Genomic DNA, 91,499 nt, shown 5'->3' with positions numbered 1-91,499 from the left:
TACACGAGTTCGCAGTTAGGCTTTGCAAGGGACAGTATCTCTTGGTTTATGAGTCTGTCATAAAGTATGGCATCTGCAGATTTTATGAGTTTGTACGCCTTTAGGGTTAAAAGTTCCACATCTCCTGGTCCTGCACCTACTATGTACACTTTACCCATCATCTCAAACCCTTTTGTATAAGGTTTATGGCAACTGCAACAAGCAACAGTGATATAACTATTCTTAGAGGCTTGGGATTTAAGGTCCTTGCTAAATGAGTCCCAAGCAACACTCCAGCGAGACCACCTAAGGACATGGGAAGAAATATTCCCGTGTCTGTATGACCTTGTAAAAAGTGTGAGGTACCACCTACAAAGGAGCAAGCTAAACCAAAGGCTATATCCACACCAACCGCTCTTGCAGGACTCAGTTTTGTAAAGTATAAGAGCAATACCATACCTAAAGCTCCAGCACCAGCAGATGTAAAACCAACTTCAAGGCCTATTAAGAAGCAAGCTACAGGTAAAAGGTATTTATACCTGCTTAAGTCAAACCTCTTACCTTTCCAAATCATAAGTAGGTTTAAAAGGACAGAAAATATTATGGTGATACCTATGACTAAAAGAAGAAGCTTCTTTAATCCTAAGGGGTCATGAAACAGTTTGAGAAGAAGAGAACCCAAGAGTGTACCAGGAACTCCTCCCACAAGCATAAGAAGAAGGGTTTTATAATCCAAATTTTTGTAAACGGCATGAGTAAGCACCGCTGGAAACTTCACCACTGTAGAGAAGGCAAGGGCAGAACCGACTGCTTTTGCAGGATCTAAGCCAAGCAAGATGAGAAGAGGCGCAGTAAGAGTTCCAGCACCTACACCAGTTAATCCTATGGCAAAGGCTATGAAGAAGCCAAACACGGCGTATTCAAACATGATGTCCTCCTCCTGGCTTTATAGGTAAAGAAAAGCCCATCTTATGAGAAAGCTTTTCTACTTCCTTCATTAACTCTTTCATACCCCCCGAATGCACCTTGGAATTTTCTTCTTTTGGGAGAGATAGAAAGTACGGATACTCTTCTATTACTGCAACCCAAAGGTAGGTTTCAAATTCCTTAAACATAGCTTGCTTTCCATTGAATTTCCCCTCCTTCCAACCCCTTAATGTTAATTCTTTTATTAAGCTTTTCTCATTCACTTTTTCAAGAACTCTTATGGCCATCTTTCTCCTCCTTTATCAGCTTGTCCGCTATCTTTTCAAAACCACCTGTCTCTATACTGCAGTGCATACCACATTCTTTTGGAGCGTCCTTCTCCCACCACCACCTGCCAGCCCTTGGGTCTTCGTAAGGTGCCACTGGCCTTGTGCAAGGTTCACACCCTATACTTCTATATCCCATCTCGTAGAGCTTGTTATAAGGTAGGTTGTTTTTCTTTATGTACTCCCATACCTGCCTTTCGCTCCAGTCTGCAAGGGGATTTATCTTCACTATCTGCCCATGGTCGTGGTCTACTTCTATTTTCATAATATTCTGCCTGCTAGCCCATTGCTCTCTCCTAAGTCCTGTTATCCAAGCGTCCACCTGAGAAAGAGCTCTCAATAACGGTCTTACCTTTCTTATATGACAGCACAGATGTCTGAGTTCAACCGTCCTGTAAAAACAGTTGATACCGTGCTTTTTGACCAGCTCTTCCACATCACCTGCGGAAGGAAAGTAAAGTTCTATTCTTATGTTGTACCTCTCTTCTATCTCCTGAATAAGTCTGTATGTCTCTTCGTGTAATCTCCCTGTGTCCACTGTAAAAACCCTAACTTCTGGGTTTATCCTCCAAGCCATGTCCAAAAGTACCGTATCCTCTGCCTGACCGCTGAAGGCTATATAAAGCTTAGGATGAAAGTTTTCAATAGCCCAGGAGATAAGTTCCTGTGGAGGTTTATCCTCAAACTCTATAGCAAGCTCGTGCAGTTCAAGTTCATCAAAAGTGTGAGAACCTCCAGCAAGAGCGGGATAGAGCATGATATGATCACCCTCTTTCAGCTCGCTATCAAGCCCCTTCAGATAAGATATGTCCTCCTCGTTAAGGAAAACCTTCACAAAAGGCTTTAGATTCCCCTGTTCATCAAAAAGCTTCCCTCTAAAGCCTTCAAACTCCTTCTCAAGAAATTCAAGAGCGGAACGTACAGTTGGAGCACTCACTTCAATCTCAGTAAGCCCCCCAGAAAAACGACTTAACGGACCAAATATGCTTATCTTAACAAGCTTCTTATCTTCCAGAGCTTTGGCGGACATTATACTGATGAGCTCTTCATCACTTTTGGAATTTACAAAAGAGTAAAAATCTTCAAATTCCGAGTTTCTAAAGGCAAGGATAAGGTTCTTTAGGTAAACCTTTAACTTTTCAAGTGAGACTTTTTTAGCAATGACTTTTCCTACCTTTGCATACTTTCCATACCCTCCCCTAAGAACTAAATTGTAAGTGGTCTCTACAGAGCCATCTGGATGTCTAAGGTGTGTTGCTTGCAAGCCTATATCGTTTAGCCAATGGTGAGCGCAGGCATGAGGACACCCATCAACACCTATAGTTATATTCTCTATCCTTCCCAGTTCCCTCTCAAGATATTCAAGAAGTTCTAAAAGTGCTTCCTTAGAAGGACCTACCGAGTAGTTACAGAAGGGATCACTGGTACAGGCAACCGATACAGCTCTGGTTTCGCTCACATCAAGATGAAAGCCAAGCCCTTTTACTTCTTCCTTTACCGTCTCAAGCTTATCCTCTGGAATATTTACCAGCACCAAGTTCTGTCTTTGAGTGATCCTGAGGGAAAGGTTAAACTTTTCCATGAGCTCAGTTAGCTTTAAAAGCTGACTTCCCTTTACCCTTCCTGCTGGGACAGGTATTCCTAAGTAGTAAAAGCCTTTTTGTTTCTGTTCTCCCAAACCCGTGTGGAAGTATCTTTTTACAGGTATTGGCTCTTGTTCAAGGACTGCTGGCAGAAAGCTGAGTCTTTCTAAAAGCATCTCTCTTATCCTTTCAACACCCAGCCTGTCCACCATGTACTTGAATCTTGCCTTCACAAAGGATTTTCTGTTTTCCGGATCTTCCTTCCATATGTCCACTACAGCTTTTGCTACTTCAAGTACTTTATCCTTTTCCACAAAGATGCCAAGCTTTCGCGCTATTCTGGGTGTGGAGGATAGACCACCTCCTACCCACACTGCAAAACCTTCAGTGCCTTCTAAGATGGTTCCCACAAAAGCAAGGTCGTGCATTTCTGGCATATTGCAGTGGTAAGGACATGCGGAAAGGGTTATTTTGAACTTTCTGGGTAAGTTAAAGTACTCTCTATTTTCTGGGTTATGAAAAAATTCCTCAAGTTCGTAGATATTATCCACCACATCAAAAAGCTCGTGCTTTTCTACGCCACAGAGGGGGCATGTGGTAATATTCCTAACGGTATCACCACAAGCTCCTACAGGAAAGAGTTCCACGCTTTTGAGTCTCTCAAAAACTTCCGGAAGGTCTTCTAACCTTATGTAGTGAAGCTGTACATCCTGTCTTAAGGTTAGCTCCGCATAGTCGTTGAACCTATAAGCTATATCTCCTAACACCTTTACCTGCTTTGCAGATAAAATACCACCTGGCACCTTAACCCTAAGGAGAAAGTGTCCTACTCTTGGCTTGTCATGGTAAAGTCCATACCACTGTAGCCTTACAAGGTCTTCCTCTGGTGTCTCTTCGTATCCTTTCTTTATTATCTCAGGAAGCTCGGAAAGAATATCCAAAGGATGTTTTTCCGCCTTTAACCTCTCTCTTGGGTTTATTTCCAAAATTTCTCTCTCCATACTTCTCAACCTCCTACGGTGAACATTTTGCAAACTTTGTGCCAAAGGAAAGATTGTGGGGAAAAGGGTAAACGGCGTATAAAATGTGAGCGATATCATGTATGTTGTGTAATCAGATTGTATATTCTATAAACATGGAAAGGCTACTGCACACCACAGACCCAAGCTTGAGAGTTGAAGGTTTTCAAAAAGTTGAGGAACTTCCAGAAGAATTGGAGAACGCCTTTGTGCTTGTAGATATAGACACTGTAGGTCTTTCAAGTCTCCCAGACCTAAAAGATGGAGAAAACATACCAGTAGCACTTACCTCTAAAAGCATCCCGGGCTACACAATAAAGCTTGTAAGCCTTGGATTTTACGATGTTCTGCTCAAACCCATAGACGAGGAAAGGCTAAGAAGGCTACTTCAAAAGTTGGACAGTTCTCAGAAAGTTCAGAGGATTATATACCTTCACAAGCGAGAGGAAGAGGTCTCTGGGGAGCTGTGCAAAGAGCTCTGTTCCATAGTGGGAAACCCTGAAGGTAAGATGAAGGAGGTGCTTTTAAAGGTAGGTAAAGCTGCTTCTCTTGATGTTCCTGTGCTTTTCTTTGGTGAGACGGGTGTGGGGAAGGAGGTCTTTGCAAAGGCATTATGGAAGACATCCAGAAGGTGGAACGGACCTTTTGTTGCGATAAACTGTTCTGCAGTGCCTTCGGAACTACTTGAGGCAGAACTTTTTGGATACGAAAAGGGAGCTTTCACAGGAGCCATATCAAGCAAAGAAGGGCTCATAGAGTCTGCAAAGGGCGGTATTCTCTTTTTGGACGAGGTAGGGGACTTACCTTTACACTTACAGCCTAAACTTTTAAGGGTATTGCAAGAAAAAAAAGTTAGAAGGCTTGGAAGCACCAAAGAGATACACTGCGATTTTAGATTGATAAGTGCCACCAACAAGGATCTTAAAAGGCTCGTAAAAGAGGGTAAATTCAGAGAAGACCTTTACTACAGGATAAGCACAGCAGAGATCCACATACCACCCCTTAGAGAGAGAAAGGATGACATACCGTTGCTGGTAGATTGTATATTACAGAACATCTCGCGGGAAACAGGTAAAAGAATAATAGGCTATACGGAGGGATTTTTAAAGAAAGTTTTGTCTTACAACTGGCCAGGCAATGTGAGGGAGCTTGAAAACGCACTTACAAGAGCTATAAGCTCTTGCACCGGAGCGGTTCTAAAAGAAGAAGATCTTGATATCATAACCCAAGATTACGAAAATTACAGCCTTGAGGATACGCTAAGAAGAGAAGTTGGAAGGCTAATAAGAGAAGGAGAGAGCAACATATACTACACTCTTATGGATAAGCTTTCTAAAACCATTGTGCAGGAAGCTTTTTCTCTTTTGAAAGGAAACTATTCAAGGACAGCAAAGACGCTTGGTATAAATAGGTTAACCCTCAAAAGGATGTTGCAGGAAGACGCTCAGTGTGTTCCAAAAGCATAAGGTTCTTTTTAGCTCGTTCTCTGCTTTTGTGATCAAAGTTCCCTTTTATAAAGCTCTCTAACATTAGTCTTAACTTGTCCCTTTTTTCTTCCCTATGAATGAGCCTATTACCTACCCATACCTCTTCTCTTGCGAAATCAAGTATTACTTGACCACCGTTTATGATCCATCTTCGTGATGGTTCTGGATACTGCCATGCGGTCCTTATAGAAAAAGGCACATCATCCATCCTGCCGTGAAGTTCCCATACTTTGTTGACGGTAAGCTTTTCTATCTTGATGTCTTCAAAAAACAGTTGAAGCAAGTAAAGGTCATGCCAAGCAAGGTCCCACAAGGGGGATATGTAGCCTTTTCCTTTTCCTAACCTTTCTATCTGGATGTTCTCTACCTCTTTTGGAAAAAAATTCAAGCACGAAGAGAAGGTTTCTATTTCGGACACATAGAGATTAGGGTAGTGGTATATTTTTTCAAACTCCTCTGTGCTAAGAGCGGGTGGTTTTTCAAGAAGAACGGGAATTCCCTTTTCTAAAAAGTTTTCTGATACGCTAACATGCGCTATAGGATCTATGGCAACTATGACTGCCTTTAGCTCTTCTTTCACTTCACCCAGGTGGCAGTAAAAAGGGTGCTTATCTGTAGCCTTTTGAGGGTCTATGTCGCAAGCTACAAGCTTGTGTCCCAGCTCTTCCAACTTGGAAAGATACTTCCTACCCATGTTCCCAAGACCTACGATCAGTATATGCTCATTCATATGATGTTTGCCTCTCAACTACCGCTCCAAGGTTTCTTAGCTTTTCGTCCAGTCTTTCGTAGCCTCTATCAAGATGGTATATATCTCTCACAATAGTTTCTCCTTCTGCTACAAGGCCCGCAAGCACTAAACTGGCAGAAGCCCGAAGATCCGTAGAGAAAACCTCTGCACCTGTGAGCTTTTCTACACCTCTTACGAAAGCAGTTCTACCCTTTACATGTATGTCCGCACCCATTCTTTTTAGTTCTGCCACATGCTGAAACCTATTTTCAAAGATGTTCTCCGTTATATCTGACCAACCATCTGCCAAACAGCACATAGACATAAACTGAGCCTGCATATCTGTGGGAAAACCAGGATACTCCAAAGTAGAAATAGAAAGGGGTCTGATGCTATTCCCTTTTGAATAAACCCTTATCCTATCAGTTCCACACACTTCTATGCACGCTCCTGCTTCTTTAAGCTTCTCTATGACACTACCAAGATGGTCAACGCGGACATTTTCAAGCTCTATGTCCCCTTTAGTCATAAAACCCGCTACTAGAAAAGTACCAGCCTCTATCCTGTCGGGTATAACTCTATGAGTAAAGCCTCCAAGTTCAGAACTGCCCCTAATTATGGCGGTTCTACCTTCCACCTGTATGTTTGCTCCCATCTTTCTTAAAACTTCTATCAAGTCCATAACTTCTGGCTCTATGGCTATATTCCTAAGTATGCTCCTTTTTTCACACATGCTTAGGAACATAAGAGCGTTCTCTGTGCCTGTCACAGTGACCACTTCAAAGGTGTATTCAACAGGTTTTATGTCTTTTAGTTCTAAGTGAATGTATCCGTGCTGAACCTTTATGTGTGCCCCTGCCTTCTCAAAGACTTTCAGATGTTGGTCTATAGCTCTTATGCCTATGGAACAGCCACCTGGCATTGCAACCACCGCCTTTTTGAAGCGTGCCAAAAGGGGTCCCATGGCAAGCACAGACGCTCTCATCCTCCTTACTAAGTGATCAGGTGCGATAAAACTGTTTACCTTTGATGCATCAACAGCGAGAGAAGTAGAGCTTTGTATAACCTCTGCACCAAGCAAACGCAAAAGCTCCACACTGTTTTTAACATCCAGCAGGTCTGGCACATCTTCTATATGACAGGGCTTATTGGTAAGCAGCGTACTCATAATTATGGGTAAGGATGCGTTTTTAGAACCTGAGATTCTTACCTTCCCCTTTAGCTTACAACCTCCTTTTATGATAAGACTTTCAGAAGTATATGATGTGGTGTTTATCATCTTTTTTTATTATAATTTTTACTATATCTCCTTTTTTTGAATAGTAAAGCATAACCCCATCGTCCTCTTGGTTGTAAGCAGGTTCTTCAGAAGAGTATATGACTACTATTCTGTCTTCGTATTCCATTACTTGTGGATATCTCATATCTTAACCACTACGCAGGTGAGAGCTTCCCTTACACCTTCTAAGGAATGTATCTTGTTTATAACTAACCTACCCAGTTCATCTTGATTGCGAAGTTCCGCAAAGACTATTATGTCATACGGTCCTGTTACCACATCCGCCGTTTTTACCCCCTCAAAGGTGGAAAGAGCTAACATGATGGAAGGTATCTCTCTTGGGTCTGCCTTTATGAGTATGTAAGCCTTTATGGAATATTCAGATTCGAGTTCCATCAGCTCTGTTATGGACATAGGATAACCTTCTGAGCGTGTCTCCATTATCTACCTCCTGAACGAATATTTTAAACAATCTTTCCGCAAGAGAGGGCTGTTTTCTTATCTCTTCTATGGCAGAGTGGATAAGCTTTCTTACTTTGGGCTCTCTTAGCTCCACATCACTCCAAGTTTCCTTTATCTTTATGATATAGTTTTCTACCTTGAGAAGTTCAAGCCACTTTACAAACTTTTCTACTTCGTCCCAAACTATGATCTCTCCCTTTTCTTTCTCTTTTAACCTCTCTGACAGATTTTTATCTGCCACGCTTTTGAGGTCATCTATGTTGTAAAGGAAAACCTCATCCAAGTTGTTTATGGAAGGGTCTGCGTTTCTTGGTACGGATATGTCTATGATAAACATGGGTTTGTAGTTCCTCAGCTTTATAGCTTTTTTGACAGTCTCTTTTTTCAGTATAGGTTCTTTGGAGCTTGTGGAGAGTATGACTATCTCAAACTCGTGAAGGTAATCCTCAAGGCTCTCAAATCTAAGGGCATGTCCTTCAAGCTCCTGTGCAAGCTCCACTGCCTTTTCGTAAGTCCTGTTGGTTATAAAAAGACTCGCTTGAAGCTTTTTAAGATACCTGGCGCAAAGCTCCCCCATCTCGCCAGCACCCACAAGAAGTACTTTTGCTTTTTTTAGGTCTCCAAATATCTTTCTTGCAAGCTCAACAGCAACATAACTTACAGATACCGCATTTTTGCTTATGCCCGTTTCTGTTCTTACTCTTTTTGCAGTTCTTAGAGCCTTTTCGTAAAGCCTGTTAATGATCTTTCCAGTAGTGCCCGTTTCCTTTGCAATTCGGAAAGCCTCTTTGAACTGAGAAGTTATCTGCGTTTCACCTATAACCATGGAGTCAAGGCTTGAGGCTACCCTAAATATGTGAGATAAAGCCTCCTTTCCTTTCAAAAGAAAAGAATACCTTTTTACATCTGGGTTTACACCTTTAATTTCCGTTAAGTTATCCACCAGCTCGTTTACAGCATCATAATGTTCAGCAACAGTGTATAGTTCCACCCTGTTGCAAGTAGATAGAAGCATTATCTCTTTTACACCTGTTGTAGTCTTGAGAACTCTAAGCAGGTAAGCGCTCTCGTCCTTATTACAGGCAAGTCTCTCCCTATACTCTATGGGGGCGGTTTTAAAGTTAAGACCCCATACAAATATGCGCTCCATCACATAATAATATAAGCTTGATTAAGTTCTCTTTCCAAACAGTAAAGTACCTATTCGTACTATGGTAGCGCCTTCTTCTATAGCTACCTCAAAGTCGTGGGACATACCCATGGAAAGGTGGTTAAGCTTTACAGAAAATTCCCATTCTAACTTTTCTTTGAGCTTTCTGAGCTTTTCAAAGTAAGGTCTTACCTGATTTGGGTCTTCTCTGTATGGTGGAATACACATGAGTCCTACCACTCTTAGGTTTTTAAAGGCAAGCATGCGCTCATAAAAGTTAAGAAGTTCTTCTGATTCTAATCCACCTTTTGACTCTTCGTTTCCTACATTTACTTCTATAAGCACCTCCTGAATTTTGCCTAAAGCTTGTGCTCTTTTGTTTATCTCATGCGCCAAGCTTTCTCTGTCTAAGGAGTGTATGAGGTTTACCTTGTCTATTATGTACTTTACCTTATTACTCTGTAATCTACCTATGAAGTGCCAGTCTATGTGTAGATCTTTTAGCTCCTCATACTTCTTTAAAAACTCCTGCACCCTGTTCTCCCCAAACACAGAAAGTCCACACTGATAATATTCTTTTATTTTTGATAAGGAAACGCTTTTGGAAGCTCCAAGTAAGAGCACGTCCTCCCGCTTTCTTCCTGCCCTTTCACAGGCATCTCTTATTTTACTCTCTACTTCTTCCAACCTTCTGCAGGTATCCATTGTTTCTTAGCGTTAAACTAACGCTTACTCCTTGAACTTCAGCCAGGCTTAAAAACAGGAACTTGTGTCCCTTCAAATATGTCTTGATATGGGCTTTGTGCCACAGAAGAGAGTTTTCTGATAAGATCCTCAAGCTCCTTTCTAACAAAAGATGAACTAACAAACTCTACGATCTTTTCCTCATTTACCAAGTAAATGGTAGGCACAACCTCAACAGAGTAGCTTTCAGAAACCTTATAGTCAGGATAATCCAAAAGCTGAGGAAAGGTAAGGCTATACTTCTTTGCGAAATCCTCCGCATCTTTAGGACCATCCTGAACTATACCGTAGAAGGTTATCTTATCTCCATAGAGCTTGTACAATCTTTCTACAAAGGGAAGGGTAAGCTGACATGTAGGACAAGTCACTTTGTAAAAGACAAGTACCACATAGCCGGGGGTCTCATAAAGAGAGTACCTCTCTCCACTGTAAGAAAAAAGTGTAAAATCTAAAGCCTTATCACCCACATTTAACCGCATAGTAGTATAAATTATAAGGTGTATGCGCCTCTGTAGAGGAGTCAAAGTAATATACAGAGAAGGAAGGATTTTTATTGGCTCGACGGGTATTATAAGATTATAATTATATTTATAAGGAGGTGAAAAATGCTTCTTAGTCTTGAGGTAAGAGCTCAGCTGAAAGACCTGCTTTCTAAGGAGCTCAAAGAAAAGGTCAAAGTAAAATTATTCTCTCAAGCAATAGGCTGTGAGACTTGCTCTATTGCGGAAGACCTTTTGAAGGAAGTGTCTCAGGTAGAACCTGAAAAAATAGAGCTTGAAATATACTCTCCTCTCATAGACAAGCAGGTAGCACAGGCCTATGGTATAGAACGCGTTCCTACAATAGTGATAGAAGGGGAGAGGGATTACGGTATAAGGTATATAGGACTACCTGCTGGTCTTGAATTTAGCACTTTGGTGCAGGGTATTATTCAGGTGTCTAAAAGAGCCCCAAAGCTTTCTGAAAAGACTATAGAGATGTTAAAGAGCATAGACTTACCTATGGAGATCATGGTTTTTGTGACTACCTCCTGTGGATACTGTCCTTCTGCAGCAGTTATGGCTATGAACTTTGCCTTAGCTAACGAAAACATAAAAGCTTTGATAGTGGATGCCAGCGAGAATATGGATCTTGCAGAAAGATTTCAGGTAGTAGGTGTGCCCAAGATAGTTATAAACAGAGGTCTTGTAGAGTTTGTAGGTGCTCAGCCCGAAAATGCCTTCTTGGGATATGTTATATCTGCGTACGAAAAGCTCAAGAGGGAAAACCAATGAACAGGCTTGAATACTTTCTTGAACTACTCAAAAAGAATCCCAACAACCCTATGGTGCATTACTCCCTTGCCCTTGAGTACTTCAAGGAAAAAGACTACATGAAATCCGCAGAGCATATGGAAACGTATCTTCAGATGCAAGAGGATGAGGGAGCAGGCTACAAGGTACTTGCCAAATGCTACGAAGAACTCGGAGAATACGAAAAGGCTATACAAACCCTTCAAGAAGGTATACAAAAAGCCATAAAACACAACCACCCGTCAATGGCAGAGGAGATGAGATCTTGGTTAGAGGACTTAAAAAATCTCTACTCCTTCTGATCCTTTTACCACTCACTTCCTCTTTTGCAAATAAGCTAACTGCGTGCTATAAAGCATACTTTGTCTTTTTGCCTGTTGCAGAGACTTGTATAACTTACGAAGATAAGGGAAGCAAAGAACTTTATGTTTCAAGTGTGGTAAAAACGGTAAACGTAGGTAAGTTAGTAAAGAGGGTATACAACAGAGGACAGGCAGTTATAGAAAAGGGTACTCTTCAGCCCATAAGTTTCAAGTATTACCAAGAGGAAGGAGAGTTTAAAAGATATCAAGAGTACACTTTCAAAGATGGAAAGATATATGTGAAGGAAGTAAAGTACAAAAAGCTCAGTGATCAAATAGAAAAAAGTGAAGAAAAGGTTTATCAAGAAGCAGGGTATGTAGAACCTTACACTGCGAGTCTCTTACTTTACAGAGACTCCGCGCTTAAAAATTACGGTAATATTCTTATGTTTTACGACGATAAGCAGTATGTACTTCCGTATTCCGTATTAAAAAGAGAGAGTATAGATACTGACCTGGGAACTTTCAATACAAGGATGATTGAAGTGTATCCCAACATTGAGACAAAGGGGCTTTTAAAACCAAGAGGTAAGTGGTATCTCTGGGTTGATGAAGATAGTTATTTGCCTGTTAAAATGAGCCTAAGCTTTGTTATAGGTAGCGTTAATACAGTTATTACCAACATAAGCGGAGATAGGTACCTTCTTAGAAACATACTTAAAAACCCAATATAATGTTAAGTCTATGATCAAAAGAGTTCTGATAGCCAATAGAGGAGAGATAGCAGTAAGGGTTATAAGGACATGCAGAGAGCTTGGACTAAAAACGGTTGCGATTTACTCAGAAGCGGATAGAGAGTCTATGCATGTAAAATTAGCAGACCAAAGTATATGCATAGGACCTGCGGAAGCAGTTAAGAGTTATTTGGACATCCCACGCATCATGTCAGCCATAGAAGTGTCCGGTGCGGATGCCGTGCATCCGGGATACGGTTTCTTGGCGGAAAATCCCAAGTTTGCAGAGATAGTAAAGGCAAGTAAGAAAATATTCATAGGTCCGTCCGCACAAACCCTTGAGCTTATAGGCGACAAGATAAGAGCTAAAGAGCTGGCAAGAAAAATAGGCATACCATTACTGCCAGGGAGCGATAGGTGTGTTGATGTGAAGTCCGCAATAGAGATAGCAAACAAAATAGGTTATCCTGTGGTGATCAAAGCTTCTGCAGGGGGTGGTGGCAGAGGTATAAGAGTGGTCAGGGATGAGAAAGAGCTAAGAGAAAAGCTACCCTTAGCCATTGAAGAGGCAAAGGTATCCTTTGGTGATGGAAGGGTTTACATAGAAAAGTATCTGATAAATCCAAAACACATAGAGGTACAGATTCTGGCAGATAAATATGGAAATGTGGTGGCACTCGGAGAAAGGGAGTGTTCCATACAAAGGAGAAACCAAAAGCTCATAGAAGAAGCTCCGAGCAGTTCTATAAGCGACATGCAACGCAAAGAGATAGAAGAAGCCAGCATTGAATTCTGCAAAGCTATAGATTATGAAGGTGCAGGGACGGTAGAGTTTCTTATGGATCAGGATGGAAAGTTCTACTTTATGGAAATGAACGGAAGGATACAGGTAGAGCATCCTGTGACGGAGATGATAACGGGCGTAGACATAGTAAAGTGGCAGATAAAGATAGCCAAAGGCGAAAAGCTCAGCATAAAAAACTTAGAGAAAAAAGGCTATGCCATAGAGTTTAGGATAAACGCAGAAGACCCATATACTTTCATGCCATCACCCGGTAAGATAGAGGAGCTCTACCTACCAGGTGGATTTGGTGTGAGAGTAGATACACACATCTACTGCGGATACACTGTACCACCCTATTATGATTCTCTGATTGCCAAACTCATAGTATGGGGAGAAGACAGAAAGAGCGCTATAAAGAGAGCAAAAAGAGCATTAGAGGAGTTTTTAGTCTCGGGTAGAGGATTAAAAACTAACATAGAGTTCCACAAAAGGGTTGTATCCACCAGAGAGTTTGTAGAGGGTAGGCATCACATAAAGTTCATAGAGGAGATGATGGTGTGAGATTGGGCATCTTTGATTCGGGTGTAGGTGGTCTTACTGTCCTGAAAGCCATAAGGTCTGCCTTTCCAGAAGTTGATCTGATATATCTGGGGGATACCGCAAGAGTACCGTACGGTGGAAAGTCTAAGGAAACCATAGTGCGTTATAGTGTGGAGTGTGCACACTTTCTTGCGCGTTTTGAAATTGACCTTCTGGTAGTCGCATGCAACACTGCGAGCTCTTATGCCCTTGAAGTTCTCAAAGAGGAGCTTGGCATACCCGTATTTGGAGTCATAAAACCCGGCGTAAGGAAAGCTCTGGAAGTTTCACAAAATAAAGTCATAGGTGTTATAGGTACAAGAAGCACTATAGAAAGTGGTGTTTATCAGGAAAGTCTTAAAAGTGCAGGAAGTGTAGTTTACGCAAAGGCTTGTCCCCTTTTTGTCCCCTTGGTAGAAGAAGGGCTTATAGAAGGCGAGATAGTAGATAAGGTGATTGATTTTTACTTAAGAGAACTTAAATCCACGGAAATAGATACTCTCATATTGGGTTGTACTCACTATCCGCTACTATCACCAGCCATAAAAAAGTACATGGGAGAAGTACATGTAGTAGATTCTGCGAGCGCCCTTACTGAAGAGATAGCACCTATGGTTAAAAATGAAGGAAACGCAAGCCTAAGCCTTTTTTTCACGGATCACTCTCCCAGCTTAAAAAACCTGATAGAATTAATACTCGGTGAAGGACAAAAGCCTCAGCTCGTTCCCATGCTTTGTAGTCTTTAACTCTTTGAGAAATGCGTTCCTAACCTTTTCAAAAAAGGCCATTACCCTTTTATCCCTGTAATCTGCGTAAGTCCAGTAGAGAGCTCTAAAGCCTCCGTAAAGGAAAAGGTACTCTATCTCTGCATAAACGCCCTTTCCCAAGTAAAGCCTTCCTCCGCGCTTTTTGGAAGATGCTAAGATAAGGTGGCTCTCGTCTACATACCCAGGGTCTATGTTAAGGCGTCTTCTGCCATGCAAGGAAAACTCCTTTTCCTTTTTCATAGCCCACAACTTAAAACTTACAAGCTCTTCTTTTTTAATAAGACCCTCCAGGGATAAAAATATCTTCATAAGACCTTCTCCCATTTCTCTTGAGTAGTATCTTTGTATGGATGCAAAGTTAAAGGACTCAGAGAGGTGTTCCACACTTAGCTCCTGTAAAAGTTCTCTAAGAACTTCTTCCTCTTTATAGATCACTGATAAGATGGGTTTAGCAAGCTCCATGCTTTCAAACGCCCAACTTATCCTCCACTATACAAACTATCTCCTTAAAAACTTCTTCCTTATCCCTATTGGCATCAACTATGCGTATGTCCCTTTCCTTTTCTGAGTGCGCAATAAGAATGTATGCGTCCCTTACCTTTTTTAAAAGTTCAGGGGTTTCAAACTTGGTTTTTTTGTGTCTTATTCTACTTAAAGCGGTTTCAAGGTTTACATTCAGTATGATGGTAAGGTCTGGCTTTCTACCTCTGATGGCTATGTGGTTGAGTATGCTGACTGTTCCAAGGTTTATTTCTTTTGCGTAGCCTTGGTAAGCCATGCTTGAGTCTATGAACCTGTCCATTATTACCACTTTGTCCGCACACAGGTCTGGAAGTATTTTTTCCCATACAAGGCTTGAACGAGCGCTTTCAAAAAGAAGGAGTTCCGTAATGGGATCCATGGAAAACTCCATGATCACTTCCCTTATCTTTTCCGCTAAGGGTGTACCACCTGGATCTCTATAAAGGGATACATCAAAACCTTTCACCTTTAGATATTCGTAAAGAAGGTTAGCTTGTGTAGTTTTACCAGAGCCATCTATACCCTCAAAGGTGATAAGAAATCCCTTCATGCTTTGAAGGATTATAACTTATAAGGCAACAAGAAGTTTCCTGTTTACTCCCATCTCCTGAGATGCTTTGTCAAAACAAACAGACAGTTCCCACATACGAATATTTAAGTATTATATACAGTTATAAGGTGCACTGCGCACGCAAGACACGGATCAAAGGAATGAATGGTTCTTAGGACCTCAAGAGGTTCTTCAGGATTTACAAGCTCATGTCCTACCAAAGACGCTTCGTAAGGTGATGGCTGTCCTTTTGCATCCCTCGGTGAAGCGTTCCAAGTAGTGGGCACTACAGCCTGATAATTAGCTATCTTACCATCCTTTATGTGCACCCAGTGAGAAAGCGAACCCCTTGGCGCTTCCATAAGTCCAAAACCCTTTACATCTCTCTCCCATGTAGATGGCTCCCACTTTTCACCGTTAAAAGTCTTCGTGTCTCCTGATTTTATATTTTCTAAAAGCTCGTCGTACCACTTTTTCATGGCATGAGCGTATATGTATGTTTCCAGTCCTCTTGCAAGGGTTCTACCCATAGTTGAATACATGGCTTGGAAGGGAATCCCAAGTTTTGCAAGATGAGAATCCACAAGCTCTCGACTGCCAAGCATGTCCCTTGCGTAAAGAGCTAAAATTCTTGCAAGGGGTCCCACCTCTGCAGGAAGGCCTGCGTATCTTGGTGCTTTAAGCCAACTGTATTTACTCTCCACATTCAGGTATTCGTAAGGTGGTTGTGGACCCGTATAGTTTAGAACCGTCTCACCTTCAAAGGGATGGAGTCCCTTCTCATCTCCAAGTGAATACTTGTAATAGCTGTGTGTCACATACTCTTCTATCTTAGAGTAATCCACATCTTCGTAATTCTTTATTTCCCTGTTTTTTATAAAGGTAGGTGGTATGAAAAATCTGCCCTCATGGTGAGAATCCCCTTCTGGTTCTCCAAGAACTAAAAAGTTGCCTAAACCCTCACCTTTTTCAAACCAGTGTTTGTAAAAACTCGCAATGGCGATAAGGTCTGGAAGGTACACTTTTTCTACGAAGTCTATCATGGAATCTATGAGGCTTTTTACTTTTCCGAGTTTTTCCATGTTTATGGCTGTATCGCTCTGGAGGTCTATGGGACATGCCATACCACCAACCACGAAGTTGGGATGTGGGTTCTTACCACCGAATATGGTGTGTACTTGCACTATCTGTGCCTGCCAGTTGAGAGCATCTAAATAATGTGCTACTGCCATAAGGTTTGCTTCTGGTGGTAGTTTATAGTCTGGGTGTTTCCAGTAGCCCTTGTTGAATATACCGAGCTGTCTCCTTTCTACTTGCTGGCGTATCCTATCCTGCACTTCTTTGAAGTAAGAGGGTGAGGACTTTCCGTAATCCGATAGCTTCTGTGCCAATTCGGAAGTCTTTGCAGGGTCAGCTTTTAAAGCCTCCAGTGGGTTCACCCAATCCAACGCGTGAAGGTGGTAAAAGTGTACCACATGGTCGTGTACGAACAGTGTGCCTATCATAAGTTTTCTTATTAAAGAGGCGTTTTTGGGTACTTTTATCTTTAAGGCATCTTCTACCGCTCTTATGGAAGCAAAGGCGTGTACGGTGGTACAAACACCACATATCCTTTGAGCAAAAGCCCATGCCTCTCTTGGGTCTCTACCTTTGAGTATTATCTCTATCCCTCTGACCATGGTGCCAGAAGAATAAGCGGACTTTATTCTGTTCCCTTCAAGCACAGCCTCAATTCTCAAATGCCCTTCTATTCTTGTTATTGGGTCTACCACAAGCCTTTTCATGCCTCTTCCTCCTCTATAGCGGACGCTACAAGATCCACAATGCTTACAAACTCATAATCTCTCTTTAATTCCTGACTGCTTTTGTTAAGAGCAAGCATACAATTGGCACAGTAGCATACAATGGTTTTTGCACCAACTTTATCAAATAGGGTCATCTTGGAGATAAATCCTTTCTGTCTATAGTAATCTGCATCCTTTATAACAAGCACACCTCCACCACCACCACAACATATGTTGTGCTCAGGTATGAGAACTGAATCTTTAAAGTCTTCCGCAAGCATACTCAATATTCTTCTAGGCTCTCTAAGGACACCTCCCCTTCTTCCTATCTGACAGGAGTCATGTAACGTTGCCCTTTCTTTTAGGACCTTCTTTTTTACGCTCAGCCTACCTTCTTTTATCATCTTATCTATGAATTCCACTATATTCAGTACCTCAAACTTCCAATCCTTAGGAAACACATTAGGCGCTATAAATCTCATGGACTGGTAAGCATGCCCGCACTCAGGAGCTATTATGTACTTTACCCCTAATTCCTTAGCACCATCAAGAATCCTCCTTAGCATCTCTTTGGTGACTTCTTTGCTTTGTGCAAACAGACCAAAGTTTGTAGCCTCGTGAGCGATTGTGGAAAGAGTCCAACTTACACCTGCCTTGTTAAGAACTTTACCGGCAGAAGCTACAGAAGAAGGAAACTTCATAAGCTCAATAGATGAGGGAATATAGAGGTATTCCGAAGGCTTTTTATCAACAGGCATTTCCACTTCATACTCCTCCGATATGAACTCTATTCTATTGAGGAAGGTAGGCACATCCACACCTAAAGGGCTTCCCTTTTCTACGGAAAGGTTTGTAGCATCCGCAAGGTCCTTAGGTGTAAGTCCTGCATAAGTCAATGCACCTCTTACTATACTTACGAGCCTTGGAGTGTCTATACCCATGGGACATGCCTTTGTACATCTATCGCAGTTGGTACAAGTGTAAAAGGTAAGCTTTACCTGTTCTTTCAGGTTCTCAGGGGTGATCTTTACACCAAAACCCAACAGCTTTTTTATCCTTCCTATAAAGGTGTAGTTCTCCTTGTATATTTCTCTTAAAAGGTCTGCCTTGTATGCTGGCGTAAGCGAAGGGTCTATGTTTCCCGATACATTCTCACCCATGTAGAAAAGACAAGCCTCAGCACATATCCCGCACCTCACACAGGCTTCTAAGTAAGAGGCAACTTCAGCGTTTATATTCTTTTTACAAAACTCGTAGAACTTCTTTACCTCCTCCTGTCCTATTTGTTCCTTTGATTCTACAGGCATGTCAAACCTCCTTTAAAAGGATACACCTCTCTTGCCTGCGTTCCAGCCCATAAAACCTACAGAAAGGAAGTAGTAGACAAAGTGAGAAAGCCTGCTGAAAGGTATATACAGTATGAGAAGGTCTGCAAGAAGCATATGAGTTGAGAGTATCCATACATAAGAGCCTCCACCTGCCCACTTGGTAGCCAAGAGGCCTGTAAAGAGTATAGCCCCTATAAGGAAGTTAGCCAAATACTCATCTTTTCCAGTAAGCAATCTAAGTACAGGGTTCAACGCACGGTGGATAGTGAGAGCTATCAGAGAGCCAAGAGCGGAGTAAGCCAGAACATCACTCACTATGTTTGGCATTGCAGGTATAGGTAGACCGATTATTTCTTGCCACAAGAAAGCATGAGCTGGCACGAAAAAAGTAAGTCCTAAAAAACCCAAGTGAAAAAGAAAACCACCTATGAAGTTTACCGCTCTCCTTGAGAATATCTCGTTGAAAGTCCAACCCATGGTAGGTTTTATGACGATCTTCTTTAGAGCCATGTAGTAAGGGTTTCCTTTAGGTTTTGCGTAATCCTTTGGTAGTCCCAAGAACACTACCCTGAAGAACCTGTAGGTTATACCAATAAAAAACACAAATAGAGCAAACTTCAAAAGAGGTCCTCGCACAAAGTCATAAAAAGCCACATCGCTCATATTATTTACCCTCCATGAGCTTTTTATTAACCGTACCAACTACTGCACCTGCAACCGCACCTAAGGCTACACCCGTCAGCACCTTTTTCCAACCAAATCCACCCTCCACTACTGAGAGGGGAGAATATATAAACCCCCTATCCCAGAAGTCCGGCTCCGAACATCCAAAGCATGGATGCCCAGATTGTATAGGGAAACTTAATCCTCCGTTCCACCTTATAGTAGCACATGCGTTTCTTGTGATAGGTCCTTTGCATCCGAGTTTATAAAGACAGTACCCTTTCTTTGCATTTTCGTCATCAAAAGAACCGGCAAATCTACCAGCGTTGTAGAAGGGTCTTCTGTAGCACCTGTCGTGAATAGTCTGTCCGTAAAAGGTTTTAGGCCTTCCCATACTGTCCAGTTCTGGAGGCTTCCCAGTAATAACATAGCCGGCTATAACCGCAACAACCACATCGCCTATCGGAGGACAACCGGGTATATTCACTACCTTTTTGCCATCAAGGAGTTGGCTCACTGGCACCGCATTGGTAGGATTAGGTTCTGCATGAGGTATACCTCCCCAACTTGCACAGCTCCCTATAGCTATTACTAATCCGGCATTCTTAGCGGCTTCCTTGAGAAGCTCCACATTTGACTTACCACCTACCGTACAGTAAACTCCGTTGTCTTTGGGTGATACTGAGCCTTCAACCACAAGTATGTACTCACCTCTGTACTTTTCTATTGCCTCCATTTTTGCTTCTTCCGCATAGAAGCCCGAAGGAGACATAAGAGTCTCGTGGTACTCAAGAGAAATGTAGTCTAAAAGCACATCCGAAGGCAAAATGCTCGTGCTTCTTATAAAAGATTCCGTGCATCCCGCACAATCCTGAAACTCAAGCCATATTACAGCAGGCTTAGGTTTTAACTCAAGGGCTTTAGCAACTTGAACAAAAGCAGATGGTGGAAAGCCAAGAATTGCCGTCAACAAAAGAGCAGATTTTAAAAAGTCCCTCCTTGTGTATCCTCTCCGTCTATAAATGTGGTACAGGCTATCCATAATCGCCTCCTGAATGATAGTTCATTATATAAATATATTCAAAATATGATTTATGTCAAGATAAAGGCTCCCTTAAAACCTTTCTAAAACTTCTTATATAAAACTTGACAAAGAATAACTAAAGTTATATCTTAAAGGTAAAACCCTTTGGAGGTGAAAAGATGGCTGAGAAGATACTGGGTATTGACTTGGGAACTACTAACTCGGTAGTGGCGGTTATGATGGGTGATGAGCCTGTAGTAATAGCCAATCAGGAGGGTTCAAGGCTCACACCTTCTGTAGTTTCTTGGACTAAGGAAAAAGAAATACTTGTTGGAGAACCTGCCAAAAGACGTGCCATACTTGATCCAGAAAACACCATATATGAATCCAAAAGATTCATAGGTAGAAAGTTTGAGGAAGTAAAGGAAGAAGCCAAAAGGGTGTCCTACAAAGTGGTGCCTGACGAAAAAGGAGACGCAAGCTTTGATGTTCCCAATGCGGGTAGGCTTGTAAGACCAGAGGAGGTGGGAGCGCACATTCTTAAAAAGCTCAAAGAAGCTGCAGAGGCATACTTAGGGGAGAAGATCACAAAAGCGGTTATTACAGTGCCCGCTTACTTCAACGAAAGGCAAAGGCAGGCTACAAAGGATGCGGGAAAGATAGCAGGTCTTGAGGTAGTAAGAATCCTAAACGAACCAACCGCTGCAGCTCTCGCTTACGGACTGGATAAGAAGGAAAATGTCAGGATCCTCGTGTACGACTTTGGTGGTGGAACTTTTGACGTGTCCATATTAGAAGGTGGGGAAGGTGTGATAGAGGTAAAGGCTACCGCTGGAGACACACACTTGGGTGGTGCTAACATAGACGAGCGCATAATGGAGTGGCTCATAGAAGAGTTCAAAAAAGACACAGGCATAGATCTGCGCAAAGACAGAACCGCATTACAGAGACTAAAAGAAGCATCAGAACAAGCTAAAAAGGAACTGTCTTTTAAGTTAGAAACTGAGATAAACCTACCCTTTATAACCATAGACCCCTCTACCAACCAACCCTTGCATCTTCAAAAGACACTCACAAGGGCAAGACTTGAAGAGATGATAAAGGATCTGGTAAACAGAACTATGGACATAGTAAAAAGAGCTCTTGAAGATGCCAAGCTAAGACCACAGGACATAGATGAGGTGGTGCTTGTGGGTGGTTCTACCAGAATACCGTTAGTTCAGCAAAAGATAAAGGAATTTTTCGGAAAAGAACCTCATAAAGGCGTAAACCCAGACGAGGTGGTTGCAGTAGGTGCAGCCATACAGGCAGGAGTCCTTTCAGGAGAAGTAAAGGAGATACTGCTGGTAGATGTAACACCTCTCTCTCTTGGAGTAGAAACTTACGGTGGTGTTATGACGGTGCTTATTCCCAGAAATACACCCATACCCTACAGAAAGTGTGAGACCTTTACCACCGCCTCAGACTATCAGACGGAGGTAGAAATACACGTGCTTCAGGGTGAAAGACCTTTGGCAAAGGACAACAAGTCCTTGGGTAAGTTTTACCTTACGGGTATACCACCAGCTCCACGTGGAGTGCCCAAGATAGAAGTTTGCTTTGATATAGATGTGGACGGTATCCTCCATGTAACTGCCAAAGATTTAGGGACAGGAAAAGAGCAGTCCATAAGGGTGCAGGCTTCCTCAGGTTTGACCCAAGAAGAGATAGAGAGGATGATAAAAGAGGCACAGCTTCACGAAGAGGAAGACAGGAAGAAAAAGGAGCTTGTGGAAGCCAAAAACCAGCTTGATCAGTACGTGTACAATCTTGAGAAGGTGTTAAAGGAAAACAGGGATAAGCTTTCTGCAGACCTTGTGTCTGAAGTGGAAAAGACCATAGAGGAAGCCAAAAGGGTGATGACTTCAGCTCAAGATATTCAGGAAGTCAGAAGCGCCATAGAAAAGGTGCTGAACGCTTCCGCCCAAATAGGAAGCAAGATATACGAACAAGCAGGTCAAAAGAGCAGTGGAGAAGGTGGTGATGTGATAGAGGGTAAACCACTATAATATTTATCCATGTATGACCCACAGAAGATAGAGGAAAAGTGGCAAAAAGTTTGGGAAGATATGGGTCTTTTTAAGGTCAGCGAGGGAGGGGAGAAGGCTTATGTTCTTGAGATGTTCCCTTACCCTTCTGGAAGGATACACATGGGGCATGTGAGAAACTACACCATCGGAGACGTTTTGGCAAGGTTTCTGAGGTTCAAAGGCTACAATGTACTTCATCCTATGGGGTGGGATGCTTTCGGATTACCTGCGGAGAACGCAGCGATAAAGCAAGGAGTGCATCCCGCAGATTGGACCTATGAAAACATAAGCTATATGAAAAAACAACTAAAAAGATTAGGTTTTTCTTACGATTGGGACAGGGAGATAGCTACCTGTGATCCTGAGTACTACCGCTGGAACCAGTGGTTATTCCTGAAGTTTTACGAAAAAGGTCTGGCATACAGAAAGCTCGCAGAGGTAAACTGGTGTCCTAACGACCAGACGGTGCTTGCCAACGAGCAGGTAATAGACGGAAGGTGCTGGAGGTGTTCAACTCCTGTGATAAGAAAAGAGGTGCCCTCTTGGTATCTAAAGATCACCGCTTACGCTGACAGACTCCTTGAGGACCTAAAGCTACTGGAAGGCAAATGGCCCGAAAGGGTCATATCCCAGCAGAGAAACTGGATAGGCAGGTCCGAAGGTGCCCTTATAAAGTTTTATGTGGATGACATTCCTATAGAAATATTCACTACAAGGCCTGATACTGTGTTTGGTGCTACCTTCTTGGTACTTGCACCCGAGCATCCTCTCACTTTGGAGCTTGCCAAAAGGGGAGGGAAACTACAAGAAGTTATGAGCTTTGTCCAAAAAATAAAGTCTATTCCTGTCAAAGAGAGAGGAAAAGAGGAAGAAAAGGAAGGGGTGTTTTTGGGAGTGTATGCAACAAATCCCGCAAATGGAGAGAAATTGCCCGTATGGAGTGCCAATTATGTGCTTTATGAGTACGGGACAGGTGCCATCATGGCTGTGCCTGCTCACGACCAAAGGGATTACGAGTTTGCACTTAAATACCAACTGCCTGTAAAGTATGTGGTAAGACCTTCAGAGGGAGATTTTTCAAAAGGTAAAGCTTACGAAGGGGAAGGTATTTTAATAGACTCGGGACCATTTAGCGGTATGCCTTCCCAAGAAGCAAAAAAGTCCATAACCTCGTGGCTAAAAGAAAAAGGTCATGCGGACTTCAAGATAACCTATAGACTCAAAGACTGGAACATATCAAGACAAAGATACTGGGGCACACCTATACCCATAATTTACTGTGATAGGTGCGGTACTGTGCCAGTGCCAGAGGAAGACCTTCCCGTTTTACTACCAAAAAATGTAAGCATCACGGGATATGGGAATCCATTAGAAAGCGTTGAGGAATTTGTAAATACCACATGTCCCAAATGCAAAGGTCCAGCAAAACGAGAAACAGATACCATGGACACCTTTTTTGACTCCTCTTGGTACTTTCTCAGATACTGTGATCCGAAAAACGATAAAGAGGTTTTTCAAAGGGAAAAAGTGGAGTTTTGGATGCCTGTTGATTTCTACATAGGGGGCATAGAGCATGCGGTTTTGCACCTCCTTTATGCGCGCTTCTTCCAAAAGTTTCTCTATGACCTTGGGTTGGTAAAAGACAAAGAACCCTTTTTACGCCTCATCACACAAGGTATGGTACTAAAGAGGTGGGTAAGCATAGAGTCTTACCTTTCTCATTTGGGTCTTACACAAGAAGATGACTTAGAAGAGCTTTTAAGAAGACTGTGGTGAATAAAGTAGTTCAAGTGGAAAACCTTTCTTTGAGCTTAAACGGCAGGGAAATTCTCAAAGACATAAATTTTGAGGTGCTTCAAGGTGAAATATTCACCATAGTAGGTGGGAGCGGTAGCGGTAAAACATCTATAACCAAGTGCATAGTTGGTCTGTGGAAACCTACAGAAGGGAAAGTTGAAGTTTTTGGAAAGGATATAAACACCTTGAGCATCAAAGAACTTGACAGCCTAAGAAAGGATATAGGTTATGTATTTCAGGGCTCAGCACTGTTTGATAGTTTAAAGGTTTGGGAGAATGTGGGTTTTTACTACTTGGAACGCACCAACATGAGCCAGAAAGAGATAAGACAGTTAGCTCTTGAAAAGCTAAGGCTTGTAGGTTTAGATGAAGATGTCCTTGAGCTTTATCCTTCTGAGCTCTCAGGTGGAATGAAGAAGAGAGTGGGTATAGCAAGAGCCATAGCAACGGATCCTAAACTGATCATCTACGATGAGCCCACCTCAGGCCTTGACCCCATCACAAGCAGGATGATAGATGACCTTATCCTGTCTTTGAGGGATAAGATGGGCACTACCTCCATAGTGGTTTCCCATGACCTTATATCAGCTTTTAGTATATCTGACAGAATTATGGTGCTAAAAGATGGCAGAACGGTGCAGATAGGTTCTCCTCAGGATATACTCTCTTCGGAAATACCCTTTGTGAAGGAATTTCTCAGGAGCGGATTTACACATCGAATAAATCTATAAAAACATCTCCAAAGTGTTGAAAAAAATCAATAGATACAAACATAAGCTTTGGTCTATATTACCTTTCCATGGATAGAAGAGATTTCTTTAAACTCATTTTTGTGGCGCTCATCTTACCAAAGTTGGGCAATTCAAAAGAAGTCAAAAGGACAAAGCTATCATACACTGTAAAACTACCCTTTGAAGAGGGTATAAGGCTCTGGGTGCCAGTACCCGAAAACACAGAATACCAAAGGCTTTTAAGTGTTGAAGTTAGAACAACTGCATCATACTATGATATTAAAAGGGATAGAGTTTACGGTGCACCTATTCTTTACGCAGAGTTTAAAGAAGGTGGCGGGATTAAAGAGCTTGAGGTGATCTTTGATGTTGAATACCAAAGCAGAAGCACAAACTTTAGCCAACTTCCTAAAAGTAATCATACCTTACCAGAGGAGGTAATCCTGTTTTTGAAACCTACGGAACATGTGCCTACGGATGGTATAGTTAAAGAGTATGCCGATAGAATAACCTCTGGAAAGAAAGATGACCTTGAAAAGGTAAAGGCTATATACGACTGGGTAGTAGAGAACACTTTTAGAGATCCAAAAATTCTCGGGTGTGGTACAGGTGATGTAAAAAGTATGTTGGAAACGGGATATTTTGGTGGAAAGTGCACAGATATAAACTCTCTGTTTGTAGCTCTTTGCAGGGCAAGTGGTATACCAGCAAGAGAGGTTTTTGGAATAAGAGTAGCCCCTTCTTCCTTATCAAAAGGCATATCTTCTGTAAGTAGGGATGCCACAAAGGCACAGCACTGTAGAGCGGAGTTTTATTTAGGAAGGTGGATACCAGTAGACCCAGCAGATGTTAGAAAACTTATACTTGAGGAAAATCTTTCGCTAAGTGATCCAAAAGTCAAAAAGGTGAGAGGATTTCTATTTGGCAACTGGGATGCTCACTGGATAGCCTTCAACAGTGCAAGAGATTTTTCCTTAGAACCACCTCTTGCTAATGGTGAAAAAGTCAACGAGTTCATGTATCCTTTGGCAGAGGTAGACGGTAAGTTGATAGACAAGTACAAACTAACCTTTGAGCTATCTAAATACACTATCATTGATTAGCTTATTAAGGAGTGCCAAAATAAAAGTCCATCGTGAGAACCAAGGATGTCTTCACTTGCTCGCTCTGGATGTGGCATAAGGCCAAAGACATTACCTTCTTTGTTGCACACCCCTGCTATGTTTCCCACAGAGCCGTTTGGATTGGAAGAGGGCGTTATGTTTCCCTCTTGGTCGCAATATCTTAGAACGATCTGGTTTCTATCCTCCATATGTTTAAGAATGTCCTCAGGAACATAATACCTTCCTTCACCGTGAGCTATGGGTATGCTAAGTACCTCTCCCTTTTCTATCTTTCTTGTGAAGGGAATATGAGTGTTTTCCACCCTTAAGTAAACATCCTTACAGACAAACCTGAGGTTTTCGTTTTTGAGCAAAGCTCCTGGTAGTAAGTGAAGCTCTGTGAGGATCTGAAAGCCGTTGCATATGCCAAGCACGAGCCCACCTTTCTGAGCAAAGTCCTGCACAGCGTAAGCTAAGGGTGTCTTACTTGCAAGCGCACCAGCTCTTAGGTAATCTCCAAAGGAAAAGCCACCGGGAAGTACCACACAGTCGTACCCTTCTAAGTTTTTCTGCGTGTAATGCACAAACTCCACAGACTGACCAAGAATATCTTTTATCACATAATACACATCATAATCACAGTTAGAGCCCGGAAATACGCAAACGGCAAACTTCATTCTATGATGTACTCCTCAATGAGAGGGTTTACCAAAAACTTTTCCACGAGCTCTTTTATGTTAGTGCCTTCTTCCACCTCAAGGTCCACAACTTTTCCCACTTTTACATCTTTGACACTGTAGCCGTTTTCTAACAGCATCTCCTTTACCGCCCTACCTTCTGGGTCCAAAAGTCCTTTTTTGGGAAGTATCAAAACTCTCACTTTCATGCAGTTAAGATTATAGCTCAATGCCTTTTATGTGTTCAACCTCTTTGCCCCTTACTATCAGAGCATCTACTCTTACATTTTCGTAAGGATTTTCTGCCAAAAACTCCTCCATGCATCTTAGCAATCTTTCTATTTTCCTTTTGTCTATGCGCTCCGCAGGATCTCCAAAGGTCATTTTAGTAGAGCCTTTTACTTCAATAAACACTACGGTGTCTCCTTCTATCGCTATAATGTCTATTTCTCCACCTTTGCAGTAGAAGTTTCTGCGAAGTATCTTGTAGCCTTTGGATTCTAAATACGCACAGGCTATATCCTCAAACCTCTTTCCTTTCAAGAACTTCCTCTACATACTGGATAACTTCTTCAAAAGTTGGGCTTGCGGTTCCCAATTTGCTGACTACTATACCAGCACACACGTTGGCAAGCTCACAGGCAATATCCCAATCAAAACCCGAAAGAGCACAAGCGGTAAGCACTGCAACTACAGTATCTCCTGCACCAGTTACATCATAAACCTGCTTTGCTCTTGCGGGATATAAATTAAATTCTTTGTCAAAAAGAGCTATACCCTTTGGACCTAAGGTTATGGTGAGAGTTTTCAAACTTAGTTCTTTTTTAAGACCCCAGCCAAGCTCTTCAAGACTTTCCGCACTAAACATCTGCCTTGCTTCCCTTTCGTTTGGCGTCATAAGGTCAGCACCTTTGTAAAGGTGAGCGTTCTGTGGCCTTGGGTCTATAGAGTAAAACTTTCCTTTGGACTTTACTGCCTTTACAACCTCCTCACACACCACACCCTTTGCGTAGTCTGATAAGATGATCCCATCCACATCAAGATCCAAATTTTCTAAGATTTTTTTTAATACCTTTCCTTCTGGTGGCTTTCTCTCTTCCCTGTCTATTCTAATGAGCTGTTGAGACATGGATATTACCCTTACCTTTTGCGTTGTAGGTCTGCTTGGGTCTTGTACGGTGAGATCCTGCACTTTACTTTCTCTTAAAAGCTCTTTTATTAAGTTCATCCCAGAATCTTCTCCTGTTATGCCCACAAGGTAGGTTTTCACACCAAGTGCGCTGAGATTACTGGCAACATTACCCGCCCCTCCGAGTCTGAACTCCTCCCTTTGGACTTCAACTATAGGAACGGGTGCTTCTGGAGATATGCGTTCTACTTTCCCAAACACGTATCTGTCAAGGATAACATCACCCACTACTAAGATTCTTAAATTTCTAAATCTTTCAAAGGCAATAGATACTATCTCTTTGTCCAGCTTCATTAAATCACCACTGGGATGTAATTTTTGCCTTTTTGTTCAGATACTTATCTACCGCAAGCGCTGCCTTTACTCCATCTGCTGCAGCAATAACCGCCTGCTTTATGTTGGTGCAAAGAACATCACCCGCAGCAAAGACACCCGGAACAGAGGTCATCATCTCCTCATTAACCACTATACAGTGATCATCAGTCATTTCTACTTGGTTCATGAGAAAGTCCACAGAAGGTTTATTCCCACCAAGGAATATGAACACTCCGTCCACCTGAAGGAGTTTTGTTTCTTTGGTCTTCACATCCTGAACCTTTATACCTTCTACCAAAGAACTGCCTACTATTTCCAGCACCCTATGGTGAAGAAGTATCTCAATATTTTTGTGAGACTCTATCTCTTGGATCATCTCCGGTGGTGCCTTTATCCTGCTGGATGGCACCACAAGGTATATCTTGCTGGCAAAGCGTGCAATGAACTCTGTCTCCTCTAAAGCGTAATCATCTTCTCCTACAACTGCAACAGGTCTGTTTTTGAAGAAAGCCGCATCACAAACACCACAGTAAGATACTCCCTTACCCAAAAACTCCTCTTCCCCTTTATACTTGTTAGTCCTTTCCATAGCACCTGAGGCTATTATGACCGCCCTTCCTTTAAATTCCCTACCATCTATGGTGTATACCTTTTTGATCTCACCAAGAAGGTCTGTAGCTATCACTTTACCCCTTACAAACTCTGCACCAAAGGCTTTTGCGTGTTCCCTCATAAGTTTCAAAAGTTCGTAGCCTGATATGGGTCCCCTTATGCCCGGATAGTTCTCTATCTGCTGAGTTACACCAAGAGCACCGTCCGCCTCTGCCCTGTAGAGCACCAAGGTAGAAAGCCCAGCCCTTGCTGTGTATATGGCAGCAGAAGAACCGGCTGGTCCTGCTCCAATTATTACCACATCGTAAACTTTATCAGTGGTAAAGTCCAATGTGAGCTCCATCTTATACCTCCACAGAAAGTACTTTTAAATATATTCCTCACGACTCAAAGCTTCATGAACCTTTCCTACCAGCTTTTCAGAAGGTCTTAGTGTTTTTTTGCCTTTCCTCCACTTGGCAGGACATGCTTCGTCAGGATGGCTCATAAGGTATATATTGGCTTCCATCTTTCTTATTAGCTCTTCTGCATTCCTTCCCACGTTATAAAAGTTTATCTCAGAACCTACCAAAACACCTTCAGGGTTTATTATAAAAGTCCCTCTCAAAGAAAGGCCCGTGCTTTCATCATAAACACCAAAAAGTTTGGAAACTTTGCCTGTAGGGTCTGCACCCATAGGAAACTTTACTTTTTCTAAGAGCTTTTCACTTCTGTGCCAAGCAAGATGCACGTACTTAGTATCTGTTGATACGGATATAACCTCAACTCCCATCTTTTGAAGTTCCTCATACTTTTCTGCCAAATCCGCAAGTTCTGTGGGACACACAAAGGTAAAGTCTGCCGGATAGAAAAAGATCACTACCCATTTGCGCTCCTTCAATAGGTCTTCCAAAGAGATTCTGCCAAAACTTCCGCTCTTTGGGTCATAAACTTCCAGCTCAAAGTTGGGAACTCTCTGTCCCACCATCATGTTTTTTACCTCCTCAAGTTTTTAGTATTGAATATAATAATTAAATGAAAACAATTTGCGATATGATAAAGATCAGATCAACAGGTAGTTTAGGACTAAGTAAGGTTTATAATGATACCTTATGAAGATAGAAGACCTAAGAGGTGTTGTGTGGAGGTTCAACGAAAGGCTCAGATTCATAGTAAAAAGGGGAGAGGTGCTTGAGGAAGAGTACGAGCCTGTGGTAAAGGAGATAATAAAAAGGGTAAAGCAAGAAGGTGATAAAGCCATCATAGAGTATACGGAGAAGTTTGATGGGATAAAGCTTTCTGAGGATACTTTAGAAATACCTTATGAAGAGTTAGAAAACGCTTACAACGAAATAGAGGAAGATGTGCGTTCCGCTCTTGAGATAGCTCACGAGAGGATAAGGAGGTTTCACGAACTTCAAAAAGAGAAGTCTTTTTTTACGGAAGAGAAAGGCATCCTTCTTGGTATGAAAGTTATGCCTTTGGAAAGGGTAGGGGTTTATGTACCGGGTGGCAAGGCATCTTATCCTTCAACAGTCCTCATGAATGTAGTACCTGCGGTAGTTGCTGGAGTTGAAGAAGTTATAATGGTCTCGCCTAAGCCTAACAGATACACTCTTGCGTCTGCCTTTATATCCGGCGTAAGCAGAGTTTACCAAATAGGTGGTGCTCAAGCTATTGCAGGACTTGCTTATGGAACGCAAACTATACCAAAGGTTGATAAAATAGTGGGTCCGGGCAACATATATGTATCCGTTGCAAAAAAACTTCTTTTTGGTGTAGTGGATGTAGATATGTTTGCAGGTCCTTCTGAGATACTTATCATATCAGATGGCACTTGCGAACCATCTTGGGTGGCTGCTGATCTTCTCTCTCAGGCAGAACACGATGAACTTGCCGGAGCTTTTCTCATCACAACTGATGAAAAACATGCCATTAGAGTAAAAGAAGAACTTGAGAAACTCATAGAAGACTTCCCAAGGAAGGAAATCGCCAAAAGATCCATAGAGCGCTTTGGAACCATATTCCTTGTGGAAGACCTCTACAAAGCCTGTGAAGTGGCTAACCACATAGCACCAGAACATCTTGAACTGCTCACTGAAGACCCCTTCTCTATCCTTCCCTATATAAAGCATGCAGGAGCCATATTTTTAGGAAGATACAGCACAGAAGCTTTAGGGGATTACATTCTTGGTCCTAACCATACCTTACCTACAGGTGGGACAGCCAAGTTTTTCTCACCTTTGGGTGTTTATGACTTTGTCAAAAGAAGCTCCGTTCTTTATGTTTCTAAAGAAGGTTTTGATAGACTTGCAGAACCTACCGAAAGCATAGCAAAAGCGGAAGGGCTATTTGCTCACTATATGTCTGTGAGGATAAGGAGAGAAACATGAAGAAAGCACTCTTTTTATGTGTTTTGTGTTTAGCATATGCGTGCGCACCCCTTGTATGTCCCGGTGAAAAAGAAGTAAGGCAGGTATATTCGGAAGATTCTGCACCAAAGAGCTACAACGCTTTTGTATCCCTAAGATACGGTATTCTGAAAGTGCCCATCTATATTGAAAAAGCCCAAAACGGATACACCCTCAGAAGTCCCCAGACGGGAACTGTGCTTTTTAAAGATACCAACCTTTGTGTGGGAGCAACATGCATTGACCTTCCTTTAACTCCTGACGCTCTCATATTTGGCACAGTTTTGACAGGAGAGGAAAAAGCGTCTTGTTCTTTGGGTTCTTTGGCTTTTGAGAGAGATGATGGCTTATACAAAAGAAAGTACATTTTTAGCAACGGACAGCTAAAAAGAGTAGAGCTTATTGACAAAAAGAGAGATAGGCTCGTAGTCCTTGATTATCCTGAGAGAAACAAACAAGGCTATTACAGAAATGTCAAGATAAGCGTAGGAGATATTAGCTTTAACCTAAGTGTAGACCAAATAGATTTTAGGAGGTAAAGTATGGATAAAGTGTACAGCATAGAAGACAGTATAACAATGATCGTAGAGGATTTTTTTAAGGATATAGACAAGAAGGAACCCTTTAACACAGAGCTCTCTCAGTATGTGTTTATGCTCAAGTCCAAACTACTACAGATCTTAAGCCAGTTTAGTGGTGATTACGATATGGGTAGCAAAAGTCTAAACAGCGCCGTTGAAGCCTTAGGAAGAGCTCTTGAAAACGCAGTCAATGGTATAGACCTTCAGCAGGAAAAACAATTAGAAAGAGCGGTAAAAGCTTTAGAAAGCACCAACCAACTGCTAAAGGAGTTTCTTTACGACCCAAGGGTAAAGGACAAAGAAACTATCTCCCTCATAACTGGCAAAATAGGAGATATGGTGGAGAAACTTGGTTATGAGATAAGAAGGCGTTCTGGCTTTATAAAACGCATCAAAAGGCTTTTTGGCATATGAAAGGTAAAGATTTTTTAGCTTTAACAGCAGGCTTTAACATCCTCGGTGGCATATTGGCAGGGCTTGCGGTAGGATACGCTTTTGATAAATGGCTTATGGAGGGAGTTTTTAAAATCAAGAGCTTCCCTTTAGGTCTTCTTTTTTTCTTCTTTGTAGGTATCATCTCGGGTTTTTGGAACACTTACAAGGACCTAAAAAGGCTCTCTTAAACTCTAATATTAAGAAAGTCAATAAAGTTTAGCAGATCACACTAAAAAATTTTGTCTATACCCCTTGACAAAAGAAGATAGTGTTAATATAATATTTTAAGAAAAAACATTAAGGAGGTAAGGACATGGCTAAACTGAGACCACTGTACGATAAGATAGTTGTCAAAAGAATGGAAGAACAAGAGCAGAAGACACCTTCGGGCATTATCATACCAGATACCGCAAAAGAAAAGCCTCAGATAGGTGAGGTTATTGCTGTAGGTGATGGTAAGCTTTTAAGCAACGGACAGGTGGTCTCTCCCAAGGTGAAGAAGGGGGATAAGGTGATCTTCAACAAGTACGCTGGTACAGAAGTGGAACTTGATGGAGAAAAGTACCTAATAATGTCTGAAGATGAAATTCTTGCGATAATTGAGTAAAAAAACTTTTAAAAGGAGGTGGAAAGATGGCAGCAAAGAAGGTTATTTATGGAGAAGAAGCAAGAGCAAGGCTCAAATCTGGCGTTGATAAGCTTGCTAACGCGGTTAAGGTCACCCTGGGTCCAAGGGGTAGAGAGGTGATCATAGAGAAAAAGTGGGGTACTCCCGTTGTCACCAAAGACGGTGTTACAGTAGCTAAAGAGATAGAGCTAAAGGATCCCTATGAAAACATGGGTGCTCAGTTGGTAAAAGAAGTTGCTTCTAAGACTTCTGATGTGGCTGGTGATGGAACTACCACCGCAACTGTCCTTGCTCAAGCCATATTCAACGAAGGACTAAAAGCAATAGCATCAGGCGCAAATCCCATGGACCTCAAAAGGGGAATAGACAAAGCGGTTCAAGTGGTCGTAGACGAGATAAAGAAGCTCTCTATTCCCGTATCTGGCAGGAAAGAGATAGAGCAAGTAGCAACCATATCTGCCAATAACGATACAAACATAGGCAAGATCATAGCAGATGCCATGGAAGCTGTAGGAAAGGACGGAGTTATAACCGTTGAAGAATCCAAGTCTGCAGAAACGACCCTTGAAACAGTTCAAGGTATGCAGTTTGATAGGGGATACCTATCACCTTACTTTATAACAAATCCTGACAAAATGGAAGCTGTACTTGAAGAACCCTACATACTCATATACGAAAAGAAGATATCCAATGTAAAAGACCTACTCCCCATACTTGAACAAGTAGTAAGGGCAGGCAAACCTCTACTCGTCATAGCGGAAGACGTTGAAGCTGAAGCTCTGGCAACATTAGTGGTAAACCATATAAAGGGTGTTATAAGAGCTTGCGCTGTGAAGGCTCCTGGTTTTGGCCAAAGAAGGAAGGATTATCTGCAAGATATAGCCATTCTTACAGGTGGTACCGCTATAACTGAAGAGCTTGGTATAAAACTTGAAAGCGTGACCCTTGATATGCTCGGAAGAGCGGATAAGGTGATAGTGGACAAGGATAACACCACCATAGTGGGTGGTAAAGGTTCTAAGGAAGCCATACAGGCAAGGATAGAACAGATCAAGAAACAGATACTTGAAACTACATCAGATTACGATAGAGAAAAGCTTCAAGAAAGACTCGCAAAGCTCTCTGGTGGAGTTGCTATAATAAGAGTGGGCGCCGCTACAGAAGCTGAGCTTAAAGAAAAGAAAGCAAGGGTTGAGGACGCTGTACACGCTACAAAAGCAGCTGTTGAGGAAGGCATAGTTCCCGGCGGTGGTGTAGCGTTAGTAAGAGCTTCCGAAGCCTTGGATAATCTTAAGGTAGATAATCCAGACCAACAGTTGGGTATAGACATAATAAAGAAAGCTTGCAGAACACCTGTTAGACAAATAGCTACCAATGCAGGATTTGAAGGTTATGTGGTGCTTGAAAAGGTTCTCCAGCTTGGAAAAGAAAAAGGTAAAAACTGGGGATTTGACGCAGCATCTGGAGAGTACAAAGATATGGTTGAAGCTGGTATCATAGACCCCACCAAGGTGGTAAGGGTAGCCATACAAAACGCAGCGTCCGTTGCAGGCACCATGCTGACAGCAGAAGCCTTGGTGGCAGAAATACCCGAGGAGAAGAAGGAAAAAGCACCAACACCTGAAATGCCAGAGCTTGACTAATGCTTCCTCTCCCCCTTCTGGGGGGAGTTATCAATTTCTTGATTATTTAAATCCTGGTTCTGTTAAGGTCGTTATTGGAAGCAAAAAGATTTATAGGTCAGGAGAACACACCTAAAGAGTACTCAAAAGAGGGTACAGCTTTAGCTTTTACTCTTCCCTAATTTCTTTACTGAGCGTGTACTCTATAATAATTAAATTGGACAGCACAGTATAGTAAAAAGAGGAGACCGCGGTGTGATTAAAGAAGGCTACATAATAAAAGGAGATTTTTGGCCTGAACCTGTTAAGGTTGAAAAGGTGGAGAAAAGAGGCGATCATATTCGGTTGTTAGTTAGAACCATTCACACGGAAAAAAGCACAGACCATCTGTTTAAAATAGAAGAGCTTAGCGGTTTAGAGGTCATTAACACGGATATAGACCTTTCTGCAGACCCACAAGAAGTGTTTCTTGTGATTGAAGCAATGCGTTTTAGATACGCATCTTTGTTTGATCCCTTACTTGCGGTGAATGTCTCAAAGATAGACCCTCTTCCCTTTCAAATAGAGGCAGTGTATGGCTATATTCTAAAGCAACCTCACATTAGGTTTCTTATAGCGGACGATCCTGGTGCTGGAAAAACCATTATGGCAGGGCTGATAATAAAGGAGTTAAAGCTAAGAGGGTTGGTTAGAAGGGTGCTCATAGTTGTACCAGGGCATCTAAAAGACCAATGGAGAAGGGAATTAAAGGAGAAGTTTAACGAAACATTTGTAGTCCTTGATAGAAACACTTTTAACGCTCATTATGGAGAAAATCCTTGGGAAAAAAATAACCAGGTTATCACTTCTATAGATTTTGCCAAGCAGGATGATATTTTGCGGAGTTTAAGCTCAGTGCACTGGGACCTAACTATAGTTGATGAAGCCCACAAGATGTCTGCATACAAATATGGAGATAAAGTTGAAAAAACTCAGCGCTACAAGTACCTTATCCAGATAACTACTTTGATGCAGTTTTTACAGATCCGCCCTATTACGACAATATAAACTACGCCGAACTTTCTGATTTCTTTTATGTATGGCTCAAGAGAAGTATAGGAGATTTATATCCAGAACTTTTTATAACGCCACTTGTTCCAAAAACTAAAGAAATTGTTTCAAACCCTGTCAGACACGGTGATTCGCAGAAAGCAAAAGAGTTTTTTGAATCCATGCTCAAGAAAGCCTTTAAGGAGATACGCAGAGTTTTAAAACCCAACGGTATAGCTATTATAGTCTATACTCACAAATCCACTACAGGTTGGGAAACCATGATTAACTCACTGCTTGAGTCTGGATTAGTTATCACAGCATCTTGGCCCATAGATACAGAGATGAAGTCAAGATTAAGGGCTAAAGAGTCCGCTGCGCTTTCCTCTTCCATCTACTTTGTCTGCAGGAAAATGGAAAGAGAAGAGATAGGATGGCTAAACGAAGTAAAAGAGGAAATAAAGAACCACATCACAGAAAAACTTGAGAATCTCTGGAAAGAAGGCATCGCAGGTGCAGACTACTTTATATCTGCTATTGGTGCTTCCATTGAGATATTTGGAAGATACAAAAAAATTATGGACTACGAAGGAAGAGAGATCACCACAAGCGAACTTCTTGAATATGTGAGAGAGCTTGTTACAGAGCATGCCCTAAAGCAGATTCTCCACGATGGTAGCATAGCAGGAGAGCTGTCTTCTCTTACAAGGTTCTACATTCTTTGGCGTTGGACTTATGGAGAGGAAAAAGTCCAATTCGATGATGCAAGAAAGCTTGCCCAATCAGCGGGTGTAAATCTTGAAAAAGAGTGGGGTAAAGGATTTATCAGAAAGGAAAAGGAGCTCATAACAATTCTTGGACCTCACGAAAGAAAGCTTGAAGAGCTCAAAGATGCGGAGGATATGATAGATGTACTTCATAAAGTTTTACTTTTGTGGAAGGAAGGGAAAAAAGATGAGATGAAAAGAGTTTTAAAAGAAACCGGGTTTGGTCTAAAGGAATCTTTTTATAGGGTAGCTCAAGCCATATCAGAAACGCTTCCCAACGACAGCAAAGAGAAAAAACTACTTGACGGATTTTTAATTGGGAAAGAAAAATTAAAAGATGACATGAGAGATACTCAAGGGAGGTTATTCTAATGAAACCTTTTGCAAGCATCGCCATACCCCACGATGATGTAGCACAGGGAAGACTCACTATGGACGTTTTTGCAGCAGACCTTTGGCAGGTAGCAAAGGGCACTGCAAAACCTGACTATCAGGACCCTGATCTCTTTGTCCAAAAGACATACATCACCAGAGGCTTAAAGCACATACTTAACTTAGCGGAATCAAGACTGAAGGGTATGGGTGGCGATGCGGTGATCCAGCTTCAAACACCCTTTGGTGGCGGAAAAACTCACACACTAATAGCACTCTATCACAAATCCAAAGAGTGGAACGCAAAGGTTGCAGTCTTAGATGGAACAGCCCTAACCGCAGACACTAGGCTTTGGGAAGATCTTGAAAGACAGCTTACGGGAAAGGTAGAGCTTACAAAAGGAGACACAGCACCCGGAAAGGACGCTCTTGGAAAGCTTCTGAACCAAAACGCTCCTGTGCTTATACTCATAGACGAGCTTCTTGAACACATAACCAAGGCATCTGGTATAAAGGTGGGTGATTCTAACCTTGGCTCTCAAACCCTTGCCTTTATTCAGGAACTCACTGGTGCGGTAGCAACGATAGGAAACGCTTTGCTTGTTCTTACACTTCCATCTAGCTCTTTGGAGCACTTTGACGAAAACGCAGAAAGGGCCTTCCATCAGCTACAAAAGATAGTTGGCAGAGTAGAAAAGTCCCATAGCCCTGTAGAAGATGACGAGATAGAAAGTGTGATAAGAAAAAGACTTTTTGAGTACATTGATGAAAAAGGATGAAAAAGAAGCTAATAAAGTGGTTAATGAATTTGTCAATTACGCCCTAAGAGAGGGACTCCTCTCTAAAGACGAAGTACAAGATTACAGAGAAAGATTTCTAAGAAGCTACCCTTTTAAACCCGAGGTAATAGATATCCTTTATAAAAGGTGGGGGTCTTTCCCTACTTTCCAAAGAACAAGGGGAGCTCTGAGGATTCTATCCATAGTCATACATGACTTGATCAATGAAAAAATACCCTTTATTAGGCTTGGAGACTTTAACTTAGGCAATGAGGAGCTAAGGCGTGAGCTTATAACACACATTGGCTCTGAATGGGACAGTATAATAGCCCAAGACATAACCTCACCAAATTCTGGAGCTAAAAAGGTTGATGAATCCCTTCAATCCTCTTACAAACCCTATAGGCTTGGTACAGTTGTTAGCACCACCATATTCATGACCTCTTTTTCTGGAAGAGGTACAAGGAGCATAAGCCTAAAAGAGCTAAAGCTCTACACCGCAGAACCATCTTTCCAAAGTGCCATCATAGACACCACACTGCACGAACTCAAAAGGCAACTATTTTACGTCTCCGACGATGATCTTAGATTCCAAAACCAACCAAACCTCAACAGGATTTTACTCTTAAAAGAAGAGAACATATCCGAAAACCAAATAGTTCAAGAGGAACAAAACATTCTGCGAAGGCATATATCAAAAAATCCAAAGATCAAAGTTTATCTTCATCCCAAATTCTCTAAGGACATTCCGCACAATGAAGAACTAAAGCTTGTAATACTTAACAAAGACAAACCCGATAAGGACTTCTTAGAAAACTGCGGAGAGACTCCAAGGATTTATAGGAACACACTGATATTTTTGTGCGTAGATGACAACAATAAAGATAATTTATACAGCTACATAAGAAAGCTCATCGCTCTTAGAAGCATAAAGCAAGACGAAAGATTACAGTTAACAGAAAACCAAAAAAAGGAAGTGGAAAGTAGGCTAAGACAGCAAGAGAGTAGAGAGTATGAAGAGATAAGAAAGTACTATAGTAAGTTATTCCTTCCTAACAAAGATGGCTTTAAAGATTTTGATATGGGCATTCCTACCTTGGGTGAATCTAAGCTTGACGAGGAAATTTACAATTTTCTAAGAGGGCAGGGAGAAATACTTGAGAAGATATCTTCAAAAGTGATAAAAGATAAATACCTTAGTGAGAGGGACTTTCTGGAGATAAAAAAGCTCTACGATGCTCTACTAAAAACGCCTGGTGAATTGAGAGTGATTTCAAAAGAAGGTTTCATTGAGGGAATAAAAGAGGGTGTTGAGAGGGGACTGTTTGGTTTTGGATATCTTGAAGGTGAAAAACCTGTATGTAAGAAAATAAATGAAATACCTACAGTATCCTTAAGTGAAGGAGAAGTGATTATAAAGTCAGAACTTTGTAAAGAAGAAAAGGCAGAAAAATACCAAGAGGAAGTCCTTACATACACGTCTCAAAACATAGACATTACGACACAAACTGAACTAAAACAAGGAGCGGAAACCTTACAAGTGCAAACTTTGGAAGAACAGGATAAAGAGAATGAATTGAGATTTGGGAAAAATGAAGTAAAGCTTCATGTCTGGATTCAACATGGAAAAGCGTCAACTTTGGCAAGGATTATAACTTTGTTAAGCAAAAAATTTAATACTGTAGAGATAAAAATAAGAGCATATGATGGAACCATTGAAAAATCAGAGTATGACAATATACTGGAAACCTTAATACAGGAAAATATAGAGTTTCAAGAAGAACAATAGGATTAGTCTTTTTTGTGGGTTTTCCAGAAAGGGAGCTTCTTATAAGACTTGAGAATATGAAATCCGTTATGTTAGCTATTTGCTAAGATTCTCCATAAATATTCTCCCGTACTTAAGAAAAATATATACCTGTGGCTTTCTGGAAACAGTGCAACAAGTAGAAATCGTGCTCAACAACAAAAATTCAATGCAGGCAGAAAGCTTAAGATAAAGCGTTTAGCGAGAAGTCAGTTTTGGAGAATTACTTTTCTTGCCTACTTGCATGCTCCTACAGAAATATTAAGCTTCAGTTATGTGCTTAATTTCTCTACTGACAATATAATAAGTTTTTCCACAAGTGCTATAACATTATCTCTTTGCTCTTACTACCTCCTTAAGAACCGCTTTTCCTTTAAACTGAAACAAAGTAGGGAAATTATGGGAAAGTAGTATGTTGAGTTATGTGCTTGATTTATTCTGCAAGGATGAACGGCTCAAAGGTTTCACTCTCACTGATCTACTCATTGTTATTGCCATCATAGCCATACTGGCATACCTGATCATACCTTAGTACCTAAAGTACCAGAGGAAAGCCAAAGTAAGCTCCTACGCAGAAACTATAGCCAGAGGTTGTATGTTAGACAATGGTAGCATAGTGTACAGAAAACTCAAGCGATACACCTCCAACAAGTTAGTTAATGTATCAACAGCATTCAGCACCGCTACTGACTACACCGCGGTATATACTTACGTAAACCAGAGTGTCAAGTATACCATACAGGGTTAATCTAAGCTGAAACTCTTATATTGCCTCTGCGTGTGCAAAGGATGCCATGGCAAACTGTGTCTTTAAGTAAGAAATATACTCCTTGGGATAAACAAATACATTGCGGTATACGAGTTCTCAGGAATACAGGCCCAAGCTCTTACTCTGACCATTAACGATTTTTTAACATACAGTACCTAAAATAACACAGGCGGAGGAGGTACAAAGATGAGAAAAGGTTTTCTGTTTTTCCTAACAGTCTTTTTTCTTGTCTTTGCGGTATCGTGCGGTGGAGGCGGTGGCACTTCTTACGAGGGTCAAAAGAGAAATGTGATAATCTTTGTGTGGGATGGTTTGCGCCCAGACTCGATCAACCCCACAGACTTGCCCAACCTTTACAAACTGGCTCAAGAGGGCGTGTTCTTTGAGGATAACCACTCCACGTACCCCACCTTTACAATGATAAACGCATCCAGCTTTGCTACTGGTAGCTTTCCAGATAAGGTAGGCTTTTACGGAAACACTGTTTGGGCACCCGGCGCTAAGGGCAACAACTCTGCAGGCCAGCCTGTGGACTATAACCAACCTGTGTTCACAGAGGACTACGCCATACTGGATACTCTTAATGCCTACTACAACAACCAGCTTTTAATGGTAGCTACCCTTTTCCAGAAGGCTCAGGAGGCAGGGCTAAAGACTGCGGTTATAGGAAAGTCTGGCTCCGCATACATACAGGACTACAAGAGAGGTGGTATTATACTCGACGAAAAGATGGTGTATCCACTTGATCTTGCAAAGGAACTACAGCAGGCAGGATACCCACTTCCTAAAACAACACCAATAGCTTACCCTCAGGGTTCTATAACTCTCTCTACTAATAACGGAGATCCAACAGCCTTTAAGCCAAGAAAGAACCTGAGCGATGGCATTACCTCTGACCCTACAGACACATCGGGCTCTCCTTACTGCGATGCAAACACATACATGATGAAGGTTTACCTTGATTACATACTTCCAAAAAAGAAGCCAAACCTAACCCTCATATGGTTTAGGGATCCAGACAGCACCGAGCACGCCTACGGAGTGGGCAACCCTAACTACAGGTCTGCAATGAGGTGCATGGACAACCTCTTGGGGATGCTCCTTAACAAGCTCAAAGAGCTTGGCATAGACAACAATACAGACATAATAATAGTGTCTGACCATGGACACAGCAATGTATCAGGACCACTAAACCTTTTCCCTCTTAGGTCTATCGGCAACGCTCAAGTGGGTGCTCCTGATCCCAACGGCTACTCTGTATCTGGAGATGTAAGGCTTGCGGACCTGCTTACCAGAGCAGGTTTCAAGGCTTATGATGGAAATGGATGTAGCTATGACCCAGTGATGTCCGGCATAAAGGCGGATGGTACTACTGTATACCAAACTCAGGTAGATCCAGATGGTAGCGTATGCGGTAAGCCGGGTCAGAAGTACACCACACCCAGCTACAAAGTACCCCAAAACCTACCCCCAGATGCTATCGTGATTGCTTCTAACGGCGGAAGCGAGTACATATATGTGCCATCTCGTAACCCAGACCTTGTAAGAAAAGTGGTCTTATTCCTCCAAAGCAGGGAAGAGTTTGGAGCCATATTCGTGGATGATCGCTATGGCAAAATACCGGGCACTCTACCCATGAGCATGGTAAGACTAGAAAATACCGCAAAGCGCAACCCAGACATAATAGTCAGCTATGACTATGACGAGAATGCAGTGATACAAGGTTTTAGAGGCATAGAGTTTGAGAGTATGTTTAACCTGCGCGGTATGCACGGAAGCTTTAGCCCCATAGACGTGAGGAATACTTTGATAGCCTACGGTCCTGACTTTAAGAAAGGTTTCAGAGACAAGCTACCAACCGGCAATGTGGATGTAGCACCTACAGTAGCCAGAATACTGGGCATTAGCCTACTAGATGCAGATGGCAGACCTCTTGTAGAGGCACTTGTCAACAGTAACGAAGCTGTATCTGGACCTACTATAGACTACATATACTCTGACAAGGTAAGCGGTATTCAGATGAAACTACCCACTGACCCAGACGGGAAAGACATAGACAATGCCAAATCCTCTTTCTACGTAAAGCTTCAGATCAAAAAAGTAGTTTACAATGGCAGGACTTACACCTACTTTGATTTTGCCAAGGGGGTGAGGGAGTGATCCTGCGCCTTCTTTCCCTCTTTTTTCTCTTTTATGCGTGGGCTTTTTCTAATACACTTTCTTGGGAGAGAGCCTTTTCTGTATCCCACGCGGTAAAGTACCTTCATATGATCGTTCATTACACAGATGCAGAGGGTAAAAGCCACAGGCTTGAGTACTGGCGCGATGGGGACAGAAGGTTAAGAAGATCTACGGATGACAAGATGGACCTTTATGCCTTCAAGACTAAGGATGGTGACTACCAGTACTTTGTGGTAAACAGACAGAAAGCGATAGTGGTTAAGATAAACAGAACCAATCTTTACCGTTTGGGAGCTTTCTACAACTGGTACTCTTTGGCACACGTATTGAGGCGACCACCTGAAAAGACCTATAGCGTAGAAGCTCTGAAGAGAAAGCCCTACCGTCTTGGTAATTATTATTGCAATTGGTATCTGATAAAAGAGTCCCAAAGATCTCATAGCGTTTGCTGGTCAGAAAAGCTTGGCGTACCACTTCTTATAGAAGACCAGAAGGGTAAGACCATCTGGAAAGTGCAAAAGGTAAGCACCCAACCCATACAGGACTCAGTCTTTCGCATAAGGAGCGATTTACTACAGATAGATGCGGACGAGGAGTTCTACCCTGAGTAAGCCCTTGTATTTATCTCAGTAAGCCTGCAGTACCTGCCAGAAAGCCTACCTACAGGTTTTAGGTGTTCGTAGTCAAGGTTTTCCGCTCTGATACACAGGACTAAACCAAATATAAGGTCGTAGCTAAAGAGCTCTTCGTGTTTGAAAAGCTTGCATTCAAGCCAAGCCTTCGCTTCTTTTACAGATGGAGCTTTAACGCAAAAAGACTCTGTGGGTGTGAGACCAGCTACCATAAACTCGTCCACTTGGGGTGGGAACTCTTCTGAGGTTAATTCCACTTTGTCTATTAGCTCTTCAGACACTAAATTAATCACAAATTCACCCGTTCTTAATATGTTATCCGTTGTGTCTTTTCTTCTTCCATCGTCTCTTCTACTGATTGATACGATTACTATAGGCGGTTCGTCGCAAACTGCGTTAAAAAAGCTAAAGGGTGCTAAGTTTTTTATACCCTCTGGGCTTACAGTAGATATCCAAGCTATGGGTCTTGGAACTACAAGCCTTGTAAGAAATCTGTAGACCTCATCAGGATCTGCTTCGTGGGTGCGTAAAAATATCATTCTTTTATAGTATATCTAAATTTCTCTCCAGCGTATCTTATAATTTATACAATGTTCTGTAGGATAAAGAGTGGTGGGGTGCTGGGGATAGATGGGTTTGAGGTGGATGTGGAGGTGGATGTATCCCAAGGTATCCCACAGTTTAACATAGTGGGACTTCCTGATAAAGCCATTAACGAAGCCAAAGACAGGGTAAGGTCTGCTCTCAAAAACATAGGCTATAGCATGCCTACAAAGAAGATAACGGTAAACTTATCACCGTCTTATTTGAAAAAGCAAGGGACCCTTTACGACCTTCCTATAGCCATAGGCATACTGCAAACACAGGGGGTTATAAAGGTGTCAGAAGATACCGTCATATTGGGTGAGCTGTCTCTTGATGGGAAGATAAACAAGATAAACGGAGTTCTGCCCATAGTGTTATCTTTGAAAGAAAAAGGATATCGCAGGTTTTTTGTGCCAGAAGGCAACGCTCTTGAGGGTGCGATAGTAAAGGGAACAGAAGTTTACGGCTTTAGTACCTTGCAGGAGCTTGTGGAGTATCTGAAAGGTGAAATTTCCAAATCTCCCGTAGAAGTGGATGTAGAGACACTTTTAAAAGAGAGTCAGAATTTTGATATAGACTTGAGCGATGTGTGTGGACAGGAGCTTGCCAAAAGGGCTATAGAGGCGAGTTGCGCGGGCTATCACCATTTGCTTCTTATTGGTCCTCCAGGAGTGGGTAAAAGTATGCTTGCCAAAAGGATGATCACCATATTGCCACCCCTTACCTTTGAAGAAGCTGTTGAGATAACCAGAATTTATAGCGTTGCAGGTTTGCTTTCTGATCCCATCGTAAAAACAAGACCCTTTAGATCCCCACACCATACTGCCTCTGATGTGTCTCTCATAGGTGGAGGAGCTGTTCCTATGCCTGGTGAGATAAGCTTAGCTCACAGAGGTATTCTCTTCCTTGATGAGATGACAGAGTTTAGCAGGAAGACCCTTGAGGTACTAAGACAGCCATTGGAAGATGGATATGTGAACATAACAAGAGCCAGTGCAAAGGTTAGATTTCCAGCTGAGTTTCTTCTGGTAGGTGCTATAAACCCATGTCCATGCGGAAACTACTCAAATCCTTACAAAGCCTGCACCTGCACCCCTTTGCAGATAAAGAACTATCAATCTAAACTTTCTGGACCCATTCTTGATCGCATAGATATGAAGGTTTGGGTAGAGCCTGTGGAAAAGGAAGAGCTTTTAAATACAAAGAAAGGAGAAAGCTCTTCTGAAGTCAGGAAGAGGATAGAGAGAGCCTTCCAAATACAGAGGGAAAGGTTCAAAGGCAGTTCCACACGCTTTAACGGTATGATGAAGGAAAAAGAGGTAGAAAAGTACTGCGTTATGGATAGTGAAGCCAAAAGACTTTTAGAATATGCCATGGACAGACTCCATCTCACCGGTAGGTCTTATATGAAGGTTCTAAAGGTTTCAAGAACTGTAGCTGATCTGGAAGGAGAAGAGATCATAAAGGCACACCACTTATCTCAAGCTTTGCAGTTTAGAGTTGATGAAAGGCTCCTTGTGTAATAAGCTGTTGCTTGACATTTTCAAGAGTTTTGTTTTATAGTTTCTATTGTCCCCGAAGGGACAAAGGAGGTATAGCATGAGATACTTGGCTGTTATTTTCACACTCTTTTTAGGTATAACTCTGTTAGAACCTATTTATCAGCAAGCTTATGCAAATAACCATCACAAAAAAACTCACTTACACAAGAAAAAAGCTAAGAAAGGTAAGAAAAAGGTGGCCATCAAACCTTCAAGGAACATAAACAGTCCACAGGAAGGTGAACTTCTAAAGCTTGAGGGTATGGTAAAGGACATTAATGAACAGTGAAGAACTTAGGCTTATAGAAGAGCTTAAGATAAAGCAGGGTGATACTTGGCGCGTTCTGAAGATAATGAGTGAGTTTGTCCGAGGGTTTGACGAACTTGCTCATGTAGGTCCAGCCATAACTTTTTTTGGTAGTTCAAGAATAGGTGAAGATAATCCTTTTTACAAGTCGGCTTACAGAACCGCTTTTAGGCTTGGTAAGATGGGTTTTTGTATAATAACTGGTGGGGGACCTGGTATAATGGAAGCTGCCAACAGGGGAGCTTATGATGCCGGTGCTTTATCGGTAGGGTTGAACATAGAGATTCCCAAAGAACAAGTACCTAACAAATACCAAACTAAGTCCCTTTACTTTGATTATTTCTTTGTAAGAAAAGTTATGCTCATAAAATACTCCTTCGCTTATGTTATCTTTCCAGGTGGCTTTGGTACTTTTGACGAGCTTTTTGAAGCTCTTACGCTTATACAGACCGGAAAAAGCCATCGCTTTCCCATTATCCTTTTCGGAAGCGAATATTGGAAACAGCTTATTGAATTTATGCGTCATGTTATGGTTCCACAAGGTACCATAGAAGAAGAGGATCTGAGCTTGCTTACCCTTGTGGATGATCCAGAACAGGTAGTGGATAGGGTGCTAAATGAAGCAATACAGCAGTATGAATACTTAAAAGAAAAAGAACCTCTCAACCCTGTCTTGGAAAAGTTAGAGAAAATTTTGAACAGAATGGGAAAAGTGTAGATCACACAATGACTTGCTTTACAAAAAGTACCTCTGGAAGCTTTGAAAGTTCCAAAAGCACATCTTCGGGAACAGGATCGTCAAGATTTAGTATGCCAAGAGCTATTCCACCTCTCTTTTCTCTTCCAAGCCTAAATCCCGCTATGTTTACACCAGCTTTACCCAAGATAGAACCTACCTTACCTATAACTCCTGGCACATCTTTGTTTTCAAAGATAAGCATTATTCCCTCTGGTTCTATGTCTACTCTATAGTTGTCTATGCGGAATATTCTGGGTATGTATCCTTCAAGAACAGATCCTGCAACAATTCTTTCAGAACCGTTAGACCTTACCACCACCTTTATATAATGTTTAAAGTCCTCTACATCTTCTGACATGACCTCTTCTACTTTTATGCCCCTGTCCTTCGCTACATAGCTCGCATTTATTATGTTTACCGGAAAGTCCACCACTTGCCTAAGTATACCCATCAAAACTGCAGAGGATATGGGATGAAAGTGCTGTGCTATATCCCCTCTTACTTCTACATGCACTTCCCTTATACCTTCTTCTACCCATTGGACTATAAACTTACCCATTTTTTCTGCAAGGTCAAGGTGAGGTTTTATAAGGGTTAGAACCGATAGATCTGGAAAGGGTGCATTCACTACATACTCAACAGTCATACCCCTTAAGGCCTTTATAACTTGCTGGGCAACTATAACCGCCACATTTTCTTGGGACTCATACGTGTTGGCACCTATATGAGGGCTAAGAGACACATTGGGAAACTTTTTGAGTTTTTCCACAAACTCTATGGGAGGTGGTTCTTTGGAAAACACATCAAGCCCTACACCGGAAAGCTTTCCCACTTCCAAAGCCCAAAGTAGATCCTCTTCGTTGACAATACCTCCCCTTGCACAGTTTATAAGCACAACACCGTCCTTCATCAGCTCAAATTCTTTTTTTGTTATCATGTTTCTCGTTTCATGCGTAAGAGGCGCATGTATAGTAAGCACATCTATTTGCTTTAACATCTCATGAAGATTATCCATAAGTTTTACCCCCAATCTATCTGCCTTCTCTTTGGGTATGTAAGGGTCATAAGCCATAACTTTCATACCAAAAGCCTTAGCCCTTATGGCTACCTGAGAACCTATATTACCTAAACCTATGATACCTAAGGTTTTTCCATAAAGCTCCCTACCCATAAACTTTTTCCTGTCCCATCTACCGTCAATTATGGATTGATGAGCCATATGAGCATTTCTCATAACACTAAGCATGTGATTTATGGTCAGCTCTGTAGCTCCTATGGTGTTAGCTCCGGGAGTGTTCACTACAAGTATACCTCTAAGAGATGCTCTCTCTATATCCACATTGTCAACACCTACACCTGCCCTCCCTATAACTTTGAGATTTTTAGCTCTGTCTATAAGCTCTGCTGTTACAGGTGTTCTACTTCTTGTTATAATGGCATCATAATGTTCAACTACTTGCAATAACTCATCGTAAGATATGTCTGGCTGATTGTCCACCTGTATGTCTGGTTCTCTACTCAGTAGTTCAATACCCTTCTCCGATATGGGGTCTGTAATGAGTAGCCTAAACATATACCAACCTCCTTAAAGGTTTATAATTATAGCAAAAATCTCTTCCTTTTCTGGGAGTGTGGAATTATAAATAAATAAGGAGGTGCTTACCATGAAGTTTTTTCTTTTATACCTTTTGACACTTATAAACTTTTCTTTTGCAGTTTCAGAAGGAAAGATGATCTTTGAGAACAACTGTCTTAGGTGTCACCAAGAAGGTTCAAAAAAACCTCTATCTTACCTGAAGAAAGAATACAAAGGTAGGGCTGATGCGGTTATGGTTCTTGCCAAGCAATGTCCTTGGGGTAGGAATCTGTCGGATATGGAAATAGAAATAGTAAGCAAGTGGTTAGCAGGTGAGGAAAAGTGATAAAATAACTATCCCATGGCTTTCTTTTGGAGAAGATCTCAGGAAGAAAAGTTAGCAGAGAAAGGCGATAAAAACGCTATACTTAGACTTATACAGCAGGGCAAAAAAGAAAAAGCCATAGAGATCCTTGAAAGATTCAAAGATGATCCCCAGCTTTTGCGCTTACTTTACGACCTTTATATGCAAGAAGGCAAATACTACTACGCTTACCAGCTTATAGAGCATTACGATAAAAGCTTAGGAAACGCTCAAGAGAGAGCTCTCATATACGAAAAGGTAGGTGAGAATCAAAAAGCCATAGAAGAGTACCTGAAAATAGGAAGTTTTGAAAGTCTAAGAAGTGCAGGAAATCTCCTCTACAAGATGGGCAACAAAGAAGACGCTCTAAAAGTTTTTGAAAGGGCTATGAAGCTCTCACCCCCTTACGAAAAAGAAAATTTGGAAAAGGTCATAAACAAAATAAAGCAAGAGATGGGACTTATAGCACAGGAGAAGGAAAGCCTACTTGATAAAATAAGGAAAGGTTTACACAAGACTAAGGAGAAGGCACTTTTTGGCATCATACTAAGAGGCAGAAAAGTGGACGATGAGCTTTTTGAAGAGTTAGAAGAGACCCTCATAAGGGCAGATGTAGGGGCAAAAACGGCCATAAACTTAGTTGAAGAACTCAGAAAAGAAGCCATAAAAAGGAACATAAAAGAATCTGATGGTCTAAGGGATATCCTTAAAGAAAAGTTTTTACTATTGCTTTCCAACTGTGAAGGGAGTATAAGGTTTAACGAAGGAAGACCCAATGTTTACCTTTTCTTGGGTGTGAACGGTTCAGGTAAGACTACTACCATAGGAAAGTTAGCCTACAGGTTCTCTTCGGAAGGCAAAAGGGTACTTTTATGTGCAGCGGACACTTTTAGGTCTGCCGCTGTGGAACAGCTTGAGGTGTGGGCAGAAAGGAGCGGTGCACATATAGTAAAAGGGGAAGAAGGCGCAGACCCAGCTTCGGTGGTATACAAAGCCATGAGTCAAGCGAATAACTACGATCTACTACTTATAGATACTGCAGGAAGGCTTCACACCAAAGAGCCTCTCATAAGAGAACTAAGAAAGATAAAGTCTGTAATAAATAAATTCTACCCTGAGGAACCTACGGAAACCTTACTCGTTTTAGATGCTACAATAGGACAGAACTCCATAGCACAGGCTAAGGTTTTTAAGGAAGCTCTGAATATAACGGGCATAGTCCTTACAAAGCTTGATGGGACTGCCAAAGGTGGAGCAATAATACCCATATGTCAGGAGCTAAAACTTCCGGTCAAGCTTTTAGGTGTGGGTGAAGGTATAGATGACCTTCAACCTTTTGACGCAAAGCTTTTCGTAGAAGAATTACTGTCTGTGGAGGTGTAGTATGGAGTATTTGGGTATTTTAATCTTTTTCCTAATAGCTTTAGCGGTGGGTTTTGCCTTTGCCTTCCTTAACGACCTTTTGGGTCCTAAGAAAAAAGAAAGTATGGAAGACTACCCTTATGAGTGTGGTGTTCCCCTCTACGATCCAGAGGCTCGTGGTACTTTCAAACAAGGCTATTACCTCTTGGGACTTCTTCTTATACTCTTTGATATAGAAGCGGCCTTTCTCTTTCCCTGGGCTGTAGTGTTTAAAGAGATAGGGTTTTACGGACTTGTAGAAGCTCTTATGTTTATCTTCATACTTGCCTTAGGCTTTGTGTACGCGTGGAGGAAAGGTGCACTAAAGTGGCAGATGTGATACAAGAGGGGAAAGCAAGGCTTCACATCCAGATTCCCTCAATCGTATCCTCTCGTATGCCCGTCTTTTATAATCCCCATATGGTAATAAATAGGGACATGAGCTTACTCGTAGTCTTAGCATCTGTAGGAGAAGGTGCCATCATCTGTGATCCTATGGGTGCAAGCGGTATAAGGGGCATAAGGTTTTTACTTGAAGCAGGAGCTAAAAAAGTCATATACAATGACATAAACCCAATGGCTGTGGAGGAGTTTAAGAGACTTATAAAAATTAACTGTGTGGATGAAAGTAAGGTGGAGATATACTCAGAGGATGCAAGTTTATTACTCAGAAAGTTAAGAGGTTTTGATTACGTAGATATAGACCCTTTTGGTTCACCCGTAGATTTCTTAGAGAGTGCCATCCTGTCCGTGAAAAGGGGTGGATTGCTGGGAGTTTCTGCTACTGACACCGCAGTGCTTTCTGGCACATATCCTACTACTTGCATTAGAAGATACGGCTCCAAACCCTTGCTTGAAGCAGAGTTTTACCACGAAGTGGGTATAAGAATACTCATAAAAAAAGTTGTAGAAGAAGGGGCTAAGTTAGACTGCGCCTTAACGCCTGTGTTTTGCTACTCTTACAGACACCACTTTAAGGTTTTTTTAAGAAAGGATATAGGCGCAAGAAGGGCAGACCAGCTTATGAGAGACATAGGATACATAGTTTACTGTTCTAAGTGTTTATACCGTAAAGCTTTGAAGTGTGAGGGCATGATAAACATTTGTCCCATATGTGGTAATGAGCTTCTCTATGCTGGGCCTCTTTGGATAGGTAAGCTCTGGAATGAAGAGCTTATCACAGGCATGCAAAAGCCAAAGGATAGATTAATCTTGAGTAAAGAAACCATTAAACTTCTTAGTAAAGTACAGCAAGAAGCCACCAAACAGACCGTTGGCTTTTATACGCTATCCGCTATAGGGGAGAAGCTTAGGATAGGCAGTTTCCCAAACTTGGAAAAGTTTTTGCCTTTGATAGAAGGAGTTAGAACTCACTTCACAGGAGAAGGTTTTAGGACCACATTGAGCCACAGCGAATTACTAAAAAGATTAGGCTCCTTATCTTTACGGCAGTAGGTAGAGTGTAGTGTTCATCTGGTAGATTTTAGAAACTACAGCTTCAGAAAGTCTATCTTCTATAGTTTTTGCCACTTCCTTCTCATCAAGCTTTCTAAGGGCGTAGTTGGTAGTTATGATGGTACTTTTCATATAGTTATACCTGTAAGAGATGATGTGTGTGATCATCTCTCTCTGCCAATCGGAGAGGCGCTCAGAACCAAGGTCGTCAAGCACCAACAAAGGAATCCTGAGCAATAAGTTCATAAACTTTGTATACCTTCCGTTATCTTCCATAACGCTCTTTAGCTTAAAAAGCATATCTTTGGTATCAAAGAAAAGTCCCCTTATCCTTTTGTTTCTGTAGACGGTTTTTAACACACACACCGCAAGGTGTGTTTTCCCCATATGAGGAGGGCCCAAAAGAGTCAATCCCTTGCCTTCCGTTGGTTCAAAACTGTAAGCATAGGATATGCATGTTTTCAAAGCTTGAGATTGAGAAGGTGAGATGGGAACATAGTTTTCAAATTCTACAGCCGAGAACCTTGGGGGTATATGCAGGTACTTGGCTATATCTACACTTTGAAACCTACACGAGCACAGCTCTACACTGTGTCCTTTGTCCACAAAACCTGTTCCACCACACGCAGGACAATCTTCTGCCATATCTTAAAATATAACTGCATGTTTACCTTTTTGCTTACTAATGATGATGGTTATTTCTCAGAAGGCATAAGAGCTCTCAGGTCTGCACTTAAGCAAATAGGAAGGGTTGTATGTGTAGCTCCAGATAGGAACTTAAGTGGTGTAGGACATTCTTTGACTTTCAACTCCCCTTTGAGAATAAGGAGGATAGAAGAAGACTTTTGGACTGTAATAGGTGGGACACCAGCAGACTGCATACACTTTGGCTACTACCTTATACTGGAAGGTAAAAAACCCCATATGGTTTGCTCAGGTATAAACGATGGTCCCAATTTAGGTGAAGATATCACTTACTCGGGAACTGTTTCCGGAGCTATGGAGGGTAGAATACTGGGTATACCTTCCATAGCCTTTTCTGTATTTGGTAGAGAAGATATAGACTTCACGCAGGTAGCAGATGTTGCCAAGCAAGTAGTAATAAAAGCCTTAGAAGAAGGCATGCCAGAAGATGCTTATCTGAATGTGAACATACCCAATCTCAGGAGAGAAGAGATAAAGGGTTTTCTTATAACCAAACAAGGTAGAAGAAGCTATAAGGAAAAGGTTTTGAAACTATCAGACCCTCAGGGTAAACCCATATACTGGATTACCGCAGAGCAGTTTGGGTGGATGCTTGAGGAAGGTACGGACTACTGGGCGGTTTATCACGGGTATGTTTCCATAACCCCACTACAATTAGATATGACCAACTACAGAGCCTTGGAAGAGTTAAAAAGTAGCTGGAAATTGTAAAAATATGAAAAAGCTTTTAAAGTTAATTGGTATATTTTTCCTCATCATTGGAACGATAGGGATTTTTCTACCTTTACTTCCTACTGTACCTTTTTATATTCTTAGCGCAATTCTTCTCGCAAAGGTCTCAAAACGCGAAATTGTGAAGTTAAAACGCATTCCTTTTGCAGGTAAAGCAATATATAATCAGATTAAAAAGAGTGTAAGGTACGCAAAGCGATGGACTACCCGATAACAAAGTTTTTTCATCTTTTGGGAATTTTTATTTGGATAAGCGCTTCTTCTTCATTGGGACTTTTCATGATCTATTCAACGAGAAAAGAAACTGGTTGCAATCAGCACATACTCAGAAACTTCTATCGTTGGATGACTAATCTTGAAATAGCTGGCTTTGTTCTAGCTATTTTTTCTGGTCTTTACATGCTACACTTACTACGCTATAAGTTTGATATAATTTGGCTTAACTACAAGCTTCCCTTAGTGTTTGGAGTGATCCTGCCTCTTGAGGTGCTCAATTTTTGGTTTGTTAATATATACATACCTAAGTCTCAAGACAAGCTAAAAGCTTACAGGAGGTATGACCTTTTTAATTATTTAGTAGCTTTACCTCTCTTAGTGATATCCTTGCTAATCGTATATTTTGCCGTTGTGAAACCTTGAGTTTAATGCTATAATCAGGGAAATGGACTTAAGGGAAGCGGTAATAACCATACCTGCTATTATGGTGGCGGTTATACTTCATGAGTACGCACACGGTTGGATGGCTTACAGAATGGGAGATCCTACTGCTAAAGAGGCTGGGCGCTTAACCTTAAAACCTATACCTCACATAGACCCCTTTGGCACACTCATATTACCTGCTATGTTTATCCTGATTGGTTCTCCCATCCTTTTTGGTTGGGCTAAGCCCGTACCCATAAATCCACTGAGGTTTAGAGACCTCAAGATAGGTACCTTCTTTGTTTCCATTGCTGGTATAGGAATGAACTTAATGCTTGCTCTCATCTTTGGTTTTCTTTACAGACTCATAGATGCTGGGTATTTGGACTTTTTGGGGCAGAAAACCATTCTGCCTTTAGCCATATTTTTTGCCAAATCAGTATTGATAAATGTCATTCTGGCTGTTTTCAACGCTATACCCATACCCCCACTTGACGGTTCAAGGGCGCTTATGAGTTTCTTTTCTATCAAATACTGGGAGACTTTTTACAGGTTTGAGATGTATGGGTTTCTTATCTTGACGCTACTTTTGTTTACAGGAGTGCTGGGTAGGATCATGTATCCTCCTATACTTTTTCTGTATAACTTATTCATGGGAGGATAAGGGTATATGAGGCTTTACCTAAGGTGGAATGAATTGAAGTTAAAGTTAATTTCCATATCAATGGGAGCACTTTCTCCTCTTCCTTTGATGATGTCTTTTGCAGATTTGATACCCTTCATGTTAGGTGCAAGCCTAAGTACAGTTATGTTTCTAGGATCTTTGAGCTACCGTAGAAGGTCAGAAAACTACAGAATTGGGAGAAAGGTGGAAGAACAAGTTGAGCAGATCCTAAGAGCATGCCTTCCTCCAAGTGCCTTGCTTATAAGCGATATGAAGATAACATATGGCAACATTGATTTTCTTATCTTAGGTGAAGATCAAATCCTAATACTTGAGGTCAAGGCAGGTAAGCTAAAGGGCAAAAGGCTTGAGAATACTTACAATCAAATACAAAGGCAGATACAAGAGATGAAAGAAATTTACCCTGATAAGCGCATAAGGGCATTCGTTATCAACACAACAGGTAAGAGCTTTTATTATAAGGACTTAAAGATAATATCTATAAAGGAGCTTTGTCATGAGATCTTGGGTTTATTACATACAGCTTAGGGCTCACTATCAAGATGGAACTTTAAAGGAAGAAGGGGCTCTCTATGTAGTTGCAGTCCCTAAGGATGAGAAGCTCAAAGATGTAGATATGGAGTGCTACGCCAAAGAGTACCTTCCGCAAGAAACCGCCATAAAGTCAGCCTACGCCTATGCCATAGGTACAGATATACCCATTAACGATAAGGTTCTTCATTACAGAGAGGACCTGGACCTTTATGTATTTGACGAAGGTATTAGCTTTGAGGAAGGACTCACAAAGATTTATAAAATACTTCTTGAACATCTAAGGAAGTTTGGTGAGCTCAAGATGGTAGAACCAATAGTGGATGTGGGAACGCCATCTGTAGATGTGATGTATTCCTGTTTGAAAAGGGCACTTTCAGCTTAAACCTTTTTCAAAGTCCTCAGGTTTTATGTTCTCAAGCCACTCTCTTAACTGCTGTTTTTCTTCATCTTCCTCTGGTTTAGGAACTTTTGATTTTTCGAGAACTTCTGGTTCCACATATATGGGAGCTTCAAACCTCAGAGCTATGTTTATGGCATCACTTGGCCTTGAATCCACTACAAGCGTGTTAGTGCCGTGAACTATGTATATTTCCGCGTAGTATGTACTGTCGCGCAAGTCAGTTATCACAACTTTTTCTACAGTACCTCCCATCTGCTGGATTATACTTTTGAGAAGTTCATAGGTCATGGGTCTTGGAGGTTCTACCTTTTGTAGCTCTCTTACTATACTGTCTGCTTCAAAAATACCTATCCATATGGGAAGAAGTAGCTCCTCATTGTCCTTTGCTCTGAGCACCACTATAGGCATCTGAGACACAGGGTCTAAAGTAACGCCGTGCACTACCATCTCTATCATAACACTTACCTCCTAATTTAAAAGCTCACACTCCATACTAAAGGGGTGAGACCTAATTACTTTTACCTTTACCACTCTTCCAAGCAGGTTTTCTCTGCTTTTCACACTTGCCCACCTGTTAGTTCTGGTTCTTCCTATAAATTTATTTCCGTCCTCTACGCTTTCAACGAGCAGTTCCTGAAGAGTTCCTTCGTAGGATTTGGCTATTTCTCCAAGTATGCTTTTTTGCAGTTCCAAAAGCCTTTGCATTCTTTCTGTCTTTATCTCATCTGGAACCTGATCTTGCATGGAATAAGCAGGTGTATCTGGCCTTGGGGAATACTTAAAGGAAAAAACCTGTTCAAATTTTACTTTTTTCAGCAAGTCAAGGGTCTCCTCAAAATCTTCCTCTGTTTCCGTTGGAAAACCTACTATCACATCAGTGGAAAAAGTGATCCCTTTTACATACTCTTTTAACATCTCTATCTTTTCAAGATACTCTTGCTTAGTGTAGCCTCTGTCCATGAGCTTGAGTATTCTGTCAGATCCTGCCTGGAAGGGAAGGTGTATGTGTTCACACACTTGAGGTATCTCCGCCATGGCTTTTACTATCTTTTCGTCAAGGTCTTTGGGATGTCCTGTAGTGAATCTTATTCTTTCCACTCCATCAACCTCCGCAACTCTGTAGAGAAGTTCCGAAAAGTGACTTCCTATGTCTTGACCCCATGCGGTAACGTTTTGTCCCAGCAGGTGTATCTCTTTTACACCTTCTGCCACTAACTGTTTTACCTCTTTTAGTATGCTCTCTATGCTTCTTGATCTCTGTCTTCCTCTGGTTTTTGGCACTACACAGTAAGTGCAGTTTTTATCACAGCCCTTCATAACGGTAACGTAAGCACAGTAAGGGTTATCTCTTACGGTGGGATACTCCCAAAGCTTGTCCTCATCTTGGGGTGGCTCTTCTAGTATGGCTATGGCTTTATAGCCTGCTTGAGCACGCTGTATGAGTTCTGGTAGCTGGTGTATATTAAAGCTGGAAAACATAATGTCTACTACAGGAGCTTTTTGGACGAGCTGATAACCCATCCTCTGAGCCAAACATCCACACACGCCTATAAGAGCCTTAGGGTTTTCTTCTTTTATCTTCCTGTACTCACCCAAATGAGAAAATACCTTTTGGTCTGGCTTTTCCCTTATGGTGCATGTGTTTATAAGGATGAGGTCTGCCTCCTGCCAGCTTTCTGCCTCTTGATATCCAAGGGTACGCAGTAATCCCTTTATCCTCTCACTGTCGTTAAAGTTCATCTGACATCCAAAAGTTTTTATATAGTACTTCATATCTCACCTCTGTTTATAATTTTGGCTACTTCCTTTGCAAAGTAAGTTATTATCATATCAGCACCCGCACGCTTTATAGAAGTGAGCACTTCCCAGATGACTCTCTTTTCATCTATCCATCCGAGCCTTCCTGCCGCTTTTATCATAGAGTACTCACCGCTAACATTGTATGCACACACAGGCAGAAGGGTAATTTCTTTCACACGGTAAATTACATCAAGGTAAGAAAGAGCAGGTTTTACCATTATTATGTCTGCACCTTCTTCCACATCTAAGAGCACTTCTTTTAAAGCTTCCCTCGCATTTGCTGGATCCATCTGGTAAGTTCTCCTATCACCAAAGGCAGGTGCTGATTCAGCAGCATCTCTAAAAGGTCCATAAAAAGCAGAAGCGAACTTAGCAGAATAAGCCATTATGGGTATATGGTGGAAACCCGCTTCGTCCAAGGCAGTCCTTATAGCCTTTACCATGCCATCCATCATACCCGAAGGAGCAACCATATCCGCACCGTTCATAGCATGAGAAACCACCTGTTTTTTGAGATTTTCAAGGGTAAGGTCGTTGTCCACATCACCATTTATCACCACACCGCAGTGTCCGTGCGTAGTATACTCACAAAAGCAAACATCTGTAATTACATAAATGTCGGGAACTTCTTTCTTTATAAGCCTCAAGGCTTTTTGGATAATACCTTCGTCGTTCCAAGTGTCTGAGCCTACATGATCTTTGTGTTCCGGAATACCAAAGAGTATAATGGCAGGAATGCCGAGATCTCTTATCTCTTTTACCTCATCTATTAACTTGTCAAGGCTATACCTGAAAACACCCGGCATGGATGGTATCTCTTCCTTTATACCTTCTCTGTAATGCACAAACACAGGGCATATAAGGTCGCTAAGGTCTAACTTAGTCTCTCTTACTAAACGCCTTATCCCTTCCTTATTCCTAAGCCTTCTGGCTCTGAGTAGTGGAAACTCCATAAATATTTAATATAACCCGTTGCACTCAAAGAAAATTATTCTATAATTAATAGTGGAGGTAAGGTATGTACCCAACGGAAAAGAACAATAGCATTCAGGATGAACTGATAGAGGAATTTAAGAGAAAGGGTGCCACAATAACCGTCTTTCTAACCAGAGGAAACAGAATAACGGGAAGAGTCTTAGACCATGACAAGTACACCATACTACTTGAAGTAGAGGGTCAACCTAACCTAATATACAAGCATGCCATAAGTACCATAGTTCAAGGAGCTTAATGAGAGCACTACTTGTAAGCCTTGCCTTTCCAAATCAGAAAAAGGAAGACCTAAGGGAATCCTTGGAGGAGCTCAAAGAGTTAGTCAAAGCAGTGGATGGAAAAGTGCTTGGGTATGTGGTGCAAAAAAGAACTTCTCCCGATGGGCGCTTTTACATAGGAGCTGGGAAAGTAGAGGAGATACGGGAGATTCTGGAGGGTATAAGTGCGGATACAGTAGTTTTTAATGGTTTTCTGAGCCCATCTCAAATACACCACCTTGAAGGTGCGCTGAAAGTAAAAGTTCTTGATAAGGCAGACCTTGTGCTTGAGATATTCTCAAGAAGGGTGAGAAGTAAGACCGCTAAGCTTCAGGTAGAGTTAGCAAGGTTGGAGCTTGAACTTCCAAGACTTTACGGTAAAGGTAAAGAACTTTCAAGGCTTGGAGGTGGTGTGGGAACAAGGGGTCCAGGTGAGCAAGAGGCAGAGGTGCGCAAAAGGTGGATAAAGAGGAGAATACAGCAGATAAAAGAAGAGCTGGAAGAGGTAAAGAGACAGAGAAAGGAGCAAAGAAAGAGCAGAGAAAGATTAAGTGCAGACAAAAAGCTAATAAAGGTAGCACTCGTTGGCTACACCAATGTAGGTAAATCCAGTCTTATGCAGGCACTCACCGGAAAAGAAACTTTTGTAGCAGATATGCCTTTTGCTACATTGGACACAAAAACTTCTGGTATGAACCTTTCACAGGATATAAGACTTCTCATAACAGACACCGTGGGTTTTATAAGGGACCTTCCTCATGAGCTTATAGAATCCTTTAAAGCCACATTGGAAGAGCTACAAGAATCAGACATACTGCTTCATGTGGTGGACATATCTGACAGGAAGTGGCTGGAAAAAGTTAAGGTGGTCAAAAAGGTACTATCAGAACTTGGTGTAGATGAAAAGCCAACTATATATGTTTTCAATAAAGCGGACAAAGTGGTAGAGAAAGAAGAAGACACGGAGCTTCTTACAGAACCAGCCTTTCTAAGTGAAAAGAGCGTGGTGATCTCTGTCAAAAAGGGCTGGGGCTTGAGAAAGCTTACAGATGTTATAAGGCAAACCGCAGAAGAACTTACAGAGGTAGGAAGATGAAAAAGGACCTTCTGCTTTTGGGTGCCCAGTGGGGAGATGAAGGTAAGGGCAAAGTGGTGGACCTCCTTTCAAGCAACTACCAGATAGTTATAAGGTATCAAGGTGGTAGCAACGCAGGACACACGGTAGTCGTAGGAGGAGAAAAATTTATACTTCATCTTTTACCCACCGGGATGCTTCATCACCACACAACAGGCATAGTCGCACAGGGCATGGTGTTGGATTTAGAACTTCTCAAAGGGGAGATAGAGCATTTAGAAGCCAGAGGGATCAGCGTAAGAGAGAGACTGCTGGTAAGCGATCGTGCGCACCTTGTTATGCCTTATCACAAGCTTCTTGACGCTCTTTTGGAAAGAAAAAGTAAGATAGGGACAACCCTTAGGGGAATAGGTCCTTCTTACATGTTTAAATACGGCAGAAAAGGTATAAGGGTGTGCGACCTTGAAGACAAGAATAGGCTCTACAAACTTATAAGAGAGGACTGGGAGTTTGTAAAGGACATATGTGAAAAAATATACTGTGAGAACCACTCCATTGACATAGACAAGGTTTATGAGGAAACCCTTAACTATTACGAGTTTATAAAAGATTGTGTAATTGATGTATCTAGGTTTCTTATGCAAAATGCAGACAAAGGGATGCTCTTTGAAGGTGCGCAAGGCACCATGTTAGATGTGGACATGGGCACTTACCCCTATGTAACATCCTCCAACGCATCTGCTCTTGGTCTTCCCAACGGTACTGGACTATCACCTAAGTTTTTTACCGATACCTTCTTCCTTGGGGTATCAAAAGCATACACCACTAGAGTAGGAGAAGGTCCTTTTCCTACGGAGCTTTTTAACGAAGAAGGAGAAAATCTTAGAAACAGAGGTAAAGAGTATGGTTCTACTACGGGAAGGCCAAGGAGGTGTGGGTGGCTTGATCTTGTAGCCTTAAAGTATGCGGTAGATATAAATAGCCTTGATGGTCTGATACTTACAAAACTTGATGTGCTTGATACTTTTGAAGAAATAAAGGTTTGTGTAGGATATGAGTACGAAGGCAGGTATATGGAACACTTTCCTGCAAGCCTTAGCGTTCTTGAAAAAGTAAGACCCGTATATAAGACCTTCAAAGGATGGTTAAAAGACACAAAGGGAGCGAAACGACCGGAAGACCTACCAGAAAGAGCCAAAGATTACATAAACTTTATAGAGACATACACGGGTGTGCCTGTAGTTATGCTCTCTACAGGACCAGAAAGAGATGAGTACCTGTGGATAAAGCCTTTCTTACAAGAAGTGAGGGTTTAGTTTAAGTCTTTATGATTAGTCCTATAATTTCTTGACAAATATACTCTTAATATGCTAAAAAAAACTAAAGGAGGAACTCCTTGCCCTACAGAGCCATTGAAGTCAAACACTACGCAAACAAAGGAAAGGTTGAAAAGATAAAGGCTCTCTTCAAACCCGCTAAACAGACCGCCCAAGCCATAGAACACTATCAATGGCAGGTCTTTTTCAGGACTGGCTCTTTCAACAGAAAAGCAAACATAAAGCACATACAAAGCAAGCTTTCAGAGAGGTACAAATACACCATCCCAGTATCACTTAGTAGTGCCTACCTTAGAAAGCTTTGTGTCTAACCTTTTAAACAGTTTTGTGGATATTGTGTTGAATTCCACACTTGAAGAGAAGACAAAGAAAGTTTTGCTTTACCTTGCAAGCAGGCAGGAGATATTTTGTGTGAAAAGCCAAACCGCCAAGTGGAAAGATCAGGAACTTGAAATAACTGAATATGAGAGATTGTTGGCAAGAAAGATTTTCAAACACCTACTTAGCAAATACAAAAAGCCAAGCTTTAGAAAAAACACTCTCATTTTGGATAGCAAATGTGCTTTGATAGAAAGACCAACAAAAGCAAGATCATATGACCTGTGGGTAAAGATATCCACTCTTGAGAAAGGAAAACCAGTATGGATACCTATTAATCTTCATGACTACTTTCATCAAAGAGAAGGTGTTCTAACACCAGTAGTTCAGATAGTTGAGGAAGATGGAGAGCTAAAATTAAGGCTTGTGAAAGAGGTGCATCAAAGAGAAATGCAAAGGCATGGAGTAGTAGCACTGGACTTTGGCATGAACTCACTTTTTGCCACAGACAGAGGAGACCTTTTTGGAAGGAGTTTTTATCAGAAGGTAAAAGAGTATGCAGAGAAGATAGACAAATTGCAGAGGAACTTACAAAGGCAGGGAATAAAGCCAAAAGAGAGTAAGCGATACAGGAGACTACAGGAAAGACTTAGTGCTTTTGTCAAAAGTGAAATAAGGAGGCTATTAAACAGGATAATAAAGCTTTACAGTCCAGAGGTGATAGTGATAGAAAACCTAAATGGGTTTCTCAATGAGGTTATCAATAACTTTCCTAAGAGCGTCAAGAGAGTTTTAATCAGGTTTGGACTTGGAGAGATAAGAAAGAAGCTAAGGGAACTACAAGAAGAGTATGGCATAAGAGTAGTAGAGGTAAATCAGGCTTACAGTTCTCAAGCATGCTGTCAGTGTGGGTATGTAGATAGAGAAAACAGAAAGGATAGAGACACATTTGAGTGTAAGTGCTGTGGCATCAAACTCCATGCGGATGTGAATGCAAGCAGAAATCTCAGGGAACGCTTCCTTGGGAGCTTGCATTTACGCCGTATGGAGCAAGCCCTCAGATGGCAGGTGGAGAGGTTCTTACAAAACCTGTCTTCTGAGAGGTTTAAGTGCCTCAGGGGTAAGGCACGGAGCTTACTCACTCAGAACCCATACTTTAAAAAGGTTCTGGGTGATAGTTCCAAACCCGAGGTGTGGATAAATAACCTTAAAGGAGATATTTGTCCATGCTAAGGGGTACTCTGTGAGCCTTACCTATCAGGTTTTTAAAGGAACTTTCTTTCCTTTCTTCCATGTAGCTTTTTATGCCTTCTATTATCCTCAGAGGGCACAGAGGGTCTGAAAAGTTTGCAGTTCCCACTTGTACAGCACTGGCACCTGCCAAAATATGTTGTAGTGCGGAATCAGTATCGTGGATGCCACCTACACCTACAATAGGGACAGTATTTCCAAACTCAGAAAAAACTTCCCAAACCATTCTTACCGCAATTGGCAGTATGGCAGGACCAGATAGCCCGCCTGTAAAGGTTGAAAGATCGGGTTTCTGGGACTTTACATCTATCTTCATTCCCAGCAGAGTGTTTATTAGAACCAAGCCGTCCGCACCTGCATCTATACAAACCTTAGCAAATTCTTTTATACTGCCTGTATTTGGAGATAGCTTTACAATCAGAGGTTTTTTCACTTTTGCTTTTATTTTTTCCACAAGCCTTCCAAGAACCACAAGATCGTGTCCAAAAAGCAATCCTCCCTTTTTCACATTAGGACAGGAAACATTAAGCTCGTAAGCCACTATCTTTTCCGCAGATTCTAAGGCAAGACACACCTCTAAATACTCTTCCTCTGTTTCTCCAAAAACATTGGCTATAAAGTGCGTATCCACATGCTTTATTTTTGGATATATCTTTTTCAAAAACCCCTCCACGCCAGGATTCTGAAGTCCTATGGAGTTTAACATTCCACAAGGTGTCTCTGCGATCCTCTCCGGAGGATTACCTTCTCTGGGTTTTAAAGATATACCCTTAGTGACCACCGCACCCAACTTAGATATGTCATATAGCTCCATTGCTTCAATTCCGTAGCCAAAGGTCCCGCTCGCAGTCCAAACGGGGTTTTTAAAGGTTATCCCAAAAAGAGTGATGGAAAGGTCATACATTTATATGAGACCTCCTGCAATGTAAAGCTTCGCTCTCATAACAACTTTTTAAACCCTTCTAAGCTCCATCTGAGGCTCTCTTCGTAGGGAATGGGTTCTTTACCGCACAGCTTCTGCACCGCTTGGCTCTCTACATCTGTGTCAAGACCGCACACATTGTCCCTCCACATCATTAATACCTGGTCTGAGCTAAAGGGTGGAGGCTCAAGTACCTTTTCCGCTATGAGTCCGCCTATGTACATCAAAGCTTTCGGGACAGGCACCAACACGACTTTCCTATTCCAGTAAGAAAATATATCCTCTAACAGCTCTTTAAAGCTCACCCTTTTATCACCACACACTTCGTAAATCTTTCTAGTAGTTTGCTCGTCTTTTAGAGCTTGTGAAAAACAGCAAGCTAAGTCTCTCACATCTACAGGCTGAAATAGGTAAGAACCTCCTCCGGGAAGCGCAATAACAGGCAAGTAGCGTGTTATCTTCCACATATCAAAAAAGAGCCTCTGCTGGGGTCCAAGTATGATGGAAGGTCTGAATATGGTGTAGTCAAGTCCAGTATTTATAAGTTCTTGCTCAGCCATGTATTTAGTCTTATGATAAGAAGAGGGCGCATCGGGATGTGTGCCTAAAGTACTCATGTGAAGGACTTTCTTTACACCATACTCCTTAGCTACTTGATAAAGGTTTTTTGAGTAAAGATAATGAACTTTGTAAAAGGTGATGCCTTTGCTTGGTTCTTGGTAAAGGATACCTATAAGGTGTATAAGATAGTCTGGTTTAAAGTCTTCAAAGGCATACTTTATAGATGGTATGTCCTCAAAATTTACTTTGTAAGCTTTGACCCTTTCCCCATAAAGGTTCTTTAACTTATCCACATTCCTAACGGGAGATGCTATTTCATAACCTTCATTTAGCAGGTTTTCCACTATGTATCTTCCCACAAAGCCCGTACTGCCTGTTATTAACACTCTCATTCCCCTGCCACCTCTATAGCTGTAGTTTTGTTCTTTCTCTTAGCTAATTTTCCCAGTAATATGGAAATTTCGTAGAGCAAAAGAAGAGGAATAGCCATAAGTACCTGTGTGGTAACATCCGGAGCTATCAAAGCACCTATGGTAAAAGCTATTACTATAAAATACTTTCTAAAGCTTTTTAACTGCTCTTCTGTGACCAATCCAGCTCTCTGTAGAAGATAAAGTATTATGGGCATCTCAAAAGCCAAGCCAAAGCCTATTATCATCTTCAGCAGAAAGGAAACGTACATATCTACTGAAAGAAAAGGGGTAGCTTGAAGCTGGGAAAAGCCTATACCTATGAGAAACTTTAGAGCTATAGGAAGCACGGCAAAATAAGCAAAACTGCCACCCAAAAGGAAGAGCACTATAGAAAAGAGCGTTATAGGAATTATGAGTCTTTTCTCATTAGGGTAGAGTGCAGGCTCTACAAACTTCCATATTTGATAAAGTACTATCGGAGAAGCCAATATGAAACCAAACACAAAGGATATCTTAAGTAGTATAAACAAAGGTTCTGTAGGTGATAATGTGATGAGCTCTACCTTTGGGTAAGACTTTTTGACAGGTTCTTTTAGAATTTCAAAAATATAACTCGCAAAGTAAAAAGATACCGCTACACCCACCAGCAGGGCAATGATAGACTTAATCAGTCTGCTTCTTAGTTCCCTCAGATGTTCCGTCAGGGGCATCTTGGGAAGTTCCTGCGGTTCCATCTTCTTTCACCTCTTGAATTTCTTCGTTCTGTTCCTCAAGTACCTTTTTGTTTATACTTTCCAGATACATCTGATATCTTAGTTCATCCCAAGTCTCCCTTACCTTCCTGAGAAGGTCTCCCAGCTTAATAGCAAGCTCCATCATCTTTTCTGGTCCTAAAAAAATAAAGGCTATAAGAAGTATTAGTGCTATTTGAAGTTCCATAGTTATAGTTTAATTCAAAAGCTCAGGCTTTTTTCTCTTCTTTATCTACTTCTTCAGCTTTTACCTCTTTGACTTTCTTTTCTTCCTCTGTCTCTCCAGAAAGTGCCTTTTTGAAGTTTCTTATGCCTTCTCCAAGCGCTTTGCCAGCTTCTGGAAGGCGAGACGCTCCAAAAAGGAGGAAGATGATGGCAAGGATCACCAAAAGTTCTGGCAGAGTAGGTGTGTGAAACATATTAACCTCCTTCCTTTTGGTCTTGCGTCTCTCCAGAAAGAGCCTTTTTGAAGTTTCTTATACCTTCTCCAAGACCTTTTCCGAGTTCAGGTAGCCTACTTGCTCCAAATATTACAAAGACCACCAAAAGTATAAGTATAAGTTGCCAAGGCAAAGGAAAATGCATTACCATTACCTCCTATCTCTTTTATTATATCCTTAGGCTTGACAAAAACAAGCCTAAGAATTATCATTATATGTAGGAGTTTAGGTACGCGTAAGGGAGGGCGCCTTACCTTCGCTACTTTAAGCTCCGTAAATTTAGTTTTAAGGAGGTTTTTAGTTCCATGGCACTCAAAGGTACTGTAAAGTGGTTTAGTAAGGAGAAGGGTTATGGTTTCATAACCCGTGATGATAACCAAGGGGACGTTTTTGTCCATTTTTCTGCCATACAACAGAGGGGTTTCAAAACCTTAGAACAAGGGCAGAGAGTAGAGTTTGAAATAGAGGAGGACAGTAAAGGACCAAGAGCAAAGAATGTAAGACTTCTAAGTTGATCCCATGCTCCCCCTTTTTGGGGGGCTTATATTATTTCTTTATGCTTCTGTATGACCTTTACAGAGGTAGGGATTATCGTATAGTTCCTACTCTTGATCGCATCCAAAAAGCAGTGAAGTTTCTTGGGTTAGAGAGTCTGCCTTATGTATCCTTTCAGGTAGGAGGGACTAACGGTAAAGGTTCTACATGTGCCTTCTTAGAAAGCATACTCAGGCATCACGGATACAAAACGGGCTGGTTTGTATCTCCACACTTAGTGGAAGAAGAGGAAAGATGGAGAATAAACGGTCAAAAAATGCCTTCTACAAAATTGGAGTATTATGTAAAAGAATTAAAAAGCGTATTTGAAAGATTTGAGCTTACTTACTTTGAAGCCTGTACTTTGATAGCCCTTGAATACTTTAAAGACGAAAGGGTAGATGTAGCGGTTTTTGAAGTAGGCATGGGGGGAAGGTGGGATGCAACAAAGGTGTGCAATCCCTCTGTGTGTATAATCACCAATGTGGAACGGGATCACACCAAATGGCTAGGTGCAGATGTGGAAAGCAGGGCTATAGAAAAGCTCGGCATTTACAGAAAGGGTGTTTCTCTAATCCTTGGAAGCATGAAGTTTCCTCTGTATACTAAAGCTTTGGAAATGTGCGATCACAGGGATCTAATAGTAGGAGGCTTGGACTTTTTCTCTTACGGAAGAGTAAGCAGAGAAAAAACGGTCCTTGAGGAGTATGTGTGGGAAGAACTGCGCATTAGAGAGGCACCTTTGGGACTGTGGGGTAGATGGCAGATAGGAAACGCCAGTTTAGCCATAACCGCCGCAGGCAGTCTTATAAGGCTCAATACCGACACACTAAAAGAGGCTTTAAAGAATACCTATTGGGAAGGAAGAATGGAGATAGTGAGAGATGACCCACTCCTTATCCTTGACGGTGCGCACAACACAGATAGCATAAAGAAGGTTGTTAGAGAGGTAAAGAAGTATATAGGCAGTATAACCCCTGTATTTACGGGTTTGAGGGAAAAAGAGTGGCAAGAGAGTATGTCCTTTCTCAGGGAGCTTTCTGAACGCATATATCTGGTTCAAATTAAACACCACAGAGGAGAAAAGCTTGAGCATCTTGAAAAGCACGCAAAAGAGGTAGGCTTCAAAGAAGTTGTGTCTCTTTCCTCTTCTGAAGAGGTGCCTTACATAGAGGAGGACCTTCTTGTGATAGGCTCCCTTTACTTGGTGGGGGAAGTAAAATCCGCTTTAGAAAATGCGAGGAAACTATGAAAGTTGAGTTTTTAGGCTCTTACGTTAAAGATCTTCCACAAGATAACATAAAGGAGGTGGTATTTGTAGGAAGATCCAATGTGGGCAAGTCCTCCCTCATAAACATGCTGGTGGGAAAACCCATCGCAAAAGTGGGCAAAGAGCCAGGTAGAACAAGGGCTATAAATGTTTTTCTATTAGAAGACTACATAAAGCTCGTTGATGTGCCGGGATACGGTTTTGCAAAAGTTTCAAAAGAAGAAAGAGAAAGTTGGAAAGAGCTTATGGAAAGGTATTTCACAGAAAGAAAAAATAATATAAAGTGTGTGTTCGTGCTAATAGACAGCAAAGTGGGACCTACGGAGCTTGACAGATTAATGATAGAGTGGTTGAGGCACAAAGGAATAAATCACTTAGCGGTGCTTACAAAAAGCGACAAAGCAGATCAAAGGGAGCTCTCAAAAAGTCTGAAAGAGCTAAAAAGAATTGGTGTGCAAAAAGTTATAATTACATCAGCCAAAGAAGGCAGAGGTAAAAAGGAACTTCTAAAGGTGATTATGGAAGCTAAAGCAGAGCTTTCCTGATAATGTCAGGTATGAGCTTTAGTTCCTCGTCCAGTATGGTTCTCACATCAAGAAGCAAAGTGTTTTCCTTTATCCTGCCTATGAGGGGTGTGTCAAGGTTTCTAAGTCTTCTTGAAAGTTCTTGAGCAGAAAGTTTTTCGTGTTTTATAGATACGCAGTAAGTTTGTAAGGTTAGCTCTGGAAGGGAGCCTCCACCACACTTAGATGTGTCTTTGACGATCCCAAGTTCCAGCTCAGGAACTTTTTCTTTTATCAAGTTATAGAGCTTTTTGGCGCGCCTTCTTAGATAAGATGGTTTGTAAGATAACATTCTCAAGATGGGGATTTCCTGCCACCTCTCTTCCATATAGAGTCTTAAGGTCATCTCAAGTCCCGCCAGCGTCATTTTATCTATCCTGACTATTCTGCTTAGGGGATTTCTCTTTATGGGTTCTACAAGATGCTTCTTGCCTAAGATGATGCCAGCTTGGGGACCTCCTAAAAGTTTATCTCCGCTTGCGGATATTAGGTGTATGCCTTTTTCCACACAGCTTTTTAGGTCTGGCTCTTCTGAGTTTATTCCTAAGGTCTTCAGATCCAAAAGAAGTCCACTTCCTGTATCGTAATAAACGGGTAAGGATAGCTTTAAAAGATCTTCCACTTTCACATCTTCCACAAAACCTTCCATATAAAAGTTGCTTCTGTGTACTTTCATAATAAGAGCGGTGTTTTCCGTTATAGCTATTTCGTAGTCTTTCAATCGTGTTTTGTTAGTAGTTCCTACTTCTATCAGCCTTGCACCGCTTGCTCTCATTATGTCAGGTATGCGAAAGCTTCCGCCTATCTCTACCAGCTCCCCCCTTGACACTATTACCTCTTTACCACTGGCATGTGTGTTGAGCACTAAGAAAACTGCGCTTGCGTTATTATTTACCACAAAGGCAGATTCACAGCCAGTTAGTTGTATAAGGTATTCCTCCACAAGCTTATACCTTGAACCCCTTCTGCCCTCATCAAGGTCATACTCCAGGTTGGAATAACCTTTTGCTATGTAGCTTACAAACTCAGCCACTTCTTCAGCTAAAGGAGATCTTCCCAAGTTTGTATTTATAACCACGCCTGTTGCGTTTATAACCCTCCTTAGCTTAGTCTGAGCCTTTTTGCGTACACTTTCTTCTAAAAATTCATAAAGGTCTGTTAGCGTACTTCTTTTTCCCTCTTTTATTTCCTTACGTATTTGATCAAGAGTATCTTTTACCGCTTGTTTGACATAGACTTCAGGATATCTATCTTTATAATGCTCTATCAGTTTTGATACTTGAGGTAAAGACCTAAGCAGTTCTTCTCTCATCTTTTAGACAACAGCTAACAGCTTTCTCTTTTTGAGCACAAATTCCTTAACACCTTTTATGTCCTTAGTGTTAAGGACGAGCTCTGGCAGTGCCCACCCTCTCCTTGCCAACCCTACACCTAAATGCATGTATTTTAGGTGAGCTGGTGCGTGTGCATCTGTTACTATGGCTATATAGACGCCTTCTGCCATACACATGCGCACATGTTCAGGTGAGAGGTCTGCTCTGAATGTGTTTAGCTCCAGTGCAGTGCCGGTATCCCTTGCAAGCTTTATAATCTTTTCCATGTCCAAAGGGTAGCCCTGCCTTGAACCGTAAGACTTACCAGTTGGATGCCCTATGAGATTCACATAAGGATTCTCTATAGCTTTTAATATCCTGTAGGTGTTATCCTGAGAAAACCTTGTGTGTATAGATGCTACTACAAAATCAAACTCTGCAAGTACACTATCAGGAAGGTCAAGGCTTCCGTCAGGAAGTATGTCCACCTCACAACCTTTGAGAATGTAAAAACCCTTAGAAGAGTATTCTTTCTGCAGCCTATCTATCTCTTTCCACTGCTGTCTGTATCTTTCCACATCGAGTCCTTTTGCTACCCTTGAAGAGAGGGAGTGATCACCTACAACCACATACTCATAACCCATTCGGTAAGCAGTTTCAATCATTTCCTCTAAAGTTCCTATACCATCGCTCCAGTTAGTGTGTATGTGAAAGTCTCCTTTTATATCTTGAAAGGATACGAGTTTAGGTAATTTTCCTTCAAGAGCTAATTCTATCTCTCCTGCGTTTTCCCTTATTTCGGGAGGTGGTGTTTGCATACCCAGTAGTGCGTAAACTTCCTCTTCGCTACTTCCTCCTATCCATTGGTCTGTATCCGCTTTGAACACTCCATACTCGCTGAGTTTCAGGCCTTTTGCTTTAGCTATGTCTCTAACCCTTATGTTGTGTTCTTTTGAACCAGTAAAGTACTGGAGTGCAGCCCCCCACTGATGGGGTTCAACAGTTCTCAAATCTACTTGCCTTGCATTTTCTAACACCACGCTTGACTTGGTTTCCCCTTTTAAAAGCACATCCTTAACACCATTAAAGCTTACAAAATGTTCGTGTATTTTGACCCAATTTTGGCGTGGTGCAGACACGAGTATGTCTATATCCCCAACTGTTTCTTTTCTTCTTCTCAGACTTCCAGCAAGCTCGATTTTTTCTATAAGATTTTCTAGATGCTTCATGTAGTCAAGATATTCCTGACCTATCTCAAAGGCTTCTATTAAGGTCATTCTTTCTTTACTTTTTTCCCACAACTCTATACCTCTCATTATGTTCTGAAGCTTCTTCTCACCAAAACCTGGTAGCGTAGCTAACATACCACTACGCACCGCTCTTAAAAAGTCATCTTTACTTCTTATCCCAAGCTTTTCGTAAGCTAACCTTAGAGTCTTCGGTCCTATGTTTGGAACATCCATAAGTTCAAGAAGGTCTTCTGGTACTTTAGCCTTTAACTCTTCGTATTTAGATATTTTTCCCTTTTTGAGATATTCCAGTATCTTTTCTACGCTTGACTGTCCTATGCCGGGTATGTTGTATATCTTTCCGCTTTTTACAAGTTCCTCAACATCTACATTAAGCTCCGAAAGAATGTTAGCAACCCGTCTGTATGTAGCTATCCTATAGGGATTATCACCAAGAAATTCAAGAATATCAGCCATCTTTTCAAAAATCCGTGCTATCTCTTTATTCTTACTCATAGCATTAAATTTAATACCTTTCAATTCCACACGGTACATTAGAAACTGTTTTTGACTGGGAAGAACCAAGCAATAAGGATATTAAACTTTCAATTCCACACGGTACATTAGAAACTTGTTTGCTCACGAGAATAGAATTCTCGTTGAAGAAGACTTTCAACTCCACACGGTAGATTAGAAACAATCCCTTGCAAGTCTTAGAAAGTGTGGCAAGTCCTTCTTTCAACTCCACACGGTACATTAGAAACTCCGCAAGGAAAAAGCTTCTTGAGGGACTTCTTGAACCTTTCAACTCCACACGGTACATTAGAAACAAAGATGGATACTTTGAAAGCAAGGACTATCTCATCACTCTTTCAACTCCACACGGTACATTAGAAACACTGGGAATCATATTAGGCAACACTAAGATATCTGGAAGTGCTAATTCCCGCTTTCAACTCCACACGGTACATTAGAAACGTCTCATAGAAGCGATCAAAAAAGAGGTGGAAAAGAAACTTTCAACTCCACACGGTACATTAGAAACCCTGAGCCAGAAGCTCTTTTATGTCTGGTTGTTTTTCTTTCAACTCCACACGGTACATTAGAAACATACCGCAGGGCTATTGGGATACTTTCTCATCAAGAACTTTCAACTCCACACGGTACATTAGAAACATAACGCTCAAGGAGCTTCCCAAGATAGTGCAGGATCCTTTCAACTCCACACGGTACATTAGAAACACTTATATACTGCTGTATAAAAAATTAAGAGAATATTTCTTTCAACTCCACACGGTACATTAGAAACCCCAAAAGGGATATTCAAGAAAAACATTGTACATCAACACTTTGCTAAAAGGGGTACCCTCTTCAAATGAAGTTAATTTTCGGAAATCTTCAGTTCCCAAAAAGAGGCTGAAAAATTGCCATTTCTAACTATTGAAACTCAATTATTCCAGAAATGCCTCATCAAAACATCAAAACACCAAAATGTTTTGATGAAGGTATTAAAGCCATATCACCCCTCTTATCTTACAAACACAGTCCTTATTCAACTGTCAAGATGACAAGGGGCTTATAAAACCCCTCAATCCTTTTTTTTATTTTAACCCTTAGAGAGAGAAATTGCTTATGATATAGATCATAAAGTGTGTTGTTGGTTTTAGCTTTAATTTCTTGGCTGGGCGTATAATTTATTCAAGTTATGGGTAAAAAGCCGGTAATGATTATAGATTTAGATAGGTGTATAGGTTGCTTGTCTTGTGAGGTAGCCTGCAAACAGGAGAAAGGACTGGAGAGTCTTAACATAAGACCTATGAAAGTATTCAGAGTAGAAGGGCTCGGTGAGACTGCAGATGCTTTTTTCCTTCCCATGAACTGCTATCACTGTGATCCTGCACCTTGTGTTTTTGCCTGTCCCACATCAGCCATGAGAAAAAGACACGATGGGGTAGTGTATGTGCAAGAGACACTCTGCATTGGTTGTAAGGCGTGCATAATAGCCTGTCCTTACGGAGCTATAACTTTCAATCCAAACACCATGAAGGTAGAAAAGTGCGATTACTGTTATAAAAGAATAGACAAAGGATTGCTTCCTTCCTGCGTTTCCAAATGCGTAACTAACTGTCTGTATTTTGTCCAAGTGGATCAGATGCCTAAGGAACGGCATATAGCCAACAGGATAAACTCAGAATCTCTTTTAAAACTCTTTATTTGGAAAGAGTCTGAGCCAGCATGCGTGTCAAGTTCAGAATAGCCATTTACAAGGAAGGGATAAAGCTAAAGAAAAGCGATTTTGTAGACAAGAGGGATGCCTTTTCTATTGCTCTTAGATACATACTTGAGTTTAAGTATCTTGAGTCTACCAAATGGCTCATGCTTTCGGAAGATTCCTACGAAAAGTATTTTCTGCTGGGGCTTGTAAATACCGCTTTGGGCCAGGAAAGTCAGGCAAAGGAGTTCTTTCAAGAAGCGGAAAAATACCCAAAGAAGACACCTTACACCTTTGAATTGGAGTATACTAATATTACAAACACAGCGGAACGGAGGTAAAAGATGGCAGTAGTGGTGAGAATACCTACACCTTTGAGAAGATTGGCAAACGGACAAGGAGAGGTGCAGGTAGATGCAAAAACCGTAAGAGATGCCATAGAAAAACTGGAAGAGATGTTTCCGGGTTTTAAAGAGAGGCTCGTAGATGAAAATGGCGAACTAAGAAGGTTTGTAAACCTCTATCTCAATGATGAGGATATAAGATTTTTAAAGGGTATAGACAGTGAGCTAAAGGACGGTGATGTGCTGTCCATAGTGCCTGCCATAGCGGGTGGCTACCTTATGTAAAGTCTTTCTATACCCAAAAGTATCTCCTCAAAAAGCCTTTTTGCGCTCTCTTCATCTTTGAGCTGTATAGTAATCCTTTCTATGCCTCCCGTGTAAAGTATGACACTTTTGCCTTTCAACTCCATAGTTCTTATGTGTGAGTAAGGTATGGCGTAGGTGCTGTCTTTTACTCTGTAAAGGAGGTATCTGTCTTCTAAAAGCACCCCTTCATCGAGCATTAAGTCTTTAGAGTCTTCATCAGACATGAGAAGTTCCTGAGATAACTCAAGAGCTTCTGCTTCTGAAAGAATACCCTTTCTTACCAAAAAAAGTAAGATGCTTTCGTTTTTATATCTTTCTTTAAGGAATAACTCCACATCCTCCCTTTTTATTTTGTTTCTTTTCAAAAGCTCTTTTATTATCTCTGCGTCCTTCATACTATTCCCGGGGGGACTTTTATAGGACTTTTGAAGCCTTCAGTGTCTTCTTGCACAAACATGGCATAAACTCCAAAAGCGTATTTGCTTAGTTCTACAACCCTACCAACCCTTACGCCTGCATCCTCAAGGATAAGTCCTATCTCCCATTCAGAATACACCTCTTGAGGGGGTGGTCCCTTGTCCCTTTCTTCTTTTTTCCAGTCTATTATAGCAAGGTAAGCAAACCTTTTAGCAACACGCCTTAGTTCCTTTATAAACTCAACGGGGTTTTCCAGCTCATGAAACACAAAAGCCATAAATATAAAATCAACACTACCGTCAGGTAAAGGCACTTTGTTTTCTTCAGACTTTAGGACTTCTACATTTTTTAAACCTAAACTTTCCACCTTGCGTTTGGCATACTCAACTGCAGACTCCTCTATGTCTATGGCATAAACCTTTCCTTCTTCTCCTACCGCTTCAGATAGGTAAGGAAGGTAAAAACCTGCACCTGTGCCTACATCAAGCACTGTCATACCCTTTCTTAGCCCAAACTCCTTAAGCACTTTGGGGGGATCAAAAAGCTCAATCCTTGAAGGATCGTCAAGTTTTTCCAGCTTAGATGGATCAAATTTGTGAGCCATATCTTACACCTCACATAAGATTTAGTAATTCTCTTAGCTTCTTTATCTCATCTCTTAACTTTGCAGCTTTTTCAAACTCCCAGCGCTTTGCGCACTCAAGCATTTCCTTTTCCAACCTCTCTATCTTTTTCAGTAAGTCCTCCTCACTGTTTATACCTTTGGGTATATTTGAAGGCATTTTAACATAGTCCAGTTCTTCTATGGAGAGAAGGTCTTTTATGGGCTTGGACACACTCCTTGGGGTTATGCCATGAAGCTCGTTGTATAGTTTCTGTTTTTCCCTTCTTCTGTTGGTTTCTTCTATGGCTCTTCTCATAGATTCTGTGATCCTCTCAGCGTACAGTATTGCTTTGCCGTTTACATTTCTTGCAGCTCTACCTATGGTCTGTATAAGGGATGTGTAGCTTCTCAAAAAGCCCTCTTTGTCCGCGTCCAAAATGGCAACTAAGGATACTTCTGGGAGGTCAAGACCCTCTCTCAGAAGATTTACACCCACAATAACGTCTATGCTACCTTCTCTGAGCTCTTTTATCACTTTTGCTCTTTCTATAGCATCAAGGTCAGAGTGCATGTATTTTGCAGAAAGCCCCCTCTCTGTGAGATAGTCCGCAACCTCTTCTGCAAGTCTTTTGGTGGTAGTAAGCACAAGTGCTCGCTCATTTTTTTTCTTTCTTTCCTGTACTTCTCTGAGAAGGTCCTCAAGCTGTCCTCTCTTTGGTCTTACCTCCACTTCTGGGTCCAAAAGTCCTGTGGGTCTTACTATCTGCTCTACTATAACTCCTTTGCTCCTTTGAATCTCCCAATCACCGGGTGTTGCGGAGACATAAATCACCTGATTTATCTTTTCAAGAAACTCTTCAAACTTTAGGGGTCTGTTGTCAAGAGCGGAAGGAAGCCTCCAGCCATACTCTACGAGCTTTTCTTTTCTGGATCTGTCTCCGTTGTACATGGCTCTTATCTGAGGCACACTCACATGCGATTCGTCTATGATGAGTAGAAAGTCCTCGGGGAAGTAATCAAGAAGGGTAAAGGGTGGCTCTCCGGGTTTCCTACCGTCAAAGTACCTTGAGTAATTCTCTATGCCCTTGCAGTGTCCTATTTCTCTTATCATCTCTATGTCGTGCATAGTTCGCTGATAGAGCCTTCTTGCCTCAAGCTCTCTACCCTGAGACTTGAAAAACTTTACCCTCTCATCTAAGTCCTTTTTTATCTGTTCTAACACAAACTCTAAGTTTTCTCTTGGTGCTATATAGTGAGACGCAGGAAACAGTGTAAACTCTTTGGGTTCACTGATAATACTTCTGTTTAGTGCGTCTATAATGGTTATCCTCTCTATCTCATCATCCCAGAACTCTATGCGTACTATTCTGTCCTCCGCATCGGAAGGCACTACCTCCACTGCATTACCTCTAACACTCATGGTGGCTCTGGTGTATGCATAATCGTTCCTCTCGTATCCTATATCTACGAGCCTCCTGATGAGTTTGCTCATGCTTAGCCTATCTCCCACCTTTAGCTTTATCCTCAGAGAGTAGTAGTTATCGGGAGAGCCAAGTCCGTATATGCAGGACACGGAGGCAACCACTATAACATCTCTTCTTTCCAAGACGGATATGGTGGCGGAGTGTCTGTATCTTTCTAAGACTTGGTTTATGGAGGCATCCTTTTCTATGTAGAGGTCCTTTTCGGGTATGTATGCCTCCGGCTGATAGTAGTCGTAGTAAGAGATGAAGTACTCCACCGCGTTTTCTGGAAATAGCTCTTTGAACTCTCTGTAGAGCTGTGCTGCGAGTATCTTGTTATGGGATATGACCAAGGTGGGTTTGTTGTATTGGGCTATCACGCATGCCAAAGTAAAGGTCTTTCCTGTCCCGGTAGCTCCCAGAAGCACCTGCTCTTTTACACCACTTTCTAAGTTATCAAGCAGTTCTTTTATGGCTTTGGGCTGGTCTCCTGCAGGCTTTAGGTGGGTTTTTAGGGAAAAGCCTTCTTTGACTTTCATAACTTAAAATTTAGCTCTTGGTTCATCTTTTCTACCTTTTCCTGAAGGATATTTCTGTACTCTTGGAGTTTTTGGGCTATTACGTCATACTTTAGGGCTAATATTCTTAGGGCTAAAAGTCCTGCGTTCGTAGCGTTTCCTATACCTACAGTGGCAACAGGAACACCCGGTGGCATCTGCACTATGGAATATAGAGAGTCTATGCCAGATAAATGTTTTGAGGGCACAGGCACTCCTATTACTGGCAGTGTAGTAAGAGATGCTGTCATGCCCGGAAGGTGTGCGGACCCACCCGCTCCTGCTATGATTACCTCTATACCCCTGTCTTTGGCAGTCTTGGCAAACTCGTACATAAGCTCTGGCGTTCTGTGTGCGGATACCACTTTTACCTCACACTCAACACCAAACTCTTTTAACACTTGGTATGCATCCTTTAAGTGCTCCCAGTCGGAAATGCTACCCATTATGATGGCAACTTTCATAGTCTATAGTATAGTAAAATTTTTTAAGAGGTAAGCAGTTATGGATCTTATAAAACTTCACCCACCTTTGGTGCATTTTGCCATAGCCTTTCCCCTTATGACCCTAATAATGGACCTTTACTACAGGTTTAAGAAAAATTCCCCCAATGGTCTTCATGCGCTTCTTACTTACCTGAGTGTGATATCAGTGCTGATGGCTACCGTATCTGGCATATTGGCTCATGAACCTATAGAGGACAAACTCGCAAGTGTGCCTGTGTTTCCTTTTCATCAGTCTCTTGGGCTTTTTCTTGCTTTGTGGTTTTTGGCTATTGGCGCTGTGAGGTTTTTGATGGATAGGGGTCCTGGCTCTCTCAGGAACATTTACACCGTGCTCCTTGTGCTGGGTGTCTTGCTTCTTTTTGTGCAGGGCAGGTGGGGTGGCATAATTGTTTATGATTACCTACTGAAAAAAGGATTATGATTCTATTACTACTTTTGGTGGTAGGGCTCTCTTGTGGTATGGATCTTAAAACCGCAATAGAGAAGGCGATCTTATCTTATCCTTCCATAAGAGCTCTGGAGGAGGAACTAAAGGGTTTTGAGGGAAAGTCCTTAACCTACAAGAGCTACCTAAACCCTACGTTGGGTGTTGAGGTAGGCAACTTTGGCACTTCCAAAGATGGAGTTAGCTCCAATCCCATCTATAGGGTCTCTTATTCTCAACCTCTGCTTATATATCCCATTGGAAAACTAAGCAAAGAGGTAGTCAGGTACGAGACGGAAGCCTTCAAAGAGCGCATATCCCAAGAGAGAAATACCTTGAGGGGAGAGGTTTATAGTGCCTTTTACTCTGTGCTTTACAAAAAGGAGCTTTTGAACATTGCCCAAGAGAACTACCGCATAAGCCAGGACCTATACAAATTCACTAAAAAGCTCTTTGAGCTTGGAGAGATCACAAAGCTGGAGCTTTTCAGAGTAGAAAGGGAGCTGGACCTTGCAAAGACGGAGTTAGAGCTTGCCAACACAGACCTAAAGAATGCCTTGCAGAGGCTGTCCTTCTTGGTGGGTGAGGAAGTAAGAAATGTGGAAGGAAAACTGCAGGACCTACCCCCAATGAAGGAGATAAACCCAGAAAACCTACCACAGGTCAGGCAGTATGAATACATGATAAAAAGTACAAAAGCAGGCATAGACTTAGAGAAGACCCTTGCCAAACCGCAGGTGAGCGTAGAAGCCATAGGAGAGAAAGTCTCTCAGAACGAGTACGGCGCGAGAGTAGCTCTTTCTGCAACTCTTCCTGTCTTTTACAGGCGGGAAGGCGAGATAATACAGCTATCTGCCAAGGTGAGGAGTTTGGAGAGCTACAGAAGTCTTGAGTTAAAGAGATCAAGGAGTGAGTATGAGAGGCTTTTAAGCAGATACGAAGCACTAAAGAGAGAGGTAAATAACGTGGAGAACTTTATGATCCCAAAGGTAAAAGAGGAGCTCAGCCTTGCACTAAAGAGCTACAGGCTCAGGACCATCACATCCCTTGAGCTCTCAGACACAAAGAGGAGATACCTTCAGCTTTTGAGATACAGAGCAGACCTTCTTATGCAAGCGCATGAAGAGTATGCCAGATACCTCTCCCTTGGGGGTGAGTTATGATACTCCTATTTTTTCTTGTTTTACCCTTGATGGCGTTCTCCCAGACCATAAGGGTTAGCCCAGAGCTTGAGCAAAAATTGGGTATAAAGCTCATGACTGTAAAGCTTGAGAGGGTGCAAGAGGAGATAAAGCTTCCTTCAAAGGTTAGTGAGTATTCGGCTTTTTCAGCGGAGGTCTATCCACCTGTGAGCGGTATAGTAAAAAAGCTCTTTGTCAAAGAAGGGGACAGAGTTAGAAAAGGCTCTCCTCTTGCTCTTGTATACTCTCCCCACATTGCGGACCTACAGGCACAGATAAGGATGGCAAGGGTAAAACTAAAGACAGCAAAAGACACACTCACAAGGGAAGAGATGCTCTACAAGGAGGAGGTCATACCCTACGCACGGTACTACTCTGCAAAGATAGAGTACGAAAGAGCGAAGGGTGAGTATGAGGCGCTCCTTGCATCTCTTAGGTCCTTTGGTGAAGTGGTGGGCGACTCGCTCATGATAAGGTCTCCCATAAGTGGTTATGTGGTGGAACAGAAGGTGCTCACAGGAAGCGGTGTTGACCCTTCTAAGGAGATGTTCAAGATCCACTCCCACGAAAAGCTCTGGGTATATGCTTATGCTACCCCAGAGTCTGCCATAAGAATAAAAAAAGGCATGAAGGGTTATGTGCTCTGGCAGGGACACAAGATTCCGGGTGTAGTGGATTATGTATCCCACGAGGTGGACCAAAACACTAAGAGAGTTCCCGTTAGGCTTTTGGTGAATAACTTAGGTGGCCTTCTGAGACCTGGGCTTATGACGGAAACGGTTATTGTGCTTGGAAGCACTGTGGGTGTGTGGCTTCCTGCGGAGGCGGTCCAGAGGATTGGAGATGCGGATGTGGTGTTTGTGAAAGCACCAGCAGAGTTTGAGGTCAGGAAGGTAAGAACGATAAGAGAGGAGGCAGGCAAAGTGCTTGTAGATGGCCTCAAAGAAGGCGACAGAGTTGCAGTGAGCGGTATTATCTTCCTCAAGTCTCAGGTGACAAAATGACAAAAATCCTTAGCTACAGGCTACTCGTGCTTGTTCTTCTGCTTTTGAGTGTGGGGGTGGGACTTTGGAGCTTTTTAAAGCTTCCCATAGACACCTTCCCAGACCCAACACCTGTGCAGGTGGTCATATACACAGAGACACCGGGGCTTTCTGCGGAAGAGACAGAAGTCTTAGTGACACGTCCCATAGAAGCGGTGCTTTCGGGTATAAAGGATGTGGAAACGGTTAGGTCTGTGAGCCTGCCGGGTCTCTCTTATGTGACCGCCTTTTTCAAAGATGGTACAGATGTGTATTTTGCCAGAAACTTGGTAGCTCAAAAGCTTCCAGAAGCTCAGGCACAGATTCCCTCAGGGTATGTGCCAAGGATGGGACCAAACACCTCTGGTTTGGGAAATGTGCTCTTTTATGCTTTGGAAGACACAAAAGGCAACTACTCCCTTGAGGACCTAAAAACCCTGCAGATGTGGAAAGTAAAACCCCTCATAAAAGCTGTGGATGGAGTGGAGGAGGTCTCCCAATGGGGACCAGAGCGCGCCTATGTGATCAAGGTAAATCAGGATGCTATGGTGCTCTACGGCATCACTTGGCAGGACATCATAAACTCTTTGGAGGAGTACAATCAGATAGCGGGAGGTGGGTTTTTGATTACTCCTCAGGGTGATGTGGTGGTAAGAGGCTTAGGTAGAATAAGGAGTATACAGGACATAGAGAACATACCTGTGAAAAAGTCAGAGGGTATCTCTGTGAGCCTTGGACAGATAGCGCAAGTTGTACCCTCGGAACTTCCCAACAGAAGAGGAGCCTTTACCCTGAACGGTAAAGAGGTGCAAGGAAACATCGTACTCAAGCGTATAAACACTAACACCATGGAGCTGGTGCAGGACCTAAGAAAGAAGCTTCAGGAAGTGCAGAAAATACTACCTGACGGTGTCAAAGTGGACATACTCTATGACCAAGCTTACCTCACTAAGAAGGCTCTTTCAACGGTAGAGAAAGCCTTAGTGGAGGGTATAGTGCTTGTATCCATAGCCATAAGCCTTTACCTTTGGAACATAAGGACCGCCCTTTTGGTGGTGCTTTCTGTGCCTCTTACCATTCTATACACTTTCATATTCATGAAGCAAGCAGGCATCTCCGGAAACCTCATGTCTTTGGGAGGGCTTGCCATAGGTGTGGGTTTGTTTGCGGACGCTACTGTGGTGGTAGTGGAAAATATATACAAGCACCTCTCCGAAAGAAAAGATGGACACAAGGTATCCATCATAGCGGACTCTGTGAGGGAGGTGATGCGCCCGGTGGTGTTTGCCATAGGCATCATAATAACCGTCTTTCTGCCCATATTTAGCCTTCAGTCCGTTGAAGGCAAGTACTACAAACCCTTAGCCACCACCATCATCTTTGCCCTGCTTTCTTCTCTTGTGGTAGCCTTTCTCTTTATGCCTGTGCTGTCTTACTACCTTCTCAAGCCGGGTAAAGAAGAGACATATCTTTTTAGGAAGATAAGGGAAGGGTATATAAAGCTTCTTGAAAGAGCGTTCAAGATAAGGTGGGTGCTTATAGGCACGACGCTTGTGGGATTTGTCATCTCTGCCTTTTTGGTGTCAAGGACAGGTACTGAGTTTGCGCCAGAGCTTGAGGAGGGTGCCCTGCTGGTAAAGTCCTTTTTGGACCCCAACATATCCTTAGAAGAATCCAAGAGGGTGGCAAGGCTTGTGGAGAGCACAGCCCTTGAGTATCCAGAGGTAGTAAGAGCCTTTTCTAACATAGGCAGAGCGGAGGTAGGAGAGCCAGAAGATGTGAGCTACATAGAGACCTTCATTATCCTAAAGCCCATCTCCGAGTGGAAGAGCTTCAAAAGCAGGGAAGAGTTTGTGAACCTTCTAAGAGAGAAGCTCAAGGATGTACCGGGTGTGGAGTTTAGCTTTACACAGCCCATACAGATGAGGATAGATGAGCTCCTTTCAGGAGTAAAATCCACTGTAGCCATAAAGGTCTTTGGGGATGACCTTGAGAAGATAAATCAGATAGCCAGCCAGATAGAACAGGTGGTCAAGTCCACAAAAGGAGCAGTGGATGTAGAGACAGAAGCCCAGTCTGGTAAGCTCCAGCTCAGAATCATCCCAAAGCCCGAAGAGTTAAAGAGATACCAGCTTACCACCTCAGACCTCATGAACTTAATATCCTACGCCCTTGGTGGAAAGGAGGTAGGCTACCTACAGCAGGACACTATCCTCTTCCCTATCGTCCTCTCCCTAAAGGACAGGAACTTAGAGAGCCTAAAGAACCTTCCCCTGCTTCTCAAAGATGGTAGCATAGTGATCCTCTCTCAGGTGGCGGACTTGGAGATAGGTCAAGGTTTTCAGAAGATAAGGCGTGAAAACGGTATGAGATTTGCCTTAGTGCAGTCTAACCTTTCGGGTAGAGATTTGGGTAGTTTTGTGAAGGAACTAAAGGGCAGGATATCAAAAGAGATAAAGCTACCTCCTGGCTACTTTGTAGCTTTTGGCGGACAGTTTGAAAACCAAGAGAGAGCCATGAAGAGGCTCTCAGTGGTGGTGCCCCTTTCTGTGCTTCTTATCTTCCTGCTTTTGTACCTAAACTACAACTCCTTCAGAGATGCTCTTATAGTGCTTCTTAATGTGCCTTTTGCGGTGATAGGGGGTGTGTTTGCCCTGCACCTTTCGGGATATAACCTTTCTGTGCCCGCAACCATCGGCTTTATAGCTGTTTTTGGTATAGCTACGCTAAACGGTGTGGTGCTAATATCTTACATAAGGTCTCTCTTAGAAAACGGATACAGCCTGAGAGACGCAGTGCTAACAGGTGCCAGCAGAAGACTAAGACCCATACTTATTACCGCAACTGCCTCTTCTTTAGGTCTTCTACCCATGCTATTTACAAAGGACATAGGCTCCGAGATACAAAAACCCTTGGCAGTGGTAGTTATAGGTGGTATATTCACTTCCACCCTGCTCACCCTTTTGATCCTCCCCTTAGTTTACGAAAAGTATGGTAAAATTACACCAAATAAATGAGGGTTAACATATCTTTTGAGCTTACATCCTTTTTACGTTGGCTGGAACATTACGACAGAGATAAACTAACCAGAGACCTTATAGCAGGTCTCACCGTTGCAGCAGTCTTGGTGCCTCAATCTATGGCTTACGCCCTCCTTGCGGGTATGCCTCCCATATACGGACTTTACGCTTCCTTCCTTCCTACCATACTGGCATCTCTCTTTGGAAGTTCAAGGTTTTTAGCCACAGGTCCAGTTGCTATGACCGCGCTTCTTTCCGCTTCTGTGCTTTACGGTATGGCAGAACCAGGTTCGGAAAAGTGGATAAACCTAATGGGTGTCCTTGCCCTTATGGTGGGTTTTATAAGACTTACCATAGGACTTTTCAAGCTTGGCTTTGTTGTAGAACTCATATCTACAAGCGTGATAACGGGTTTTATAAGTGCAGGTGCTCTTGTAATAGCTCTGAGTCAGGCAGGACATATTTTGGGTTTCAAGATAACTCAAAGTACCCTCATATACAATGTCATAGTGGACATTTTATCAAAGATAGAAAAAACTAATCCTTATACGGTGGGGATAGGCATATTAGCTTACGCCATCATATGGTTCTCTAGAAAGGTTCATCCTTTAATTCCAGGTGCCTTTTTAGCTGTGATCATTACTTCTCTTCTATCTTACTTTTACAGTCTTGAAAGGTTTGGTGTAGCTATAGTAGGAAGCGTACCTCAAGGTATTCCCACGCCTTCTTTACCCAATGCAGACTATTCAACTGTAGCTTCCCTCTGGGGCGGTGCCATAGTGGTGGCTTCCTTTGGCCTCATAGAAGCGGTTGCCGTAGCAAAGCGTCTGGCTATGCAAGCGGGAGACAAGTGGGATGCAAACCAAGAGCTCATAGGACAAGGCATAGCCAACATAGCATCAGGACTCTTTAAAGGTTTTCCTGTAGGAGGTTCTTTCTCAAGGTCCGCTCTTAACTTCCAACTTGGCGCCAAAACGCCCATCGCAAGCGTCATAACCGGTGCTACGGTGGGTATAACCCTCTTTCTGTTAGCGCCTGCCTTTTATTATCTTCCCAAAGCTACCCTCTCTGCTATAGTTCTGTCCGCAGTCATAAACCTCATAAGACCCCAAGAGATAATAAAGCTCTACAAGGTAAACAGGATAGATGGCATCGTTGCTGGCATAACTTTTGGTAGCGTTTTCTTCATGGAGCTTTGGGTAGCCCTCACTTTGGGAACTCTTATCGCTCTTGGCTCTTTCGTATACAAGACCATGTACCCAAGGCTTGTGATCCTTACAAGAAACCCCCAGTCCCAGACCTTCGTGAATGCAGAGAGAGAGCATCTACCCGAATGCCCACAGATACTCTATATAAGGCCCAATATGCCCATATACTTTGCTAACGCAGAATATGTGTACGAGTATGTGCTTGAAAAGGTCAGAAGTAGGAAGTCCAAAGGACCGCTCAAGTTTCTGCTCCTTGACATGGAGGCGGTGAATTACATTGATGCTACAGGCGTCTCTACCCTAATGAGGCTCTTTGACGAGGTTAAAAAACAAGGGGTAGAGCCTGCCATGGCGAACATAGCCTGCGATGTATATCCTATACTTGAAAGAGCCGAGTTTGACAAGCACATAGATATAGACCTCATTTTTGATTCAAAAGGTCAGTCCATAGTGGAACTCTTCAACAGGCTGGATCACGAATACTGTGCAAAAAGATGTCCCTACGCAGTCTTTAGAGAGTGCTACAGCGTAAAGCCTGCGGAGTTCAAGCCAGTCATCTCTCTCTGATGTAGATACTCTTCTGGAGTATGTAGTTTTCTACTTTTTCTGGCACAAGCCACTTTATGCTCCTGCCTTCCCTTATCCTGTTTCTTATCTCTGTAGATGATATATCTATGTTTCTGGTGCTAAGGATTATGTAGTCCTCACCTTCTTTCAGGTTGGGAAAGGTAGAGCTCATATAACTTCTTACCTCCTTTGCCTTTGCGTACCTATCTGCTATCACAAACTTTGCCATCTTTGTAAGCCTTTGGGGGTCTTTCCACAGGTGCAAAGTCATTACACTGTCCGCTCCTACTAAAAAAGTGGGTCTTTCACCCAAGGTGTGGAAAAGCTCCTGAGCTGTATCAACTGTGTAAGACACACCTCGTCTTTCTATTTCTAAACTGCTAACCTCAAAGCCCTTTTCTTGCTCTACTGCCAAAGAAAGCATCTCAAGCCTTTCCTGTGGTGTTGCTACATGAGGCTCTTTGAGTGGTGATTGAAAAGCTGGTAGAAACACTATGCTTTCTGCTTGTAGCTGTTCAAGAACATCTCTTGCTACGATGAGATGTCCTATGTGTACTGGGTCAAAGCTACCGCCAAAGAACACTTTAAACATAGAAAAGGGGCACTTCGTATTTGGGATTGGCAAGACTCCTTAACATACCCATCTTTATCGCTTTCACAATCTCTGGTGAGATACGCCTGTCTTTAAACCTCATAAAGTGATGAAAGAGAACTCCAGAAGCCTCCAGCCCCAAACCTCTGTCCTTTAAAACCCTCTTTATAAACTCTTGGTTTCCTTGCAGGAAGGCGTTCCTCAAGTTAAGTGCCCCTCCCTTAGGTATGCCCACAAACTGGTATCCACAAACCTTTCCTTCCTTGAGAAAGACCTTTATAAGGTAGTTCTCGTATTCTGCGGTAAAGGCTTCTTCCGCATCCTCAAAAGTTCCTCCACTGCCTGCCACAGCTCCCCTTGTCTTGACTGCGTTGTAATCCACAAGCCCTGGGTTTTCTACTCTTAGCCCAGCCATGTTGTATCCCGCTATTGCTCCCCCTTGCTGTGCGGTAGGAAACAGAGCTATCCACCTGTAATTTCCCCAAGCATCCCTTCCAGAGCATATGTCTCCAGCAGCGTACACATCAGGGTCTGATGTTTGCTGATACTCGTTGGCCAGCACACCGCCCACCACCCTGTTTTTGTTCTCATCTATGTGTAGCTTTATGTCCGTATCCTGAATAATGTGTGTCCTTGGTCTCACACCAGTGGAAAGTATCACCATGTCCGTTTCTATAAACTTGCTTTCGTCAGAACCCAAGTGCTTTATCTCTACCGCTTCCACCCAACCATCCTCTCCGTGAATAGCTACCACCTGATGGTTAAGGTAAAAGTTTATACCCTCATCTTGCAGAGCCTTCATGTATCTGTCCGCCATAGACTTATCTAACATACGAGGAAGTACCCTGTCAAAGAACTCCACCACATGCACCTCAATTCCCATATGCTTTAAGGTTTCTGCATCCTCCACTCCAATGGGTCCGGCTCCTACTATGACCGCCCTTTTTACCTTTCCAGAGAGTATCCATTCCCTTATTCTTTTTGCATCATCTAAGTTTTTGGCTGTAGTTACTCCCCCCAGCTCCTTTCCCGGTATAGGTGGCACAAAGCTACTAGCCCCAGCTGCCAAAAGGCACTTATCGTAAGGTATCTCTTCTCCACCCTTTACTATCACCACCTTTCTTTTGTTGTCTATGCTTATCACTTCTTTCTTGGGTCTAAAGTCCACTTTGTACTTCTCATAGAAGGCATACCCACCTTTGTAGAAGAGTGCATCTTGGGATATATCTCCTCTTATCACGTTTTCCATACAGTTAGGAGCGTATGTAGGATACTCCTCATCAGACAGGACTATAATGTCAGAATCTTTATCCACCTGCCTGAAGGCTTCTACAGCGCTTGCAGATGCTGGACCGTTGCCCACTATAACTACTTTCATCTTAGCGCCACACCATAGGAGCAATAATAGCGGTAAAGACCAAATTTACAAGCGTTAGAGGTAGCATAACTTTCCAAGCGGTTGATGTGATCTGGTCTATTCTGTATCTTGGAAGTGTCCAGTGAAGCCAAAGGACGAACAGAAAGAGTAAGGATACTTTGAGCACAAACCACACAAAGGGAGACAAAGGACCCAAGAAAAAGAGAGGGTCTATAAAGCCCACAAAGGGTATGTTTATAGGAGACCATCCACCTAAAAAAACCACTACAGCTATAGCTGATAGAGACAGCGTTTCCACATACCACTCTACAAGGGGGAAAAGTCCAAACTTCATACCACCGTACTCCACGGTAAAGCCAGTGACCAGTTCTGCCTCCGCTTCTTGTATGTCAAAGGGAACTCTGCCCGTCTCTGCAAGCATGGCAAACATATAAACCACAAAGGCTATAGGTTGTAGCCACAGATACCAAAGCTTCTGTTCTATCTGTTGTTGAACTATGCCGTAAGTGGAAAGGGTCTGAGCCAATATTATGGGTCCCATGAGGGCAAAAGTGATCACAACCTCGTAGGAGATCACTATACCTGCCTTTCTCATAGAGCCTATGAGGGCATACTTGGAATTAGACGCCCATCCTGCTAAGGCTATAGCATATACAGCCAAAGAACCAAGAGCAAAAAAGAGCAAAAGACCCACATTTACATCCGTTAATATGGGTTTTACCTTTATGCCAAATACTTCAAACTCGGGACCAAAAGGCACCACCGCAAAAACCAAAGATGCTGGAACAAGAGCCATAACTATAGCCAAGTTGTAAAGGAACTTGTTTCCGTACCTTGGGAAAAGGTCTTCCTTGGTCAAAAGTTTGATGCCGTCCGCTAAGGGTTGTAAAAGACCGTGCCAGCCTACCACCATAGGTCCTGGTCTTCTTTGAATGTGTGCAGCTACCTTCCTTTCTACCAAAGTAAGATAAGCACCCACACCCAACACTATAGCAAGGATCACCAGTATCTTTATACCGATGATTATCAGGGCGGACAAGAGTCCTTCCATATCCTCCTCCTTACCTGTCTATCTCTCCTACAACAGGGTCTAAGCTTGCCAGTATGGCAACAGCGTCCGCTATAACTCTGTCTTGCATAAGCTTTGGGTAAATGCAAAGGTTATACATGCTTCCGGGTTTTATCTTGACTCTATATGGCTTTACCCCACCTGTTGAGTATATAAAGAATCCAAGCTCACCCCTTGGGTTTTCTCCCGAAGAGTAGGTTTCACCTTCTGGCACCTTTAGTCCTATTCCGTCAATGGAAAGTTTTATCTTTTTAGGGTCTGGAGATTCCGCAAAGAAGGGTGCAGAGGGAGGCATCTTTTCTAAGACAGCAACACACTGCTCTATAATCCTTACACTTTGTCTCATCTCCTCAAGGCGCACCAAATATCTGTCGTACACATCTCCCTTTTCACCTACAGGCACATCAAAGTCTACATAAGGATACGCATCGTAGGGCTCAAGCTTCCTTATGTCATACGCTACACCCGAGCCTCTTGCCACAGGACCGGTAAGACCGTAGAAGTACACATCCTCTTTACTAATTATTCCTACATCCACATTTCTCCTTAGCCATATTCTGTTTCTGGTGAGTATGTTCTCCCAATCTTTGAGTTCTTTAGGAAATCTCTTTATGAAGGCTTTAATTACCTCTAAAGCACCTTCTGGCAGATCCATCCTGACACCCCCCACCCGTGGGTAGCTTATGGTGAGCCTTGCACCTGTAATACCTTCTATGATGTCCATGAGCTTTTCCCTTTCTTTGAAGGCATAAAGGAATATGGTCAAAGCCCCAAGGTCCAAAGCATAAGTGCCAAGCCAAAGAAGGTGAGAGTTTATCCTTTGAAGTTCGGACATCATAGTTCTTATGTACTTGGCTTTTTCTGGCACAAGATCCTCTATACCCAAGAGCCTTTCCACAGCCACTACCCAAGCCTGATTAGAACAAAGAGCGGATATGTAATCCATTCGGTCTGTATAGACGAGAAACTGGTTATACATCTGGTTTTCTGCGAGTTTTTCCACACCCCTGTGGAGTTGTCCAAGGATCACATCGCACTGAACCACCCTTTCCCCTTCCAAATCAAAGAGAAACCACATGGTGCCGTGAGTACCCGGATGCAAAGGTCCCCAGTTTAGCACTATCTGAGCTTTCTTCTTTAGTCTTTTCTTTTCTGTTATTTCAAGATCTTCAAGGGTAGGTACAGCAGTGTGCATCCTACTGTAGTTCATAGTGCCAGTAAGGTTATCCCCATAGAGTACCTCGTTAAGGGAAGGAAGGTCTACATTGGCATAACCTTCTAAGGGAAAGTCCTTGCGCAGTGGGTGGTACTGGTAGGTCTCCCACATGAAGGCTCTTACCAAGTTTTCGTGCCCTTCGTAGTGTATTCCGAACATATCGTAGCATTCTCTTTCCGCCCACTTGCCCGCAAACCAAAGTTTTTCTATGCTGGGAAGAGTATCATCTGTCCAAGTCTTTACTACCACTCTCTTTTTCTCTTCTACATTGTAGAGTATGTAGAAAGCCTGAAACCTGGGTTTTTTATCTGGAAAGTCTATCACAGAGTGGTCCACAAAAAGCTTAAAACCAAGGTCTTTCAGGTCTTTTAGCAGTTCTATTAGTTTATCTTTACTTATGTGAAGGTTAGTTATAGTGGGTTTTACTTCTATCTGCAGGTCCGGAAACTTCCTTTTTAGCTCTATAAAGTCCTCTTCCTTAGCCCAAGGCATGCTTTCACCTCTCAAAGACCTCTTCTTCAAACTGCCAATCTAAGGCACCTTTTCTCCAAGCATACAAAAGCCCGTAGGTGAGTATCAGTATAAACAGGAACATCTCAACAAATCCAAAGATGCCAAGATGTTTGTAAACCACTGTCCAAGGGAAGAGAAAGGCAGCTTCTATGTCAAAGAGCAGTAGCAAAAGTCCAAGAAGGTAATAACCTTGATGGAAGGTAGACTGAGCGCTCATGTCGTAAAGGGGAACTCCACACTCGTAAGGGTAATCTTCCATACTTTCCGGAGTTTTGGGACCAAGCAGAGAGTTCAAGGATATGAGAAGCAGAGAAAGCACCACCATTACACCTAAAAATATCAAAAGCCCCATGTAATCCATGCCACTACCTCTTGAAAAGTATGTCCGCAGACTGACTGGCAAAGCTCCATATTATTATAGGCACAGCACCCAAAATGACAACAGAAAGCGTCAGCACAAATATAACCACCTTTTCCGCAAGGGAACTCTCCACTTTGATGGACCTACTGCTCTCCTTCATAAAGGTGAGAACTACCAGCCTTACATAGTAGCCTGTGGATATACCCGTTGCGAGTATCATGATAAATGCTAACCACCAAAGTCTGTCAAAGGACAAAGCGGTAAATACAAGAGCCTTTCCCACAAAACCCACCGAAGGGGGCACCCCCAAAAGGGAGAACATGAATATCATAAAAGATATTGCTATCCAAGGCATGCTAAAGCGCAGTCCTGAGAACTCTTCCATCTTGTTTTGCCACTGGGGATGTCTTTCTAAGAGTGCCAGCAGTAGAAAAGAACCAGCACCCATGAGAGCATAGGCGATCAGAAAGTAAAGAACAGCTTTTAGTCCTATAGCCTTTGCAACAGCTATGCCTGCCAGTATGTATCCCGAATGAGCTATGGAGGAGTAAGCAAGAAGCCTTTTCACATCTTTTTGTACAAGGGCGACTAAATTTCCGTAAAGCATAGTCATAGCGGATATAATTCCTACAGTTATCACCCAAGCATAAGCGAAGTGTTCTTGAATTAGGGGCATTATCCTCACAACGGGTGCGAAGAAGGCGAGCTTTCCCACAGATGCCATATAGGCTGTTATGGGTGTTGGTGCACCCTGATAGGCATCAGGAAGCCAAAAGTGGAAAGGAACCGCACCTATTTTTATAGCAAATCCTATAAGGAAAAAGACCAGTCCAAGTATCAAAAGGTCCTTGTTTTGTCCAGAATAGGTGAGTATCTTTTGAAGGTCAAGGGATCCCGCGTAGATGTACATAAAAGCTGCACCATAAGAAGCCAAAGCTATACTTAAACCACCCAGTATGAGATACTTAAAAGATCCTTCCTTTGAGTTGAAATCACCCCTCAAAAGAGCGGTAAGTATGTAAAAGGAAATGGAAACACCTTCTAAGGCTACATAGAGAGTGATCAAGTTATAGGAAGATGCTAAGAACATGGCACTCACTAAGGCAAAGGAGAGTATGTAATAAAACTCCCTGTAGAGTGAAAGTTTCTGTCTATAGTAGCGGTAAGTGAAAGCAAGAACAAATATGGTCAGAAGTATCATAAAAAAATGCAAGAAGGAAGAAAAGTAGTCCCGTACATACAGGCCATAAAAGGTGCTTCCCGATAAGGAAGGATTAAAGGCTATGTAAAGCAGTGCCATAAAATAACCCACTACACTTATCCATGTGTAAAGCTTGTAATTAGCTCTTTTGAAGATAAGATCAAGAGTAAAGAGCAAAAAGCCCGTTATGAGCACTGTAAGTTCAGGTATTATCAGTGCCATCTTCGGAAACTCTATACTACCTATCAAGCCCTTAAGTTCCATTCCTACCCTATCCTCCTATCAATTTGTGCATTACAGAAAGCAAGAGTTTCTTTGCAGACATATCAAAGATGTTGAAAAACAGAGAGGGTAATAACCCTACCATAAACATGGGAATAAGAAGAAGTAAAAAGGCAGATAGCTTAAAACCCCTTATATCCGTAAAATGTATCAACCTGCTTTCTTCTTTGGTATCCAAAAAGAGGACCTTCATGAAGTAGAGCACATAAACTGCACTGAAGAAAGCGCCTGCAATGACCAAAAGAGCCAACTGTGTTGTATACTCTCTTGCGGAAAGCACAGTGAGAAATTTACCCCAAAAGGAAGAACCACCCGGAAGACCCATAGAGGAGTAAGCAGTTATGACAGTAATTATAGCAAAAGCAGGCATGAACTTGGCACTTCCCTTGAGCGCATCCATGTTAAAGCTGTGAAGCCTGTTATATATAAACCCCGCTATCATAAAGAGAGAAGCAGATGTAAGTCCGTGTGCAAACATTTCCATTATGCTTGCCCTAAACCCATCCAGATTCAGTAGAAACATACTTGTTACTACAAAACCCATATGGCTTACAGAAGAGTAAGCTACAAACCTTTTGAGATTGTTCTGGCTTATAGTAAACCAAGAAGCCATCACTATGGAGAATATGCCCCACAGAACGAGTAGTGGCATTAGGAAAACCACCACTTTTGGAAATAGCCCTATGTTAAACCTAAAAAGAGCATAAGTTCCCATCTTTAAGAGTATTGCAGCAAGCACTACTGAACCAGCAGTGGGAGCTTCCCCGTGAGCATCAGGAAGCCAAGTGTGGAAGGGTACTATGGGCGTTTTCACCGCAAAGGCTATAAAGAAGAGCATAAACAGAAATACACCCAGCCAAAGGGAGTAATCGTTGTTCATAAGGTCAAAATAACTAAAGGAAAAGCGTCCAAAAAGCTTGTAATGTTGTACCGCAAGGCTAACTATTCCCAAAAGTAAAAACAACGAGGAGACAAATATGTATATAAAGAACTTGTAAGCGGAATATAACCTGAGCTTATAGCCCCATATGCCTATCACAAAAAGCATAGGTACTAAGGTAAGCTCGTAAAAGACATAAAAAACTATAAGGTCCCAGCTTGAAAATACACCTATAAGAAAGCTTTCAGCAAGCAAAAACCACAAAAAGTACTCTTTTATTCTGTGGTCTATCTGCCTATCCCGTACAGACCAAAGAACAGCAACAAAAGAAACGAGCGTAGTAAGAAGGTACATAAGCATGGAAAGTCCATCAAGCCCCAAAGACAGATTTATTCCCAACTCAGGAATGATGGGATAGTGTTCGTAAAACTGAACTACCTCACCTTTTGAAAAATCAAAAAACATCAGAGAACATAATGCTATAAGGAAGCTTATTCCTGTTGACAGAAGACTTATCCCTTTGGTGAACCTCTCAGGAAGTACAAGTACAAGAAGGCTTCCCAAAATGGGTATGATCATACTTACTGATATGAGCGGAAACTGCGCTCCAAGCTTTTCCATGACCTCACCTCAGGGAGTAAGTTATCACACCAAGTATGAAGATTATACCAATGAGCAAAAACAGAACATAGTTGTTCAGGAGGCCTGTTTGCACATTTCTTATGTGTTTTCCTGTTTTGAAAGAAAACTTTGCTACACCGTTTATAAATAGGTCTACCACCATTATATCCAACTTCATCCACAAAAACCTTACCACTTTGAGGTATAAAAAGCTCAGAAGGTTTATAAAACCATCTAGGGTAAGCCTATCCCCCGCATAATACAACCCTTTAGACACCATCAGATAGCCTTTGGCAAGCACTTTGTGGTAGAGTCTTTCTGTGTAGAACTGTTCCCTGAAGGTGTCCGCTATGGGTTTTAAAAG

At 42.1% G+C, this 91,499-nt stretch carries 100 protein-coding genes, 1 pseudogene and 1 CRISPR repeat array; of the genes and pseudogenes, 52 read left to right on the top strand and 49 right to left on the bottom strand.

The window, feature by feature from the left end; translation table 11 throughout:
* The 4 genes from CP948_RS06145 to CP948_RS06130 all read right to left on the bottom strand — a co-directional run.
* Positions 1–158 (bottom strand): SAM-dependent methyltransferase (locus tag CP948_RS06145; protein ID WP_245810101.1); only part of this gene is annotated, 158 nt, incomplete at its 3' end.
* Positions 158–907, bottom strand: a complete 750-nt coding sequence (locus CP948_RS06140; RefSeq protein ID WP_096602441.1) for a sulfite exporter TauE/SafE family protein — start codon at positions 905–907, stop codon at positions 158–160. The genes CP948_RS06140 and CP948_RS06145, both read right to left, overlap by 1 nt.
* On the bottom strand, positions 900–1,193 hold the full coding sequence (locus CP948_RS06135) for a hypothetical protein (protein WP_096602439.1): 294 nt from the start codon (positions 1,191–1,193) through the stop codon (positions 900–902). The genes CP948_RS06140 and CP948_RS06135 overlap by 8 nt, the downstream gene beginning before the upstream one ends.
* Positions 1,174–3,816 carry a phosphoadenylyl-sulfate reductase gene (locus CP948_RS06130; protein WP_096602437.1) on the bottom strand — a complete coding sequence of 881 codons (2,643 nt, stop codon included), beginning with the start codon at positions 3,814–3,816 and terminating at the stop codon, positions 1,174–1,176. The genes CP948_RS06135 and CP948_RS06130 overlap by 20 nt, the downstream gene beginning before the upstream one ends.
* Before the next feature lie 134 nt (positions 3,817–3,950).
* On the opposite strand from CP948_RS06130, the gene CP948_RS06125 reads away from it, so the two are divergent.
* The gene (locus tag CP948_RS06125; protein WP_096602445.1) at positions 3,951–5,300 is read left to right on the top strand and encodes a sigma-54 dependent transcriptional regulator; all 1,350 of its coding nucleotides are present in this window, start codon (positions 3,951–3,953) and stop codon (positions 5,298–5,300) included.
* Here the strand turns inward: CP948_RS06125 and CP948_RS06120 are convergent.
* From CP948_RS06120 to CP948_RS06095, 7 genes are read right to left on the bottom strand one after another with little or no spacing between them, the layout of a single operon-like run.
* Positions 5,254–6,051, bottom strand: a complete 798-nt coding sequence (locus tag CP948_RS06120) for a Gfo/Idh/MocA family oxidoreductase (protein WP_096602435.1) — start codon at positions 6,049–6,051, stop codon at positions 5,254–5,256. The two genes, CP948_RS06125 and CP948_RS06120, sit on opposite strands and share 47 nt — an antisense overlap.
* Positions 6,044–7,330 (bottom strand): UDP-N-acetylglucosamine 1-carboxyvinyltransferase, encoded by a 1,287-nt coding sequence (gene murA, locus CP948_RS06115; protein WP_096602433.1) that lies wholly within the window; start codon positions 7,328–7,330, stop codon positions 6,044–6,046. Before murA ends, CP948_RS06120 begins: the two co-directional genes overlap by 8 nt.
* Positions 7,302–7,475: a hypothetical protein gene (locus CP948_RS08870; protein WP_180764099.1), complete on the bottom strand. Its 174-nt coding sequence runs from the start codon at positions 7,473–7,475 to the stop codon at positions 7,302–7,304. Before CP948_RS08870 ends, murA begins: the two co-directional genes overlap by 29 nt.
* Complete coding sequence (locus tag CP948_RS06110) at positions 7,472–7,744, bottom strand: Lrp/AsnC family transcriptional regulator (RefSeq protein ID WP_245810100.1); 273 nt, start codon at positions 7,742–7,744, stop codon at positions 7,472–7,474. Before CP948_RS06110 ends, CP948_RS08870 begins: the two co-directional genes overlap by 4 nt.
* Entirely contained in the window at positions 7,710–8,942 is a 1,233-nt protein-coding gene (hemA, locus tag CP948_RS06105; RefSeq protein WP_096602429.1) for a glutamyl-tRNA reductase, read from the bottom strand. The genes CP948_RS06110 and hemA overlap by 35 nt, the downstream gene beginning before the upstream one ends.
* Positions 8,943–8,963: 21 nt before the next feature.
* Positions 8,964–9,647 (bottom strand): YggS family pyridoxal phosphate-dependent enzyme, encoded by a 684-nt coding sequence (locus CP948_RS06100; RefSeq protein ID WP_096602427.1) that lies wholly within the window; start codon positions 9,645–9,647, stop codon positions 8,964–8,966.
* 38 nt (positions 9,648–9,685) lie between these two features.
* Complete coding sequence (locus tag CP948_RS06095; RefSeq protein ID WP_096602425.1) at positions 9,686–10,165, bottom strand: peroxiredoxin family protein; 480 nt, start codon at positions 10,163–10,165, stop codon at positions 9,686–9,688.
* Positions 10,166–10,291: 126 nt separating this feature from the next.
* On the opposite strand from CP948_RS06095, the gene pdo reads away from it, so the two are divergent.
* From pdo to murI, 5 genes are read left to right on the top strand one after another with little or no spacing between them, the layout of a single operon-like run.
* A complete protein-coding gene (pdo, locus tag CP948_RS06090) occupies positions 10,292–10,960 on the top strand; it encodes a protein disulfide oxidoreductase (RefSeq protein ID WP_096602423.1) in 669 nt (222 codons plus the stop codon).
* Positions 10,957–11,280 (top strand): tetratricopeptide repeat protein, encoded by a 324-nt coding sequence (locus CP948_RS06085; RefSeq protein WP_096602421.1) that lies wholly within the window; start codon positions 10,957–10,959, stop codon positions 11,278–11,280. The genes pdo and CP948_RS06085 overlap by 4 nt, the downstream gene beginning before the upstream one ends.
* Positions 11,244–12,014, top strand: a complete 771-nt coding sequence (locus tag CP948_RS06080) for a DUF3108 domain-containing protein (RefSeq protein ID WP_096602419.1) — start codon at positions 11,244–11,246, stop codon at positions 12,012–12,014. The genes CP948_RS06085 and CP948_RS06080 overlap by 37 nt, the downstream gene beginning before the upstream one ends.
* Before the next feature lie 10 nt (positions 12,015–12,024).
* The gene (gene accC, locus CP948_RS06075) at positions 12,025–13,359 is read left to right on the top strand and encodes an acetyl-CoA carboxylase biotin carboxylase subunit (RefSeq protein ID WP_096602417.1); all 1,335 of its coding nucleotides are present in this window, start codon (positions 12,025–12,027) and stop codon (positions 13,357–13,359) included.
* Positions 13,356–14,123 carry a glutamate racemase gene (gene murI, locus CP948_RS06070; protein ID WP_096602415.1) on the top strand — a complete coding sequence of 256 codons (768 nt, stop codon included), beginning with the start codon at positions 13,356–13,358 and terminating at the stop codon, positions 14,121–14,123. Before accC ends, murI begins: the two co-directional genes overlap by 4 nt.
* Here the strand turns inward: murI and CP948_RS06065 are convergent.
* From CP948_RS06065 to CP948_RS06040, 6 genes are all read right to left on the bottom strand, one after another.
* Positions 14,067–14,606: a DUF4416 family protein gene (locus CP948_RS06065; RefSeq protein WP_096602413.1), complete on the bottom strand. Its 540-nt coding sequence runs from the start codon at positions 14,604–14,606 to the stop codon at positions 14,067–14,069. The genes murI and CP948_RS06065 overlap by 57 nt on opposite strands.
* 4 nt (positions 14,607–14,610) lie before the next feature.
* On the bottom strand, positions 14,611–15,216 hold the full coding sequence (tmk, locus tag CP948_RS06060; protein WP_096602411.1) for a dTMP kinase: 606 nt from the start codon (positions 15,214–15,216) through the stop codon (positions 14,611–14,613).
* A gap of 104 nt (positions 15,217–15,320) precedes the next feature.
* Positions 15,321–17,000 (bottom strand): nickel-dependent hydrogenase large subunit, encoded by a 1,680-nt coding sequence (locus CP948_RS06055; protein ID WP_096602409.1) that lies wholly within the window; start codon positions 16,998–17,000, stop codon positions 15,321–15,323.
* A complete protein-coding gene (locus tag CP948_RS06050; protein WP_096602407.1) occupies positions 16,997–18,307 on the bottom strand; it encodes a (Fe-S)-binding protein in 1,311 nt (436 codons plus the stop codon). Before CP948_RS06050 ends, CP948_RS06055 begins: the two co-directional genes overlap by 4 nt.
* 12 nt (positions 18,308–18,319) lie before the next feature.
* Complete coding sequence (locus tag CP948_RS06045) at positions 18,320–18,991, bottom strand: hypothetical protein (protein ID WP_096602404.1); 672 nt, start codon at positions 18,989–18,991, stop codon at positions 18,320–18,322.
* 1 nt (position 18,992) lies between these two features.
* Positions 18,993–20,033 (bottom strand): hydrogenase small subunit, encoded by a 1,041-nt coding sequence (locus tag CP948_RS06040; RefSeq protein ID WP_096602402.1) that lies wholly within the window; start codon positions 20,031–20,033, stop codon positions 18,993–18,995.
* 161 nt (positions 20,034–20,194) lie between these two features.
* Between CP948_RS06040 and dnaK the strand changes: the two genes are divergently transcribed.
* The 4 genes from dnaK (at position 20,195) to CP948_RS06020 (ending at position 25,715) form a co-directional block, all read left to right on the top strand.
* Positions 20,195–22,063: a molecular chaperone DnaK gene (dnaK, locus tag CP948_RS06035; protein ID WP_096602400.1), complete on the top strand. Its 1,869-nt coding sequence runs from the start codon at positions 20,195–20,197 to the stop codon at positions 22,061–22,063.
* Between the two features lie 9 nt (positions 22,064–22,072).
* Positions 22,073–23,860: a leucine--tRNA ligase gene (gene leuS, locus CP948_RS06030; protein ID WP_096602398.1), complete on the top strand. Its 1,788-nt coding sequence runs from the start codon at positions 22,073–22,075 to the stop codon at positions 23,858–23,860.
* Positions 23,857–24,612, top strand: a complete 756-nt coding sequence (locus tag CP948_RS06025) for an ABC transporter ATP-binding protein (protein ID WP_096602395.1) — start codon at positions 23,857–23,859, stop codon at positions 24,610–24,612. The genes leuS and CP948_RS06025 overlap by 4 nt, the downstream gene beginning before the upstream one ends.
* 68 nt (positions 24,613–24,680) lie before the next feature.
* A complete protein-coding gene (locus CP948_RS06020) occupies positions 24,681–25,715 on the top strand; it encodes a transglutaminase-like domain-containing protein (RefSeq protein ID WP_096602394.1) in 1,035 nt (344 codons plus the stop codon).
* Here CP948_RS06020 and purQ read toward each other — a convergent pair.
* The 6 genes from purQ to CP948_RS05990 are packed head-to-tail and all read right to left on the bottom strand — an operon-like array spanning position 25,712 to position 29,478.
* Positions 25,712–26,392, bottom strand: a complete 681-nt coding sequence (gene purQ, locus CP948_RS06015; protein WP_096602392.1) for a phosphoribosylformylglycinamidine synthase I — start codon at positions 26,390–26,392, stop codon at positions 25,712–25,714. The genes CP948_RS06020 and purQ overlap by 4 nt on opposite strands.
* Positions 26,389–26,601 (bottom strand): phosphoribosylformylglycinamidine synthase subunit PurS, encoded by a 213-nt coding sequence (gene purS, locus CP948_RS06010; protein ID WP_096602390.1) that lies wholly within the window; start codon positions 26,599–26,601, stop codon positions 26,389–26,391. Before purS ends, purQ begins: the two co-directional genes overlap by 4 nt.
* Before the next feature lie 10 nt (positions 26,602–26,611).
* Positions 26,612–26,935, bottom strand: coding sequence for a YraN family protein (locus CP948_RS06005; RefSeq protein WP_096602388.1), 324 nt, complete (start codon positions 26,933–26,935; stop codon positions 26,612–26,614).
* Positions 26,916–27,875, bottom strand: coding sequence for a bifunctional heptose 7-phosphate kinase/heptose 1-phosphate adenyltransferase (locus CP948_RS06000; RefSeq protein WP_096602385.1), 960 nt, complete (start codon positions 27,873–27,875; stop codon positions 26,916–26,918). The genes CP948_RS06005 and CP948_RS06000 overlap by 20 nt, the downstream gene beginning before the upstream one ends.
* A gap of 4 nt (positions 27,876–27,879) precedes the next feature.
* Positions 27,880–28,851 (bottom strand): thioredoxin-disulfide reductase, encoded by a 972-nt coding sequence (gene trxB, locus CP948_RS05995; protein WP_096602383.1) that lies wholly within the window; start codon positions 28,849–28,851, stop codon positions 27,880–27,882.
* Between the two features lie 24 nt (positions 28,852–28,875).
* The gene (locus CP948_RS05990; RefSeq protein WP_096602381.1) at positions 28,876–29,478 is read right to left on the bottom strand and encodes a peroxiredoxin; all 603 of its coding nucleotides are present in this window, start codon (positions 29,476–29,478) and stop codon (positions 28,876–28,878) included.
* Between the two features lie 121 nt (positions 29,479–29,599).
* Between CP948_RS05990 and hisD the strand changes: the two genes are divergently transcribed.
* From hisD to CP948_RS05925, 13 genes are all read left to right on the top strand, one after another.
* The gene (hisD, locus tag CP948_RS05985; RefSeq protein WP_096602379.1) at positions 29,600–30,880 is read left to right on the top strand and encodes a histidinol dehydrogenase; all 1,281 of its coding nucleotides are present in this window, start codon (positions 29,600–29,602) and stop codon (positions 30,878–30,880) included.
* The gene (locus CP948_RS05980; RefSeq protein WP_096602377.1) at positions 30,877–31,437 is read left to right on the top strand and encodes a hypothetical protein; all 561 of its coding nucleotides are present in this window, start codon (positions 30,877–30,879) and stop codon (positions 31,435–31,437) included. The genes hisD and CP948_RS05980 overlap by 4 nt, the downstream gene beginning before the upstream one ends.
* A 3-nt stretch (positions 31,438–31,440) precedes the next feature.
* The gene (locus CP948_RS05975; RefSeq protein WP_096602375.1) at positions 31,441–31,893 is read left to right on the top strand and encodes a hypothetical protein; all 453 of its coding nucleotides are present in this window, start codon (positions 31,441–31,443) and stop codon (positions 31,891–31,893) included.
* A complete protein-coding gene (locus CP948_RS05970; protein ID WP_096602373.1) occupies positions 31,890–32,102 on the top strand; it encodes an AtpZ/AtpI family protein in 213 nt (70 codons plus the stop codon). Before CP948_RS05975 ends, CP948_RS05970 begins: the two co-directional genes overlap by 4 nt.
* Before the next feature lie 125 nt (positions 32,103–32,227).
* Entirely contained in the window at positions 32,228–32,521 is a 294-nt protein-coding gene (gene groES, locus CP948_RS05965) for a co-chaperone GroES (protein ID WP_096602371.1), read from the top strand.
* Between the two features lie 26 nt (positions 32,522–32,547).
* Positions 32,548–34,185 (top strand): chaperonin GroEL, encoded by a 1,638-nt coding sequence (groL, locus tag CP948_RS05960; RefSeq protein ID WP_096602369.1) that lies wholly within the window; start codon positions 32,548–32,550, stop codon positions 34,183–34,185.
* Positions 34,186–34,419: 234 nt separating this feature from the next.
* On the top strand, positions 34,420–35,211 hold the full coding sequence (locus tag CP948_RS05955) for a DEAD/DEAH box helicase (protein ID WP_096602367.1): 792 nt from the start codon (positions 34,420–34,422) through the stop codon (positions 35,209–35,211).
* A 164-nt stretch (positions 35,212–35,375) separates the two neighbouring features.
* Positions 35,376–36,332, top strand: a complete 957-nt coding sequence (locus CP948_RS05950; protein ID WP_180764098.1) for a hypothetical protein — start codon at positions 35,376–35,378, stop codon at positions 36,330–36,332.
* Positions 36,332–37,111, top strand: coding sequence for a DUF499 domain-containing protein (locus CP948_RS08920; RefSeq protein WP_096602365.1), 780 nt, complete (start codon positions 36,332–36,334; stop codon positions 37,109–37,111). Before CP948_RS05950 ends, CP948_RS08920 begins: the two co-directional genes overlap by 1 nt.
* Positions 37,098–38,900: a hypothetical protein gene (locus CP948_RS05940; RefSeq protein ID WP_096602363.1), complete on the top strand. Its 1,803-nt coding sequence runs from the start codon at positions 37,098–37,100 to the stop codon at positions 38,898–38,900. Before CP948_RS08920 ends, CP948_RS05940 begins: the two co-directional genes overlap by 14 nt.
* Before the next feature lie 430 nt (positions 38,901–39,330).
* Positions 39,331–39,450: a prepilin-type N-terminal cleavage/methylation domain-containing protein gene (locus CP948_RS08985; protein ID WP_245810099.1), complete on the top strand. Its 120-nt coding sequence runs from the start codon at positions 39,331–39,333 to the stop codon at positions 39,448–39,450.
* 423 nt (positions 39,451–39,873) lie between these two features.
* Positions 39,874–41,847: an alkaline phosphatase family protein gene (locus CP948_RS05930; protein WP_096602361.1), complete on the top strand. Its 1,974-nt coding sequence runs from the start codon at positions 39,874–39,876 to the stop codon at positions 41,845–41,847.
* Complete coding sequence (locus CP948_RS05925; RefSeq protein ID WP_096602358.1) at positions 41,844–42,479, top strand: hypothetical protein; 636 nt, start codon at positions 41,844–41,846, stop codon at positions 42,477–42,479. The genes CP948_RS05930 and CP948_RS05925 overlap by 4 nt, the downstream gene beginning before the upstream one ends.
* Here the strand turns inward: CP948_RS05925 and CP948_RS05920 are convergent.
* The gene (locus tag CP948_RS05920) at positions 42,467–43,039 is read right to left on the bottom strand and encodes a flavin reductase family protein (RefSeq protein WP_096602356.1); all 573 of its coding nucleotides are present in this window, start codon (positions 43,037–43,039) and stop codon (positions 42,467–42,469) included. The two genes, CP948_RS05925 and CP948_RS05920, sit on opposite strands and share 13 nt — an antisense overlap.
* Positions 43,040–43,090: 51 nt before the next feature.
* Between CP948_RS05920 and CP948_RS05915 the strand changes: the two genes are divergently transcribed.
* The 3 genes from CP948_RS05915 to CP948_RS05905 all read left to right on the top strand — a co-directional run bounded on the left by CP948_RS05915 (position 43,091) and on the right by CP948_RS05905 (position 45,651).
* Entirely contained in the window at positions 43,091–44,608 is a 1,518-nt protein-coding gene (locus CP948_RS05915) for a YifB family Mg chelatase-like AAA ATPase (protein ID WP_096602353.1), read from the top strand.
* A gap of 76 nt (positions 44,609–44,684) precedes the next feature.
* Positions 44,685–44,915, top strand: a complete 231-nt coding sequence (locus CP948_RS05910; RefSeq protein WP_096602351.1) for a hypothetical protein — start codon at positions 44,685–44,687, stop codon at positions 44,913–44,915.
* The gene (locus CP948_RS05905; RefSeq protein WP_096602348.1) at positions 44,905–45,651 is read left to right on the top strand and encodes an LOG family protein; all 747 of its coding nucleotides are present in this window, start codon (positions 44,905–44,907) and stop codon (positions 45,649–45,651) included. The genes CP948_RS05910 and CP948_RS05905 overlap by 11 nt, the downstream gene beginning before the upstream one ends.
* A 1-nt stretch (position 45,652) precedes the next feature.
* On the opposite strand, the gene serA is transcribed toward CP948_RS05905, so the two are convergent.
* Entirely contained in the window at positions 45,653–47,245 is a 1,593-nt protein-coding gene (gene serA, locus CP948_RS05900) for a phosphoglycerate dehydrogenase (protein WP_096602346.1), read from the bottom strand.
* Positions 47,246–47,336: 91 nt separating this feature from the next.
* On the opposite strand from serA, the gene CP948_RS05895 reads away from it, so the two are divergent.
* From CP948_RS05895 to CP948_RS05880, 4 genes are read left to right on the top strand one after another with little or no spacing between them, the layout of a single operon-like run.
* Entirely contained in the window at positions 47,337–47,594 is a 258-nt protein-coding gene (locus CP948_RS05895; RefSeq protein ID WP_096602344.1) for a c-type cytochrome, read from the top strand.
* 15 nt (positions 47,595–47,609) lie between these two features.
* Positions 47,610–48,995 carry a signal recognition particle-docking protein FtsY gene (gene ftsY / locus CP948_RS05890; protein WP_096602341.1) on the top strand — a complete coding sequence of 462 codons (1,386 nt, stop codon included), beginning with the start codon at positions 47,610–47,612 and terminating at the stop codon, positions 48,993–48,995.
* Between the two features lies 1 nt (position 48,996).
* Positions 48,997–49,353, top strand: coding sequence for an NADH-quinone oxidoreductase subunit A (locus tag CP948_RS05885; protein WP_096602339.1), 357 nt, complete (start codon positions 48,997–48,999; stop codon positions 49,351–49,353).
* The gene (locus tag CP948_RS05880) at positions 49,341–50,468 is read left to right on the top strand and encodes a tRNA (guanine(26)-N(2))-dimethyltransferase (protein WP_245810098.1); all 1,128 of its coding nucleotides are present in this window, start codon (positions 49,341–49,343) and stop codon (positions 50,466–50,468) included. Before CP948_RS05885 ends, CP948_RS05880 begins: the two co-directional genes overlap by 13 nt.
* On the opposite strand, the gene CP948_RS05875 is transcribed toward CP948_RS05880, so the two are convergent.
* Complete coding sequence (locus CP948_RS05875; RefSeq protein ID WP_096602337.1) at positions 50,457–51,113, bottom strand: ATP-binding protein; 657 nt, start codon at positions 51,111–51,113, stop codon at positions 50,457–50,459. The two genes, CP948_RS05880 and CP948_RS05875, sit on opposite strands and share 12 nt — an antisense overlap.
* 18 nt (positions 51,114–51,131) lie before the next feature.
* On the opposite strand from CP948_RS05875, the gene surE reads away from it, so the two are divergent.
* The 6 genes from surE (at position 51,132) to CP948_RS05845 (ending at position 54,145) form a co-directional block, all read left to right on the top strand.
* Entirely contained in the window at positions 51,132–51,884 is a 753-nt protein-coding gene (surE, locus tag CP948_RS05870) for a 5'/3'-nucleotidase SurE (protein ID WP_096602335.1), read from the top strand.
* A gap of 4 nt (positions 51,885–51,888) precedes the next feature.
* Positions 51,889–52,119: a DUF454 family protein gene (locus CP948_RS09050; RefSeq protein WP_096602333.1), complete on the top strand. Its 231-nt coding sequence runs from the start codon at positions 51,889–51,891 to the stop codon at positions 52,117–52,119.
* A 65-nt stretch (positions 52,120–52,184) separates the two neighbouring features.
* A complete protein-coding gene (locus tag CP948_RS05860; RefSeq protein WP_180764097.1) occupies positions 52,185–52,544 on the top strand; it encodes a hypothetical protein in 360 nt (119 codons plus the stop codon).
* A 22-nt stretch (positions 52,545–52,566) separates the two neighbouring features.
* Complete coding sequence (locus CP948_RS05855) at positions 52,567–53,208, top strand: site-2 protease family protein (protein WP_096602329.1); 642 nt, start codon at positions 52,567–52,569, stop codon at positions 53,206–53,208.
* A gap of 6 nt (positions 53,209–53,214) precedes the next feature.
* Entirely contained in the window at positions 53,215–53,757 is a 543-nt protein-coding gene (locus CP948_RS05850; RefSeq protein WP_096602327.1) for a nuclease-related domain-containing protein, read from the top strand.
* The gene (locus CP948_RS05845; protein ID WP_096602326.1) at positions 53,726–54,145 is read left to right on the top strand and encodes a hypothetical protein; all 420 of its coding nucleotides are present in this window, start codon (positions 53,726–53,728) and stop codon (positions 54,143–54,145) included. The genes CP948_RS05850 and CP948_RS05845 overlap by 32 nt, the downstream gene beginning before the upstream one ends.
* Here the strand turns inward: CP948_RS05845 and CP948_RS05840 are convergent.
* The 3 genes from CP948_RS05840 to hemB are packed head-to-tail and all read right to left on the bottom strand — an operon-like array spanning position 54,137 to position 56,916.
* Entirely contained in the window at positions 54,137–54,619 is a 483-nt protein-coding gene (locus CP948_RS05840; RefSeq protein ID WP_096602324.1) for a bifunctional nuclease family protein, read from the bottom strand. The genes CP948_RS05845 and CP948_RS05840 overlap by 9 nt on opposite strands.
* Positions 54,620–54,631: 12 nt before the next feature.
* Positions 54,632–55,936, bottom strand: a complete 1,305-nt coding sequence (miaB, locus tag CP948_RS05835) for a tRNA (N6-isopentenyl adenosine(37)-C2)-methylthiotransferase MiaB (protein WP_096602322.1) — start codon at positions 55,934–55,936, stop codon at positions 54,632–54,634.
* Positions 55,933–56,916 carry a porphobilinogen synthase gene (gene hemB / locus CP948_RS05830; RefSeq protein ID WP_096602320.1) on the bottom strand — a complete coding sequence of 328 codons (984 nt, stop codon included), beginning with the start codon at positions 56,914–56,916 and terminating at the stop codon, positions 55,933–55,935. The genes miaB and hemB overlap by 4 nt, the downstream gene beginning before the upstream one ends.
* 65 nt (positions 56,917–56,981) lie before the next feature.
* On the opposite strand from hemB, the gene hfq reads away from it, so the two are divergent.
* The 5 genes from hfq to CP948_RS05805 all read left to right on the top strand — a co-directional run bounded on the left by hfq (position 56,982) and on the right by CP948_RS05805 (position 61,176).
* Positions 56,982–57,194: an RNA chaperone Hfq gene (gene hfq / locus CP948_RS05825; RefSeq protein WP_096602318.1), complete on the top strand. Its 213-nt coding sequence runs from the start codon at positions 56,982–56,984 to the stop codon at positions 57,192–57,194.
* Positions 57,194–58,309: a GTPase HflX gene (gene hflX, locus CP948_RS05820; RefSeq protein WP_096602316.1), complete on the top strand. Its 1,116-nt coding sequence runs from the start codon at positions 57,194–57,196 to the stop codon at positions 58,307–58,309. Before hfq ends, hflX begins: the two co-directional genes overlap by 1 nt.
* A complete protein-coding gene (locus CP948_RS05815) occupies positions 58,306–59,604 on the top strand; it encodes an adenylosuccinate synthase (protein ID WP_096602314.1) in 1,299 nt (432 codons plus the stop codon). Before hflX ends, CP948_RS05815 begins: the two co-directional genes overlap by 4 nt.
* Before the next feature lie 80 nt (positions 59,605–59,684).
* Positions 59,685–59,936, top strand: coding sequence for a hypothetical protein (locus CP948_RS05810; protein WP_096602311.1), 252 nt, complete (start codon positions 59,685–59,687; stop codon positions 59,934–59,936).
* A 28-nt stretch (positions 59,937–59,964) separates the two neighbouring features.
* On the top strand, positions 59,965–61,176 hold the full coding sequence (locus CP948_RS05805; RefSeq protein WP_143441272.1) for an RNA-guided endonuclease InsQ/TnpB family protein: 1,212 nt from the start codon (positions 59,965–59,967) through the stop codon (positions 61,174–61,176).
* Here the strand turns inward: CP948_RS05805 and CP948_RS05800 are convergent.
* The 6 genes from CP948_RS05800 to CP948_RS05775 are packed head-to-tail and all read right to left on the bottom strand — an operon-like array spanning position 61,151 to position 64,427.
* A complete protein-coding gene (locus CP948_RS05800) occupies positions 61,151–62,098 on the bottom strand; it encodes a dihydroorotate dehydrogenase (RefSeq protein WP_096602307.1) in 948 nt (315 codons plus the stop codon). The two genes, CP948_RS05805 and CP948_RS05800, sit on opposite strands and share 26 nt — an antisense overlap.
* A 35-nt stretch (positions 62,099–62,133) precedes the next feature.
* Positions 62,134–63,069: an NAD-dependent epimerase/dehydratase family protein gene (locus CP948_RS05795; protein ID WP_096602305.1), complete on the bottom strand. Its 936-nt coding sequence runs from the start codon at positions 63,067–63,069 to the stop codon at positions 62,134–62,136.
* Positions 63,066–63,800 (bottom strand): twin-arginine translocase subunit TatC, encoded by a 735-nt coding sequence (gene tatC / locus CP948_RS05790; protein ID WP_096602303.1) that lies wholly within the window; start codon positions 63,798–63,800, stop codon positions 63,066–63,068. The genes CP948_RS05795 and tatC overlap by 4 nt, the downstream gene beginning before the upstream one ends.
* Positions 63,754–64,029, bottom strand: a complete 276-nt coding sequence (locus tag CP948_RS05785; RefSeq protein WP_096602301.1) for a twin-arginine translocase TatA/TatE family subunit — start codon at positions 64,027–64,029, stop codon at positions 63,754–63,756. The genes tatC and CP948_RS05785 overlap by 47 nt, the downstream gene beginning before the upstream one ends.
* A 22-nt stretch (positions 64,030–64,051) precedes the next feature.
* Positions 64,052–64,261, bottom strand: coding sequence for a twin-arginine translocase TatA/TatE family subunit (gene tatA / locus CP948_RS05780; RefSeq protein ID WP_096602299.1), 210 nt, complete (start codon positions 64,259–64,261; stop codon positions 64,052–64,054).
* A gap of 1 nt (position 64,262) precedes the next feature.
* Positions 64,263–64,427, bottom strand: coding sequence for a twin-arginine translocase TatA/TatE family subunit (locus CP948_RS05775; RefSeq protein ID WP_096602297.1), 165 nt, complete (start codon positions 64,425–64,427; stop codon positions 64,263–64,265).
* A gap of 160 nt (positions 64,428–64,587) precedes the next feature.
* On the opposite strand from CP948_RS05775, the gene CP948_RS05770 reads away from it, so the two are divergent.
* The 3 genes from CP948_RS05770 to yihA are packed head-to-tail and all read left to right on the top strand — an operon-like array spanning position 64,588 to position 66,631.
* Positions 64,588–64,797, top strand: coding sequence for a cold-shock protein (locus tag CP948_RS05770; RefSeq protein WP_096602295.1), 210 nt, complete (start codon positions 64,588–64,590; stop codon positions 64,795–64,797).
* Positions 64,798–64,838: 41 nt separating this feature from the next.
* Positions 64,839–66,068: a bifunctional folylpolyglutamate synthase/dihydrofolate synthase gene (locus CP948_RS05765; protein WP_096602293.1), complete on the top strand. Its 1,230-nt coding sequence runs from the start codon at positions 64,839–64,841 to the stop codon at positions 66,066–66,068.
* Positions 66,065–66,631, top strand: a complete 567-nt coding sequence (yihA, locus tag CP948_RS05760; protein WP_096602291.1) for a ribosome biogenesis GTP-binding protein YihA/YsxC — start codon at positions 66,065–66,067, stop codon at positions 66,629–66,631. The genes CP948_RS05765 and yihA overlap by 4 nt, the downstream gene beginning before the upstream one ends.
* Here yihA and selA read toward each other — a convergent pair.
* The gene (selA, locus tag CP948_RS05755; RefSeq protein WP_096602289.1) at positions 66,612–67,961 is read right to left on the bottom strand and encodes an L-seryl-tRNA(Sec) selenium transferase; all 1,350 of its coding nucleotides are present in this window, start codon (positions 67,959–67,961) and stop codon (positions 66,612–66,614) included. The two genes, yihA and selA, sit on opposite strands and share 20 nt — an antisense overlap.
* Positions 67,962–67,964: 3 nt before the next feature.
* The gene (polX, locus tag CP948_RS05750; RefSeq protein WP_096602287.1) at positions 67,965–69,707 is read right to left on the bottom strand and encodes a DNA polymerase/3'-5' exonuclease PolX; all 1,743 of its coding nucleotides are present in this window, start codon (positions 69,705–69,707) and stop codon (positions 67,965–67,967) included.
* Between the two features lie 17 nt (positions 69,708–69,724).
* Positions 69,725–70,500: a CRISPR direct-repeat array (repeat unit 29 nt; unit sequence CTTTCAACTCCACACGGTACATTAGAAAC).
* A 414-nt stretch (positions 70,501–70,914) separates the two neighbouring features.
* On the opposite strand from polX, the gene CP948_RS05745 reads away from it, so the two are divergent.
* The 3 genes from CP948_RS05745 to CP948_RS05735 are packed head-to-tail and all read left to right on the top strand — an operon-like array spanning position 70,915 to position 72,032.
* Positions 70,915–71,448, top strand: a complete 534-nt coding sequence (locus CP948_RS05745) for a 4Fe-4S dicluster domain-containing protein (RefSeq protein WP_245810097.1) — start codon at positions 70,915–70,917, stop codon at positions 71,446–71,448.
* The gene (locus CP948_RS05740) at positions 71,427–71,744 is read left to right on the top strand and encodes a hypothetical protein (protein ID WP_096602281.1); all 318 of its coding nucleotides are present in this window, start codon (positions 71,427–71,429) and stop codon (positions 71,742–71,744) included. The genes CP948_RS05745 and CP948_RS05740 overlap by 22 nt, the downstream gene beginning before the upstream one ends.
* Before the next feature lie 3 nt (positions 71,745–71,747).
* Positions 71,748–72,032 (top strand): ubiquitin-like small modifier protein 1, encoded by a 285-nt coding sequence (locus CP948_RS05735; protein WP_096602279.1) that lies wholly within the window; start codon positions 71,748–71,750, stop codon positions 72,030–72,032.
* Here CP948_RS05735 and CP948_RS05730 read toward each other — a convergent pair.
* From CP948_RS05730 to purE, 4 genes are read right to left on the bottom strand one after another with little or no spacing between them, the layout of a single operon-like run.
* Entirely contained in the window at positions 72,020–72,448 is a 429-nt protein-coding gene (locus CP948_RS05730) for a hypothetical protein (RefSeq protein ID WP_096602277.1), read from the bottom strand. The genes CP948_RS05735 and CP948_RS05730 overlap by 13 nt on opposite strands.
* Positions 72,445–73,074, bottom strand: a complete 630-nt coding sequence (locus CP948_RS05725; protein ID WP_096602275.1) for a class I SAM-dependent methyltransferase — start codon at positions 73,072–73,074, stop codon at positions 72,445–72,447. The genes CP948_RS05730 and CP948_RS05725 overlap by 4 nt, the downstream gene beginning before the upstream one ends.
* A gap of 10 nt (positions 73,075–73,084) precedes the next feature.
* Positions 73,085–75,076, bottom strand: a complete 1,992-nt coding sequence (uvrB, locus tag CP948_RS05720; RefSeq protein WP_096602273.1) for an excinuclease ABC subunit UvrB — start codon at positions 75,074–75,076, stop codon at positions 73,085–73,087.
* Positions 75,073–75,558 carry a 5-(carboxyamino)imidazole ribonucleotide mutase gene (gene purE, locus CP948_RS05715; protein ID WP_096602271.1) on the bottom strand — a complete coding sequence of 162 codons (486 nt, stop codon included), beginning with the start codon at positions 75,556–75,558 and terminating at the stop codon, positions 75,073–75,075. Before purE ends, uvrB begins: the two co-directional genes overlap by 4 nt.
* A 40-nt stretch (positions 75,559–75,598) precedes the next feature.
* Between purE and CP948_RS05710 the strand changes: the two genes are divergently transcribed.
* The 5 genes from CP948_RS05710 to CP948_RS05690 are packed head-to-tail and all read left to right on the top strand — an operon-like array spanning position 75,599 to position 83,022.
* A complete protein-coding gene (locus tag CP948_RS05710) occupies positions 75,599–76,021 on the top strand; it encodes a DUF2231 domain-containing protein (protein ID WP_096602269.1) in 423 nt (140 codons plus the stop codon).
* A complete protein-coding gene (locus CP948_RS05705; RefSeq protein ID WP_096602267.1) occupies positions 76,018–77,187 on the top strand; it encodes a TolC family protein in 1,170 nt (389 codons plus the stop codon). The genes CP948_RS05710 and CP948_RS05705 overlap by 4 nt, the downstream gene beginning before the upstream one ends.
* Positions 77,184–78,209 (top strand): efflux RND transporter periplasmic adaptor subunit, encoded by a 1,026-nt coding sequence (locus tag CP948_RS05700; protein ID WP_096602265.1) that lies wholly within the window; start codon positions 77,184–77,186, stop codon positions 78,207–78,209. Before CP948_RS05705 ends, CP948_RS05700 begins: the two co-directional genes overlap by 4 nt.
* On the top strand, positions 78,206–81,244 hold the full coding sequence (locus CP948_RS05695) for an efflux RND transporter permease subunit (protein WP_096602263.1): 3,039 nt from the start codon (positions 78,206–78,208) through the stop codon (positions 81,242–81,244). Before CP948_RS05700 ends, CP948_RS05695 begins: the two co-directional genes overlap by 4 nt.
* The gene (locus CP948_RS05690) at positions 81,241–83,022 is read left to right on the top strand and encodes a SulP family inorganic anion transporter (RefSeq protein ID WP_096602261.1); all 1,782 of its coding nucleotides are present in this window, start codon (positions 81,241–81,243) and stop codon (positions 83,020–83,022) included. The genes CP948_RS05695 and CP948_RS05690 overlap by 4 nt, the downstream gene beginning before the upstream one ends.
* Here CP948_RS05690 and nadD read toward each other — a convergent pair.
* From nadD to CP948_RS05650, 8 genes and pseudogenes are all read right to left on the bottom strand, one after another.
* A complete protein-coding gene (gene nadD, locus CP948_RS05685; RefSeq protein WP_096602259.1) occupies positions 83,009–83,614 on the bottom strand; it encodes a nicotinate (nicotinamide) nucleotide adenylyltransferase in 606 nt (201 codons plus the stop codon). The genes CP948_RS05690 and nadD overlap by 14 nt on opposite strands.
* A complete protein-coding gene (locus CP948_RS05680; protein WP_096602257.1) occupies positions 83,607–84,992 on the bottom strand; it encodes an NAD(P)/FAD-dependent oxidoreductase in 1,386 nt (461 codons plus the stop codon). The genes nadD and CP948_RS05680 overlap by 8 nt, the downstream gene beginning before the upstream one ends.
* Before the next feature lies 1 nt (position 84,993).
* Entirely contained in the window at positions 84,994–86,043 is a 1,050-nt protein-coding gene (gene nuoH, locus CP948_RS05675) for an NADH-quinone oxidoreductase subunit NuoH (RefSeq protein ID WP_096602255.1), read from the bottom strand.
* 10 nt (positions 86,044–86,053) lie between these two features.
* A complete protein-coding gene (locus CP948_RS05670) occupies positions 86,054–87,769 on the bottom strand; it encodes an NADH-quinone oxidoreductase subunit D (RefSeq protein ID WP_096602250.1) in 1,716 nt (571 codons plus the stop codon).
* A gap of 4 nt (positions 87,770–87,773) precedes the next feature.
* Positions 87,774–88,151: an NADH-quinone oxidoreductase subunit A gene (locus CP948_RS05665; protein WP_096602248.1), complete on the bottom strand. Its 378-nt coding sequence runs from the start codon at positions 88,149–88,151 to the stop codon at positions 87,774–87,776.
* A 4-nt stretch (positions 88,152–88,155) separates the two neighbouring features.
* The gene (locus tag CP948_RS05660) at positions 88,156–89,616 is read right to left on the bottom strand and encodes an NADH-quinone oxidoreductase subunit N (protein WP_096602246.1); all 1,461 of its coding nucleotides are present in this window, start codon (positions 89,614–89,616) and stop codon (positions 88,156–88,158) included.
* 7 nt (positions 89,617–89,623) lie between these two features.
* The gene (locus CP948_RS05655) at positions 89,624–91,135 is read right to left on the bottom strand and encodes a complex I subunit 4 family protein (protein WP_096602244.1); all 1,512 of its coding nucleotides are present in this window, start codon (positions 91,133–91,135) and stop codon (positions 89,624–89,626) included.
* Positions 91,136–91,139: 4 nt separating this feature from the next.
* Positions 91,140–91,499 (bottom strand): annotated as a pseudogene (locus CP948_RS05650) (NADH-quinone oxidoreductase subunit L); the annotation flags it as partial.

This window comes from Hydrogenobacter hydrogenophilus (assembly GCF_900215655.1).
Lineage (GTDB): Bacteria > Aquificota > Aquificia > Aquificales > Aquificaceae > Hydrogenobacter > Hydrogenobacter hydrogenophilus.
The sequence above is the reverse complement of the archived record's forward strand: the minus strand, read 5'-3'. Positions and strand labels throughout refer to the sequence as shown.

Coding starts and splice junctions, on each gene's coding strand:
- CP948_RS06125 (WP_096602445.1), top strand. CDS start 3,951: ATGGAAAGGCTACTGCACACCACAGACCCAAGCTTGAGAGTTGAAGGT.
- CP948_RS05860 (WP_180764097.1), top strand. CDS start 52,185: ATGATCTATTCAACGAGAAAAGAAACTGGTTGCAATCAGCACATACTC.
- CP948_RS05695 (WP_096602263.1), top strand. CDS start 78,206: ATGACAAAAATCCTTAGCTACAGGCTACTCGTGCTTGTTCTTCTGCTT.
- CP948_RS05665 (WP_096602248.1), bottom strand. CDS start 88,151: ATGGATTACATGGGGCTTTTGATATTTTTAGGTGTAATGGTGGTGCTT.
- CP948_RS05940 (WP_096602363.1), top strand. CDS start 37,098: ATGAAAAAGGATGAAAAAGAAGCTAATAAAGTGGTTAATGAATTTGTC.
- CP948_RS05660 (WP_096602246.1), bottom strand. CDS start 89,616: ATGGAACTTAAGGGCTTGATAGGTAGTATAGAGTTTCCGAAGATGGCA.
- groES (WP_096602371.1), top strand. CDS start 32,228: ATGGCTAAACTGAGACCACTGTACGATAAGATAGTTGTCAAAAGAATG.
- CP948_RS05710 (WP_096602269.1), top strand. CDS start 75,599: ATGGATCTTATAAAACTTCACCCACCTTTGGTGCATTTTGCCATAGCC.
- CP948_RS06020 (WP_096602394.1), top strand. CDS start 24,681: ATGGATAGAAGAGATTTCTTTAAACTCATTTTTGTGGCGCTCATCTTA.
- surE (WP_096602335.1), top strand. CDS start 51,132: ATGTTTACCTTTTTGCTTACTAATGATGATGGTTATTTCTCAGAAGGC.
- CP948_RS06130 (WP_096602437.1), bottom strand. CDS start 3,816: ATGGAGAGAGAAATTTTGGAAATAAACCCAAGAGAGAGGTTAAAGGCG.
- CP948_RS05905 (WP_096602348.1), top strand. CDS start 44,905: ATGAACAGTGAAGAACTTAGGCTTATAGAAGAGCTTAAGATAAAGCAG.
- CP948_RS05690 (WP_096602261.1), top strand. CDS start 81,241: ATGAGGGTTAACATATCTTTTGAGCTTACATCCTTTTTACGTTGGCTG.
- yihA (WP_096602291.1), top strand. CDS start 66,065: ATGAAAGTTGAGTTTTTAGGCTCTTACGTTAAAGATCTTCCACAAGAT.
- CP948_RS06065 (WP_096602413.1), bottom strand. CDS start 14,606: ATGGAGCTTGCTAAACCCATCTTATCAGTGATCTATAAAGAGGAAGAA.
- tmk (WP_096602411.1), bottom strand. CDS start 15,216: ATGAAGGGATTTCTTATCACCTTTGAGGGTATAGATGGCTCTGGTAAA.
- groL (WP_096602369.1), top strand. CDS start 32,548: ATGGCAGCAAAGAAGGTTATTTATGGAGAAGAAGCAAGAGCAAGGCTC.
- CP948_RS05920 (WP_096602356.1), bottom strand. CDS start 43,039: ATGATATTTTTACGCACCCACGAAGCAGATCCTGATGAGGTCTACAGA.
- purS (WP_096602390.1), bottom strand. CDS start 26,601: ATGAAAGTGAGAGTTTTGATACTTCCCAAAAAAGGACTTTTGGACCCA.
- CP948_RS05795 (WP_096602305.1), bottom strand. CDS start 63,069: ATGAGAGTGTTAATAACAGGCAGTACGGGCTTTGTGGGAAGATACATA.
- CP948_RS06140 (WP_096602441.1), bottom strand. CDS start 907: ATGTTTGAATACGCCGTGTTTGGCTTCTTCATAGCCTTTGCCATAGGA.
- purQ (WP_096602392.1), bottom strand. CDS start 26,392: ATGAAGTTTGCCGTTTGCGTATTTCCGGGCTCTAACTGTGATTATGAT.
- dnaK (WP_096602400.1), top strand. CDS start 20,195: ATGGCTGAGAAGATACTGGGTATTGACTTGGGAACTACTAACTCGGTA.
- CP948_RS05910 (WP_096602351.1), top strand. CDS start 44,685: ATGAGATACTTGGCTGTTATTTTCACACTCTTTTTAGGTATAACTCTG.
- CP948_RS06095 (WP_096602425.1), bottom strand. CDS start 10,165: ATGCGGTTAAATGTGGGTGATAAGGCTTTAGATTTTACACTTTTTTCT.
- CP948_RS05765 (WP_096602293.1), top strand. CDS start 64,839: ATGCTTCTGTATGACCTTTACAGAGGTAGGGATTATCGTATAGTTCCT.
- CP948_RS05800 (WP_096602307.1), bottom strand. CDS start 62,098: ATGTATGACCTTTCCATCACTCTTTTTGGGATAACCTTTAAAAACCCC.
- CP948_RS05895 (WP_096602344.1), top strand. CDS start 47,337: ATGAAGTTTTTTCTTTTATACCTTTTGACACTTATAAACTTTTCTTTT.
- tatA (WP_096602299.1), bottom strand. CDS start 64,261: ATGTTTCACACACCTACTCTGCCAGAACTTTTGGTGATCCTTGCCATC.
- CP948_RS06045 (WP_096602404.1), bottom strand. CDS start 18,991: ATGAGCGATGTGGCTTTTTATGACTTTGTGCGAGGACCTCTTTTGAAG.
- CP948_RS09050 (WP_096602333.1), top strand. CDS start 51,889: ATGAAAAAGCTTTTAAAGTTAATTGGTATATTTTTCCTCATCATTGGA.
- CP948_RS05845 (WP_096602326.1), top strand. CDS start 53,726: ATGAGATCTTGGGTTTATTACATACAGCTTAGGGCTCACTATCAAGAT.
- CP948_RS06040 (WP_096602402.1), bottom strand. CDS start 20,033: ATGGATAGCCTGTACCACATTTATAGACGGAGAGGATACACAAGGAGG.
- hemB (WP_096602320.1), bottom strand. CDS start 56,916: ATGGAGTTTCCACTACTCAGAGCCAGAAGGCTTAGGAATAAGGAAGGG.
- CP948_RS05980 (WP_096602377.1), top strand. CDS start 30,877: ATGAAGAAAGCACTCTTTTTATGTGTTTTGTGTTTAGCATATGCGTGC.
- tatC (WP_096602303.1), bottom strand. CDS start 63,800: ATGCCCCTGACGGAACATCTGAGGGAACTAAGAAGCAGACTGATTAAG.
- CP948_RS05725 (WP_096602275.1), bottom strand. CDS start 73,074: ATGGCTCACAAATTTGATCCATCTAAGCTGGAAAAACTTGACGATCCT.
- CP948_RS06055 (WP_096602409.1), bottom strand. CDS start 17,000: ATGAAAAGGCTTGTGGTAGACCCAATAACAAGAATAGAAGGGCATTTG.
- CP948_RS05785 (WP_096602301.1), bottom strand. CDS start 64,029: ATGGAACTTCAAATAGCACTAATACTTCTTATAGCCTTTATTTTTTTA.
- CP948_RS05730 (WP_096602277.1), bottom strand. CDS start 72,448: ATGAAGGACGCAGAGATAATAAAAGAGCTTTTGAAAAGAAACAAAATA.
- purE (WP_096602271.1), bottom strand. CDS start 75,558: ATGAAAGTTGCCATCATAATGGGTAGCATTTCCGACTGGGAGCACTTA.
- nadD (WP_096602259.1), bottom strand. CDS start 83,614: ATGTTTAAAGTGTTCTTTGGCGGTAGCTTTGACCCAGTACACATAGGA.
- murA (WP_096602433.1), bottom strand. CDS start 7,330: ATGATAAACACCACATCATATACTTCTGAAAGTCTTATCATAAAAGGA.
- CP948_RS06100 (WP_096602427.1), bottom strand. CDS start 9,647: ATGGATACCTGCAGAAGGTTGGAAGAAGTAGAGAGTAAAATAAGAGAT.
- leuS (WP_096602398.1), top strand. CDS start 22,073: ATGTATGACCCACAGAAGATAGAGGAAAAGTGGCAAAAAGTTTGGGAA.
- polX (WP_096602287.1), bottom strand. CDS start 69,707: ATGAGTAAGAATAAAGAGATAGCACGGATTTTTGAAAAGATGGCTGAT.
- CP948_RS05915 (WP_096602353.1), top strand. CDS start 43,091: ATGTTCTGTAGGATAAAGAGTGGTGGGGTGCTGGGGATAGATGGGTTT.
- CP948_RS05840 (WP_096602324.1), bottom strand. CDS start 54,619: ATGATAGAGATGGTAGTGCACGGCGTTACTTTAGACCCTGTGTCTCAG.
- CP948_RS05705 (WP_096602267.1), top strand. CDS start 76,018: ATGATTCTATTACTACTTTTGGTGGTAGGGCTCTCTTGTGGTATGGAT.
- CP948_RS08920 (WP_096602365.1), top strand. CDS start 36,332: ATGAAACCTTTTGCAAGCATCGCCATACCCCACGATGATGTAGCACAG.
- hisD (WP_096602379.1), top strand. CDS start 29,600: ATGAAGATAGAAGACCTAAGAGGTGTTGTGTGGAGGTTCAACGAAAGG.
- CP948_RS06135 (WP_096602439.1), bottom strand. CDS start 1,193: ATGGCCATAAGAGTTCTTGAAAAAGTGAATGAGAAAAGCTTAATAAAA.
- CP948_RS05850 (WP_096602327.1), top strand. CDS start 53,215: ATGAGGCTTTACCTAAGGTGGAATGAATTGAAGTTAAAGTTAATTTCC.
- ftsY (WP_096602341.1), top strand. CDS start 47,610: ATGGCTTTCTTTTGGAGAAGATCTCAGGAAGAAAAGTTAGCAGAGAAA.
- CP948_RS05950 (WP_180764098.1), top strand. CDS start 35,376: ATGCTCAAGAAAGCCTTTAAGGAGATACGCAGAGTTTTAAAACCCAAC.
- CP948_RS05885 (WP_096602339.1), top strand. CDS start 48,997: ATGGAGTATTTGGGTATTTTAATCTTTTTCCTAATAGCTTTAGCGGTG.
- CP948_RS05700 (WP_096602265.1), top strand. CDS start 77,184: ATGATACTCCTATTTTTTCTTGTTTTACCCTTGATGGCGTTCTCCCAG.
- CP948_RS08985 (WP_245810099.1), top strand. CDS start 39,331: ATGTTGAGTTATGTGCTTGATTTATTCTGCAAGGATGAACGGCTCAAA.
- nuoH (WP_096602255.1), bottom strand. CDS start 86,043: ATGGAAGGACTCTTGTCCGCCCTGATAATCATCGGTATAAAGATACTG.
- CP948_RS06120 (WP_096602435.1), bottom strand. CDS start 6,051: ATGAATGAGCATATACTGATCGTAGGTCTTGGGAACATGGGTAGGAAG.
- CP948_RS05975 (WP_096602375.1), top strand. CDS start 31,441: ATGGATAAAGTGTACAGCATAGAAGACAGTATAACAATGATCGTAGAG.
- CP948_RS05990 (WP_096602381.1), bottom strand. CDS start 29,478: ATGATGGTGGGACAGAGAGTTCCCAACTTTGAGCTGGAAGTTTATGAC.
- CP948_RS05855 (WP_096602329.1), top strand. CDS start 52,567: ATGGACTTAAGGGAAGCGGTAATAACCATACCTGCTATTATGGTGGCG.
- selA (WP_096602289.1), bottom strand. CDS start 67,961: ATGAGAGAAGAACTGCTTAGGTCTTTACCTCAAGTATCAAAACTGATA.
- CP948_RS05815 (WP_096602314.1), top strand. CDS start 58,306: ATGAAAAAGGACCTTCTGCTTTTGGGTGCCCAGTGGGGAGATGAAGGT.
- CP948_RS05770 (WP_096602295.1), top strand. CDS start 64,588: ATGGCACTCAAAGGTACTGTAAAGTGGTTTAGTAAGGAGAAGGGTTAT.
- accC (WP_096602417.1), top strand. CDS start 12,025: ATGATCAAAAGAGTTCTGATAGCCAATAGAGGAGAGATAGCAGTAAGG.
- uvrB (WP_096602273.1), bottom strand. CDS start 75,076: ATGAAAGTCAAAGAAGGCTTTTCCCTAAAAACCCACCTAAAGCCTGCA.
- CP948_RS05930 (WP_096602361.1), top strand. CDS start 39,874: ATGAGAAAAGGTTTTCTGTTTTTCCTAACAGTCTTTTTTCTTGTCTTT.
- CP948_RS06000 (WP_096602385.1), bottom strand. CDS start 27,875: ATGAAGCTGGACAAAGAGATAGTATCTATTGCCTTTGAAAGATTTAGA.
- CP948_RS05670 (WP_096602250.1), bottom strand. CDS start 87,769: ATGCCTTGGGCTAAGGAAGAGGACTTTATAGAGCTAAAAAGGAAGTTT.
- hfq (WP_096602318.1), top strand. CDS start 56,982: ATGTACCCAACGGAAAAGAACAATAGCATTCAGGATGAACTGATAGAG.
- pdo (WP_096602423.1), top strand. CDS start 10,292: ATGCTTCTTAGTCTTGAGGTAAGAGCTCAGCTGAAAGACCTGCTTTCT.
- CP948_RS05735 (WP_096602279.1), top strand. CDS start 71,748: ATGGCAGTAGTGGTGAGAATACCTACACCTTTGAGAAGATTGGCAAAC.
- CP948_RS06110 (WP_245810100.1), bottom strand. CDS start 7,744: ATGTCCATAACAGAGCTGATGGAACTCGAATCTGAATATTCCATAAAG.
- trxB (WP_096602383.1), bottom strand. CDS start 28,851: ATGGAGCTCACATTGGACTTTACCACTGATAAAGTTTACGATGTGGTA.
- CP948_RS05775 (WP_096602297.1), bottom strand. CDS start 64,427: ATGCATTTTCCTTTGCCTTGGCAACTTATACTTATACTTTTGGTGGTC.
- CP948_RS05970 (WP_096602373.1), top strand. CDS start 31,890: ATGAAAGGTAAAGATTTTTTAGCTTTAACAGCAGGCTTTAACATCCTC.
- CP948_RS06085 (WP_096602421.1), top strand. CDS start 10,957: ATGAACAGGCTTGAATACTTTCTTGAACTACTCAAAAAGAATCCCAAC.
- CP948_RS06050 (WP_096602407.1), bottom strand. CDS start 18,307: ATGCCTGTAGAATCAAAGGAACAAATAGGACAGGAGGAGGTAAAGAAG.
- CP948_RS05655 (WP_096602244.1), bottom strand. CDS start 91,135: ATGGAAAAGCTTGGAGCGCAGTTTCCGCTCATATCAGTAAGTATGATC.
- CP948_RS05875 (WP_096602337.1), bottom strand. CDS start 51,113: ATGGCAGAAGATTGTCCTGCGTGTGGTGGAACAGGTTTTGTGGACAAA.
- CP948_RS05745 (WP_245810097.1), top strand. CDS start 70,915: ATGATTATAGATTTAGATAGGTGTATAGGTTGCTTGTCTTGTGAGGTA.
- CP948_RS08870 (WP_180764099.1), bottom strand. CDS start 7,475: ATGAGATATCCACAAGTAATGGAATACGAAGACAGAATAGTAGTCATA.
- CP948_RS05680 (WP_096602257.1), bottom strand. CDS start 84,992: ATGAAAGTAGTTATAGTGGGCAACGGTCCAGCATCTGCAAGCGCTGTA.
- serA (WP_096602346.1), bottom strand. CDS start 47,245: ATGTTTAGGCTACTCATTACAGACCCCATATCGGAGAAGGGTATTGAA.
- hflX (WP_096602316.1), top strand. CDS start 57,194: ATGAGAGCACTACTTGTAAGCCTTGCCTTTCCAAATCAGAAAAAGGAA.
- CP948_RS05740 (WP_096602281.1), top strand. CDS start 71,427: ATGCGTGTCAAGTTCAGAATAGCCATTTACAAGGAAGGGATAAAGCTA.
- hemA (WP_096602429.1), bottom strand. CDS start 8,942: ATGGAGCGCATATTTGTATGGGGTCTTAACTTTAAAACCGCCCCCATA.
- miaB (WP_096602322.1), bottom strand. CDS start 55,936: ATGAAGTACTATATAAAAACTTTTGGATGTCAGATGAACTTTAACGAC.